The sequence below is a fragment of the Erwinia sp. AK-PDG3-5 genome (genome assembly GCF_056821705.1).
Map to the genome: position 1 here is coordinate 4,641,272 of NZ_CM165967.1, position 115,343 is coordinate 4,756,614.

A 115,343-nucleotide genomic window follows, 5' to 3' on the forward strand; every position below is an offset into this window, starting at 1 on the left:
ACCAGCATATCGTAAGCATGGCGGACCGTTCCTCTTGCCACCCCAAGCTGAGCCGCAAGATCCCGGCAGGATGCTACTCGCGCGCCAGCCACCAGCTGACCTTCGCGGATAGCGGCGGTCATCTCATCGCGGATCTGCTCGCTCAGCGTCAGTACCCCAAGTCTTGAGAGCGCAATCTGCACGGCAGATGGGCCACTGTTTTTGTCAATTCCTGGCACTTTTACTGTCCCATCGAAGAAGAGAGAATCATCGCCAGCGCGGAGCTATTCAGCCCCTCACCTGCACCAGACCATTAAAGGATAGAAAAATGAGCGAACGTATCGATTACACCCAGGTTGCCCCGGCTGGCATGAAAGCGCTCGGCGGCGTCTACAACTATGTTGCGCAATGCGGCCTGCCACAGGATCTGATCGAGTTGGTTTTCCTGCGCGTATCGGAAATCAATGGCTGCGCATACTGCATTGATATGCATACCAAAGCATTGCACAAAGGGGGCCTGCCGTGGGACAAAATTGTGCTGACCCAGGTCTGGCGGGAAGCGGGCGACTGGTTCACCTTGCGTGAAAAAGCAGCGCTGGCATGGGCAGAGTCACTAACCTTGATAGCCAAAACCCACGCACCGGATGCGGTCTTTGCTGAGGTTGAAGCGGCGTTCAGTGAAAAAGAGATCAGCGATATGACCATCGCCATTGGCCTGATGAATGCCTATAACCGCCTGGCGATCAGCCACCGTAAGCTGCCTGACAGTGCCCCGCGCTAATGTTAAAAAGCTAAACGCGCTGCGAAAAAAAATGATTCCGCACCTGTTCGGCTAAAAAGCGCGAGCCGCTGAGGGCGCGATGCCCTCATTGCACCTAAGTCGCTGATTATAAAATAGCTCTACGGCTCTCTCTTCCTCTGACCGCGCCACCCTCACGGCGCGGTATCAATGTTACTAATTTCGTTTTATTTTTCATTCTCATTTTTAATCTTTAAACAATTTTTTAATTGACTGGTAACAATGGTATATTTCTATCGCTTTAATCATTTTCAATACATTCGTTTTAATGTGTGGATTTGCTTAAAAATTACCTTGGAAAAACGAGACAGCAAAACGCGCTCCTCAGAAGCCGAAACTGTTTCACCTGCTTACCATGTTGATGATTCAACATACGGAGAAGTCGCCCTCATGCGAAATTTAGCAGTACGCCTGGCTGGCTGGTTCAACGCAATAAGTTTGGCAAAATCGGTAACGGCTGAAGAAGAGAAAAATGACGTCGATGTGTTGTTGATCGGCGGCGGAATCATGAGCGCCACGCTCGGCACCTATTTACAGGAGCTTGAGCCCACGTGGCGTCTTGGCATGGTTGAACGTCTGGATAGCATCGCTGAAGAGAGTTCAAACGGCTGGAACAATGCAGGCACGGGCCATTCCGCGCTGGCAGAGATGAACTACACCCCGGAAAAAAGCGACGGCTCGATTGAGATCAAAAAGGCCGTGGAAATCAATGAATCCTTCCAGATTTCCCGCCAGTTCTGGGCGTATCAGGTGCAAAAAGGCAACCTGCAAAACCCTCGCAGCTTTATCAACAGCGTGCCGCACATGAGCTTTGTCTGGGGTGACGACAATGTCGAATTCCTGAAAAAACGCTTTGAAGCCTTGCAGAAAAGCACGCTGTTCCGTGGCATGGAATATTCAGAAGATGCGGAAAAAGTCAGGGAGTGGGTGCCGTTGATGATGGAAGGTCGCGAATCGACTGACCGCATTGCTGCGACCCGTATTCTGACCGGTACCGACGTCAACTTCGGCGAAATCACCCATCAACTGGTGAATTCGCTGCAGAAGAGCCCGCAATTCTCGCTCAAAACCAGCCATGAAGTGCGGGATATCAAGCGTAACGAAGACGGTAGCTGGAGCGTGACCCTCGCCGACCTGAAAAACAACGGTCAGGAAAAAACGCTGCGTGCCAAATATGTCTTTATCGGCGCGGGCGGTGCGGGCCTGACGCTGTTACAAAAATCGGGCATCCCGGAAGTGAAAGACTATGCCGGCTTCCCGGTGGGCGGCGAGTTCCTGGTCTCCGAGAACCCGGACGTGGTGAAGCGTCATCTGGCGAAAGTCTATGGCAAAGCGTCCGTAGGCGCACCGCCGATGTCGGTTCCGCATCTGGATACGCGGATGCTGGATGGTAAACAGACGCTGCTGTTTGGTCCGTTCGCCACCTTCTCCACCAAGTTCCTGAAGCAGGGTTCGCTGTTGGATATGTTTGGCTCGCTGACCTCTTCCAACATTAAGCCGATGCTGCACGTTGGGCTGAGCAACTTCGATCTGGTGAAATACCTGGTAGGTCAGGTGATGCTGACCGATGACGATCGGCTGAAGGCGCTGCAAGAGTACTTCCCCGAAGCCAGAAAGGAAGACTGGCGTCTGGTGAAGGCCGGTCAGCGCGTGCAGATCATCAAGAAAGATGCGGATAAAGGTGGCGTGCTGAAACTGGGTACCGAAGTGGTGACCTCTCAGGATGGCACCATCTCTGCTCTGCTGGGTGCGTCTCCGGGCGCGTCAACCGCTGCGCCAATCATGATCGATCTGATGGCCAAAGTGTTTGAGGATCGCTTCTCATCAATGGAGTGGCAGGCGAAGCTGAAAACGATGATCCCGTCGTATGGAAGGAAGCTGAACGGCAACGTGGCGGCGACTGAGAAAGAGCTGGCGGAAACCAGTCGTGTTCTGCAGTTGGAATACACCCCAACTTCAGCCGCGAACGATGAAGCAGAAGAAGCCAATGCGGCGGTAATCGGTAAGTAATTACTGGCCGGGCAACAAACAATAAAGGGCGGCTGCAAGGCCGCCCTTTACGATCAGGGGTGGATCACTTCCACGAGCATCCATAACGTCGTCGCCATCAGCGACAGTGCCATCACGGTGTTAAAGACCCGCAGCTTCCACGCCACCTGCAGATGTTTCCCCAGCCGGTCTCCCATCGCTGCCCAGATCAGAATGCACGGCAGATTCAGCGCCATAAACCCAATCATCACCGTCAAAATTCCGCTGCTGGCGGTGTACATCAGCGCGACGTTGGTGGCCATCAGCCAGGCTTTTGGGTTAATCGCCTGGAACATTGCCCCGCCCAGCAGCGTCATCGGCTGCGCTTTCTCACGCAATTCTGGCGCGCCGCTGCGGAAAATTTTCCATGACAGCCAGAGCAGATAAGCCGCGCCCAACAGCGTTAACGGCAGGCGAATGGCGCTCATCCACACCAGCAACACCTCCAGCAGCAATCCCGCTATCGCCGTCTGGATCGCGCAGCCGATCATGATTCCCAGCAGCATCGGCAGCGTTCTACGCATGCCAAAATTGACGCCAGAGGTCGCCAGCATCAGGTTGTTCGGCCCAGGCGTAATCGACATAACGGTGACATAACTGAAAAAGGAGGGATCAAGCATGGTTTGTATCCTGCAGGTGGTTGAGAACACCATGGTAGTGCGGGCGGCAGGATGGTAACAGATTCAGAAATACACTATTGTAATGAGTACAATGTCGAAATGACTTTCACTGTACCCATCACTAAGGCAGGCGATTGTGTCCATTGTCGAACCGCAGGAAAGTACCCTCTATCATCAGCTGGCGGAATCGCTGGCAGAAGCCATCCATAATGGCACTTTCCTGCCCGGCACGCGTCTGCCCGCGATACGACGTTGCGCCAGTAATCATCAGGTCAGTATCAATACGGTGCTGACGGCCTACCGTATCCTTGAAGATCGCGGCCTGATCGAAGCACGACCTCAATCCGGTTATTACGTGCGTGGCATGCTGCCTTCGGTGAAAAGCAGCGGCGATCGGCGGCCGAAAGTGCGCTCTCCCAGCAGCGAAAAGCTGGATTTGATTGATGCGGTTTTTGCCGCGCAGAATCATCCGGACTACACCAATATCTCGCTGGCCTGCCCGCAGAACAGTGATTTTTTTCCCACGGCAAAAATCAGCCGCATTATGGCCTCGCTGTTACGCCGCGAGCCGGAGTTGATTGGCCGCTATGCGTTGCCACCCGGCAGCGAACGCCTACGTCGGGCAATCGCCAAACGCTCGATGGATTTGGGCATGGCGCTGGCCACCGAAGATATCACCCTGACCCACGGCTGTATGGAAGCGCTCCAGCTGGCGCTGCGGGCGGTCACCCGGCCCGGTGACTGTGTGGGCGTCGAAACGCCAACCTATTTTTACCTGTTCCCGCTGCTGGCAAGCCTGGGGCTGAAGGTGCTGGAAATCCCCACCGATCCCCAACACGGGATGTCGCTGGATGCGCTGGAGCTGCTGCTACAGGAAAAACGGCTGCAGGCGATTGTCGCCATGCCCAACGTGCAGAATCCGCTGGGATGCAGCATGACGCTGGACGATAAAAAGCGGCTGGCGAAGCTGGTCAACCGCTACCAGGTGCCGCTACTGGAAGACGGTTTGTACGGCGAGCTCCAGTTCTGCTGGCCCCTCGCGCCTTCGGTAAAAGCCTTCGATACCCAGGGGTGGGTTCTGTACTGCGCCAGTTTTACCAAAACGGTGGCACCCGATTTCCATATCGGCTGGATCGCGGCGGGACGGTTTAGCGGTGAACTGGCCAGGCTGAAAGCCGTCTCTTCGCTGGCGGAGTCGCGGTTGTTGTCAGAAACGCTGGGCCATTTTCTGGAATCAGGCGGCTACGATCATCATCTGCGCACCATGCGCCGCCGCTATGCCGCGCAGCTGGATGAGGCGCGAGGCATCATTGCCCGCCATTTCCCGCAGGGAACCCAGGCAACGCTGCCCAGCGGCGGCTTTGTCTTCTGGGTGGAGCTGCCGGCGAAAGTGGATACCGTCGAGCTGTTCCATCGCCTGTTGCAGGAGAAGATATGCCTGACGCCCGGCGCGCTCTATACCCTGAGCGATCGCGGCAACAGCGCGCTTCGCCTCTCCTGCTGCTATCCCTTTGATGAACGCTACACCTGGGCGCTGAAGCGAACCGGTGCGGTGGCCTGTGAACTTAGCGGGCTGGAAGCGGGTATCGCCTGAGATTACGGCGTGCCGTTGCGGCCATAGGTCGCATAACCTTTGCGCAGGGTCAGTCGCTCGTAGTAGGCCCGCACCGCCGGAAAGTCAGGATGGTCCAGCGGCGTTTCATACCAGCGGTTAACCGACAGTCCGACCGGGATATCCGCCAGCGAGAAGGCTTTGCCCGCGACAAACGCGCCGGTACGCTCCAGCTGCGCATTGAGAATGCCCATGGTATGCGACCAGCCTTTACTCGCCGCGGCCAGTAAACGCGGATCCTGATGCGCCGGAGAGTGGCGAACCAGCGACATAAAGGCGTAGCGCCAGGAGGTATTCAGCTCGGTGGCCTGCCAGTCAATCCACTGATCGACGGGCGCACGGGCGCGGGGATCCTCGGGATACAGCCAGCCGCCGCCGTACGCATTGGCCAGATAACGGATAATGGTGTTGGATTCCCAAAGGATGAAATCCCCTTCCTGTATAACCGGGATCAGGGCATTGGGATTCATGTTTTTGAAAGCGGCGTCCTGGGGGGATGTAAATCCGTCGCCCCAGTCTTCCCGGCGGAAGGCGATGTCCAGCTCTTCACAAACCCACAGCACTTTGCGAACGTTGATTGATGAGGCGCGTCCCAGTATTTTCAGCATAGTTCCGTCACTTTTTTGTGAAGAGTGGAGCTATTAATACCCATATTCGCTCAGGCTGACAATGGCTAACCCCTTGCTGCCTCAACATTGTGATTTCCGCCGGCTTAAGCAGGCAATTTTCCGTCTACTCTTGCAACATGCCAACCAGAAGGACTTTAGTGATGACACAGTTACGTGCATTTAAACAGGTTGATGTCTTTACCTCTTCACCGCTCAACGGCAATCCGCTGGCGGTGATTATGGACGCCAACGGCCTGAGCGATGAGCAGATGATGTCCGTTGCCCGTTGGACCAATCTGTCAGAAACCACCTTCGTCCTGCCGGCTGAAGATCCCGCCGCGGACTATCGGGTGCGCATCTTCACCCCGGACCTGGAACTGCCGTTCGCCGGGCATCCGACGCTGGGTACCGCCCATGCGCTGCTCGAAGCGGGGGTCACCGTGAAAAATCCCGGCAAGATTGTGCAGGAGTGCGGGATTGGTTTGGTCACCATCAAAATTGCCGCAGGGGGTACGCTGGCCTTTGCCGCACCGGAAGCCACGCTGACCGGGTTCAGCGATGCGCCGCTAAGCAGCGCCCTGAACAGTGATGCGCTGGAAACTCAGTTGCCGGTAATGGTCGCCGATATGGGCATTCGCTGGTTGCTGGTGCCGATGCAATCCGCTGAGGCGGTGCTGGCGATCAAACCGAATATCGTGGAATTTGAACGGCTGTTGCGTAAAGCTCAGGTGAACGGGGTGATGCCGTTTGGCCCGCTGGACGGTTTGCCCGAGCAGTATGAAGTGCGTGGCCTGCTGGTCGAAAACGGCGCCTTCACTGAAGATCCGGTCACCGGCAGCGCCAATGCCTGTCTGGCCCGCTATCTTCAGGCACAGGGCATTGAGCTGGATTATCGGGTTCGCCAGGGGACGGCGATGAAGCGCGCAGGCAGGCTGAGCGTCACCTACGCCAGCGATGGCCTGTGGATTGGTGGGCAAACCGTCACGGTTATCGACGGCACGCTTAACGTTTAAGCACGGCAATTACGGCCGCCGCTCTGCTGGCGTTCGATCCAGAGAGCGGCGCCAGAGGATTACATAAACATGCCGCCGGACGCTTCAATACGTTGACCGTTGATCCAGCCGCTTTCATCGCTGAGGATCTGTGCGACGGCATTGCCGATGTCATCCGGCAAGCCGACCCGTCCCAGCGCCGTTTGCGAGGCGACAAAGGCATTCACTTCCGGGTTATCACGCACCATCCCACCGCTGAAATCGGTGGCAATCGCGCCTGGCGCCAGAATATTCACCGCAATCCCACGCTTACCCAGTTCTTTCGCCTGATAACGGGTCAGTACTTCCATCGCCCCTTTTACCGACGCATACGCACTGGAGCCTGGCAGGCTAAAGCGCGCCAGTCCGCTGGAGATATTCAGGATACGACCGCCGTCCACCAGCAGCGGCAGCAGCGTCTGGGTCAGGAAAAACGGCCCTTTGAAATGGACGTTCACCATCTCATCAAACTGTTCTTCGGTGGTCTCCTCGAAACTGGCGTGAAGTGCGGTTCCGGCATTGTTCAATAAATAATCAAAGCGCTCTCTTTGCCAGACAGCGTTGAGCTGTTTTTTCACTTCAGCCGCAAAGGCTACGAAGCTCTTGCTGTCGCCAACATCCAGCTGAAGCGCCACGGCACGGGCTCCGAGCGCCTCAATGCGCTGCACAACCCGATCGGCTTCCGGCTGCTTGCTACGATACGTCAAAATGACGTCAACGCCTTTAGCGGCCAGTTTCAGGGCGGCATTCTCACCTAAACCCCGGCTTCCGCCGGTGATCACTGCAATTTTATGACTCATTTTCTTCTCCAGTCTGTTTCTGTGGACAAAAAACAGGATATTACCTCCGTTCTGATCTATAAATGTCCTGAATGACGCTTCACTGTTTCATTCCGGACAACAACAGGCGCAAAAATGGATAAAATTCACGCAATGCAGGTGTTTGTCAGAGTCGCGGAGTTGCAGAGCTTTACCCGCGCGGCAGACAGCCTGGGTTTACCGAAAGGCAGCCTGTCGCGTCAGTTACAGGCGCTGGAAAACAGCATGGGAACGCGACTGCTGCACCGTACCACCCGCCGCGTGCAGCTGACCCAGGATGGACTGGTGTATTACGAGCGCTGCCGTGATGTGCTGGCCACGCTGGAAGAGATGGATTCCCTGTTTCAGCACGATCCCACCACGCTCAGCGGCCGGCTGCGGGTGGATATGTCGGTCAGCCTTGCCAGTAATTTCATCCTGCCGCTGCTGCCGCAATTTTTACAGCAATACCCGGGGATCGAGCTGGAGCTGAGCAGCAGTGACCGCCGTGTCGATGTGATTCGGGAAGGCTTTGACTGCGTGATCCGTGGCGGCACCCTGGGTGACTCCGGACTAATCGCGCGTCCGCTAGGGAAAATGACGCAGATAAATTGCGCCAGCCCTGACTACCTGGAACGGTTTGGCACCCCGCAGACCCTCGACGATCTGGGACAGCATGCGATGGTGCATTACAGCCAGCAGCTGGGCGTCCATCCGCAAGGATTTGAGTACTGGGACGGCAAAACAACCCGCTTTATCCAGACAGGCGGCGCGGTCACCGTCAACAATACGGTAACCTACCAGTCGGCCTGTCTGTCCGGACTTGGCATCATTCAGGCACCCCTCGCCGGAATGAAAGCGTCACTGGCCAACAAAACTCTGGTGGAAGTTCTGCCGCATTTTCGGGCTGAACCGATGCCCATCTCGCTGATTTATCCCCACCGCCGAAACCTCGCCCGCCGGGTGCACGTTTTTATGGAATGGATCACTCAGACGATGAAAAAATACGTTACCTGAGTGCGGGGCTATAATTTCAGGCAGGTACATTCATTTGAAGGACATGAAGAAGGTGACATGAAGGAAAACCAATCCGCTGAAAACCAGCAAGAAGACAAACCGCTGATCAATATCAAGACAGGCAATCACACCGTTGATAAATCCATTACCCGGGTTTCAAAGCTGGCGAGTTGGTTCCAGGCCATTCCCGCCGTGGCGCATTTTCTGCGCGCGGGTGAACGCTTTAACGATCGACTGGGCAGCCAGTTTGGCGCGGCCATTACCTATTTCTCATTTCTCTCGCTGATCCCGATCCTGATGGTCTCCTTTGCCGCCGTCGGTTTTGTGCTGGCATCTAACCAGGACCTGCTGACGCAGTTGATCAATAAGATCGTCGACAATATCAGCGATCCCACGCTGGCCTCGACGCTGAAAAACACCGTTAACACGGCGATTCAACAGCGTACTACCGTCGGACTGACCGGTTTGTTCATTGCGCTCTATTCCGGGATTAGCTGGATGGGCAATCTGCGCGAGGCGATCCGCGCCCAGTCGCGCGATGTCTGGGAAAGAAACGAGCAGGATAAAGAGAAAATCTGGCGGCGCTATTCCCGCGACTTTATTTCGCTGACCGGACTGGTGCTGGCGCTGATTATCACCCTGTCACTGACATCTATTGCCGGCGCGGCGCAGGATATGATTGTGCGGGGATTAGGACTGGAGGGAATCGACTGGCTGAAACCGGCGATGACGCTGATTGCGTTGTCGATTTCCATTCTGGCGAACTATCTGCTGTTCCTGTGGATTTTCTGGATCCTGCCGCGGCATAAGCCGCGTAAAAAAGCGTTATTCCGTGGGACCCTGCTGGCGGCGATTGGCTTTGAAGTGATTAAATTCATTATGACGCTGACCCTGCCTAAGCTGGCGTCTTCGCCTTCCGGCGCAGCTTTTGGGTCGGTGCTGGGACTGATGGCCTTTTTCTACTTCTTTGCCCGTCTGACCCTGTTCTGCGCCGCGTGGATTGCCACGGCGAAGTACAAGGACGATAAACCGATCGAGCCAAAGGCTAAAAAAGCCTGAGGCAGGCACTCAAGGGCAGCCAGGGCTGCCCTTAAGACTTGAGGATGCTGCAACTGTGGTCCTGCAACTCTTCAGCAGAACCGCGGTTCAACAGCAGCAGATTACGTTTGATCACCATCATCACGCGACGACCATCTGGCAGCGCGGCAACGGCAATGCCGTATTTGTACATCTCTTCCCGCGCGCCGGGTATCTCTCTGGCGAGACGCAGAAACGGACTCATTTTTTTGATCTCATCGCGGGTAACCGCCCGCACCTGATAGGTATGCCCGGCCAACTGCTCGGATTGCCATAAGCTGGTGAGTTTAGGGCTGAGGCCGTCCAGCTGTTGGCGAATATCCGGCCGCAGGCAGGAGATATGAATATGCAGCTGATTCTGCGTCCTTCCCCGCTCTGAATTAATGCTTAATGCATAGGCACTGTCATCGATGGGCGCCCCGCGCTTTTCTTCCATAAAATGACGCGAGCGCCAGGCTTCCGCAAAGAAATTGGGCGTAGCAGGATTGAGTAAGGCCGGACTTTCAATACCGGTAATCTTTTCCACCGGCATCAATAAAAACTGCAGAGGACCAACGCGATCTTTCAGGACCACATAACCATTGCGCAAGTCGACCTGACGACAGGGTGTGGGATCGTGATTTTGATTTTGGTTAGGCACACATTTTTGACTGACAATTTTCCATAACGCATCCGAATTGTTTTTATAATTCAACGCTATCGAGGCACAGCCCGCCGTCAAAATTACCCCTGCAATACCCACTACAATCAGGACCCGCTTTCGCCCCTGCATCATTGAAACCTCTGCTCATAATCTGCTCGTAATGTAAACGAATTACGGATAAAGATCATGTCAAATAATCAATCGCGGTGACCATTTTTCTGGGCTGGGATAAATCGACTTAAGGCAGTATTCGGAAGGGTTCGGAAAGGGTAAGGAAGGCGTAAATAAGCAGTAAAGACCGTGGATAAGGCAAATCAGGCGGTGAAGGAATTCACCGCCTGGGTAAGAATTAATCAGGTTTCATAATCTGGTCGTAAGTGCCACCATCGGCAAAGTGTGTTTTCTGGGCCTGAGTCCAGCCGCCAAACTTATTATCAATGGTAAACAGTTTCACCGGCGCAAAGGTGCTGGCAAACTTCTTCGCGACCTCAGGATCGCGCGGGCGATAGTAGTTCTCTGCCGCGATGGTTTGACCCACTGGCGAATAGAGATACTTCAGATAGTCATCGGCCACTTTACGGCTGTCACGCTCGTCGACCACTTTATCCACCACGGATACGGTCGGTTCCGCCAGGATTGATTCACTTGGCGTCACGATCTCAAACTTGTCTTTACCCAGCTTATTCACCGCCAGGTAGGCTTCGTTTTCCCACGCGATCAGCACATCGCCTAAGCCACGTTCTACGAAGGTATTGGTCGCGGCACGCGCGCCGGAATCCTGAACCTCAACGTTTTTATACAGAGCTTTAACGTAAGCCTGCGCTTTCGCCTGATCGCCATGGTTCTGATCCAGTGCCCAACCCCATGCCGCCAGATAGTTCCAGCGCGCGCCGCCGGAGGTTTTTGGATTTGGGCTGATCACCGACACGCCAGGTTTGATCAAATCACCCCAGTCGTGGATTTGCTTTGGATTACCTTTGCGGACCAGGAAGACGATGGTCGAGGTGTAAGGAGCAGAGTTGTCTGGCAGACGTTTAATCCAGTTTTTGTCGATACGACCGCGTTCAGCAATGGCATCCACATCAGATTCTAACGCCAGCGTAACCACATCGGCACGAATGCCATTGATGACGGACGTCGCTTGCTTACCGGAGCCACCATGGGATTGACGGACGACAACATTGTCACCTGTTTCCTGCTTGTAATGCGCGCTGAAGGCTTTGTTGTACTGTTCGTACAGCTCACGCGTTGGATCGTAAGAAACATTCAGCAGCTGAATATCTTTCGCCAGCACGCTGGTTGAAGCCAGTAACAGGGTAAATCCCACACTCCACTTATTCATTACTCTCTCTCCCAAAGGTTTTCGCTGTAGGAGAGCCTGACACAAACCTATCCACGATTTAAAGAATTAAAAACAAGCTTTAATAACCTAATGGAATATAGCAAGGCAGTAAAAAGGCGCTGGGTTTCAGCGCCTTGATTTTGCTTAATAAAGCTTCTTGGCGGTATCCAGCCAGTCACCTTTGAAGGGACGTTTCATGTTTTCAATCGCATCGATGATGTCGTGGTGCACCATCTTCTCATTCTGAATACCGACACAACGGCCGCCGTAGCCCTGCAGCAGCAGTTCAATGGAGTAGGCGCCCATGCGGGACGCCAGAATGCGGTCGTAAGCGACCGGCGCACCGCCGCGCTGGATGTGGCCCAGCACCGTGGAACGGGTCTCACGCTTGGTTTCAGCTTCAATGTACTTGGCCAGCTCATCGATATCGCAGATGTGCTCGGTAATGGCCACGATAGCGTGCTTTTTACCTTTGGCGATGCCCGCTTTGATCTCTTCTACCAGCTCTTCGCGGGTGTAAGGGATTTCAGGTAATACGATAAATTCACAGCCACCGGCGATGGCCGCAGCCAGCGTCAGATCGCCACAGTAGCGGCCCATCACTTCAACGATGGAAATACGCTGGTGAGAAGAAGACGTGTCACGCAGACGGTCGATCGCTTCGACGACGGTTTCCAGCGCGGTGAAATAGCCGATGGTGTAATCCGTTCCGGCCACGTCATTATCAATGGTGCCCGGCAAGCCGATGCACGGGAAGCCCATCTCAGTAAGACGCTTGGCGCCCATGTAAGAACCATCACCACCGATGACCACCAGCGCATCAATCCCGCGCCTTTTCATGTTCTCGATGCAAACGGTACGCACTGACTCTTCACGGAACTCCGGGAAACGCGCGGAGCCCAGGAAGGTGCCGCCACGATTAATCATGTCAGATACGCTGTAACGGTCCAGATTGGCCATGCGATCTTCATACAGGCCCAGATAGCCATCGTAAACGCCACACACTTCCAGGCCTTCGCTCAGGGCGGCACGTACCACGCCCCGGATGGCTGCGTTCATTCCTGGCGCATCGCCACCACTTGTCAGTACACCGATTTTTTTAATCATGACAACCTCTGAACTTGTTGATGCAAAATTAGAATTCTGAGCGCCCTGGAAGGTCGGCGCATAGGCGAGCTTACCCACTAATGATGGCAATAGTATATCAAAGCCAGGCAGCTGAATTGATTCAGGTCAGTCATGATTCAGCTATTTTTTTTGCGCCGCGTCACGTTTTTCACAATCATTGCGCTAACCCATTTATTTCCCGAGGAATTATAGATCAAGTCCCCGCGCCCGTTCAGCCGGCACCACCGAGCAGGGATCCTGATGAATGATCACATCCGACCCCGGAAAGCGGCTTAACAACGCCTTTTCAACGTCTTCTGCCATTTTGTGCGCCTGAAAAAGGGGCAAATCATCGTCCATTTCCAGATGCAGCTGAATAAAACGGGTTGGGCCCGACTGACGGGTACGGATATCATGCGCGCCCTGAACGCCCGGCCAGTTTGTGGCGATATCAATGATCGTCTGTCGGTCTTCATCCGGCAATGCCCGATCCAGCAGCGCCTGAACGGCATCGTAGCCCATGCGCAATGCGCTGGTTAAAATCCACACGCCAATTCCCAGCGCAAACAGCGCATCCGCACGCTTAAAGCCGTACCAGCTTAGCCCCAACGCCAGCAGAATGGCCCCGTTCATGATCACATCAGACTGGTAATGCAGCATATCGGCGCGGATAGCCACACTACGGGTGCGCTTAACCACCCAACGCTGGAAAGTGACTAACACCAGAGTGGAAAACAGGGCAATCAAGGTGACGACGATACCGATTAACGGTCCGCGCATTTCATTGGGCGTCGCGAGGTGTTGGAGACCGGTGAGGAACAGGAACAGCGCAGAGCCGGAGATAAACATGCTTTGGGCCAGCGCGGCCAGCGATTCTGCCTTGCCGTGACCAAAGGTATGCTCGCGGTCAGCAGGCTGAAGGGAGTAGCGGACCACAAAAAGATTGGTCAGTGAGGCGGCAATATCGACGAGGGAGTCAACCAGGGCGGCCAGCAGGCTGACGGAACCGGTGTACCACCAGGCAAAAATCTTCACCAGCAGCAGCACTGAAGCCAGCATCGTGGCGGCGAGTGCGGCGCGATTCACCAGACGTGCGTAGTGTTGATCCATGCCACACTCCCTTAAGTTGAGTGCGTAAGTATACTGGATTTCAGGCAAAAAAAAGCCCCGCCATCATGGCGGGGAAGACAGGGATGGTGTCTATGGCAAGGAAAAACAGGGATACTATGTTACTGGTTACTGCCGGTACTACTCACTGCCTGCAGCGATGACGCCTGCTGCATGTTCGTTAGCTTGCGCATTTCACTCATGCGCTGCTGATGTTTCTCGTTTAAAACGTCCTGCTGGGCTGGTGTTAACAGGTGGTACATCTGGTTGCGTATCCGGGCCATTTCTACCTGCCGCGAGACTTCCGCCTGTGCAATCTTATCCAGCTGAGCTTTATAGGCCGCTTCATCAAATTTATCTGCAATAATCTTCTCGTGCAGTTGTTCTAAATCGTTAATACTTATGGAAGAACGATCATGACGCGCCTGTTGCATCAAATCTCGCATCTGTTGACGCTGCTGTTCGGTGAGATTGATGCCATCAAACATGTGACTCTGCGGAATTTGCGTCATACTGCGTGTCGCCGCGTTGTCTTGATGCATCTCGTCAGTCGTCGTCACTGCTGCAGAACAGGCGGCGGAGAAACTGATCATCAGCGCCGGAACCACAACGACGGCGGTAACTTTGCGCATCGTTTACTCCCAGGTTGGTTTCCATTTTCGATTCAACGAGAGCCAGTCTACGGCGCCCGCTGCAAACATGCGTCAGCCGGTGTAAAACTACGTAAAGTCATGGAATGACAGCATTCGTTCACGGTATTTTGCCTGCGGAGGGCAATAAAAATGAATAAAATCCTGTTGGTTGACGATGACCGCGAATTGACTTCGCTGCTGAAAGAATTACTTGAAATGGAAGGGTTTGACGTTCTGGTTGCCGGTGACGGCGAGCAGGCACTCACCCTGATTGATAACACGATAGATCTGTTACTGCTCGACGTCATGATGCCGAAGAAAAACGGTATCGATACCCTGAAAGAATTGCGTCAGCAACACCAGACGCCGGTCATTATGCTGACGGCACGCGGAAGCGAGCTGGATCGCGTTCTGGGCCTCGAACTGGGTGCAGATGACTATCTGCCTAAGCCATTTAACGATCGCGAACTGGTGGCGCGTATACGCGCTATTTTACGCCGTTCAAACTGGAGCGAGCAGCAACAGCAACACGATAACAGCTCACCGACGCTGGAAGTCGATCACCTGCGCCTGAATCCAGGCCGCCAGGAAGCCAGCTTCGACAGCCTGACGCTGGATTTGACCGGGACGGAGTTCACGCTTCTGTATCTACTTGCCCAGCACCTTGGACAGGTGGTCTCTCGCGAACATCTGAGCCAGGAAGTGCTTGGAAAACGCCTGACGCCGTTCGATCGCGCGATCGATATGCATATCTCTAACCTGCGCCGGAAACTGCCGGACCGCAAAGATGGTCATCCCTGGTTTAAAACCCTGCGTGGCCGCGGCTATCTGATGGTTTCCGCTACATGATTTCAAGCCTGACCACCCGCATCTTCGCTATTTTCTGGCTGACCCTGGCACTGGTGTTGATGCTGGTTTTAATGGTGCCAAAGCTGGATACCCGTCAGATGACGCCGCTGCTGGATAACGAGCAGCGTCAGGGCACCATGATTGAACAACACGTTGAAGCGGAGTTGATGCAGGATCCGCCCAACGACCTGATGTGGTGGCGCAGACTGTTTCGCGCAATCGACAAATGGGCTCCGCCTGGTCAACGGCTTTTACTGGTCACCAGCGAAGGTCGCGTGATCGGCGCACAGCATAACGAAATGCAGGTGATCCGTAATTTTATCGGCCAGTCTGATAACTCCGATCATCCGCAGAAAAAGAAATACGGCCGCGTTGAGATGGTTGGCCCCTTCTCGGTTCGCGACGGAGAAGATAACTACCAGCTTTACCTGATCCGCCCGGCGGGCAGCTCACAGCTAGACTTTATCAATCTGTTGTTTGATCGTCCTCTGCTACTGCTGATTGTCACCATGCTGATCAGCTCGCCATTGCTGCTTTGGCTGGCCTGGAGCCTCGCCAAACCGGCCCGTAAGCTTAAGCATGCTGCCGATGATGTGGCGGCTGGTAACTTGCGCCAGCGTCCCGAACTGGAATCAGGCCCGCAGGAGTTCCTGGCGGCCGGTGCCAGCTTCAACCAGATGGTCAGCGCCCTGGAAAGAATGATGACCGGTCAGCAACGTCTGCTGTCGGATATCTCACATGAACTGCGTACCCCTCTGACTCGCCTGCAGCTGGCCACCGCCCTGATGCGCCGTCGTCAGGGTGAAGGCAAAGAGCTGCAGCGTATCGAGATGGAAGCACAACGGCTCGATGGCATGATCAACGACCTGCTGGTGCTCTCCCGCACTCAGCATAAAAATGCGCTGGTCAGCGAAGCGATGAAAGCCAACCAGCTGTGGTCAGGCGTGCTGGATGATGCCAAGTTTGAAGCCGAGCAGATGGGCAAAACCCTGGACGTGCCCTATCCGCCAGGCCCATGGCCGCTGTACGGTAACCCGAGTGCGCTGGACAGCGCGCTGGAAAATATCGTCCGCAATGCGCTGCGCTACTCCTACTCCAAAATCGCCGTCAGTTTTTCAGTGGATAAACAGGGCATTACCATCCACGTTGATGATGATGGCCCAGGCGTCAGCGCGGAAGATCGTGAGCAGATTTTCCGGCCGTTCTACCGCACTGATGAAGCGCGCGACCGTGAATCCGGTGGAACCGGGCTGGGTCTGGCGATTGTCGATACCGCCATCCAGCAACACCGGGGTTGGGTCAAAGCGGATGACAGCCCGCTGGGCGGTTTGCGTCTGACAATCTGGTTGCCGCTCTATTCCAGCAAAGCCTGATTGTTTGCTATGCTTCGGCCCTCGCTAATGAGGGCCGTTGTCGATGCTGAATATCGTTTTATTTGAACCTGAAATCCCACCCAATACCGGGAATATCATCCGTCTTTGCGCCAATACCGGCTTTCAACTGCACCTGATTGAGCCGCTGGGCTTTGCCTGGGATGATAAGCGCCTGCGCCGTGCCGGGCTCGATTACCATGAGTTCACCGCCATCAAACACCACGCTGACTATGCCGCGTTTCTGTCTGCAGAAGCGCCACAGCGGCTGTTTGCGCTCACCACAAAAGGCACGCCCGCGCACAGCGCGGTGAGTTATCAGCCGGGTGATTACCTGTTGTTTGGACCGGAAACGCGGGGATTGCCAGCCGACATTCTCAATGCGCTGCCGGCACAGCAGAAGATCCGAATCCCGATGCAGCCGGACAGCCGCAGCATGAATTTGTCTAATGCTGTCTCAGTGGTGGTATACGAGGCGTGGCGCCAGCTGGATTACGCTGGCGCAGTGGTGAAGGCGTAAACGTCAGATCCCGTCGCCGAATTCGAAGCCCGGCACGGTGCCATTGAAGTGCTGATCCATCTCCATCGAAGGCTTGTCGCTGCTCGGCTTGCCAACGATGCGGGCAGGAACGCCAGCTGCGGTGGTGTGTGGTGGAACCGGTTGCAGCACGACCGAACCGGCACCAATTTTCGCCCCGCGTCCCACTTCGATATTGCCGAGGATTTTAGCTCCGGCCCCGATCATCACCCCTTCGCGAATTTTCGGATGGCGATCGCCGCTGGTTTTGCCGGTACCGCCCAGCGTAACGGATTGCAGAATCGAGACATCGTCTTCAACCACCGCCGTTTCGCCAATGACAATGCCGGTGGCGTGATCGAGCATGATGCCGCGGCCAATTTTGGCCGCCGGATGAATATCCACCGCAAACGAGACCGACACTTCGTTCTGCAGATACACCGCCAGCGCGCGTCGTCCTTCATTCCACAGCCAGTGACCAATACGATAGGCCTGTAAGGCGTGGAAGCCTTTCAGGTACAGCAAGGGCGTGGAGTATTTATCGATTGCCGGGTCACGCTGACGGACGGCCTGGATATCACAGGCTGCCGACTGGATCATCGACGGGTCCTGATTATAGGCTTCCTGCACGATTTCACGGATGGCGATGGCAGGCATGATCGGATTGGCCAGCTTGTTGGCGAGCATATAGCTCAGCGCACTGCCCAGATCGTCGTGCTTCAGCAGCGTCGCGTGGTAAAAACTGGCTAGCATCGGTTCGCAGTCAGCCAGGGCCCGCGCTTCCGCTTTGATATAATCCCAGACCAGTTCAGGTTCTACACACGGCATTGCTCTCTCCACATCGAAAAAATAGCGCCCGGCGACTGCCTGCGCGCTATATCAGTTTGCATCCCTTTCTCAACTGGCGCTGTTTTCGTCTTTCCTTGTGCGCCCAAGTAAGCTCAATGCTGCCTCTCGCGCATTTTTTTCGCAATACAGAACCTGATAAATTTGCTCGGTTATTGGCATCTCAACGCCGCAGCGCGCAGCCAGAGCCTTAACCTCTTTGGTATTTCGGAAACCTTCCACTACCTGACCAATGGTCGTTTGCGCCGCTTCCACGTCAATTCCCTGTCCCAGCATCATGCCAAAGCGACGATTGCGTGACTGATTATCGGTACAGGTCAGCACCAGATCGCCTAATCCCGCCATGCCCATAAAAGTGGTGGGATCGGCACCGAGAGCGGTACCCAGCCGGGTCATTTCAGCGAGGCCACGGGTAATTAATGCGGTACGCGCATTGGCACCAAAGCCAATCCCATCGGAGATGCCAGCGCCAATAGCGATCACGTTTTTCACCGCACCGCCGAGCTGGACGCCAACAAAGTCCGGATTGTTATACACACGGAAGCTTTTACCGCAATGCAGCAGCGTCTGCAGGTCATCAGCAAATTCGCTATCCGTTGCCGCCAGGGCGATCGCCGTCGGCAGACCCGCCGCCAGTTCTTTGGCAAAGGTCGGGCCGGAGATCACTGCCAGCGGAATATCCGGACCGAGGATCTCACGCGCGACATCCTGCAGCAGACGTCCGGTCTCTTTTTCCAGGCCTTTCGTGGCCCAGACAATGCGGGAGTCAGCGCGCAGATGCGGTTTAATTTGCTGTAGAACATCGCCGAACACATGGCTGGGAACCACCACCAGCAGATCGCGACTGGCAGCGATCGCACTGGCCAAATCGGTTTCAAGGCTCAACGAATCAGGGAAAGGAACATCGGGCAGGAAAGCCGCATTACAGCGGTCAGCCTGAAGCTGAGCCTGATGGTGTGGGTTGTGTCCCCACAGCACCACGTTGTGCCCGTTACGAGCCAGCGTGATGGCTAAAGCGGTGCCGTAAGATCCGGCACCGAGGACGCTCATTGAAGCGTTAGCGTGAGGCATTATGCATCCTGTTGAGGAGCGGCGCCTTCGTTTGACTGCTGAAGATAGTTCATGAACAGCGCGTCAAAGTTCACTGGCGCCAGGTTAAGCTGCGGGAAGGTACCGCGTGAAACCAGGCTGGTGATGCATTCGCGAGCATAAGGGAACAGGATGTTCGGCGAGTATGCACCGAGGCAATGCGCCATCTGGTTACCGTCGATACCGGAGATAGAGAAAATACCTGCCTGCTGAACTTCACACAGGAACGCAGTATCTTCGCCCACGGTTGCCGTTACGGTCACACGCAGTACGACTTCATACACGTCTTCTGCCAGCTGGCTGGAAGCCGTATCCAAATCCAGTTTCACTTCTGGTTCCCACTCTTTCTGGAAAACCTGAGGCGCGTTAGGCGCTTCAAAAGAGATATCCTTGGTGTAAATACGCTGGATCTGGAAAGCCATCTCGGTGTTGTTTTGCTCTGACATGTTACGTAATCCTATTGGTTAATAATCCGTTATTTCGCCACTCGCCCGTCTTATTTAAGTAGCGGGTCGAGGCCAGAAAAGCCATCTAGCGCGAACTGGTCTTCACAGCCAACAAAGTGCTGCGCATCACTACATCAGTCTTACTTTCCACGTACCAGCGGCAGGTTTTCACCACTCCAACCGGAGACGCCATCTTTCAGAATGGAGACGTTTTCAAAACCGGCCGCGTTCAGCTGAGCAGCGGGTTCTGCAGCGGATGTGCCGTTGGCACACACCACGATAATCGGTTGCGCTTTATGCTTCTCTAATTCGCCAAAGCTGCCTTTTTTGATGTCAGCGGCCAGCACGTTGATGGCATTGGAGATATGGCCCTTACGGTAGTCATCACGCCCACGCACGTCGACCACCACGGCTTCTTCTTTGTTAATCAAACGGGTTGCTTCACCGCGGCTAATCGTTTTTATCTTGGAGAACATACCCTTAACGGTAGTCACGATCACCAAAACCAACAGGACAACCCACGCCAGACTAAGAATGGTGTGGCTGCCTGCGAACTGCATAATATCTTGCATGAGGGGTAACAACTCCCGAAAGGGTTAATAAGCTAAAACAAGGCTTCTGAGTATACCTGCCAGTATTGTCATGTACAGTCATGAAGCCGTCAGAGTTGCGTTTTCTGAGGCAGATTCCCAAAAAAAATTGCCTTAAGTGTAAATGCCCGTGTCAGTGCGAGTTCGCTGCAATCCTGAGCGGTTATTTGTTGTGCAAATCTGCCTGACACTTCCCCGCAGGATCGCCTGCCCAGCGACTGGTTTCAGGCAACGCTGTCACTGGTGGAAATGCAAAAGCCGGGACAGATGGCTGGTAAGCTGCTGTTCATCGTGGAATAATCTGGTCCTATGAGGGAAAAAGCGCCAGTTTCAACTTTACGAACACAAGGTAACGGATCTGCCACAGGCGTTCTGTTGCGATCTCATGTGTTCAGCCTGTCTGCCAGCGTACTTTGCGCCGGTCTTTTGCTGTCGTCTTTTGCCAGCCACGCGGCCGACGATAATAAGTCGCAGCTCTCCAGCCTGCAGCAGGATATTGCAGCGAAAGAGAAGAGCGTTTTGCTGCAAAAGCAGCAACGCGGCAAGCTGTTGGCGCAGCTGACCAGCCAGGAAAAGATCATTGCTCAGGCCAGCCGCCAACTGCGTGAAACCCAAATCACCCTCACCGGGCTGAATAAGGACATTTCAGCGCTGACGGCCTCGATTGGCAAGCTGGAGGCGCAGCAAGCCAGCCAGGAAAAGCTGCTTGCCGAGCAGCTTGATGCAGCGTTCCGTCAGGGACAGCACAGCGGCGTCCAGCTGATCCTCAGCGGCGAAGAGAGCCAGCGCAGCGAGCGCATCCTCTCCTATTTTGGCTATCTTAACGATGCCCGCCAAAAATCAATTGATGACCTGAAAAAGACCCGCAGCGACCTCTCTGCACAGAAAGCGTCTTTGGTGGATAAACAGGCGCAGCAGAAATCCTTACTCGACCAGCAGCAGTCGCAACAGCAGAAGCTGGAAGGTGCGCGCGTTGCCCGTAAGAAAACGCTGACCACGCTGGAATCTTCTCTCGAAAAAGATCAGGCGCAGTTGGTCGATATGCGAGAAAACGAGAGTCGCCTGCGCGACAAAATTGCCAAAGCTGAACGGGAAGCCAAAGCCCGGGCAGAGAAAGAAGCGCGCGAGGCGGAAAAAGTCCGTCAGCGTCAGGCTCAGGCGAAGAGCAAAGGCACCACTTACAAACCGACCGAAGGTGAGCGTTCATTGATGGCGCGCACCGGCGGATTAGGCCGTCCTTCTGGCCAGGCCGTATGGCCGGCGCGCGGCACGATTGAACATCGCTTCGGCGAACAGCTGCAGGGTGAGCTACGCTGGAAAGGCCTGGTGATTGACGCACCTGAAGGCACCGAAGTGAAAGCCATTGCCGATGGCCGCGTTCTGATGGCCGACTGGCTACAGGGCTACGGTCTGGTGGTGGTGGTAGAACACGGCAAAGGGGATATGAGCCTTTACGGCTACAACCAAAGTGCGCTGGTGAGCGTGGGAACTCAGGTTAAGGCAGGACAGCCAATCGCACTGGTCGGGACCAGCGGCGGCCGGGGCACGCCTTCACTCTATTTCGAAATCCGACGCCAGGGACAGGCCGTCAATCCACTTCCGTGGTTAGGAAAATAACTTTTGTCACACCTCCGCAAAATGAGTGGCGTGCTGGCAGGCCTGTTAATGGCCTGTACGGCACACGCCGGGAAACTCTCTATCGTCATCGATGATTTTGGTTATCGTCCGAAGGAAGAGAATCAGGTTTTGCAGATGCCGAAGAACATCTCTGTCGCGGTTCTGCCTAACGCCACCCACGCCCGTGAAATGGCGACCAAAGCCCACCAGCTGGGTCACGAAGTGCTGATCCATCTGCCAATGGCGCCCCTGAGCAAACAACCGCTGGAAAAAGACACCCTGCGCCCGGACATGTCCAGTGCGGAGATCGAACGCATTATTCGTGAAGCCGTAGCCGATGTGCCTTTTGCGGTCGGCCTGAACAACCATATGGGCAGCGCGATGACCTCCAGCCTGCCGGGGATGCAGAAGGTGATGCAGGTCCTGGATCACTATAATTTCTACTTCCTCGACAGTATGACCATCGGTAACAGCCAGTCGACGCGCGCCGCCGCCGGAACCAGCGTCAAGGTGCTGAAGCGCCGCGTGTTCCTCGACGATACGCAGAACGAAGCGGATATCCGCAAGCAGTTCACGCGTGCGGTGCGCCTGGCCCAGCGTGATGGCTCCGCCATTGCCATCGGCCATCCGCATCCCACCACCGTCAGGGTATTGCAGGAAATGCTGCCAACGCTTCCGGCAGACGTGACGCTGGTTCGTCCAAGCCAGTTGCTGAATGAGCCCCAATCCACCGGCCGCCAGCCGTTGCCACCGGCTGAAAAACCGCGTAATCCGCGCCTGAGCGTGAAAAGCTGTCCGGTGAAGATTGCACCGGTTCCGGCAACCCGAGCACTGAGCGTGGTGGCTGAAAGTATTGGCAACAGCGCGGGCATGCGTTATATCGATACGCACTTTAGCGGGTTGAAGCTCGATATCGGGACCCAACCTTAATTTTTTCTGCAGCGTCCCTGACTGAAGGGACGCAGGCCCAGAGAGTCGCGGACACATGGAAGATCAGCGTAAAAAAATTCTGTTGCTGGATACCGGAAATGAATGGGGTGGCGGCACCAACAGCATGCTTGAGCTGTTGAAGCGTATCGACCGCAGTCAGTTCGATATCCGCTGCTGCTTCTACCATAATTACCGCCGGGGTAAAGGTGACACCATTGCTGACGTGCTGGAAGCGCTCGGCATCCCGGTGATGTTTATTCCGCAACGCAAGCAACCTCGCTGGGCGAAAGTCTGCAAAGAACTGCTGCGATCGCTGGTGTTTTTCAGTCGTCCGTTACGGCTGAAAACGACCCGTTGGGTGGATATGCTTTGGCGCATCAAGCCCAATGCGAGACGTATCGCCGAGGCAATTTCCCGCCAGAATATTGATTTGCTCTACATGAATAATCAGCCGGGATCGAACGCTGAAGGCTATCTTGCGGCCGAAGGTTTACCGATTACCCTGGTGCAGCATTGCCGCATTGAACCGGTCCTGAACCGCGAATTGGTCGGGATGGTGAATCAGCGCGCGGATGCAATCATCGCGGTATCAAACGGCGTCCGCGAAGTGCTGATCGCCCATGGCGTCGTGGCCGAAAAATGCTTCACCGTATTCAATGCTATCGACATCTGGCAACCGCTGCCCTCCCGCGATGCGATGCGGCAACAGCTGCTGGCGCTGGATAACCGCACCTTTGTGTTTGGCAGCATCGGATCGTTAATCCCCCGCAAATCCAATCACCATATTTTGCAGGCGCTGGAAACGTTTGCCGCGTCCTTCCCCCAGGCCGACTGGCGGATGGTGATCCTCGGCGAAGGCCCGGAAGAAGCGGCGTTAAAACGTCAGGCGGCTCAGGCCGGTATTGCGGATCGGGTGATTTTTACCGGTTTTCGCCCCAATGCCCTGGAATATCTGGCCGCGCTGGACGTGTTTATTCTGGCGTCCAAAAGTGAAGGGTTGCCGCGCGTGGTGCTGGAAGCCATGTTGCTCAATACCGCGGTGATTGGCTCGAAAGTCACCGGCACCGCCGAGCTGATCTCGCCGGATAAAACGGGCTTGTTGTTCGATTACGGCGATACCGATACCCTGTTTGAGCAGATGAAGACGCTGTATCTTGATGCGGAAAAACGCACGACATTATTGCAACAGGCCAACGCCAACGTGAAAGCGCACTATGCTATTGAGCATTACGTCGCAGGCGTGGAATCTATTTTGAAAAATGCGTCACATGGAAACTCTTCGCATGTTTGAATTCCTGAACCCTCAGTTCCGCCACATTCGTTCACGCCATAACCTCTCTTATCAGCAGAAAGAGGTGCAAGGCGCAACACCGGTCACTTCCATTGTCATTCCCTGTACGGGCGCTGACTTTGTCGAAGAGGCGACCTTAAGCGCGTTATTTGCATCGCGTTTTGCGCCTGATGCAGAAGAGATTGTCATCGTCACCGATCAGCCTGCCGCACAGTTTGGCGAACTGCCGGCGAAAACCCGGGTGGTGACGCTGGACGTGCCGTTACGGGAAGAGAACTACCGCTATAAACAAATTTACCGCAGTCGGTTGATTAAGCTTCAGGCGCCTTTGCAGGCAAAAACCGACGGCATTTTGATGATCGATTCCGATCTCAATCTGCTGAAAATGCCCGATATCAACATGCATGACGGGCATATCTATTCCAGCTTCCGCCAGGGCAAGATGATCGCCAAACTGGCCAATGCGCCTGAGCAAAACCGACCGGCTTATTACCGCAATAGCGTCAGACCTTATATTGTTGACCATGTGAATGGCGCTTTTCTTGCCGCGACACGGCAGACGTGGAAACGCATTTGCCCACTGTGGTTAACACTTTTCCAGGATACCTGGGAATTAATGGATGATTCGCAGCCACCCACCGATCAGCTCCCACTGGCTGCATTGTTGGATATGCTGGATCTGAAGACGGTAAACCTGGGTGACTGGATGAACTGGCCGGTTTCCAAGAAGATTGGTGGCACCACCGCAGTGGTCCCGAAAGAGGTGGTTGGCGCGCATGGCGGCTTCCCGCTTTCGGAATGGCAAAAGTATCTGCAGTCATCCGATACGCCATTGACCTTTAAAGGTCAGGATTACACCCGCAAGGTGCGCTATCTGACGGATGCCGAAAAGCTCAAATAGCTTTGTCATTGGGTCGGCCCATTGCCGACCCAACAGATTGATTACCAGTCCAGAATCACCTTGCCTGAAAGGCCCGAGCGCATTTGATCAAACCCCGCCTGAAAATCATCAATCCCAAAATGATGGGTAATGATCGGCGTGATATCCAGCCCGGACTGGATTAATGCCGCCATTTTGTACCAGGTCTCGAACATTTCCCGGCCATAAATCCCTTTGATAAACAGTCCCTTGAAAATCACCAGATTCCAGTCGATCGACATCTCTGAAGGGGGGATGCCGAGCAATGCAATTCGCCCACCGTTGTTCATCACGCTTAACAGCGTTCTGAACGCTGCCGGTGCGCCAGACATCTCCAGTCCTACGTCAAATCCTTCGATCATGCCCAGCTCCTGCATCACGTCCTCCAGCTTTTGCTGGCTGACGTTCACCGCGCGGGTCACCCCCATCTTACGGGCCAGATCGAGGCGATAGTCGTTCACGTCGGTGATCACCACATGCCTGGCGCCGACATGACGGCAGATTGCGGCCGCCATAATACCAATCGGGCCGGCACCTGAAATCAGCACATCTTCGCCGACCAAATCGAATGACAGCGCCGTATGCACCGCATTACCAAAAGGGTCGAAAATCGCCGCCAGCTCATCAGAAATGTTGTCGGGAATACGAAAGGCATTAAACGCGGGGATCACCAGGTACTCCGCAAAACAGCCCTGCCGGTTAACGCCAACGCCTACCGTATTGCGGCAAAGATGGGTTTTCCCCGCCCGGCAATTTCGGCAGTGCCCACAGGTAATATGCCCTTCCCCGGAAACCCGATCGCCCAACGAGAACCCCTTCACTTCCTGACCGATGCCGACCACTTCACCAACATATTCATGCCCGGTGATCATCGGCACGGGAATGGTTTTCTGCGACCACTCATCCCAGTTATAGATATGCACATCCGTGCCGCAAATGGCGGTTTTACGAATTTTGATCAGCAGGTCATTGTGACCCGGCTCAGGGACAGGCGCATCGTGAACCATCCAGATCCCTTCTTCCGCGCGCAGCTTCGCTAATGCTTTCATCACGCCTCCTTAATCACGCCAAGCTTTTTGCCAATCCGGCTGAAAGCATCCACCGCATGAACTAGCTGCTCATGGCTGTGTCCCGCCGAGATTTGCGTGCGGATCCTTGCCTGCCCTTTCGGTACCACGGGATAGAAGAAGCCGGTGACGTAGATGCCCTCCTGCTGCAACAGCCGGGCAAATTCCTGCGCCACTTTCGCTTCGCCAAGCATCACCGGAATAATGGCGTGATCGGCGCCGGCCAGGGTAAAACCGGCTTTGGTCATTTCGGCACGGAAAAATTTCGCGTTGTCCCACAGACGCTGGCGTAAACCATCTCCTTCGGTCAGCATATCCAGCACACGTATTGAGGCGGCAACAATGGCCGGGGCCAGCGAGTTCGAGAACAGATAAGGGCGGGATCGCTGGCGAAGCCATTCGATCACCTCTTTTTTAGCCGCCGTGTAGCCACCCGAAGCGCCACCCAGCGCTTTGCCCAGCGTACCGGTAATGATATCGACCCGGCCCATCACCTCGCAGTATTCGTGCGTGCCCCGACCGCCTGCGCCCACAAAGCCAACGGCATGAGAATCATCGACCATCACCAGCGCGCCGTAGCGATCCGCCAGATCACAGATGCCCTTGAGGTTGGCGATCACGCCATCCATGGAGAAAACGCCGTCGGTGGCGATCATGATATGGCGCGCGCCGGCCGCTTTGGCTTCTTCCAGCCGCGTTTCCAGTTCCGCCATATCGTTGTTGGCATAGCGGTAACGTTTAGCTTTGCATAACCGTACGCCATCAATAATCGACGCGTGATTCAGCGCGTCAGAAATAATCGCATCTTCCGGCCCAAGCAGCGTTTCGAACAAACCGCCGTTAGCATCAAAGCAGGAGGAATAGAGAATGGCATCTTCCATGCCCAAAAATTCCGCCAGCTGCTTTTCCAGCTGTATATGGCTGTCCTGCGTGCCGCAAATAAAGCGTACCGACGCCATGCCAAATCCGTGGCTGTCCATGCCTTCTTTGGCTGCCGCTATCAGGGCGGGATGATTAGCCAAACCCAGGTAATTATTTGCGCAGAAGTTAACGACTTTCCCGCCGCCTTCCAGTTCGATATGGGCCTGTTGCGCGGAGGTAATCAGGCGTTCGGACTTAAACAACCCTTCCGCCTCGACTTCCCGTAATTGTTGCGTAAGTTGCTGATAAAATGGCGATGACATTTTCATACTCCGAAACAGGCTTAGTAGCGGAATATCTTACTGAACGGTAAGGGATGGGACGAGGATACAGATCGTGTAGTGTGATTTTCGCAGCATAATTAACGCCAGCTTCCAACAATTACATTCCGTTACGGAGTCATCTGGCTGTCTGACGCCGCATCAGATGTTATGATAAGAGGCATTAGCGTGTGAAACCTCCCGTTTCACCCCCCTGTTTAAAGGTTAATGCTCATGATTATCGTCACCGGCGGCGCAGGACTTATCGGTAGCAACATTATTAAAGCGCTGAATGACAAAGGCCATACCGATATCCTGGTGGTCGACAACCTGAAAGACGGCACCAAATTCGTCAATCTGGTGGATTTGAATATTGCCGATTATATGGATAAAGAAGACTTCCTGATCAGCATCCTGGCCGATGAAGATTTCGGCGATGTTGAAGCGATCTTCCATGAAGGCGCCTGCTCATCCACCACCGAGTGGGACGGCAAGTACATGATGGACAACAACTATCAGTACTCCAAAGAGCTGCTGCACTACTGCCTTGAGCACGAAATCCCGTTCCTGTATGCCTCTTCCGCAGCCACTTACGGCGGCCGCAACGATAACTTTATCGAAGAGCGCCAGTATGAAGAGCCGCTGAACGTCTACGGCTATTCCAAAATGCTGTTCGATCACTATGTCCGTCAGATCCTGCCGGAAGCGGGTTCGCAGGTCTGTGGTTTCCGCTACTTCAATGTGTATGGTCCGCGTGAAGGCCATAAAGGCAGCATGGCCAGCGTGGCTTTCCACCTGAACACCCAGTTAAACAACGGCGAAAATCCAAAGCTGTTTGAAGGCAGCGACACCTTTAAGCGTGATTTTATCTACGTGGAAGATGTGGCGTCGGTGAACCTGTGGTTCTGGGAAAATAACGTTTCCGGCATCTTCAACTGCGGTACCGGTCGTGCCGAGTCGTTCCAGGAAGTGGCCGATGCGGCGCTGAATTTCCATCAGAAAGGGGAAATCGAATACATTCCTTTCCCGGAAAAACTGAAGGGACGCTACCAGGCCTACACCCAGGCGGATCAAACCAACCTGCTGGCAGCGGGCTATGACAAGCCGTTCAAAACCGTTGCTGAAGGCGTCGCTGAATATATGGCTTGGCTGAACCGCAAGGCGTAACGGGACAATTCCGGCAATGAAGATTCTGGTAATCGGCCCTTCTTGGGTTGGCGATATGATGATGTCGCAAAGTCTCTATCGCACGTTGAAGGCAGCTGAACCCGACGCGGTGATTGATGTGATGGCACCCGCGTGGTGCCGTCCGCTGTTATCGCGTATGCCAGAGGTCAACGAAGCCCTGGCGATGCCGCTGGGCCATGGTGCGTTGGCATTAGGCGAGCGTCGTCGTCTGGGCAAAGCCTTACGCAGCAAAGGTTACGATCGGGCTTACGTGTTGCCCAACTCGTTTAAGTCCGCGTTGGTTCCCTTCTTTGCCGATATCAAAACCCGCACCGGTTGGCGGGGTGAAATGCGCTACGGGCTGCTGAACGACGTGCGGGTGCTGGATAAAGCCGCGTGGCCTTTAATGGTTGAGCGCTATGTCGCGCTGGCCTACGACAAATCGCGCTTTACCCAGGCGGCACAGCTGACGCAGCCGCTGCTATGGCCAAAGCTGCAGGTCAATGAGGCTGAAAAGCTGACAACTGCAGCAGAGTTTGGCTTATCTGCAGATCGTCCCGCGATCGGCTTTTGCCCTGGCGCAGAATTTGGTCCGGCAAAACGCTGGCCGCATTACCACTACGCTGAACTGGCGCAAAGCCTGATCAACCGGGGTTATCAAATCATTCTGTTTGGTTCGGCCAAAGATAAAGAGACGGGCGAACAGATCCTGCAAAGCCTGCAGGAAGATTCCCGTGCGCATTGCCGCAATCTGGCCGGTGAAACCCAGCTGGAACAGGCGGTGATTTTGCTGGCGCATTGCCGCGCGGTGGTGAGCAACGATTCCGGTCTGATGCACATTGCCGCCGCGCTGGATCGTCCGCTGATCGCACTTTACGGACCAAGCAGCCCTGACTTTACGCCGCCGCTATCTGACAAAGCACGCGTCATCCGCCTGATCACCGGCTACCACAAGGTACGCAAAGGGGACGCGGAAGAAGGCTATCATCAGAGCCTGATCGATATTCAGCCTGAGCGGGTAATCGCCGAGCTGACGGCCTTGTTAGCGGATGACGAGGAAAAAACATGCACGTCCTGATTGTTAAAACCTCCTCAATGGGCGACGTGTTGCACACGCTTCCGGCGCTGACCGATGCCATGCAGGCGATTCCCGGCATTCGCTTTGACTGGGTGGTGGAGGAAGGCTTTGCGCAGATCCCCGCCTGGCATCCTGCCGTGGATAAAGTGATCCCGGTGGCCATCCGCCGCTGGCGTAAACACTGGTTTGGCAGTGAAGTCCGCGAAGAGCGCTTCCTGTTCAAACGCGAAGTGCAGTCGCGCCAGTATGATGTGGTGATCGATGCGCAGGGGCTGATCAAAAGCGCCGCGCTGGTCACGCGCATTGCAAAAGGCGTTAAGCATGGTCAGGACAGCCGCAGTGCGCGCGAACCTTTCGCCAGCTGGTGGTATGACGAACGCCATGAAATCAGTAAAAAACAACATGCCGTGCAGCGGACTCGCGAGCTGTTCGCTAAAAGTCTGGGTTATCCCATGCCGGAGAGCGAAGGGGATTACGCCATCGCGCAGCATTTCCTTAACGAGCCGCCATCGGATGCCGGACAGTACCTGGTGTTTCTTCATGCCACCACGCGTGATGCCAAACACTGGCCTGAAAGCCATTGGCGCGAGCTGATTGGTTTACTCGCCGACAGCGGCCTGAGGATTAAATTGCCGTGGGGCGCTGACCACGAACACCAGCGCGCCATCAGGCTGGCCGAAGGGTTTAGCCATGTCGACGTGCTGCCTAAGCTGACGCTTGAGCAGGTTGCCCGCACGCTGGCAGGCGCCAGAGCAGTGGTTTCCGTCGATACCGGTTTAAGCCATCTAACCGCCGCGCTGGATCGCCCGAACATCACGCTTTATGGCCCGACCGACCCGGGATTGATAGGCGGTTACGGCAAGAACCAGTGCGTGCTGCGCCCCGAGCAGGGCAATAATATGGCCTCGATTACCGCTGAGAATGTCATGTCGATGCTCTCGCCCGCTATCGCCCTACCGGTGCCGTTAAGCGAATGACTAATGCCTGCCCGCTCAGCATCCTGATTGCCGCCCATAACAGTGAAGCCTATCTTGCTGCAACGCTCGACAGCATTGTGGCTTCATTGGGTGAGGCACTCGATCACGCTGAAATCATCATCCTTAATGATGGTTCCACGGACGGCACGCAGGCCATTATCGATCGCTATGCACGGCAATTACCCCGTCTTCGCTGCGCCCTCTCGGCTCACCGAAACGTCGGTAAAGTTCGTAATCAGGCGGTGAGTATGGCGACGGGCGATTACCTGCTGATGGTGGACAGTGACGACCAGCTGCTGCCCAATGCCTTGCGCGATCGTCTGGTTACCTTGCAAGCGCACGCGCCGGACATTTTTCTCAGTAAAATTATTGAAGTGCGTGGAGAGATTGCCAATCAGCCCGTCTGGCAGGGAAACGCGCCTGAAATACTGACTCAGCATCAGTCAGTAGAGCGGTTTCTGATCCATCGCGACTATCAGGCACATTTCATTGGCCAGTTTTTTGCCCGTCATCTGCTCCAGCAGCACGCTTTTCCAGACTTCATTTGTTATGAGGACAGCTGGTTATTTCCACTGTTATTGACACTGAGCCAGAAGACGCTTTATTCAGACAGCGGATTCTATCTCTATCGCAAACACGCCAACAGCCTGTCTTCCGCGATAGATGAGCGGAAAATCGACTGTCTGATTGCGGCAACGCAGCATATGGATGAGGTTTTACCCGCTAACTTTGCCTCGCTAATTACCTGCCACTGGCTGGATATTGCCAATCGCTATCCAGACGCGCTGCGGAGCAGCGGACAGGACAGGATCGTCAACGCGCGTATTGGTCGGGTCAGTCTGAGCCGTTTCCTGTTGGATAGAAAAATCAGACTCAGCTACAAAAGAAAAATGCTGCAGGTGCGTAAACGGGGTCTGTGAAGACCCCGGTAAAAACGTCAACGGGCCAGGTTGCTCTGCTGATGCCTTCTCAATGCATTGAACATCTCGCTGACGATCAGCATCAACGCCACGCAAATCGTTAACTCACGGCTGATAAACACCACGTCACTCAGGCCGCTAATCACCACGCCAAACATCACCGCCAGCATCAACGCATTTCTGCTTCGTAGAGCGTAGGCAATCAGCACGACATAAAATAGCAGCATCACTAACGCGCCCTGAATTCCCTGTAGCGTCGCGCTATCCAGCAATTCGTTGTGCAGATGCACTTTCTCATACATCAGCGAGATAGTGTCTGTATGGCGGGTTTTAACGTAGTTTTCGAAGCACGCGGTGCGATCTTCTGTTTTCATCCCCAGAGGATGCGCCATGAAACAGACTGACCCCACTCGCCACATTGCCAGACGGGTGGTTAACGACCCAAACTGATTCCCGTCCGACTGGATATAGGTATTGTACTCTTGCAGAGTCGAGTCCAGTTTCGGCTCAATCATCGGCTTATAGCTCACCCCAACCAAGATCACCAAGGCAATCACCACCGAGAATAATGACTTCAGGCCGAAGTGACGGAATTGCAGTACGCCGACCAGCAGGATAATCAGGGGATAAGCAGCCATCATATTGCGGGTGCCGGTTTGTACCAGGATAAAATAGGACAGGCAAAAGATCGCCAGACAGAACAGGATGTTTTCAGGGGTATGCTTTTCGGTTGCCAGCATAAACAGCACCATCGTTGAAAGCATCGCATAGCCATAAGCGGATATGGTGGCGCGGTCTAACGAAAAAGCGACCCGGTGAATATCACTAAAGTATTGATATAAACCGAACAGGGTCGCGGCAAAAAACGCCACCAGTAAGCCGGTGCGGATTAACCAAAGACTTCTTTTCGGGTAGTTCTTCATCTGAGAAAACAGCCAGTAACCGATAAAGGACGCCAACAGCAGGCGTTTTCCCGCATTAAAGTAGTCGTTAAACTCGCTGTAATCCGCGCTGCCCAGATACTCCCAGTAGAACCAGATAACCTTACTCAGCCCAAGCACGGCCAATAGCCCAATGAACCATAGCCGCGAGTTATCATACTCTTTCAGGTTAAACAAAATCCCCGCGAGTGAAAAATAGAAGCTCCAGTAAAACAGCACCTTGGCACCCTTAACATCAATAAAGGTCACCATAATGGTTAGCAGCGTACAAGCCAGGGCCAGCAAGTAAAAAACAGCACGGAAGTCCGTATCTTTGAAGCTTATTTTCATTTTTATCTCTCAGCGAGTCCTGTTTATCACATCAACGCGCTTTGGTGGCCGCATATTCCGTTAACGTCATCCCTGTCGTCCGCTCATGCAGCCAGTTAAACAACTGCTCCAGATCGTCATACAGGCGATCGATATCCGCTTCATTTTTAAAGGTCGGGCTGCCATCAGGCATAAATTCAGACGAGTGCAGCATAAACTCAACGTAATCCGACCCCGCAGCCAGCGTTTTTTCGGCCACGCCAATCATCTGCTGCACGTTACCGCCCGTCGGACGCAGCCAGTGAACCGACGGACTGCGCTGCTTGCCGCGTAAACGGTCATAGCCTTGTTTCAGGCGGTTCATCATCCCCGAATGCTTATACTGAATGCTCATTGGCACCTCCAGCAACGGTGAGGAGCCTTCACGGGAAATATCTTCCGCATCCAGATAATAGGCATTGCGCGGGAAATGTGTGTAGTTGGTGCCGCCGTTGCCTTGCGGCGCACCCGGCGAAAACTGCCAGTTCACGCCAGGCGTGACGGAACAGTCTACCTTATAACCAAACTCAACCAGCAGCCGGGCATATTGCTGGTTGAACGCCCAACGCCCTGCCCGATGGCTGAGCATCTTTGTCTGGAAGGTCTCTTCCAGTAGCTCAGTCATGAAGGCGATTTTTCGGCGCATTTCATCAACAGGATATTCGATCAGATAGGGCTGAAATTTCCAGTCATCGTCAGTCAGTGGATACGCTGGCGGGCTGTTCCAGGCATGCAAGTGCATCCCCACTTCACCGGTACCGCGGGCGATCACATCACGGGCGAATGCCTGGTAAACCGGGTCGATGGCCATTTCATAATTGGTCAGCCAGGTCGGTTTGAAACCGTATTTTTCGCAAAGTTGCTGGAAACGAGCGAGATATCCCGCGTTTTTAGTGGTAACAATACCCGAGCGATTGCGCCACAGGTTGTCACCTTCCGTATCAATAGTGATGAGAAATGCGGGTTTGGTCATGCCGTTACCATACTCCTGGTTAGCCTGAGGGTATGTTACGCAGCGGACAATAGAGACGCAAAGAGATTCGCGAGGCAATATTGTCAGTGGATTATACTATGGCACTCTTCCTGTTAATTTTCTAAGATAACTACAGCTAATAAAATAGAGTACATTGGGAAGCCACTGATGTTCGGCTTGTTTTCCTGAGTGCAATCTACACAGCTCTGGCAGAAGGACCCGCCTGAACCGAAAAAAGATGAGCGGCATTTATGCGGCCAAAGAGGCTACAGCGCCTTCTCCGCAGTATTTTTCTGGCTAAGGGTAAAAAATTGTCCAAGCGCATTTTGATGATCATTGATGGCTTGCCCGGAGGGGGAGCTGAGAAAGTCGTGCTGACTCTTGCAAAAGGGATGATGGAACGTGGACATCGGGTGTCGTTATTCTCACTGCGTTCGGTGTGTGAGTACGCCATCCCGCCCGGTCTGGATTACCGGGTGATCAAAGATAGCTGCAAAAAACCGTGGCGCAAACTGACCGAACTGAGCCGCCGTGCTGCACAACTGGATAAAGAAATCCATGCGGCGGAGACAAGCGACACGCCGTTCGATTTGGTGATTTCTCATCTGCACAAGACGGATCGCATCGTCCGCCGCTGCCCGCACCTTGAACCTGAAAAGACCTGGTTCTGCCTGCATGGGGTGTTTTCTGCCTCATACCTTGCCCGCCGTAAAGGCTTCTCTCTGTGGCTTAAAAAAGCCAAAATCCGCCGCATTTATCAGGACCGCAACATCCTTGGCGTCTCGCAATACGTCGTTGACGACCTGAAGCGCTCGTTTGAAATCCAGCCCAAACGTGAACAGGTGATATTCAATCCCTTTGAGTTTGAGGCCATTGAAGCCCTTTCGCTGAAACCCTGCTCGATGGCAGGTAAGGACTATCTGGTCCATGTTGGCCGTTTTCATCCGACCAAACGCCATGACCGGCTGTTACGCGCCTACGCCAAGAGTGGCCTCGAAGCGCCGCTGGTGTTAATTGGCCAGGGAAGTAGCGAGGCGACCCGCGCGATTAAAGATTTGGCTATTGACTTAGGCATCAGCAAGCGTGTCATTTTTAAGGGATTTATCAGCAATCCCTATCCCTACATCCGTCATGCGAAGCTGTTGGTCGTGAGTTCGGACAGTGAAGGGTTTGGCAACGTATTAGTCGAAGCATTAATTTGCCATACGCCGGTGGTCAGCACGCGCTGCCCGGGTGGCCCCGTCAGCATCCTGACCGGCGAATTATCGCGGGGGTTGGCAGAAATGAATGACGATTCGCTGGCGGCGACAATGCAGGATATTTATCTTCATCCACCCAGGATGATTAAGCCTGATGTCGATGCTTACAGTATTGAGGCTGTTTGCAGACAGTACCTTGATTTAATTAACCGTAATTAACAAAGTCCTGCTGCACTGTCATTCGTTTCAGCGTTAAAATCAGCCCACAACATCCGGGCGAAGACAACCTGAAGCCATTTTTTGTTTACTCATCATTGAAGGTTTTGGCCCATGATAACGCTCATTTACAGGAACGGATATCTGAGCTCAGTGAAAAGCTTGACCTCATCAATACGGCTGACAATGGGACGTACGCTTACCCAGATCCTCTTCCGTGGAACTTTCAGCTCGCTCAGGGAGAACAGAGCGTGAATTATGTATTGTTATTTTTGCTGCTCTTACCACTTAAGCTATGGAAAAAGCTGGGTAAGAACACAAGCAACCGTAATCTGATCATTCAGACGGCAAAGATAGGGGACTTCATCAACATCACCCCGTTGATGCAGCATCTTAAGCATAGCGATGCCCTGCTCAGCACCTCAGTCGCGCCGCTTGCCCGTAATGATGCCACTCTGGACGAGATTTTTTACGCTGAAGAGCATAAATCCAGCACGATGGCCAAACTGAAGCTGGCCATCAGGTTGATGAACCGCTATCGCAACGTCTATCTGCTGCATCCTAACAACGCCAATCTGTTCTATGCCGCCTGCTGTAATGCGGAGAATAAACAGTTTCTGTCGATGTATCGCCGTCGCTGGTATCAGGGGATTTTTTATCTCACCGCCAGCGGCACGGTGGAGCATGAGAAAAACACGCTGACGCTGGAAAACTACCTGAAACTGGCCGACCGCTCGCTGACCAAAGAGAGCTATCCCAAGCATGCGACCCTGCCGTTAGTGCAACCCGCCAATACGCCGGAAGAGCTGTTCAGGACGGACAAAATTAAAATCGGCATCAGCATCTCGGCCGGCAATCAGGCGAAAACCATTCCCCCGGTTATCTGGAAAAGCCTGTTTGATCGTCTGAGCGACCTGCCCTGCCTGTTCTATGTATTTGGTTCACCAAATGAACTTACCCGCTTAAATGAGCTCAATAAGGTGGTTGGTGAACGCGACAACCTGGTCAACATGATCGGCAAAGTCTCGCTGGAGGGATTGCCCTATGCGATCGAGCAGATGGATATCTACGTGGCATCGGACTCCGGCAATGTTTATATTGCCGACGCGCAGAATGTGCCGGTGGTGCTGATTTATGGTCCCTGCTGCGTAGAAGAACAACGGCCATTAGGCGATGTTCTGCTGATCGGGCCGAACCATATTGCACCAACCTCCTTTGTTTTTCAGGCGCTCTACAAATTCAATCATCCTGCCGAACAACTGTTTGAACTGGATAAGCGTAAGCTGGATGATATCCATGATTTTGTGAGTGCCCGCAAGCCTCAATTGACTCACGAAGAGAAGATTTTACCCTGAGTATGATGCCGCATTCCGATCCCGCCGCGCCTGAACTGAGCGTGGTTATCCCGATGTACAATGCCGGGAAAAGCTTTGAGGCTTTCATGGCTTCATTACTGGCTCAAACGTTGCAATCCTTTGAAGTCATTATTGTTAATGATGGTTCAACTGACGAGTCAGCCGCGATGGCGCATCAGTATGCCGCTGAGTATCCGCACGTTCGGGTTATCGATCAGCAAAATGGCGGCGTATCACGCGCCCGCAACGCCGGGATGGCAATAGCGACAGGCCGCTACGTGACCTTCCCCGATGCTGACGACACCCTTGCTCCTGATATGTATGAAAAACTGATCGCCATGGCCAACGCCGACGATCTGGATATCGCCCAGTGCAATGCAGAACGCGTTTTTTGGGGTGGGGATAAAGCCAAACCGCTGATCCCTAAAGACCGTTTACAGTCCACCGGCGTTCTTAGCGGCGCTGAATGGCTCGGTAAGGCCCTGGCAACCAATCGCTATCTGCATGTTGTCTGGCTGGGCGTCTATCGCCGTGCATTGATTGACCAACTCAACTTACAGTTTGAGCCCGGCCTGCATCATCAGGATATCCCCTGGACCACTGAACTGATGCTGAATGCCCGTCGGGTGCGGTATACCGACGAGGTGATGTACCGTTATTACGTACACGATCAGTCAATCAGTAATCAGAAGCGCACGGGAATGCGTAATGTGGAATATCAGCGCCACTATCTTAAAATCGCGCGGATGCTGGATGAGATTAACCAGCGCTATAAAAACACCGTAAAGCTGTCTGCGCCGTTATATCGGCAGGTCACGAAAGAAGCCCTGACCGTGTGCCACTCTATTCGCCGCGAACCCGATGCGGACGCCCGACAAGCGATGATAGCGGACCTGATCGCCAGTAAAACGCCGGGCAGAATGCTGCGAAATGCGCGTGGCGTGCGGCAGTGGTACCAGTTGCTGCTGTGGCTGAGCCGAATTAATCGCTGGCGGAAAGGCTGATGATGAAACCCGTCGACATTTTTACTGGCAGGCCCCTCCTTGCAGTGGGTCAACTCAACATTGAGATCTCATGAGCATGGCTACTTCGCAAACCAGCCCGATGTTTACGCCAAAAACCATTCTGCTGATCAAACTTCGCCATCATGGCGATATGTTGCTGACCACCCCGGTGATCCACGCCCTGCGCCAGCAATATCCCAATGCCAGTATTGACGTGCTTTTGTACAAAGAGACGCGCCCGATGCTGCAGGCGCATCCGGACATTCGACAGATCCACTTTATCGATCGTAACTGGAAAAAAGAGGGTGCCTGGCAGCACATCCGGCATGAGGTGGCGTTAGTCTCCGCTGTTCGCCAGTGTCACTACGACCTGGTGGTCAACCTCGCCGACCAGTGGCGCAGCGCCATTATGACCGCTTTCTCGGGTGCAAAAGTCAGGATTGGTTTTGATTACCATAAGCGTCGCAATGCTATCTGGCGCCTGGCGCATACCCATCGGGCCACCACTGAACAGCATGCAAATCTGCATACGGTTGAACAAAACCTGATGGCGTTAACGCCGCTGAATATCCCTTTCCACGGCTTCCCGGCCGCAATGCACTACAGCGAGAGCGACTGGGAAACCACCCGCACTCAGCTGGACCAGCGTCAACCAACCCGTAAACCTTATATTGTGATTCAGCCCACGTCCCGCTGGCTGTTCAAGTGCTGGGAAGACGAGAAAATGGCTGGGCTGATTGATCGCCTTGCCTCAGACCAAATGGATATTGTGCTGACCGCCGCGCCAGATAAGAAGGAGCTGGCGATGATCGACAATATTCTCTCGCTGTGCCAGAACCGTCAGGCCATCTCTCTGGCAGGTAAACTGACTCTGCCGCAGTTAGCCGCGCTGATTGACCATGCCAACCTGTTTATCGGCGTCGATTCCGCCCCGATGCATATGGCTGCCGCGCTGGATACGCCCTGTATTGCGCTGTTTGGCCCAACCAAGCTGAAGCAATGGCGGCCGTGGGGTGACAACAATAAGGTGATCTGGGCGGGTGACTATGCGCCGCTGCCCTCACCGGACAGCATCGATACCAAAACGGAAACGCGTTATCTCAGCGCCCTCCCACTTGAAGACGTGGTGAAAGCCGCAAGGAATTATCTGGATGAGTAAGGTCAGACTGGCCATCGTGCGCCAGAAATATCGCCCCGATGGCGGCGCCGAGCGGTTTATCTCACGTGCGCTGGAAGCGCTGGATGACGAGAGCCTGGAGTTAAACATCATTACCCGTAGCTGGCAGGGAGAACCCAAGCCAGAGTGGCACCTGCATATCTGCAACCCGAAAAAGTGGGGCCGGATCTCCCGCGAACGTGGCTTTGCCGTGGCCGCACGGGCCTGCTGGCAGCAGGAGAAGTTTGATATCGTGCAAAGTCACGAGCGCATTGCGGGCTGCGATATTTTCCGCGCCGGCGACGGCGTGCACCGTGTGTGGCTGGAACAGCGCGCCCGGGTCGTGTCTCCGGTGCAGCGATTGCTGACGCAGGTAAGCCGTTATCACCGCTATGTGATGACTGCAGAAGAAGAGATGTTCCGCTCACCTGCGCTGAAAAAGATCATCTGCAATTCGCTGATGGTGAAAAACGACATCATGCGCTGCTTCCAGGTGCCGGAAGAGAAGTTTGCGGTGATTTATAATGCCATCGACGCCACACGCTTTATGCCCGCAACCGCCGAGCAACGTCAGCAGTCTCGTGAGCAGCTCAACCTGCCGGATAATGCGAAAGTGTTTATCTATGTCGGTTCAGGCTTTGAACGCAAAGGTCTTAAGGCCAGTATCAGCGCGTTGGCAGCGACCGATGCGCACCTGTTGGTGGTCGGGCAGGACAAGCAGCAATCACGTTACGAAAACCTCGCGCGCAGCCTGGGATGCGAAAAACGCATTCATTTCCTGGGCGTGCAGAACAACGTCATCCCCTTCTATCACGCCGCTGACAGCTTGATTCTGCCCACGCTGTACGATCCCTTCCCTAACGTCATTCTGGAAGCGATGGCCTGCGGATTACCGGTCATCACCAGCTTCACCTGTGGTGGCGCGGAATTCATTGTCGAGGGTAAACAAGGGTTTGTCTGTGATGCGTTGGACGTGCCGGCATTGACGGCGGCGGCCGTTGCCATCCCACAACGCACGCTGGACAGCCGGATGGGCGATCTTGCCCGGGAAAGGGTCTTGCCCTGCTCTCCGCAACAGCTTGCCACGCAGCTTCATGCGCTATATCAACAAGTGTTGCAGCAGCCCTGATAAGAAGTGTGAGCGGAGACGACTTATCTGCTAACATGCCGTATTATTCCTCTTTTCTGGCATACTCTGGCGCGAGTCTCTCCACTCTGAATAAACACTGTGATGACAACACTTTATACCGTTCTGCTTTACCTCATTCAGCCCCTGATTTGGCTCCGGCTATGGCTCCGCGGCCGGAAGGCTCCCGCCTACCGCAAACGTTGGGCAGAACGCTATGGCTATTGCGCCGGCAAAGTGAAGCCAGACGGTATTTTGCTGCACTCCGTTTCTGTCGGTGAGACGCTGGCTGCGGTCCCGCTGGTACGGGCGTTGCGCCATCGCTATCCCTCGATGCCAATCACCGTCACCACCATGACGCCGACCGGCTCTGAGCGCGCGGCCTCTGCGTTTGGCAAAGATGTGCACCATGTTTATCTGCCTTACGATCTCCCCGGCTCGATGAACCGCTTCCTCGATAATGTAAACCCGCGTCTGGTGATCATTATGGAAACCGAGCTGTGGCCGAACATGATCGCGCTGCTGCACAAACGAAAGATCCCGCTGGTGATCGCCAATGCCCGCCTGTCTGAACGCTCTGCAAAGGGCTACAAAAAACTCGGCAAATTTATGCAACGGCTGCTGCAACGCATTACGCTGATTGCCGCGCAGAATCAGGAAGATGGCGAACGCTTTATCAGCCTTGGCTTAAAACGCTCGCATCTGACGGTGACCGGTAGCCTGAAGTTTGATATCTCCGTCACGCCCGAACTGGCCGCCAGAGCGATTACCCTGCGTCGCCAGTGGGCGCCTCGCCGCCCGGTGTGGATTGCCACCAGTACGCATGATGGTGAAGAGAGCATTATTCTGGATGCGCACCGTAAGCTGCTGACGCGTTTCCCCAATTTATTGTTAATTCTTGTCCCTCGTCATCCTGAGCGTTTTTCTACCGCCCGCGAACTGACGCAGAAAGCCGGACTCAGCTATACCCTTCGCAGCAGTGGCGAGATCCCATCAGGCAGCACGCAGGTGGTGATTGGCGATACGATGGGTGAACTGATGCTGCTTTACGGTATTGCCGATGTGGCCTTTGTTGGCGGCAGCCTGGTCGATCGTGGCGGCCACAATCCGCTTGAAGCGGCCGCACATGCTATCCCGGTATTAATGGGACCTTATACCCTCAATTTCAAAGATATCTGCGCCAAGCTGCAGCAGGCTGACGGCCTGATTACCGTCACCGATGCTGACTCACTGGATAAAGAAATTGGTACGCTGCTGACCGACGAAGATTATCGCCTTTACTATGGCCGTCATGCCGTCGAAGTGCTGCATCAGAACCAGGGTGCGCTGCAGCGTCTGCTACAGTTACTCGAACCCCATCTGCCACAGCGGAATCACTAAATGTCTTCACGCCAGGCTCTTTCGGTCGTGCTGATCGCCAAAAACGCGGCCGACCTGCTGCCAGAATGTCTGGAGTCCGTGAGCTGGGCCGATGAGATCGTCCTGCTCGACTCTGGTAGCAGTGATGGCACACCTCAGGTTGCTGCCCGACACGGCGCGAAAGTCTTTCACTCTACGGAATGGCACGGCTATGGCCGGCAGCGCCAGCTGGCGCAGAGTTATGCCAGCCATCCGATGATTTTAATGATCGACAGCGATGAGCGCGTGACGCAACAGCTGCGCGCTTCGATAGAGGCCGTGCTGACAAGCCCCGCCTCAGCTGACGCGGTGTACAGTCTGGGTCGCCGGAACCTGTTTTTAGGCCGCTTTATGCGCCATAGCGGCTGGTACCCGGACCGGGTTATCCGCCTCTATCCTTCCCGCTATCAATACAACGATCATCAGGTGCATGAGTCCCTCGACACCCAGGGCGTTGCCGTGACTGCGCTGAAAGGCGATCTTCTGCATCTGACCTGTCGTGACTTTTCTGCCTTCCAGTGGAAACAGTTCGCCTACGCGGAGGCCTGGGCAAAACAGCGCTATCATCAGGGCAAGCGCTGCGGCATTGTTTCCATCTTTACGCACACCATCGGCGCCTTCTTCAAAACGCTGGTTTTGCGCGCAGGTTTTCTGGATGGCAAACAGGGCTGGCTACTGGCGGTCGTCAATGCGCAGTACACCTTCAATAAATACGCGGCGCTCTGGGCGCTGAATAACTCTTCTCACGCTTCCGGCAAGGGCGGTCTATGAGCACCAAAGCGATTTATCCTGGCACCTTTGATCCGATGACCAATGGCCATCTGGATATCGTGACGCGAGCCGCGTTGATGTTTGACCGTATCGTACTGGCTATCGCGGCCAGTCCCAGCAAGAAACCGATGTTCACGCTGGAAGAGCGCGTAAGCCTGGCGCAGCAGGTTGTCGCCCATTTGCCGAACGTGGAGGTAGTGGGATTCAGTGATTTGATGGCGAACTTTGCCCGCGATCAGCAAGCCAACGTGCTGGTAAGAGGCCTGAGGGCCGTCTCTGACTTTGAATATGAGATGCAGCTGGCCCACATGAACCGCCATCTGTTGCCGGAGCTGGAGAGCGTGTTTCTGATGCCTTCTGAGCAGTACTCGTTTATCTCTTCTTCGCTGGTGAAAGAAGTGGCGCGTCACAAAGGTGATGTGAGCGCCTTTCTACCGCAGCCCGTTTTTGACGCGCTGCAGGCTAAACTCTAAGCCTTATTTCTGGCAGGTCGGACAATAAAATGTACTGCGCTGGGCGTGCTTCGCGCTCTTAACCGGCGTGGCACAGACCCGACAGGGTTCGCCTGCCCGACCATACACCTGCAACTCCTGCGCGAAATAACCCGGCTTACCGTCCGTCTGCAGGAAGTCACGCAGCGTTGTTCCCCCCTGCTCAATTGAACGTAGCAGTACCGCCTTGATGGTTTTCACCAGCAATGCCGCTTCGTCGTGAGTCAGGGTCATGGCCGGACGATCGGGATGGATCCCGGCAACAAACAGGGATTCGCTGGCGTAGATATTCCCCACTCCCACCACCAGTTTGTTATCCATCAGCCAGGGTTTAACCGGCGTCCGCTTGTTTCTCGACTTATCAAACAGATACTCCGCCGAGAAGGCATCATGCAGGGGCTCAGGGCCAAGATGAGCCAGCACATTGCTCGCGGCTAAATCCGTGCACCACAGCCAGGCACCAAAGCGGCGAGGATCGGTATAACGCAGGACCTTACCGTTGCTCATCACCAGATCGACGTGGTCATGTTTGGCAGGGGGAAGCTCTTCGGGCAACACGCGCAGGCTACCGGACATTCCCAGGTGAATGATGATCCAGCCATGCGGCAGCTCAATCAGCAGATATTTGGCACGGCGTTGCACGCTGAGCACCGGTTGATCGCTGAGGCTTTGAATTTCGAGGGAAACCGGCCAACGCAGGCGGTCATTGCGGACAATAGCATGAAGAATAGTGGCGCCCACCAGATGCGGTTCAATGCCGCGGCGGCTGGTTTCGACTTCAGGTAACTCCGGCATGTACTTGCCTCCCGTTAAGGTCCGTTATCCTCTTTTAAAAACAAAAAACCCGGCCGAAGCCGGGTTTTTCATCCACTGAAATCAATTACTTGATTTTAGCTTCTTTATAGATCACGTGCTGGCGGACAACTGGATCGAATTTCTTCAGTTCCAATTTTTCCGGCTTAGTACGCTTGTTCTTCGTGGTGGTATAGAAGTGACCTGTCCCAGCAGAAGAAACCAGCTTGATCTTCTCACGAATACCTTTAGCCATGATTCAGTTCCTTTACCTTAGTACTTCTCACCGCGGGTACGCAGATCGGCCAGGACCGTCTCAATACCCTTTTTATCAATTACGCGCATGCCTTTGGCAGTGACGCGCAGTGTAACGAAGCGCTTTTCGCTCTCAACCCAAAAACGGTGAGAGTGCAGGTTCGGCAGGAAACGGCGTTTCGTCGCGTTCATTGCGTGGGAGCGGTTGTTACCCGATACCGGACGCTTGCCAGTTACTTGGCAGACTCGTGACATGTCTATTCTCCAAAAATCAAATCAGCTCGAGCTTTAAAAATAAGGTTTTGGCCGCCTCGTCAGGCTCTAAGACCCTCCAGGCGAGTTCAATGTGAACCCGCTGAGTAGGCCTATTTGCCAAACCCGAGATTCTCAAAGGTGGCGTAGTATACGCCCTGCGCCGCCGCTGCTCAAGTCCCGAACAGATAAAGATCCCTCTGGATCGTGCAAAATAGCTTCATTTGAACACTTAACCGTTCTTAACTCGGGACAAAAAATGAGCTTTTAGCCGAACCGGGTGGGCTACATCCACCCGCATTCGGCAAAAGAGACCGACTCGCCGTGCCCAATGACAATATGGTCCAATACGTGAATATTCATTAACTGACAGGCCGCGACAATTCGCCGCGTGACCTGATGGTCAGCCCTACTGGGGCGGGCAATCCCGGAGGGATGATTATGCGCCAGAATCAGCGCAGCCGCATTTTTCGCCAGCGCTTCTTTGACGATTTCCCGTGGATGAACTTCGACGCTATTTAAGGTTCCGGCAAACATTTCGCACGCGTGAATCATCCGGTGCTGGTTATCAAGAAACGCCACCATAAAAATTTCTCGCTCACGGTGCGCAAGTTGACTGATAAAAAAGGTAAGCATATCGGCCGTCCCGCCCGCCAGCTGGCGCTCCTGAACCGGAATACTGGAAAAGAAACGGCGGGCTAACTCGGCTATCGCATTGATCTGGGTATATTTTGCATCGCCTATCCCTTTAACCCGATCAAATGCCGACCGGTCTGCCGTCATCAAATGGTATAACGAGCCAAATGTCCCTATCAGCTGCTGCGCTAGCGCCATCACATGCACACCGCCCGATCCCGTGCGTAAAAACAGCGCGAGTAATTCAGTATCGTTCAATGTCTCAACGCCTTTCACCAGTAATTTTTCTCTCGGCGGTAACTCCGTCCACTGTTTCATCTTGCATATCCCTTCTTCCTCAGCCCGAAAAAGCATGGCATTATATACAGTACTTTTCCACCCTTCCGATCTGACTCTGCGAATTGTCTCGCAAAGGCTCCAGAGTGCTAACAGGCACCGCCGGATGAGTATGGTAAAATAGCGGCATTGTGGCGGCAGTGAGCCGCGCCAGTCTGACTCTACAGGGCGGATAGCAAGATGACGGGATTAACCGGTAAACACATTGTTCTGGGCGTAAGTGGCGGTATCGCGGCCTATAAAGCACCCGAACTGGTCAGGCGCCTGCGCGATCGCGGGGCTGAGGTGCGCGTGGTGATGACGGAAGCGGCAAAAGCCTTTATCACACCGCTTAGCCTGCAGGCTGTCTCTGGCTATCCGGTGTCTGATGACCTGCTCGATCCGGCAGCGGAAGCGGCGATGGGGCATATCGAGCTGGGGAAATGGGCCGATTTGGTGATCCTGGCACCCGCTACGGCGGACCTTATTGCGCGGGTGACGGCAGGGATGGCAAATGACCTCGTGACCACCATCTGCCTCGCCACACCGGCACCGATTGCCGTGGTGCCGGCAATGAATCAGCAGATGTACCGGGCACCGGCCACCGAGCATAATTTGCAGGTGCTGGCACAGCGGGGTGTGCTGATTTGGGGGCCGGACAGCGGCAGCCAGGCCTGTGGTGATGTCGGTCCAGGCCGGATGTTAGATCCGCTGGCGATTGTGGATGAAGCGGTGAACTGGTCATCACCCGTCAACGATCTGAAACATCTCAACATTATGATCACCGCCGGTCCCACCCGCGAATCGCTGGATCCGGTTCGGTTCATTACTAACCACAGCTCAGGTAAGATGGGCTTCGCGATTGCCGCCGCGGCGGCAAAACGGGGCGCAAACGTCACCTTGATCAGTGGTCCTGTGGCATTAAACACACCGCAATGGGTTAAACGCACCGACGTGTTAACCGCGTTAGAGATGCAAGATGCGGTGATGGCAAGCGCCGCTAAACAACATATTTTTATTGGCACGGCAGCCGTTGCAGACTATCGTGCCGCTGAAGTTGCGCCAGAAAAAATCAAAAAACAGGGTGATGAAGTCACCCTCAAAATGGTAAAAAACCCCGACATCGTTGCAGGGGTCGCGCACATGCAGGAAGGCCGCCCTTACGTCGTAGGGTTTGCGGCAGAAACCCAGAATGTGGAAGAATACGCGCAACAAAAACGGGTCCGTAAAAACCTGGATTTAATCTGCGCCAACGATGTTTCGAAAGCCGGGCAGGGTTTCAACAGTGATACCAATGCTCTGCACCTTTTTTGGCAGGAGGGAGAAAAAGTCTTACCGCTCAGCGATAAGTCACTCCTTGGCCAACAGTTACTAGACGAGATAGTCAGCCGTTATGATGAAAAAAATCGACGTTAAGATTTTAGATGCGCGTGTGGGTAAAGACTTCCCATTACCCACCTACGCCACCTCTGGATCGGCAGGTCTTGACCTGCGCGCCTGCCTGGATGAAGCCATTTTACTGGCACCAGGCGCCACCACGCTGGTGCCTACCGGTCTGGCTATTCACATTGGCGACCCGCAACTGGCGGCAGTCATCCTTCCCCGCTCTGGCCTTGGCCATAAACATGGCGTGGTGTTGGGTAATCTGGTCGGTCTGATCGATTCGGATTACCAGGGCCAGCTGATGGTTTCCGTCTGGAACCGCAGTCAGGAAGCTTTCAACATTGAACCCGGCGAACGCATCGCTCAGATGGTCTTCGTGCCGGTCGTTCAGGCTGAATTCAATCTGGTAGAAGACTTTGATACCAGCGATCGCGGAGAAGGTGGCTTTGGTCACTCTGGTCGCCAGTAAGCGTCTGCCTGCAGATCGTTAGCCAGTCACTTATCCTTATTTTCGCCGTGAGCGCTTTGCTCACCGACGTTGCGTGGGCTACTGCCCTATTAAAGTGATATTTCAGGGGTTTTTCAGGTCATGGCAGAGAAAAAGAGTGCGAAAAGGAATCGTCGCGAAGAAATATTGCAGGCTCTGGCACAAATGCTGGAATCAAGCGATGGCAGTCAGCGTATCACCACGGCCAAACTGGCCGCCAACGTTGGGGTTTCGGAAGCGGCGCTGTATCGCCATTTCCCCAGCAAAACCCGGATGTTTGACAGCCTGATCGAGTTTATTGAAGACAGCCTGATTACGCGCATCAATCTGATTTTGAAAGACGAAAAAGAGACGCTGCCGCGTCTGCGTCTGATTATCCAGTTAATTCTGGGTTTTGGTGAGCGTAATCCGGGTTTAACGCGCATTCTGACCGGCCATGCACTGATGTTTGAACAGGACCGTCTGCAAGGACGAATCAATCAGCTGTTCGAGCGCATAGAAGTACAGCTGCGTCAGGTGCTTCGCGAGCAGAAATTGCGGGAAGGCGAGGGTTTTGTGACCGATGAAACGCTGCTGGCCAGTCAACTGCTGGCGTTCTGTGAAGGCTTGCTTTCACGCTTTGTCCGTTCCGGCTTCCGCTACCGTCCGACGGTAGACTTTGATACCCGCTGGCCATTGCTGGCGTCTCAGCTGGTGTAAACAGACTGCGGGTCAGAGGGATCTGACCCGCGACAATCTTAGATACCGTACTCTTTACGGTAAGCACGAACCGCCACCAGATGGTCTGCCATCTCCGGCTTCTCTTCCAGATAAGCAATCAGCTCTTCCAGCGTAATAATCGAAATGACCTTACAGCCGTAATCCCGCTCAACTTCCTGAATGGCTGACTCCTTACCACGCCCGCGTTCCTGACGATCCAGCGAAATCAGCACGCCAGCCAGCGTGGCATGACTTGCTGAAATGATCTCCATTGATTCGCGGATGGCGGTACCGGCCGTGATCACATCGTCCACCAGCATAATGCGCCCCTGTAACGGGCTGCCCACCAGCGTGCCACCCTCACCGTGCGTCTTGGCTTCTTTACGGTTGAAGCAATAAGGCACATCGCGATCGTGATGGTCGGCCAGCGCGACGGCGGTGGTGGTCGCAATTGGGATCCCTTTGTACGCCGGACCAAAAACCAGGTCGAAATCAATACCGGAATCTACCAGCGCCTGGGCATAGAAACGCCCAAGTAACGCCAGATCGCGGCCCGTATTGAACAGGCCAGCATTGAAGAAATAAGGGCTGGTGCGCCCTGATTTCAGCGTGAACTCACCAAACTTCAGCACCTGCTTGTTGATGGCGAATTCGATAAATTGGCGCTGCCAGGCTTTCATGTCTTGGTCCTCTGCTTGTCATAAAAAAGGCGACTCACTGGTCGCCTCATAAAATCAGTCTTTCAGCGCTGCTTTCTGCGCCAGAATCAGGGAATCAATTCCCCCTCTTGCCAGAGCAAGCAGCTGGAGCAGCTCATCGTGGCTGAACGGCTCGCCTTCTGCGGTCCCCTGCACTTCAATCATGCGGCCATCTTCCGTCATCACCACATTCATATCGGTTTCAGCGGCGGAGTCTTCGACGTATTCCAGGTCGCACAGCGCTTCGCCGTTAACAATACCGACGGAAATGGCGGCCACCATCCCTTTCATTGGATTGGATTTCAGCTTACCGATAGAGACCAGATGGTTCAGGGCATCGGCCAGCGCCACGCACGCACCGGTGATGGAGGCGGTACGGGTTCCGCCATCCGCCTGCAGCACGTCACAATCCAGGGTGATGGTGAATTCACCCAGCGCTTTCAAATCCAGCGCCGCACGCAAAGAGCGGGCAATCAGACGTTGAATTTCCAGCGTGCGGCCACCCTGCTTACCTTTCGCGGCTTCGCGGGCATTACGGCTGTGGGTCGCGCGCGGCAGCATGCCGTACTCAGCGGTTACCCAGCCTTGTCCCTGACCTTTCAGAAAACGCGGAACGCCTTCTTCGATGGTGGCGGTACACAGCACTTTGGTATCACCGAATTCAACCAGAACTGAACCTTCAGCATGTTTGGTGTAATGACGGGTCAGTGTGACAGGGCGCACTTGTTGTGCGCTACGGCCTGCAGGACGCATGGTTTCTCTCCGGCTAGCAAATCAGTATTGGCTGCGCATTATACGGATTTCACCGCCGAATGCCTACGTTCGCCTGATGCAGACGGCGTTTCTTATGCCTGAGATGACTTTCTTACGTTTAAAATTGCAGCGCTGCGCAACGCAGAGTGAAAAGCGCGGCAAGTTGTGGCTAAATGCTGCCTTCTCTCATTAGTCTGCCGGACATCATTGAAATGCCTGACGTACTTCATTTTCTTCTGGCCCTTGTGGTCATCTTTTGCCTGGCGTTGCTGTTCAGTAACGACCGTAAAAAAATCCGCCCGCGGGTGATCCTTCAGCTGGTCGTGATTGAAGCCGCGCTGGCCTGGTTCTTTCTGCACGCGTCCAGCGGTCTGACGCTGGTCACCGCGGTGTCCGGATTCTTCGAAACCCTGCTGAAATTTGCCGGGCAAGGATCGGAGTTCGTCTTTGGCGGCATGGCGAGTCAGGGTCTGGCCTTCATCTTCCTCGGCGTGCTCTGCCCGATCATCTTTATCTCGGCACTGATCGGGATTTTGCAGCACCTGCGTATTTTGCCGCTGCTGATCCGTCTGGTCGGCACGATTCTGTCGAAAGTGAACGGGATGGGCAAACTGGAGTCGTTTAACGCGGTCAGTACCCTGATCCTCGGCCAGTCTGAGAACTTTATCGCCTATAAAGGCATTTTGGCTGATATCTCCCCTCGCCGCCTGTATTCAATGGCGGCGGCGGCAATGTCGACGGTTTCACTGTCGATTGTGGGCGCCTATATGTCGATGATTGAACCGCGCTACGTGGTGGCGGCTTTGCTGCTTAACATGTTCAGCACCTTTATTATCCTGTCGATCATTAATCCGACGGTGCCAGGCGACGAACCAGAAATCAGGCTGGAAAAGCTGCACGAAGATCAAAGCTTCTTTGAGATGCTGGGGGAATACATTCTTGCCGGCTTTAAGGTGGCGATGATTATTATGGCGATGCTGATTGGCTTTATTGCACTGATTGCGGCGGTCAACGCCATTTTCTCCAGCCTGTTTGGCATCAGCTTCCAGGAAATTCTGGGCTACATCTTCTGGCCGTTTGCCTGGCTGATTGGCATTCCGGCAGCGGATGCGCTGCGTGCAGCCAGTATCATGGCGACCAAACTGGTGGCGAATGAGTTTGTGGCAATGATTGAGCTAAAGAAAATCGCGGCGGAACTTTCGCCTCGCGGGCTGGGCATCCTCTCCGTCTTCCTGGTTTCGTTCGCCAACTTTGCTTCCATTGGCATTGTCGCGGGCGCGATCAAAGGTCTGAACGAACAGCAGGGCAACGTGGTTTCCCGCTTTGGTCTGAAGCTGGTCTACGGGTCGACGCTGGTCAGCCTGCTGTCAGCCGCCTTTGCAGGTTTGGTGCTGTAATATGACAACCAGCCCGGCGTGATGCCGGGCTGAACTTAAAAACCGACACAGACCGGGCTATCCACCCGCATCACCGACTCCTGCTGGAAGCGCTGCTTGTAACGTGTGCGCAGCGCTTCAATATTCTGCTGCTCCTGCGTGCCTGATGCATGGATTAGCATCAACGCCTTACTGCCCTCTCGTGCCACTTTGCCGTCTTCTCCCAGCCACTGACCTTTAGCATCAAATACCGTCAGGCCATCTTTGAAGCGTGGCGTAACCTCGCTGTCGACAAACGATTGCCATTCAGCGTGAGTGATATCCGCACCATGAGGCCGGCTCAGACCAAAATAAAGCGTGGTTTGCTGCATGGCATCGCCCACCTGGCAGCTGGCGGGGGTCACGGGATTTTGCGGGCTGGAAGCCATGCAGCCGCTGAGGGTAAAGGCGACAGCCACAGCAATAACGGAAGAGGTTTTCATGAAGTTCCTGATGCAGATTAAGGGTAACTGCATCATAAGCTGGCCCGGCTAAAAAACCAGTGACGATCGCTGATTTCATTGAGTTTAGCCGAATGCCTGTTAAGGCCTGGCTTGCGCCGCTATAATCCGTTTATCTTTCTCAGAAAACGGGTACGCAAATGATCCGCAGTATGACCGCCTACGCGCGGCGTGAAACCAAAGGCGAATGGGGCAGCGCAGCCTGGGAACTTCGTTCCGTTAACCAGCGCTATTTAGAAACCTACATCCGCCTGCCGGAGCAGTTCCGTGGCCTGGAGCCGGTGATCCGTGAGCGCATCCGTAACCGCCTGACGCGCGGTAAAATCGAATGCAACCTGCGTTTTGACGCCGATCCGAGTGCGCAGAGCGCGTTGGTGCTGAATGAAAAGCTGGCTGTTCAGCTGGTTCAGGCCGCTAACTGGGTCAAAATGCAGAGCGATGAAGGAGAAATCAACCCGGTTGATATTCTGCGCTGGCCTGGCGTGATGTCTGCCGAAGAGCAGGATTTGGATGCTATTTCCGCCGAACTGTTAACGTCGCTGGATACCGCACTGGAAGACTTTATCACTTCCCGTGAGACAGAAGGCACGGCGCTGAAGGCGATGATTGAACAACGTCTTGAGGGCGTGACGACGGAAATCGGCAAGGTGCGGACGCAGATGCCAGACGTGCTCAAATGGCAGCGCGAGCGGCTGGTCAGCAAGCTGGAAGATGCGCAGGTACAGGTGGACAGCAACCGCGTTGAGCAGGAACTGATCATGCTGGCCCAGCGTGTTGACGTGGCAGAAGAGCTGGATCGTCTGGAAGCGCACGTTAAAGAGACCTACAACATCCTGAAGAAGAAGGAAGCCGTTGGCCGCCGTCTCGACTTTATGATGCAGGAGTTCAACCGCGAGTCGAACACCCTGGCCTCAAAATCGATCAATGCCGAGATCACCACCTCCGCCATCGAGCTGAAAGTGCTGATTGAGCAGATGCGCGAGCAGATCCAAAACATCGAATAACCGCTTTTATGCGTATAAAGCCCACTGCTCAGTGGGCTTTTACCTGACTTCACGATAATTCCAACACTTAACGCGTTACAGACTCACCCAGCTCTTGCTGAACCTGCGAGTCATCACGTACCAGCACCGGAATTGCGTCGAGCGGCGCGGCAACGCCTATCCATTGACCGCCTTCATGCTGCTCCCCGTTTAACTCACGCCAGGTCGTCCCTGCAGGCAGCCACACACGGCGCTCGCGCTGCCCCTGGTGAAGAATGGGTGCCACCAGAATATCGGGCCCAAACATGTACTGATCCTCCACCTGCCAACTTTCGCTCTGTTCAGGGAACGCGTAGAACATGGCACGCATCACCGGATCGCCCTGTTCATGGGCCACATCCATCAGGCGGTTGATGTAAGGACGCAATTTTTCACGCACCATCAGCCAGTGGCGCATAATCTGATAGTTATCCTCACCGTAGCTCCAGACTTCATTCGGCGACCCGCTATTACATTGGGCAATGCCGTCTCGCCAGGCCTCAGGCGGCTGTATCTGCGGTTCACGGTAGCCATGCAAACGGAAAACCGGGCAGAAAACGCCCCACTGGAACCACCGGATCAACAATTCCTGGAAGGCGGGATCGTTGACGTTGCCCCCCTGAAATCCGCCGATATCGGTGGTCCACCAGGGAATACCTGCCATCCCCATGTTCAGGCCGGCGGCAATCTGGTTGCGGAGTGAATGGAAAGAGGAATGGATATCGCCAGACCATGCCAGTACGCCATAGCGCTGGCTACCCGCCCAGGCACAACGAACCAGATTGACGATGTCGGTTTCTCCCTGCTCTTTCAGCCCATCATAGAAACCGGCGGCAAACTTCTGCGGATAGATATTACCGACCTCAAGCACCGGGCCAAGGTGATAACGATAATTATCAAAATCATAGGCGCGGTATTCCGGCTCGGCCTCATCCAGCCAGAACAGCTTGATACCCAGGTCATAGTAATTCTGTTTTACCTTCTCCCAGACAAACCGCCGTGCCTCAGGATGTGTTGCATCGAAGAAGGTGGTGTTGCCCATAAAATCCAGATTGACCGACACACCGCGATCGGTATTCACCAGATAGCCTTTGGACTTCATCTCTTTATAATTTTCGGTGCGGCTGTCGACGGTTGGCCACACTGATACCATCGTTTCGATGCCCAGCGATTTCAACTCGGCGACCATCGCTTTCGGATCGGGCCAGTCTTTGGGATCGAAGCACCAGGTGCCCTGATTCGGCCAGTGGAAGAAGTCGATAACGATTACGGACAGTGGCAGGTTACGACGATGATACTCACGCGCCACCTCCAGAACTTCCTGTTGGGTTCGATAACGTAATTTGCATTGCCAAAAACCGGTGGCGAATTCCGGCATTTTTGGCGCAGTGCCTGTTACGGCACCGTATTGACGGACGATTTCCGCAGGCGTCTCTCCGGCAGTGATCCAGTAATCCATCTGCTCAGTCACTTTAGCCTGCCACTCGGTCCCATTTTTCGCGAAGGTCGCCTCACCAATAGCCGGATTATTCCACAGCAGCCCATAACCCAGGCTGGAGAGCATAAAAGGCACGCTGGCCTGAGAATTACGCTGCGCCAACTCTAACGTGCAGCCTTTCAGGTCTAACCAGGGTTGCTGATACTGACCCATGCCATAGATTTTTTCCTCCGGCCTGGCTTCAAAGCGGACGGTCAGCTGATATTTTCCACCGGGGATAGGACGGAACTCACGGGCATCCAGCTTCAGCGCGCTGATGTACTTATCCTGATTCTTTTCGCTGGCGCCAATGCCCACCGTGGTGCGCTGGCGCCAGAACTCTTCCAGCAGTAATTCACCGTGCTGGTTATAAAAAGCCAGCTGGCCTTTGATGTTCAGCACCGCTTTTAACTTGCCGTGGGTGATGCTCAGGGTTTCCGGCCCTTCCGTGATCGATACGGGCGTCTCTTGCGGGTTCGGCAACAGTGCCCAGCATTCATCTTTGATCGGCGGTAAGCAGGTGGCGCGAACGCGCAGGCTGTTCTTCCCCCAGGGTTCAACAACCAGCGTTTGTCGATCGAAATGCCACAAAATACGGCGCTGCTCTGCGATTAACTCGCTCATAGAAACTCCTGATTAGTAACGATCGCTTTGCAGCGATCTTTTCGAGGTATTAACGTCAGCCATCGTGGCATCGCTCAGCGTGTACCAACGCAGCGTCAGCGCGCTGAGAATTGAAAGCACGCCGGGAACCAGGCTGAACAACGCGATAATGGCGGACATGGCGACCGGGTTTTGCATCTCAGCATGGGGGATGTAGCCGCTCAGGCCCAGCGTCCAGCCGACGATTGCTCCGCTCACCGCCATGCCCATTTTCAAAATGGAAAGCAGCGTGGAGAAGATGGTGCCATCCATACGTTTTCCCTGGGTGTATTCACCGTAATCGACCACATCAGACATCATCACCCACATCAGGGTGGTGGTGATTTGGTAGAAGGTGGAAACCAGTACCACCATCACCACCAGCAGACTGATGGAGGCGGGCAGGAAGAAGATCGCGATACTGAGTAAGCCTGCGGCCCAGGCAGCCAGCCTGAATACCTGCACCTTACTGCGGCCGGTGGTCAGGGGTTTACACAGCGCACTGCCCGCGCTTTTGCCGACGATGTGCGCCCCCAGCAACCACATAAAATAGCTGGGATTGCCAAGGTGATAAGTCACGTAATACATCATGGCGCCGAGCCTGATAACGCCAAAAGCAATGTTGAAAAAGACCAGACCCGCCACAACGCGCCACTGGTCGTTACGCAGTAAGTCGCGCAGGTCGCTGATAAAGTTTTCATGGCTGGCCGGTGCCTGGATACGCTCCCTGGTATTTCTGAAACAGATCAGGAACATAAAGACCGTTGCGCCAGCCATGATGGCCATCGCCCCCCGATAACCAGCCAGTTTATCTTCGCCGCCAATATACTGGGCGAGCGGCATCATCAGGAAAGTGGACATCGCGCCGCCGAGGGTGGCGAGGAAAAAACGGTAGGATTGCAGCGAAATGCGCTCTTCATTATCCGAGGTGATGATCGCGCCCATCGAGCAATAAGGAATATTGATGGCGGTGTACATCAGCATCATCGCTGCGTAAGTCACGCTGGCAAAAATCATTTTTCCGCTCAGCGAAAGGGATTCCGGCACGGCGTAGATCAACAGACAACTGGCACCAAATGGCACAGCCAGCCAAAGCAACCAGGGGCGGAATTTACCCCAGCGCGTTTTGGTGCGGTCCGCAATGAGGCCCATCAGGGGATCGATGATGGCATCAGCCGCGCGCGCAAGCAGGAACATCGTTCCGACGAAGACGGCGGGCAATCCCACCACATCGGTGTAATAAAAGGTCAGGAAAATGATTACATTTTCGAGACCAATATGGCTGGCCATATCGCCGAGGCCGTAGCTGATTTTTTCTTTGACCGATAACGTCTCTTTCATAGATGGCACGCCTGTTGTTAAGGGTTGCAGATCGTGGCCTGGAAGCCTTAAGGGGAACTGACGTTTAGTTATAGAGTTGAGGCTGGGAAGGCTCAATTGCGGGATCACGTTCCATTTTTATGATTTCTTATTTCTGTGATACCGGTAACTCCTTTATGTCATAGCGGTACGGCAGTTTGCGCAATAACACTCTCCGGAGCTGGGTCGGCGTTTTTTGTGGGCTTACGCCAGCCGCCAGGCTAAAATGCCCCCTTATTTTCTATGGATTATTTTGAGGCTTATTATGCAAACCCTTCCTCCCTGCCCGAAGTGTCACTCTGAATATAGCTGGCAGGATGGCGCGCTCTTCAATTGCCCTGAGTGCGGTCACGTCTGGTCCGAAGGAGCTGAAGCCGCGTCTGATGACGCGCTGATTGTGAAAGATGCTAACGGCAACCTGTTGGCCGATGGCGACAGCGTCACGGTGATCAAAGATTTAAAAGTGAAAGGCAGCTCAACCCCGCTAAAAATCGGCACCCGGGTTAAAAGCATTCGTCTGGTGGAAGGCGACCACAATATTGACTGCAAAATTGATGGTTTTGGCCCGATGAAGTTGAAATCAGAGTTTGTGAAGAAGAACTAATCCTGAAAGATGGCGAAATCATAGAGTGAAAGTTGCCTGCCCGGAGCCGATGCGTCGGTCCGGACAGGAACGTCGGGGCGATCGTCAGTTGAGCTCGCGGGCCGCTTTCTCGAGGATCGGCATTTTTTCCTCTACCACTTTTTGCATCCGCGCCATCACTCTCTCCCTGACAGCGGGAGGCGCCGTTTCAGGTCGTCCGGCATTGAAAGGCGGCTGCGGTGCGTACTCAAGGCCAAGCTGAATTGACTGCGCAATCTCTTCTCCGGCAATTTCGGCAATCACCACCAGCGCAAAATCAATTCCTGCGGTCACGCCACCGCCGGTAATGATGTGCCCATCCTTCACCACGCGCTCGTTATCCGGGATCGCGCCAAACAGCGCCAGCGAATCACGCCATGCCCAGTGACAGGCCGCTCTTTTCCCCTTCAGCAAGCCAGCGGCTGCGAGGATCATTGAACCCGTACAGACTGACGTCACGTAGCTGGCATTCAACCCTAAGCGTCGAATGGCAGCGAGAAAATCGGCATTCTCAATCGCGTTAGTGCAGGTGCCGCCCGGTACACAGAGCAGATCGCATTCGGTAATCTCATCCAGAGCAGCAAGACTGGAAAAGCTGAAGCTTTCCACATCGACAGGTTCAGCGCCAAGTGATGCCACCACAACTTTTGCATCCGGCAGGCGGGAAAAAAACTGATAAGGACCGGTGAAATCTAACTGCGTAATGCCCTGATACAATGGCATAACGATGGTAAATGGCTTATTCATTGCACTCTCCCATTTTATATCCTGATGACAGTTCGGATTAGCTAATCTAATTTAGCTGAATTCGCCTTAAAAAAATTCAATCGTCAATCCGCTGCAGATCCTGCAGGCTTGCCGCCGATCACTCTGGAGCTGGCTATGTTACTTACTGTTCTCTACATCATCGGTATCACCGCTGAAGCCATGACCGGCGCGCTGGCCGCCGGGCGACGAAAAATGGATATGTTTGGCGTTATCATTATCGCCTCGGTCACCGCCATTGGCGGCGGTTCGGTGCGGGATATGCTGCTTGGCCATTACCCACTTGGCTGGGTGCAGCATCCGGTCTATATCATCATTGTGGCCGCAGCGGCCGTCGTCACCACGCAGTTAGCCCATCTGATGCCGCACCTGCGCAAAGTGTTCCTGGTGCTGGATGCGCTTGGTCTGGTGGTGTTTTCTATCATCGGGACCAAAGTCGCGCTGGATATGGGCCACGCGCCGATCATTGCAGCAATCTGCGCGGTGATTACCGGTGTGTTTGGCGGCGTGCTGCGCGATATGTTCTGCAACCGCATCCCGCTGGTGTTCCAGAAAGAACTGTATGCCGGCATCGCTTTCGCCTCTGGCTGGATCTATATCCTGCTGCTGAAGACCCCGCTTTCCCACGAGGTGGTGATCACCGTGACTCTGCTCTTCGGCTTTATTGCCCGTCTGCTGGCACTGCGATTTAAGCTTGGCCTGCCCATTTTCAATTACCCTCATGCTGAACACTGATCGATTGCTGAAGATGTGTTGAGAGAAAGGCGATCAGCGCCTGCACATCGGGGTGCTGAAGGAAGGTCACGATCTGACCCGCACGCCGTTCGCCGATGTCAGGCAGGCGCTGCCAGTCGGCAACTTTCCGCGAGAGCAGGCTCTGCCAGTTATCATCATCCAGCGCATCTAACGCCTTGTTGGGAACCGGCACGCCTAACGCCCTCACCCAGCGTTTAAAAGGTTGCTGACGCGTCTGGTTGAACTGGTGATAGAGCTGATTCGCCCTTGCTGGGGTAATACCGGCGATCTGGCTTAACTGTTCTGCCGTTAACGTCAGCCAGGAGAAAAGGTGGGTGAGCTTGCCGGACTGCATAATCCGCTGCCAGGTGCTTTCGCTGGCACCGGATAGAGTTAAGGCGGCCCTGCCACTCAGCCAGACAAGCCGGGCCAGAAGCTGCTGACGACAAACAGGCGTCAGGCTAAAACAGCTCAGGGGATGGAATAAGGTCGCATCAGGCATCTCAGGAAGCGTGCGATCGGCCACCCGCCAGACCACCTCATCCAGCCGTGGAATGCCTTGCCCCGCCAGGCTGACCGCAACCTGATCGCCGGCGACAATCTCCGCCTCCCGCCAGCGGTTGAACGAACCGACATTTACCCGACTGACCTGCTTATCATCCAGCTTTACCGGGACAAGATTCAGCACCGTACTTATTTTCCCGGTGCGCCCAATCGGAAAATCCACCGAACGGACTTCCGTGGTCACCGTGGCGGGAGGATATTTCCAGGCCACCGACCAGGCGTTCTCGCCTGGCTGCCAGTAAGCGCCTTTAACAGGTTGGCTATGGACCACCACGCCGTCGGTGACAAAGGGTAACGGTTGTGCAAACCAACGTTCTCGCCAGCCAGCGACTTCTTCCGCAGAGCGAACCGGTTTACTCCACTCGCCCATCATTGGAAAGCCCGCTTCGCTGAGCCTTTCGATCCTTTCCCGCAAGGTTGCCGGTCCGTCGGGCCACGCCCAGATAAAGATGCCCAGCCTGTTCAGCGTATCTGAGGGGGCATTGCGCCGCATCGCCCCCGCCACCGTGGCACGGGCATTCAGGCCGCCCAGTAACGTCTGTTGATGATCGGTCATCTTCAGGTAAAGCTCGCCCTGCAAAACAAGGCTGTCAGACCTCAGCGCGATCTGTTGGGGAATATCGGGGATAAAGCGGGCTTTTTCCGTCCAGTCTTCTCCCTGCAATCCATTTCCGCGACTGATCACCTGAGCCAGTTTTCCCTTTCTGTATTGCAGGGTGACGGCCACACCGTCTACCTTGGGTTGCACCCAGAGCGCGTCTTTTCCCGCCATCCACCGTGAAAGCGCCTGCTGGTCAGCCACCTTTTTCACCCCGACGTGAGCCACCGGATGCAGGACTTTGCCGTTACGGGCCAACGCCGGCTGGCGGAGATCGCTGACGGGAGTAAAGCAGTGCTGCCATGCCTGATACTTGAGTGCCAGCGCATCGTAACGATCGTCCGGCACTTTCTGTTCGCCCGCCCGGTAATAGGCGTCATCCCACGCACTGAGCTGATTTTCCAGCGCCCTCATTTCCTGCTCTGCTCTGGTCGGCGTCCAGGCAGGACAAGCGGCCTGCGCGATGCCCGCGCACAAGGCCAGTACCAGCCATAGTTTGTTCATCCCTGTCTCCTTTTAGGGTGCTGTGGGGATTAAATGTAAAAATGGACCGGTTGGCGAGGGGCAAAGAAACGACCTGGAATGCCGCTCGAAAATTGAATTGCCTAGCATGAAAAGCTGCATCCATACCGCGACCTGCTTTCCATATTCTGAGAAAATGCACCGCCAGGGCGCTGAAACGCTGCATGAAGGGCATCAGCCGTGTATACTGTGCAGGAAGTAGACTCCGCTTTATTGGCATATCAAGATAATCATGGCTCAAGGCACACTTTTTATTGTTTCTGCTCCCAGTGGGGCGGGAAAATCCAGCTTGATTCACGCGTTGCTGAAAACGCAGCCGCTGTACGATACTCAAGTTTCCATTTCCCACACTACGCGGGGAGTGCGTCCCGGTGAGAATCACGGCGAACACTACTTTTTCGTCAGTCATGACGAATTCCGCGGCATGATTAAGGAAGAAGCCTTCCTTGAGCACGCGGAAGTGTTTGGCCACTATTACGGCACCTCGCGTAAAGCGATCGAGCAGGTATTAGCGACCGGCGTGGATGTGTTCCTGGATATCGACTGGCAAGGCGCGCAGCAGATCCGCCAGAAAATGCCCCAGGCACGCAGCATTTTTGTTTTGCCGCCATCGAAAGATGAACTGGATCGTCGCCTGCGCGGCCGCGGACAGGACAGCGAAGAGGTTATCACCAAGCGCATGGCTCAGGCCGTGGCAGAGATGAGCCACTTTGCGGAGTATGATTACCTTATTGTGAACGATGATTTCGACCTGGCACTGTCCGATCTGAAAACCATCATTCGCGCTGAGCGTCTGCGTATGGGCCGTCAAAAATCCCGTCATGACGCATTAATCAGCAAACTATTGGCAGACTGAGGACAACTCAGTATGATGCCCAGTCATTTCGTCACCCGTGGAGTATCACACTTATGGCACGCGTAACCGTTCAGGACGCAGTAGAGAAAATTGGTAACCGTTTTGACCTGGTTCTGGTCGCGGCTCGTCGCGCACGTCAGATGCAGGTTGGCGGTAAAGATCCGTTGGTTCCGGAAGAAAACGACAAGTCTACCGTGATCGCGCTACGCGAAATCGAAGAAGGTCTGATCACCAACCAGATTCTGGATGTGCGTGATCGCCAGGAACAGCATGAGCAGGAAGCCGCTGAATTGCAGGCCGTAACCGCTATCGCTGAAGGTCGTCGTTAATCACCAGCCTGCAGGTCGCCCTTGTATCTGTTCGAAAGTCTCAATCAACTGATTGAAAAATACTTGCCTGAGGATCAGATTAAACGCCTCAAGCAAGCTTACCTTGTCGCACGTGATGCTCACGAGGGACAGACGCGCTCCAGTGGTGAGCCTTATATCACCCATCCGGTAGCCGTGGCCTGCATTCTTGCTGAAATGAAGCTCGACCATGAAACGCTCATGGCCGCGCTTTTGCACGACGTTATCGAAGACACGCCCGCAACGTATCAGGATATGGAACAGCTGTTTGGTCAGACTGTTGCTGAACTGGTCGAGGGGGTTTCTAAACTCGATAAGCTGAAATTCCGCGATAAAAAAGAAGCGCAGGCGGAAAACTTCCGCAAAATGATCATGGCGATGGTGCAGGATATCCGCGTCATTTTGATCAAACTCGCTGACCGCACCCACAATATGCGTACCCTCGGGGCCCTGCGCCCGGATAAAAAACGACGCATTGCGTTAGAGACGCTGGAAATTTACAGCCCTCTGGCTCACCGTCTGGGTATTCATCACCTGAAAACTGAGCTCGAAGAGCTGGGTTTCGAAGCACTTTACCCAAACCGATACCGCGTCATTAAAGAAGTGGTTAAAGCGGCCCGCGGCAACCGTAAAGAGATGATCCAGAAAATCCTCTCTGAAATTGACGGTCGTCTGCAGGAAGCCGGGATCCCCTGTCGCGTCAGTGGTCGGGAAAAACACCTCTATTCGATTTACTGCAAAATGCACCTGAAAGAGCAGCGCTTCCATTCCATTATGGATATCTATGCTTTCCGGGTGATTGTCAGTGATTTCGATACCTGTTACCGCGTTCTGGGGCAGATGCACAGCCTCTACAAACCGCGTCCGGGTCGGGTGAAAGACTACATCGCGATCCCCAAGGCCAACGGCTATCAGTCGCTGCATACCTCGATGATTGGTCCGCACGGCGTGCCGGTCGAAGTCCAGATCCGTACCGAAGATATGGATCAGATGGCAGAAATGGGTGTCGCCGCGCACTGGGCTTATAAAGAGCAAGGTGAAAGCAGCACCACCGCACAAATCCGCGCCCAGCGCTGGCTGCAAAGCCTGCTGGAGCTGCAGCAGAGTGCCGGTAGCTCGTTTGAATTTATCGAAAGCGTGAAATCCGATCTGTTCCCGGATGAGATTTACGTTTTTACCCCGGAAGGCCGCATTGTCGAACTTCCAGCGGGCGCAACGCCGGTCGACTTTGCTTACGCCGTGCATACCGATATCGGTCATGCCTGCGTGGGCGCACGTGTCGATCGTCAGCCCTATCCGCTTTCCCAGCCGCTGACCAGCGGGCAAACCGTCGAAATCATCACCGCACCTGGCGCGCGTCCAAACGCCGCCTGGCTGAACTTTGTGGTGAGTTCGAAAGCCCGGGCGAAAATCCGTCAGCTGCTGAAAAACCTCAAGCGCGAAGACTCCGTCAGCCTTGGCCGTCGTCTGTTGAACCATGCGTTAGGTGGCAGCCGTAAACTGGCCGAAATCCCGCCTGAAAATGTTCAGCATGAGCTGGAAAGAATGAAGTTGCCGACCATGGATGACCTGCTGGCTGAAATTGGCCTCGGCAATGCGATGAGCGTGGTGGTGGCGAAGAATCTGCAGCAGGGCGAACACGCTGCGCCTGCACCACAGCAACCCACGACGTCTTCTTCGCGTAATAAGCTGCCGATCAAAGGCGCAGATGGCGTACTGATCACCTTCGCCAAGTGCTGCCGCCCGATTCCAGGCGATCCGATTGTGGCGCACGTCAGCCCTGGCAAAGGCCTGGTGGTGCACCATGAGTCGTGCCGTAACATTCGCGGCTGGCAGAAAGAGCCAGAGAAGTACATGGCCGTGGAATGGGATAAAGTCACCGAGCATGAGTTCGTGGCGGAGATCAAAGTGGACATGTTCAACCATCAGGGCGCGCTGGCGAATCTGACCGCGGCAATCAATACGGCTGAGTCCAATATCCAGAGCCTGAATACGGAAGAAAAAGATGGCCGGGTTTACAGCGCCTTTATCCGTCTTACGGCACGCGATCGCGTCCACCTGGCGAATATTATGCGTAAAATCCGCGTAATGCCGGACGTGATTAAAGTTCATCGCAACCGAAACTAACGCATGAATGCTCAACGCTATGCCCGCATCCTTGAGATGCTGGCCGCCCGCCAGCACGACCTGACCGTGTGTATGGAGCAGGTTCATAAGCCCCATAACGTTGCCGCGGTGATCCGTACCGCGGATGCGGTTGGCGTGCACGAAGTCCATGCGGTCTGGCCCGGTAGCCGGATGCGCACCATGGTCTCGTCCGCAGCGGGCAGCAACAGTTGGGTCCAGGTGAAAACGCACAGCAATATTGCTGATGCCGTCGGCCACCTCAAAGGCCAGGGGATGCAAATTCTTGCTACCCATCTTTCTGATAAAGCCGTCGATTTCCGTGAGATTGATTACACCCGCCCTACCTGCATTCTGATGGGACAGGAAAAAACCGGCATCACCCAGCAAGCCCTCGACCTTGCTGACCAGGACATCATTATCCCGATGATTGGGATGGTGCAGTCGCTGAACGTCTCTGTGGCCTCGGCCTTAATTCTCTATGAAGCCCAGCGCCAGCGGCAAAACGCCGGCATGTATCAGCGACAGGAAAGCACGCTGGAATACAGCGAGCAGCAGCGTTTACTGTTCGAAGGCGGTTACCCGGTGCTGGCGCGCGTCGCGAAGCACAAAGGTCTGCCTTACCCGGAAATTAGCGACGTCGGTGAAGTGATCGCCGATGCCGAATGGTGGGACAGCATGCAAGCTTCGGTACGCAGAAAATGACCGGCCGCCTGCTCGATGCCGTCCCGCTGAATTCGTTGTCTGGCGTTGGCGCAAGTCAGGCAGGCAAACTGGCGAAGCTGGGGCTGGTAACGGTGCAGGATTTATTGCTGCATCTGCCGCTGCGTTATGAAGACCGCACCCAGCTTTACGCGATTAACGATCTCCTTCCCAATATTTATGCCACGGTAGAAGGCGAGGTGCTGCAAAGCGACATCTCCTTCGGCCGTAAGCGCATGCTGACCTGTCAGATCAGTGACGGCAGTGGCATCCTCACCCTGCGCTTCTTCAACTTCAACGCCGGCATGAAAAACAGCCTTTCCCCAGGCAGACGCGTCACCGCGTATGGCGAAGTGAAACGTGGCCAGCGCGGCGCGGAGATTATCCATCCGGAATATCGCGTACAGGGTGATACCGGCTCGGTTGAGTTGCAGGAGACGCTGACACCGGTTTACTCCACCACTGAAGGCATCCGCCAGGCGACGCTGCGCAATCTGACGGACCAGGCATTGGCTCTGCTGGATACCTGTGCCATTGCCGAACTGCTGCCGCCCGAGTTAAGCCAGGGCATGATCAGCCTGAAAGACGCGCTGCGCACCCTGCACCGTCCGCCGCCGGATATGGCGCTCGCCGATTTGGAGAGCGGAAAGCATCCCGCTCAGCGGCGGCTGATTATGGAAGAACTGCTGGCGCATAATCTCAGCATGCTTGCGGTCCGCGCCGGTGCCCAGCGCTACCATGCCTTATCAATGCCTGCACGCCATGACCTGAGTAACCAATTACTGGCCGCGCTGCCCTTCAGCCCGACGGGTGCCCAGGCACGCGTGGTGCGTGAAATTGAGCAGGATCTGGTTCACGACTATCCGATGATGCGTCTGGTTCAGGGCGATGTGGGATCGGGCAAAACGCTGGTCGCAGCACTCACCGCGCTAAACGTGATCGCTTACGGTAAGCAGGTTGCCCTGATGGCGCCGACCGAACTGCTGGCTGAACAGCATGCCAACAACTTCCGTCAGTGGTTTGAACCGCTGGGGATTGAAGTGGGCTGGCTGGCAGGAAAACAAAAAGGCAAAGCCCGGCTGGCGCAGCAGGAAGCCATTGCCAGCGGTCAGGTATCGATGATCGTCGGCACCCATGCCATTTTCCAGGAGCAGGTGCAGTTTAATGGGCTGGCACTGGTGATTATTGATGAGCAGCATCGCTTTGGCGTCCATCAGCGCCTGGCCTTGTGGGAAAAGGGTGAAGAGCAGGGTTTCCATCCGCATCAGCTGATCATGACCGCCACGCCCATTCCGCGAACGCTGGCCATGACTGCCTATGCTGACCTCGATACCTCGACGATTGATGAACTGCCGCCGGGCAGAACGCCGGTCACCACGGTTGCCATCCCCGATACACGCAGGCCGGACATTATCGCCAGGGTGAAAAGCGCCTGCAGCGATGAAGGGCGTCAGGCGTACTGGGTATGTACCCTGATTGAAGAGTCTGAACAGCTGGAGGCACAGGCCGCAGAAGCCACCTGGGAAGAACTGAAGCTGGCGCTGCCAGAATTGAACGTTGGACTGGTCCATGGGCGCATGAAGCCGTCGGAAAAGCAGGCTGTGATGCAGGCCTTTAAGCTGGGTGAGATCCACCTGCTGATCGCCACCACGGTGATTGAAGTGGGTGTGGATGTGCCGAATGCCAGCCTGATGATCATTGAGAATCCCGAGCGGCTGGGTCTGGCCCAGCTCCACCAGCTGCGCGGCCGCGTGGGCCGTGGATCGGTCGCATCGCACTGCGTATTGCTGTATAAAGCGCCGCTGAGCAAAACGGCGCAAAAGCGCCTGCAGGTATTACGCGACAGCAATGACGGCTTTGTGATTGCCCAGTGCGATTTGGAAATTCGTGGGCCAGGCGAAATGCTCGGCACCCGGCAGACAGGTAACGCCGAATTTAAAGTGGCTGACCTGCTGCGGGATGCCGCAATGATCCCCGAAGTTCAGCGGGTCGCCCGCCACATCCACCAGCATTATCCGACTCAGGCGCAGTCGCTGATTGAGCGTTGGCTGCCGGAAACGCAGCGCTATACCAACGCCTGAATCCCGCTATCGGCCGCTGTAAGCCGCCATTTCTGCCACGGCATCATTCACCGCCTGCTCGCCGGCCGTCAGCTCGATGATCACCCGGTTGACCTCAGGATGATCGATCAGGCTGTGCAGCACGGCGGCAACGTCCGCTCTTGGCACCGTGCCATAAGGGATCGCCAGACCCAGCCGCACTTTTCCACTGCCAGAGCCGTTCACCAGCGTACCCGGACGCAGAATAACCCAGTCCAGCGCGGTGGCGGCCAGCATCACATCGGCCTGCTTCTTCACCTGCATATAGTGTTCAAAGGTCGGCGAGAGGGTTTTCGCCCGACCGGCCTCCGGGAACGCGGAGACCAGCAGAAAGCGTTTGATCCCTGCCAGCCTGGCCGCTTCGGCGGCAAACTTGCACCCGCGCCCATCAATCCCGTCCGTCTGTTCGATACCGGCACCGGCAGCGCCGGCAGAGAACACCACCGCATCACAGCCTTTCATCACCTCGGCCAGCTTTTCCCCGCTGGTGTTCATCAAATCCACATTGACCGGCTTAACCCCATCGGCGACCAGGTCATCCACCTGGCTTTCGCTGCGGTAAACGCCGGTCACCTGATGCCCGGCTTTGACCAGACTCTTTCTTAAACGGCTTCCGACGCCACCCGTGGCACCAATAATAAATACCTGCATGTGTTCCTCTCTCAGTGGACGTAGTTACCCTTAGTCTAGCGAACAGCGCGCCGTTTCGCTGGGTGAAGGCTGAACAACCGAACTATAACGCCCGGCAAACGTTTGCTTTTGCCCACCAGACGATTAAAATCGCCACTTTCTTCGTCAGAGAAGCCCGAGAATGTCCGCCAATATCCCCGATGCATCAGCCAGCCGTAACCCAATACCTGCGGTGAACAGTGAATTAATCTACCGTCTGGAAGATCGCCCTCCTCTGCCGCAAACCCTGTTTGCAGCCTGTCAGCATCTGCTGGCGATGTTTGTGGCGGTGATCACCCCCGCATTGTTGATTTGCCAGGCGTTGGGCCTGCCGGCGCAGGATACGCAGCACATTATCAGCATGTCGCTGTTTGCGTCGGGCGTGGCTTCCGTACTGCAAATTAAAACCTGGGGCCCGGTTGGTTCGGGTTTGCTGTCGATTCAGGGAACCAGCTTTAACTTCGTCACCCCATTGATCATGGGCGGAATGACGCTGAAGAATGGCGGTGCCGATGTGCCCACCATGATGGCCGCGCTGTTCGGCACGCTGATGCTGGCCTCGTGCACGGAAATGATCCTTTCCCGTTTCCTGCACCTTGCCCGCCGGGTGATTACTCCACTGGTATCCGGCATTGTGGTAATGATTATCGGCCTGTCACTGATCCAGGTGGGCCTGACGTCGATTGGCGGTGGCTTTGCGGCGATGAACGATCACACCTTTGGTGCGCCTAAGAATCTGATGCTGGCAGGTGCGGTGCTGCTGGTGATTATTCTGCTTAACCGTCAGCGGAATCCTTATCTGCGCGTGGCGTCTCTGGTGATTGCGATGGCCGTCGGCTATCTGCTGGCCTGGGCGCTCGGTATGCTGCCGGAAAACAGCGCTCCGGTCAGTCAGCCACTGATCGCGGTTCCAACGCCGTTCTATTACGGCCTGGGCATTGACTGGAACCTGCTGATCCCGCTGATGCTGGTATTTATGGTGACCTCGCTGGAAACCATCGGTGATATCACGGCAACGTCAGATGTCTCTGAGCAGCCGGTGAGCGGACCGCTGTATATGAAGCGCCTGAAAGGCGGCGTGCTGGCAAACGGGCTGAACTCTTTCGTCTCGGCGCTGTTTAATACCTTCCCTAATTCCTGCTTTGGCCAGAACAACGGCGTGATACAGCTGACCGGCGTGGCCAGCCGCTACGTTGGCTTTGTCGTGGCGTTAATGTTGATTGTGCTGGGCCTGTTCCCGGCGGTGAGTGGCTTTGTGCAGCACATTCCGGAACCGGTGCTGGGCGGCGCGACGCTGGTGATGTTCGGTACGATTGCGGCTTCCGGGGTGCGCATTGTCTCCCGCGAGCCGCTAAACCGCCGGGCGATCATGATTATGGCGTTGTCACTGGCGGTTGGCCTCGGCGTTTCTCAGCAGCCGCTGATCCTGCAATTTGCTCCTGACTGGCTGAAAACGTTACTTTCTTCCGGAATTGCCGCTGGCGGCATCACTGCCATCATTCTGAATCTGCTCTTTCCGCAGGAAAAATAATCCCGTCTTGTGTCATCCTGTGGTGATTCGCAGAGGGTCCTGGTGCCCTCTGCCTCTTCTGAGAGTTGAGCTTCGATGATAAATCAGGCATAACAACCTTTTACCCGATGTTCACAGGGACAGATGCCATGAAAGTAATCGGAAAAATTCTGCTGACGATTCTGCTGATCCTGCTGCTGGCAGTGGTTGCGCTGTATGTTGTGGTGCAGACTCAGTGGGGTGCCCGCTGGATTAGCCGTACCATTAGCTCGCATAGCGACTATCAGCTGACGATGAGCAAGCTGGAGCATAACTTTTCCGATCCTGACCATCTGATCCTGAACGATGTCTCCTTTGGCCACAAAACCCAGCCGGCGATGGTGACCGCTAAACGCGTCGATCTTGGCCTGAGCGTTATCCAGTTTACCCAGCCGCTGCATTTCGCCAGCATCTGGCTGGAAAAAGGCTCGCTGACGCTTTCCGGCAACGGAAAATCGCTGCCGTTGCAGGCTGACAGGCTGCAACTGAACCAGATGGCGGTGAATAGCCCGGACAGCAGCCTCCCCGTCACGGCAACCCGAGTCGATGGCGGCGTTCTCCCCTGGAAACCGCAGGCCGGCGATTTCATCGGCAACGATGCCAGCTTCCAGATAAGTGCCGGTTCAGTGGAGATTAACGGCATTCCCGCCAGCAATGTGCTGATTCAGGGCAGCATCAAGAATAAGCAGCTGATCGTCAGCAATATTGGCGCGGATGCTGCGCTGGGCTCGATCACCGCCAGCGCGCAACGTGATGCTCAGGGAAACTGGGACGTGGCGAATTTGCGTCTCAACAGCATCCGCCTGCAGTCGGATAACACCCTCAGCGGCTTCCTCGATCCGCTGTTAGCCCTGCCGTCAGTGCATTTTGACCGCATTGATATGACCGATGCCCGCCTGCAGGGAGCGGACTGGGCAGTGACCGACCTGGATATGGCGCTGAAGAATATCACCCTGAAAAACGGTGACTGGGAAAGCGATGACGGTTCGCTATCGATGAACGCCAGTACCTTTGTGAATGGCAGCCTGGAGCTCAACGATCCGATAGTGAACCTGGCCTTCTCGCCACAGGGCGTCGCCCTGACGCAGTTCAGTTCGCGTTGGGTCAACGGTCTGGTCCGCACCGAAGGCAACTGGAACCGCAGTGACAAGAAACTCACGCTGAATGAGCTGGCGATCGCCGGTCTGGAATACACGCTGCCGCAGAACTGGCGCGAACACTGGATGGCGCGTCTGCCGGACTGGCTGGATAGCGTTGAAGTGACCAAATTTGCCGCCAACCGCAATCTGATTATTGATATCAATCCGGCCTTCCCGTTCCAGACCACCTCGCTGGATGGCAATGGCAGCAACCTGTTGATGGCGAAGGATCATCAGTGGGGGATCTGGTCAGGCAGCCTGAGCCTGAACGCGGCTGAAGCCACCTTTAACCGGGTGGATCTGCGCCATCCGTCAATCGCACTGACCGCGGACGACAGCAAAATCAACGTTACCGAGATGAGCGCGTTCACCAAAAACGGCATGGTCGAGAGCCTGGCGACCCTTTCCCAGCTGCCGCAACGTGCCCTTTCGCTGACCCTGAACGGTCGTCAGGTGCCGGTTAATCTGTTGCACGACTGGGGCTGGCCAACGGTTCCGCTGGAAGGCGATGGCGATCTGCAGTTGAAAGCGCAGGCCAGTCTTGCGGCTGATGTGCCGTTGAAACCGACGGTAAACGGCAGCCTCTCCGCCACCGCAGGTGACAAAAGCGTGCAGCAGACCCTGCACGCAGGTCAGGTCACTGGCGCGCAGTAACGCAGGTAAGGTATAGTCCGTTTTTTTACGGAGGAACCATGCTGACCAACTCATCCATTCGTCTTAACAAATACATCGGCGAGAGCGGTATCTGTTCTCGTCGTGATGCCGATCGCTATATCGAACAGGGAAATGTTTTTATCAACGGCAAGCGTGCCGCCGTGGGCGATCAGGTCTATGCAGGGGATGTAGTAAAGGTTAACGGTCAGCTGATTGAGCCTCGTAACGAAGACGACCTGGTGCTTATCGCGCTGAACAAGCCCGTCGGCATAATCAGTACCACCGAAGAAGGTGAGCGCGACAATATCGTTAACTTCGTTAACCACAGCAAACGCGTCTTCCCGATTGGCCGTCTGGATAAAGAGTCCCAGGGACTGATCTTCCTGACCAACCACGGCGATCTGGTGAACAAAATCCTGCGTGCTGGCAACGATCACGAGAAAGAGTACGTGGTGACGGTCAACAAACTGGTCACTGACGAGTTTATTGCCGGGCTGGGTGCCGGTGTGCCGATGCTGGGCACGGTAACCAAAAAGTGCAAGGTGAAAAAAGAGGCGCCGTTCGTGTTCCGCATCACGCTGGTGCAGGGACTTAACCGCCAAATCCGCCGCATGTGTAAGCACTTTGGTTATGAAGTAACCAAGCTTGAACGCACGCGCATTATGAACGTCAGCCTGAAGGGCCTGCCAATCGGCGAATGGCGTGAATTCACGGATGATGAGCTGATTGAGTTATTTAAGCTTATCGAGCATTCCTCGTCGGAAGAAAACCCGGAGAAGAAAGCCAAGCCGAAAGCTAAACCTGCTGCGGTGAAAAAGCCGACCATCGCCGGACCGAAAACGGCAGAAAAGCCGACCGCCAACGGCGCTGCCCGTAAGCGTTTCGTTCAGCCTGGACGCAAAAAGAAAGGGCGCTAACTCAGCGCCCCTTCCGTTACCCGCCGGAACCGCCCTGCTCAAGCGGGCCGTCAGCATCGGCGGGTAGCACGATATAAACCCCTTCAAACACCGCCCCGCACTCTTCATTACCAAACAGCTCCACTTCCAGCTGCACGCGCGCTTTACGTCCGCGCGCCAGCCGATCCAGATCGCCACTCAACGAGCCTAAATCGGCAACGGCACCCGGTTTCCCGGTAATCGGATGACTGTAACGGATGTGCGCATCGGCAAGAATTATTGTGCCGCCAAGCCGGCGTTCGCGCAGCAGCAGCCAGATTAATCCCCAGCCGGTCAGCGTCGCCAGCGAGAACAGGCTGCCCGCAAACAGCGTATGGTGCGGGTTCTGGTTGCCGGTTTCCGGCATGGTGGTAATAAATTTCTGCCCGGTGAACTGCAAGATGCGCACGCCCATCTTTTCACTCAGCGGAATGTGATCGTACCAGGCCTGCTGCAGCTGCCCACACCAGTCGGCACGGTGCAAAATATCGTCGAGCGACATCACCGGTTTAATCATCAGGAAATGGCGCACCGGCGTGGTTTGCGGCGCGGTAATTTCGCCCTGATTGATGTAGCCCAGCTTGGCAAAGAATTCGACGGCATCTTCACGGGCGCTACAGACCACCCGCTTGGCCCCTTCCTGGCGCGCCACAGACTCCAGCGTCATCGCCACCAGCGTACCCAGCCCTTTCCCCTGCACGGAAGGATGCACCGCCAGGAAGCGGATAGCGGCCTCATTTTCCGCATTGATATACAGACGGCCAACCGCGACCGGATCGCCGCGCTCGTCCACCACCATCTGATGATGCGCTAACGCATCCCAGGCATCCCGCTCTGAACCCATCGGCTGATGGAGCGGCTTACGTAACATTTCCCAGCGGAACTGATAGTAGGTATCCAGCTCTTCTGCTGTTTCAGGAACCCGAAGGTGATACATAAAGTGGTTCTCTCTCTCTGAGCCCGCAACGCCTCCCTGCCGTTCAGCCAGCTGCCTCAAACCTGCAGCCAGAACGTCACCGGTCCGTCATTGACCAGTGCAACGTGCATATTGGCAGCAAAACGCCCCGTTTCCGTTACCATCCCCTTTTCCCGGCAGCAGCCGATAAAGGATTCATACAGCCGCTCCGCGTCAGCGGGATCGGCACCGCCGGAGAAGCTGGGACGCATCCCCTTTTGCGTGTCGGCAGCCAGGGTGAACTGTGAGACCACCAGCAGGCTGCCACCCGCCTGCTGGACATTGAGGTTCATTTTGTCGTTTTCGTCGCCGAAAATCCGATACCCCAACACCCGATCGCATAAACGCTGGGCTTTCTGCTGGTCGTCGCCTTTTTCCACGCCTAACAGGATCAGCAATCCCGGGCCGATTTCACCGATGGTTTCTCCCGCCACCGTCACACTGGCGCTCAGCGCACGTTGAATTAAGGCAATCATAATTCCTCATCTTCTTTTTTTTGTTCTTCTTCTTTCATCAGGCGATAGTCGCCAAGGGTGGCACTGATTTCGGCCCCCAATAATACGATACACCAGGTCCAGTACACCCACAGGAACAGGATGGGGATCACCGCCAGCACACCGTAAATTAACTGGTACGAAGGGAACATCGTAACATACAGCGCAAAGCCTTTTTTCCCCAGTTCAAACAGCAGCCCGGCCACCAGCGCACCAATCAGCGCATCCTTTCCCGCCACCTGGCGGGTCGGCACGATGCTGTACAGCAGCCAGAATGACAGCCAGGAGAGCAGTAACGGGAAAATCCTGAGCCCATAGTCAATCAGCCAGCTGACGCCCGTCACGGACGCCCAGCGCAGCGACAGCAGATACGAGCTGATGGCCAGACTGGCACCCGCTAACAGTGGCCCCAGCGTCAGGATCATCCAGTACACCGCAAACGAGTAAACAATCGGACGTTTGCGCTTGCTGCGCCAGATGGTATTAAGAGCCGTGTCGATGGAATACATCAACAGCAATGCCGTCACCACCAGCCCGCAGGCGCCCACCGCGGTCATTTTGTTGACGTTGGCGACAAACTGCTCCAGATAGCTCTGGATCACCGTACCGGAAGACGGCACAAAGTTATTAAAAATAAATGCCTTCAGCTGAATACTGACATTGGCAAAGGACGGAAAGGCGGCAAACAGCGCGAAGACCACCGCCACCAGCGGTACCAGTGATAGCAGCGACACATACGCCAGGTTACCCGCCAGCGTCGTCATCGCATCTTCATCAATGCGTTCCCACAGTAATTTTAGCCAACCCCAAAAAGCCCGCAGCCGGTGGCGGTAATGATTAATACGGCTCATTCAGACGCGATCGCTAAAGAACATCGGCACCACGCTGGCATCCGTGACGTGCACGCTGTGAATACCCAATGCCTGGGCAGCTTCAATGTTGGCAAGATTATCGTCGAAGAAAATCGCCTCCTGTGCGGATGCATCTTCGGCATTCAGCAGTTGCTGATAGATTTCAGGCTCAGGCTTGCGCAGCCCCATTTCCTGGGACAAATAGAGTTTATCTGCCGCGCTCTGCACTTCCGGGTATTGCGTCGGCCAGAAGGTACAATGCAGCTTGTTGGTATTAGAGAGGATAACTACGCGATCGCCCTGCTCACGCAGCTTGTGCATGATGCCAATCACTTCCGGACGTACGCCGACAAAAACCGCCTGCCAGCCCGCCGCAAACTGTTCGAAGCTTAACGCGACATCCAGCTGTTCGCACATTTTCTCTGCGAACTCTTCATCACTGATTTCACCTCGTTCGTGCTGTTCGAAAGACGCATCCATCTGGAAACGGCTTTGTAATGTAGACAGCGGTACGCGCCCCAGATCGCTCCAGACGCCAAGAACCCGGTTGAAATCAATATCAACAATGACGTTACCTAAATCAAAGATATACAGCATGGTCATCTCCTTTTGTGCCGGTGAGATATTCACTCTAGCGGTAAATCGGGAGACTGAACAGGAGAGGGGGAAAATCAGGGAGAAGAATCAAGGCCGGAGAGCTCCGGCCTTGAGAGTGCAGTACTTAAAGAGGATTAAGACTCTTTAGGACCACGGCTTGCGCGTTTACGGTCGTTTTCCGTCAGGTGACGTTTACGAATACGTACGGACGTTGGCGTAACTTCAACCAGTTCGTCATCATCGATGAATTCCAGAGCCTGCTCCAGAGACATCTTGATGGCCGGAACCAGCGTGGTTGCTTCATCAGTACCCGAAGCACGCATGTTGGTCAGTTTCTTACCGGTCAGGCAGTTCACGGTCAGGTCGTTTGAACGTGAGTGAATACCGATAACCTGGCCTTCATACACTTCAGCACCGTGGCCGAGGAACAGCTTACCGCGATCCTGCAGGCTGAACAGGGCGAATGCTACCGCTTTACCCTGGCCGTTAGAGATCAGCACGCCGTTCTGGCGCTGGCCGATTTCACCCTGACGAACATCATCGTAGTGGCTGAAGGTGGAGTACAGCAGACCGGTACCAGAGGTCATGGTCATGAATTCGGTACGGAAACCGATCAGTCCACGCGCCGGGATCAGGTAATCCAGACGAATACGGCCTTTGCCATCAGGGATCATGTCTTTAACATCACCCTTACGCTCGCCCATTGCCTGCATCACAGAACCCTGGTGCTGTTCTTCGATATCCAGCGTCACGTTCTCGAACGGCTCTTGCATGCGGCCATCGATTTTACGGTTGATAACTTTAGGACGTGAAACGGCGATTTCGAAGCCTTCACGACGCATGTTTTCAATCAGAACGGACAGGTGAAGCTCACCACGACCTGACACGCGGAAGGCGTCAGAATCTTCGGTTTCTTCAACACGCAATGCAACGTTGTGCACCAGTTCTTTGTTCAGACGGTCAAGGATCTGACGTGAAGTCACATACTTACCTTCTTTACCACAGAACGGAGAGGTGTTTACGTTGAAGTACATGGTCACGGTTGGTTCATCAACACTCAGTGCTGGCAGCGCTTCAACAGCCTGTGGATCACAGATGGTGTCGGAGATGTTCAGCTCGCCCAGACCGGTGATAGCGATGATATCGCCCGCTTCGGCTTCAACCGCTTCGATACGCTCCAGACCCATGTGGGTCAGGACTTTACCGACTTTACCGTTACGGGTTTTGCCTTCGCTATCTACGATAGTAACCTGCTGGTTTGGCTTAACTTTACCGCGTTTGATGCGGCCGATGCCGATAACACCCACGTAGTTGTTGTAGTCCAGCTGGGAAATCTGCATCTGGAATGGCGCTTCTGCCTCAACCTGCGGAGGAGAAACGTGATCCACGATAGCCTGATACAGCGGAGTCATATCCTCAGCCATATCGTTGTGATCCAGACCAGCGATACCGTTCAGCGCTGATGCATAGATTACCGGGAAGTCGAGCTGCTCGTCAGTCGCATCGAGGTTAACGAACAGGTCAAAGACCTGGTCAACAACCCAATCCGGACGCGCACCAGGACGGTCAACTTTGTTGATAACAACGATCGGCTTCAGACCATTAGCAAACGCTTTTTTGGTCACGAAGCGGGTTTGCGGCATTGGGCCATCCATTGCATCCACAACCAGCAGCACCGAGTCAACCATTGACATCACACGCTCAACCTCACCGCCGAAGTCGGCGTGTCCTGGGGTATCCACGATGTTGATGCGGTAGTCATTCCAATTAATGGCGGTGTTTTTTGCGAGGATGGTAATCCCACGCTCTTTCTCCAAATCGTTGGAGTCCATTACGCGTTCGGTGGCTTCAGTACGGGCGTCAAAGGTCCCGGATTGCTGCAGCAACTTATCGACCAGGGTAGTTTTACCATGGTCAACGTGGGCAATAATGGCGATGTTACGCAAATTTTCGATCACAGCTTTGCCTCAGGCATTAGAAATAGCGCGCTATTGTACACGGATTAATCGAAGGACTGAACAGGATCACAAATTTCAATTAAAGATAACTGTCAGGATTGCTTTTTACACCTTAAACAGTGCAAGAATCGCACTCCATCGAAAAAATGCACCAGAATAGTGCTCACTCAGCACTCAATAGCACCAAAATGGTGCGCGACTTCCATCATGGTGCAGGTCCCGTATCACGAGAGGGCGCATCATAGCGCTTTTTCAGGTAAATAATAAAGTTGGCATAGATTTCGCTTTATACACTCAAGCGAAGAATGCAGTTTTTCACAACGGTTGATAGCGTGTGAGAGATCTTTATTATCGGATGACAATGCGAGATAAGCAAAGTCCACCTTGAGATCGCTAACCACGACGACAATGACAAAATCCAGGAGAGTTAAGTATGTCCGCTGAACACGTTCTGTCGATGATGAACGAGCACGAAGTCAAATTCGTTGACCTGCGTTTTACCGATACAAAAGGTAAAGAACAGCACGTCACCATTCCTGCTCATCAGGTTAACGCTGACTTCTTCGAAGAAGGCAAAATGTTTGACGGTTCCTCTATTGGTGGCTGGAAAGGCATTAACGAATCAGACATGGTTCTGATGCCAGATGCGACCACCGCTGTGCTGGATCCATTCTTCGAAGATCCTACGCTGATCATCCGTTGTGACATTCTCGAGCCAGGCACCATGCAGGGCTACGATCGTGACCCACGCTCCATCGCAAAGCGCGCTGAAGATTTCCTGCGCTCTTCTGGCATTGCAGACACCGTTCTGTTTGGACCAGAGCCAGAGTTCTTCCTGTTCGATGACATCCGTTTCGGCAGCAGCACCTCCGGTTCCCATGTTGCTATCGACGATATCGAAGCTTACTGGAACAGCGGTAAAGCCTACGAAGGCGGCAACAAAGGTCACCGTCCAGGTCTGAAAGGCGGTTACTTCCCGGTTCCACCTGTCGACTCCTCACAGGACATCCGTTCTGCGATGTGTCTGACCATGGAGCAGATGGGCCTGGTTGTAGAAGCTCACCACCACGAAGTGGCAACGGCCGGTCAGAACGAAGTGGCAACCCGCTTCAACACCATGACCAAAAAAGCTGACGAAATTCAGATCTACAAATACGTTGTTCACAACGTGGCGCACGCTTACGGCAAAACAGCGACCTTTATGCCGAAACCTATGTTCGGTGATAACGGTTCGGGTATGCACTGCCATATGTCACTGTCTAAAGACGGTAACAACCTGTTCGCCGGCGACAAATACGGCGGCCTGTCTGAAATGGCCCTGTTCTACATCGGTGGTGTTATCAAACACGCTAAAGCGATCAACGCCCTGGCGAACCCAACCACTAACTCCTACAAGCGTCTGGTCCCAGGCTACGAAGCGCCAGTAATGCTGGCTTACTCTGCCCGTAACCGTTCTGCTTCTATCCGTATCCCAGTGGTTGCCAGCCCGAAAGCACGTCGTATTGAAGCGCGCTTCCCTGATCCAGCGGCTAACCCATACCTGTGCTTCGCTGCACTGCTGATGGCTGGCCTGGACGGCATCATCAACAAGATCCACCCTGGCGATGCAATGGACAAAAACCTGTATGACCTGCCGCCGGAAGAAGAAGCTGAGATCCCTAAAGTGGCAGGTTCACTGGACGAAGCGCTGGCAGCACTGAACGAAGACCGCGAGTTCCTGACCCGTGGTGGTGTGTTCACTGACGACGCTATCGAAGCTTACATCGAACTGCGTAAAGCCGAGATGGACCGCGTTCGTATGACGCCACACCCTGTTGAGTTCGAGCTGTACTACAGCGTTTAACAGGTAAGACCGTTTTTGTTGCCGTGGAAAATTCCAGCCCATCTCCGGATGGGCTTTTTTCACCACGAATTCATCGTCCGGGAAGACGAATTTCGGGTTTAAGGACTATAATGCACTAAAATGGTGCAGGAGAAGGCTGTATGGCAACAGGCACGCTGCCCGATGCTGGGCAGATTCTCAATTCCCTTATTAACAGTATTTTGTTGGTCGACAGCGAACTGGTGGTGCATTACGCCAATCCCGCGGCCCAACAACTGTTAGCGCAAAGCTCCCGCAAGCTATTTGGATTACCGCTGCCGGAACTGATGGGATATTTTTCGTTAAATATCGACGTCATGCTTGAGAGTCTGGATGCAGGTCAGGGTTTTACTGACAGTGAAGTGACTTTAGTGGTCGACAGCCGTGCGCATATTATGTCGCTAACCGCACAGCGTCTGCCTGAAGGCTTAATTCTGCTTGAAATGGCCCCGATGGATAATCAGCGCCGTCTCAGTCAGGAACAAATTCAACATGCTCAGCAGGTCGCCGCCCGGGATTTAGTCCGTGGTCTGGCACATGAAATTAAAAACCCGCTGGGAGGATTGCGTGGCGCAGCACAGCTGCTGGCGAAAGCCCTGCCCGATCCGTCATTAACCGAATATACCAAGGTGATCATTGAACAGGCCGACCGCCTGCGCAATCTGGTTGATCGCCTGCTGGGTCCACAGCAGCCGGGTATGCACGTCACGCAGAGTATCCATCAGGTCGCAGAACGCATCGTGAACCTGGTGTCGATGGAGCTGCCCGATAACGTCACGCTGGTGCGGGATTACGATCCCAGCCTGCCTGAACTGCCGCACGATCCGGATCAGATTGAACAAGTCCTGCTGAACGTAGTACGCAACGCGCTCCAGGCGTTGGGTGAAGAAGGCGGCACGATTACACTTCGTACCCGCACGGCGTTTCAGTTAACGCTGCACGGCGTACGCTATCGCCTGGTGGCCCGCATCGATGTTGAAGATGATGGCCCAGGCATTCCGGCACAACTGCAGGATACGCTGTTTTATCCGATGGTGAGCGGGCGTGAAGGTGGCACAGGTTTAGGCCTGTCGATTGCCCGAAGCCTGATCGATCAGCATTCAGGAAAAATAGAATTTAGCAGTTGGCCTGGTCACACTGAATTTTCGGTATTTCTGCCTATTCGCCAGTGAGGTTTCTATGCAACGAGGGATAGTTTGGATCGTCGATGACGATAGCTCCATCCGCTGGGTGCTTGAACGCGCGCTCACTGGAGCCGGTTTGAACTGCGCCACGTTTGACAGCGCTAATGAGGTGCTGGACGCCCTTGCCAGTAAAACCCCAGACGTTTTACTTTCCGATATTCGCATGCCCGGCATGGATGGTCTGGCGCTGCTGAAACAAATTAAGCAGCGTCATCCGATGCTTCCGGTCATCATAATGACGGCCCACTCCGATCTGGATGCGGCGGTCAGCGCGTATCAACAGGGTGCGTTTGATTATCTGCCAAAACCGTTTGATATCGATGAAGCCGTTGCACTGGTAGAACGGGCGATCAGCCATTACCAGGAGCAGCAGCAGCCCCGCAATCAACCGGTTAGCGGGCCAACTACCGACATCATTGGCGAAGCGCCCGCGATGCAGGATGTTTTCCGCATTATTGGACGCCTTTCCCGTTCGTCGATCAGCGTATTGATCAACGGCGAGTCCGGTACCGGTAAAGAGCTGGTCGCCCATGCTCTGCACCGCCACAGCCCGCGGGCAAAAGCGCCGTTTATCGCGCTAAACATGGCGGCGATCCCGAAAGACCTGATTGAGTCGGAACTGTTTGGCCATGAGAAAGGCGCATTTACCGGCGCTAATCAAATCCGTCAGGGCCGTTTTGAGCAGGCCGACGGCGGCACGCTGTTCCTGGATGAAATTGGCGATATGCCGATGGATGTGCAGACCCGCTTGCTGCGTGTATTGGCTGATGGTCAGTTCTATCGCGTTGGTGGCTATGCACCGGTGAAAGTGGATGTGCGCATTATTGCGGCAACCCACCAGAACCTGGAGCTGCGGGTACAGGAAGGCAAATTCCGTGAGGATCTGTTCCACCGCCTGAACGTCATTCGTGTGCACCTGCCGCCATTGCGCGAACGTCGCGAAGATATTCCGCGCCTGGCACGCTATTTCCTGCAGGTAGCGGCACGTGAACTCGGTGTTGAAGCGAAGATCCTGCACCCTGAAACCGAAACAGCCCTCACCCGGCTTCACTGGTCTGGTAACGTTCGTCAGCTTGAGAACACCTGCCGCTGGCTGACCGTTATGGCGGCCGGACAGGAAGTGTTGATTCAGGATCTGCCGTCCGAGCTGTTTGAGACTTCAACGCCTGAAAATCCGGTGCAGTCGCTGCCGGACAGCTGGGCAACGTTGTTGGCACAATGGGCCGATCGCGCGCTGCGTTCCGGTCATCAAAACCTGCTGTCAGAAGCGCAACCCGAAATGGAGCGCACGCTGCTGACCACCGCACTGCGTCATACGCAGGGGCACAAGCAGGAAGCCGCACGTTTGCTGGGATGGGGACGAAATACCCTGACCCGTAAGCTGAAAGAGTTGGGAATGGAGTAGCGGATAACGCGAGTCTGTTACCCAAAAAAAAGGCCGGAACGGTGTTTGTCCGGCCTTTTTGTTTTCTGGCAATCAGATCACCCGTGAGAATTGCTGCATACGCGCCTTCTGACGCAGGTAGACGTCAAAGCACATACAGACATTCCTCACCAGCAAACGTCCCTTAGCCGTCACCTGAAGGCCCTTCTCGTGGCATTCCACCAGCCCGTCCCTGATGAACGGCGCCAACAGCGCCAGATCTTCGGCAAAATAGTCGCTAAAGGTCCGTTCACCGCTCTCAAAGTCAGCAAAATTGAGCGCGAAATTGCACATCAGCGTTTTAATCACATCCCGACGCAGGCAATCATCAGCCGACAGCGCCAAACCCCGCCATAACGCCGTGTGATTTTCAGCCACGGCGGCATACCAGGATTTCAGCTCTTTTTCATTTTGCGCGTACGTGTCACCAAGCATGCTGATGGCTGAAACGCCCATGCCGAGTAAATCACTGTCGCCCTGCGTGGTGTAGCCCTGGAAATTACGGTGCAATTTCCCTTCCCGCTGCGCGACTGCCAACTCATCGTCAGGGCGGGCAAAGTGGTCCATGCCAATAAACTGGTAGCCCGCGCCGGTCAGCATAGCGATCGACTGCTGCAGGATATCCATTTTTTGCTGAGCAGTTGGCAAATCAGCCTCTTTGATTTTGCGCTGTGCGGCAAACAAGGCCGGCATGTGCGCGTAGTTAAACACGCTAAGCCGATCGGGATTCAACGCGATGACTTTCTGCAGGGTGAAGGCAAAACTCTCTGGCGTCTGTGCCGGTAGGCCGTAGATCAGGTCCAGACTGACGGAAGCAAAGCCAACCTGACGGGCACGCGCGATAAGATCGACGATCACCTGTTCATCCTGAACCCGGTTCACCTTCTCCTGCACCGTTTTGTTGAAGTCCTGCACGCCCATGCTCAGGCGGTTGAAGCCTGCCGCATGCAGATGGTCCAACACATCCAGTTCGATTTCTCGCGGGTCGACCTCAATCGACAGCTCGGCGTCTTCACTGAAGGTAAAAGCCTGCCGAAGCAGGGTGATCAGACGGGTTATCTGCTGCTTATTTAAGTACGTTGGTGTGCCACCGCCCCAATGCATCTGGCTGACGGTGCGGCCACGAAATAATTTGCCGCGAGACTGGATTTCGCTAGCCAGCGCATCCAGATAGGCATCCGCCTTGTGCTGCTGACGCGTGACCAGCTTGTTGCAGCCGCAGAAATAACACAGGCGATGGCAGAACGGGATGTGAACATACAGGGACAGAGGACGATCGGGATAGCGCTGCGCTGCCTGCTGAAAAGCCGCTTCGTTGTACTGCTCGGTAAATTCCAGCGCGGTGGGATAGGAGGTATAACGGGGACCGGAGATATTGTAGGTCTGGATCAGGCGTTGATCCCATTCAATCATCTGCGTCACGGTATTCACTCCTGCGTTGGCGTCTGGATGCCGACCGTCGGGTGAAAGGGGTGTGCCTGGCAGACTGGCGGACGGTCGCTCGGTGCAGTCGGGTTTTCAACCGCGAAAGACGACGTAGTTTAACGAATAACCCGCCAAGGCTGCAGAGCATAATCAGCACGAAAATTGATCCAGGCCAATTCATTCGCAGAGAAACCTTTTAAAAGGGCAGCGCAATACTGCGCCACCTCAATTTTACCCAATAACGCAGAAAGGTTACTGGCCGCCTTTCAGCAAGCGGTACATATCTTCTTCCGCCTGCTCATCTTCCGCACCGTCGTCCAGCGCGATGCCAAGCTCTTCCATCAGCACGTCGATACGGTCAAGCGTCTGGTCCAGCCAGGCCTGATCTTCTGCTGACAGCGTCTCGCCTTTTTCCAGGCGATCCAGCAGGGTGTCCAGACGTTCGTCATTCTCCAGCTTCGCCAGCTCTTCTTCCGGCGACAGAAGGACTTTTTTCTCTTCTACAGGTTTAGCGACTTTAGCCACTTTCTTCGCGGGCTGAGCGTCTGCAGTCACCGGACCCAGGGCAATGGGCTTTTTGCTGCCAATGCGCGGATCTTTGCTGACGGCGCTTTCGCCGCTCTTCTTGTTAACGGTGACCGGATTAGCACGGCTGCCGGAGGCATTGCCGCGATGCTTCTTGTCGCGTTTACGATCGCGCGCTTCCGCGTTGGATTCATCACGCGTTTTACGCTGGGTTTTTGCTGCCGGTTTCTTATCCTGTGGCGCGCGTGCGGGTTGCTTCATGTTTTCTGCTCTCAGACGATTTATATTCAGTATAGAATTGCGGCGGAATCTAGCAGAAAGCAGACAAAGAAAAAAGGCGCCAGGTCACCCTGTCGCCTTTTTTCGCACCTTCCGCAGAAGGACTGACTAGGTCAGCATCCTTTTGAGCAGCCAACATCCCGGTTTTCCTTTGCCTGGGAGTCCCGTCCTGGACTCGCTCCTTTCCATGTAGTGTTGAAAATCCCAACACGCTCCTTCCCTGCTCCACACCGTCCTGGCGCCCATGAGCACATCATCCTGAAGAGAACCGTCCGGGTTCTGCCAATTACTTTAGACTAAATGGTCAAACTGACAAGGGAGGTGCCACAACAAAATTCTTTTCGGAAAGCCATAAATTGATATAACAGACTGTTATTAAATGTTTTATCAGTTTTATTTAGCGTAAAAAAGAGGAAACTTCTGGCAAATCTAATAGCCAATCTCCTACAAAATCCCGGCCGTAAAAAGGTCGGTTGGGCGCTTTCATTCTATACAGGGTATACTCTGCGCAATTGACCTTATTATCTGGAGTTTTTATTTTGTCTGGCTGGAATTATCACGTTACCCATTTTGTCACCAGTGCCCCTGACATTCGTCACCTTCCAGCCGATACCGGACTTGAAGTGGCTTTTGCCGGTCGTTCCAACGCGGGCAAATCCAGCGCACTGAATACGCTGACCAATCAAAAAAGCCTGGCGCGTACCAGTAAAACCCCAGGCCGTACTCAGCTAATCAACCTTTTCCAGGTTGCTGAAGGCTATCGTCTGGTCGACTTACCGGGCTATGGTTATGCAGAAGTGCCGGAAGAGATGAAGCTGAAGTGGCAGAGAGCGCTGGCAGAATATCTGCGCGATCGCCAGTGCCTGAAAGGCCTGGTGGTGCTGATGGATATCCGCCATCCGCTGAAGGACCTGGATCAGCAGATGATCCTGTGGGCAGTGCAGAGCGGCATTCAGGTGCTGGTGCTGTTGACCAAGGCCGACAAACTGGCTTCTGGCGCACGCAAAGCGCAGCTGAATGCGGTGCGTGAAACCGCCAAAGGGTTCATTGGGGATGTCCGGGTAGAGATGTTCTCTTCACTGAAGAAAATTGGCGTTGATAAACTGAGCGATCAGTTAAATACGTGGTTTAGCGAGCTTCCGCCAGCAGTAGAGGACGAGGAACAAGAAGCGCCTGCAGAGTAAGCTTTTCTCGCCCTGGGGCCAGATAGCGCCCAATAAAAAACGCCCCAGTCATAACGACTGGGGCGGCTAAAATATTCAGCCAAATCCGATTACGTGAAGTAAAAGGTTTGAAAGATAGAACATCTTACCTCTGTACCCTACAACTGAAACTCTACAGGATTTTTTCGGCCCTCAAAAGGGTTTTTTGTAGTTAATTTTCAGAAAACACCGGGTGTTATCCAACTCAGGTCACAGAAACCGCCCTTGCCTGTAGCTTAATTACAAAAAAAATGCTTCCAGGATAACTGGTTAGGTGAAATTCTGAACGGCGGTTGGCCCGGAAGTTCAGGCGTACAGCGGAACTAAAGCATTTTCTTATGGGTAAAAAATGAGACTGAATTTGCTATAAAATCAGTCTCATCCGTGGTCAGCCGGGAAATTAGTGCGCCTGTTCCCAGTTATCGCCAACGCCGACATCCACCTGTAGAGGAACGTCGAGTTTCATGCTGTTTTCCATCAGATAGCGAATTTTCGCCGTGGCCGCCTCCACTTCAGAAGCTTTCACTTCAAAGACCAGTTCATCGTGTACCTGCATGATCATTTTCACGTCCGGCGCTGACTGTGGCGTTAACCAACCATCGACCGCAATCATCGCCTTTTTGATAATGTCAGCCGCAGTGCCCTGCATTGGCGCATTGATTGCCGCGCGTTCGGCCGCCTTACGGCGCATTGCATTGCTGGCATTGATATCCGGCAAATAGAGACGTCGGCCATCCAGCGTGGAGACATAGCCTTTTTCAGCGGCCTGCTGGCGGGTGCTTTCCATATACTCTAACACGCCCGGATAGCGTTCAAAGTACAGATCCATATACTTCTTCGCTTCACCTGCACCAATATTAAGCTGACGGGAGAGGCCGAAGGCGCTCATACCATATATCAGGCCAAAGTTGATCGCTTTCGCGCTGCGGCGCTGTTCGCCGGTGACTTTATCCAGCGTCATGCCAAAAACTTCGGCAGCCGTCGCACGGTGAATATCCTTGCCTTCAGCAAAGGCGCTTAATAAACCCTTATCCTGTGACAGGTGAGCCATGATGCGCAGCTCAATCTGAGAATAGTCAGCGGCGACAATTTTATGGCCTTTGGAAGCAATGAAAGCCTGACGAATACGGCGACCTTCTTCGTTCCTCACCGGAATGTTCTGCAGGTTTGGATCGGTTGAAGAGAGTCGGCCGGTGGCCGTGACTGCCTGATGATAAGACGTGTGCACGCGTCCGGTGATCGGGTTAATCATCAACGGCAGTTTGTCGGTGTAGGTAGACTTCAGCTTGGCTAAGCCACGGTTCTCCAGGATCACCTTCGGCAAAGGATAATCCAGCGCCAGCTCAGCAAGGACTTCCTCACTGGTAGACGGCGCGCCGCCAGGCGTTTTCTTGGTTGGTTTGATGCCCTGCTTCTCAAAGAGAATGGTCTGCAGCTGCTTTGGCGAAGAGAGGTTAAACGGCTCACCCGCCAGTTCATGGGCTTTTTGCTCAAGCTCTGCCAGACGAATGGTCAGCTCTTTCGAATGGGCGGCCAGAATCCCCTGGTCAATTAACACGCCGTTACGCTCAATGCGCGAGATCACCGTCAGCAGCGGCATTTCAATGTTTTCGAACACCTGCTTCGGCCCCTGCTCTTTCTCCAGTTCTGGCCACATCTTCAGGTGGAGCTGAAGCGTTACGTCGGCATCTTCGGCAGCATAATGCGCGGCCTGTTCCAGATCGATCTGGTTAAAGGTCAGCTGCTTTTTGCCTTTGCCGGCAATCTCTTCAAAGGAGACCGTTTTATGGTTCAGCCAGCGTGATGAGAGCGTATCCATATCATGACGGCTCCCCACGCTGCTCAGCGCGTACGACTCCAGCATGGTGTCGAACTTGATGCCCTGTAATTCGATGTCGTAGTTCTTCAGCACGCCGCGATCGTATTTCAGGTTCTGACCGACCTTCAGCAACGTCGGATCTTCCAGCAGCGGCTTGAGGCGCTCCAGCACGGTGTTGCGATCCAGCTGAGCTGGCGCATCCAGATAATCATGCGCCACGGGAAGATAAGCGGCTTTGCCCGGCTCAATGGCGAAGGAAATCCCCACGATATTGGCGCTCAGCGTATCCAGCGAGTCGGTTTCCAGATCGAACGCAAACAGTGAACTGTTCTTGAGTTGCTTCAGCCAGCTTTCGAAGGTCTCTTCATCCAGAATAGTGACATAGCCTTCGGCAGAGAGCGTACTGGTGGTTTCGACCTGTTCTTCAACCTGTTCAACCAGCGCTTTCTGCGCGGCAGGATTACTCTTTTTATCCTGTAACCACTTTCCTTCTTCCAGGTCGGTGATCCAACGTTTGAACTCATATTCGCGGAACATGCCCAGTAACTCTTCCACCGCCGGCTCATTCACCGTCAGCTGTTCACTGGTCAGATCTAATTCCACATCCGTTTTAATAGTCGCCAGCTGGTAAGAGAGTAGCGCCATCTCTTTATTTTGCTCCAGCTTGGCGGCCATGGTTTTTGCCCCACGGAACGTCAGGTCAGCGACTTTATCCAGGTTGGCATAGATATCTTTAATTCCGCCCAGCCCCTGCAGCAGCGCCTGAGCCGTTTTCTCGCCCACGCCCGGTACGCCGGGAATGTTATCGGATGCGTCGCCCATCAGCGCGAGGAAATCGATGATTAATTCAGGTGGAATGCCATATTTCTCCACCACTTCGTCAGGGCCGAGGATCGCGTTGTTCATGGTGTTGATAAGGGTGATATCTGGCGTTACCAGCTGCGCCATATCTTTATCACCCGTGCTGATTAATACCGGCTTGCCTTTTTTTCCGGCTTCCAGCGCCAGCGTACCGATGACGTCATCGGCTTCCACGCCACTGACGGCCAGTAGAGGCAAGCCCATCGCTCTGACCATATTATGCAAGGGCTCGATCTGCGCTCGCAGGTCGTCCGGCATCGGTGGGCGGTGGGATTTATAGGCTTCAAAAAGCTCATCGCGGAAGGTTTTGCCTTTGGCATCAAAAACCACGGCCACATGGCTGGGCTTATATTGCAGCAGCAGGCTGCGCAACATATTCAGTACACCGTACATCGCGCCGGTAGGTTTTCCTGCGCTGTTGGTCAGCGGAGGGAACGCGTGGTATGCGCGATAGAGGTAAGAAGAGCCATCTACCAGAATTAGCGGGTTTTCTGCAATTTGTGCCATAAGTCGTCACGTTCTTCGTTGGTTTTTTCAATGCGGTAAGGATGCCACAGCTAAGGACGAAAGTTGAAATAACCTGACGGATAAACTTCATTTGGCTGTTGATTTTGCGGGAGGTGACGCAGGAATAAGCTGTGGATAAGTTTGTGCGTAAAAATGATCCCGGTTTTTCATACGTAGAATAAAATGCCGACATAAAAACAAAAAAAACCTGTTTTCAATAAGTTAAATTCATTCGCCAGGAATAACTTCAGGTTTCACGGAATGAATTATATGTGGATATTAATTATTGCCTTTGCCGATCGCACAGGATCTCTGTCTTTTAATCAGGATCTTCTCAGCATGTTTATTCCGTGGAGAAATCAGATCCGGCAGTTGAAAACAACAACGCCGGCATTACGCCGGCGTTGCAGACTAACTTGAATTACTTCTGCGTTAGCAGGAATTTCACTACGTTCGCATATTGCTGAACGTAGTTATCCATTGAGCTGGTATCCAGTCCGCCGTTGTTAACCATATATTTGCCGTTAACAAACATTGCCGGAACGCCCTGCAGCTGTACGTCAGCTGCCGCTTTTTCCTGCTGAGCGACCAGAGATTTCACCACAAAGCTGTTCCAGGCACCGTCATAGGCTTCCGGCGTAATGCCTGCTGCTTTTACAAAGACATCTTTCAGACTCGCCGGATCGGTGATGGTCTGGGTTTTCTGAATGCCATCAAAGATTGGCGCAGTCACTTTATCTTCCACGCCCAGAGCCATCGCAACAGCCCAGGCCTGCGTAACGGTTTTACCCATATCGCCACCCAGGAATTCGACATGATACTTCGTCACTTTGGTGTCAGCAGGCAGGGCTTTCTTCACTGCATCGCTAACATGCCAAACTTGCTCAAACTCATAGCAGTGAGGGCAGTAGAAAGAGAAGAACTCAAGAACATGAGGCTCGCCAGCGACGGGTTTTTGCATCGTCACGTATTGCTGGCCATCCGTAAACTGGGCCGCTGATGCACTGAAGGCCAAAACCAGACCAACCAGCGCAAACCAAATCTTTTTCATCGTGAAACTCTCTCCTAACAGCAAAAGGGGCAAACCGGAAAAGACGGTCAGCCTTAGAATGCGGGCGTCAGCTGTAGCGGGGGCTCCTGCAACAACCTTGCCTGCGCGTTAAATTGTGAAATCTGCCTGCGCCAGAAATCTTCATCCGTCATCCATGGAAAACTTGCAGGAAATGCAGGGTCTTGCCAGCGGCGAACAACCCACGCCAGATAATAAACCATCCGCATAGCGCGTAAAGGTTCAATAAGTGACAATTCGTGTGTATCGAACTCGCAGAATTCACTGTAAGCCTCTAACATAATATCCCATTGCAGGCGCTGTTCCTGTTGATCGCCGTTAATTAACATCCATAAATCCTGCACGGCAGGGCCATTGCGGGCGTCATCGAGGTCGACAAAAAACGGGCCATCACGCCACAAAATATTGCCGGGATGGCAATCACCATGCAGGCGTAAAGGCTGCCACTGAGTATGCCAGTATTTTTGTAAAGTTGTGCCTATCAGCCGCACGCTGGCCAATAAGGACTCCTTCAACTTACGGGGGATTAACGTACTGGCTTCAAAGACCTGAATCGGTTCGTTGATGTATTCTTCCAGCCCTATCGTAGGACGAACATCAAAGGTGCTTTTACGGCCCGTCTGATGGATGCGACCAAGAAATCGCCCTACCCACTCCAGATGGTCATAATTATCCGTTTCATACTGACGACCACCCAGGCTTGGGAAAACGGTATACAGGTAACCATTATGCTGATGGAGGGTTTTTCCCTGCAATAGCAGCGGTGCCGCGACAGGGACCTCGTCAGCAAACAATTCTGCAGTGAACTGATGTTCTTCCAGTATCTGCTGCTGTGACCAGCGTTGTGGGCGATAAAATTTCACCACATAGCGTTTTTTGTCTTCATCTGAGAATTGATAGACCCGGTTTTCATAGCTGTTCAGGGCAGTAAGCCCTGATTCCACACGGATCCCAGTCTCCCAGAGCGCATCAAGGATGGTATCGGGATCGAGATGTTGAAAGTTAAACGCGGGTGCTTTCATCCGGCATGCTCATGACGTGAATTAGCCGTTAAGAATACCATTAAACGCTGCAGGCAACGGGAGACTACGGGGAATTAATCTTTTATGACCCCTCTGGCACGCAGCAGTGCGGTCTTAAAATCCTCTTCATAATCTTTTTTCAGACCAGGGATCTGCTCATCTTTTTCCATGCCGCGCATTTTGAGGTGATAGATCAGAATATCGTCTGTCAGATCGCCTATCGGGCCGCTAAAACCTGACTCAGACGCCAGTTTCTGCAAAAATTGCATCAGATTAAGGTCAGGTTCTTTCTGCCATTCAGGCTGAAGAAGAGAAATCAGTTCATTAAGACGGTGGCATTTCATGACAGGGTTCCTTAAGGTCGACAGAGGACGCCAGGTTACCAGCTTTAATCCCACATGAAAAGAGGGGTATTGTGGCGCATGACTCAACCAGTGAAGTATAGAGTAGAGGATGTCAGCGGTGTGATTCTGGCCGGAGGAAGGGGTTCCAGAATGCAGGGCGAAGATAAAGGGTTGGTGATGCTTAATGGCAAACCGCTGTATCAGCACGTGCTGGCGATCCTGCAGCCGCAGGTTGCGGAGGTCTGCATCAGTGCCAATCGTCATCATCCGCGCTATCAGGAAAGTGGTTGCGAGGTTTTTGCCGATACCTTTACCGGGTTTGCGGGTCCGTTGGCAGGGATGTTAGCGGCCTTACAGCGAATCAACACCGATTGGGCCGTTTTTGCCTCCTGCGATACGCCCTTTCTACCAACAAATCTGGTCAGTCAGCTTTGGCTGGGGAAAAATGCTGAGGCTAAAACCGCTTGGGTACGCAGTGGTGAGCGAGATCATCCCACCCTGGCTTTGATTCACCGAAGTCTGGCACCTCAGCTTGAAGAGTATCTGCAGCGTGGTGACCGCAAGCTGATGGTTTTTTTAAATGAAGTAGGCGGTTCAGCGGTTAATTTCGACAACGAGCAGGATTTCATGAATCTTAATACGCCCGAGGATCTGGCTTTATTTCAGGTTAAACGCTGAAGTTAGCCCGATATTATGGCATCGTGCGTCAGCACGACGTCTTTTTTGTCTGGTTTTGGGGTGGTTTGGGATTTGAGTGGCCGGCTCTGGCCGTTAGCAGGCGGGTACGTAGGCGTCCGGAAACCGTTCTGAGGCGGGTTTTGCCTTATTACGCATACAAAAAAGCCCCATGCTTTCGCATGAGGCTTGTCTGCTTAATTGATGCCTGGCAGTTCCCTACTCTCGCATGGGGAGACCCCACACTACCATCGGCGCTACGGCGTTTCACTTCTGAGTTCGGCATGGGGTCAGGTGGGACCACCGCGCTAAAGCCGCCAGGCAAATTCTGTTATTCACGCCGCCGCACGGCCGCGCAAATTTATCCGGTTCAAGCTGAAAATATCTGTTTGTGTCTCTCAGACACCACCAGAACGCTTCTGGTGTTGTAAGGTTAAGCCTCACGGGTCATTAGTACCGGTTAGCTCAACGCATCGCTGCGCTTACACACCCGGCCTATCAACGTCGTAGTCTTCAACGTCCCTTCAGGGGCCTTAAAGGCCCAGGGAAGATTCATCTCGAGGCAAGTTTCGCGCTTAGATGCTTTCAGCGCTTATCTTTTCCGCACTTAGCTACCGGGCAATGCCATTGGCATGACAACCCGAACACCAGTGGTGCGTTCACTCCGGTCCTCTCGTACTAGGAGCAACCCCTCTCAATCTTCCAGCGCCCACGGCAGATAGGGACCGAACTGTCTCACGACGTTCTAAACCCAGCTCGCGTACCACTTTAAACGGCGAACAGCCGTACCCTTGGGACCTACTTCAGCCCCAGGATGTGATGAGCCGACATCGAGGTGCCAAACACCGCCGTCGATATGAACTCTTGGGCGGTATCAGCCTGTTATCCCCGGAGTACCTTTTATCCGTTGAGCGATGGCCCTTCCATTCAGAACCACCGGATCACTATGACCTGCTTTCGCACCTGCTCGAGCCGTCACTCTCGCAGTCAAGCTAGCTTATGCCATTGCACTAACCTCACGATGTCCGACCGTGATTAGCTAACCTTCGTGCTCCTCCGTTACTCTTTAGGAGGAGACCGCCCCAGTCAAACTACCCACCAGACACTGTCCCCACGCCGGATTACGGCGCCAGGTTAGAACATCAAACGTTAAAGGGTGGTATTTCAAGGTTGGCTCCACGCAGACTGGCGTCCACGCTTCAAAGCCTCCCACCTATCCTACACATCAAGGTTCAATATTCAGTGTCAAGCTATAGTAAAGGTTCACGGGGTCTTTCCGTCTTGCCGCGGGTACACTGCATCTTCACAGCGAGTTCAATTTCACTGAGTCTCGGGTGGAGACAGCCTGGCCATCATTACGCCATTCGTGCAGGTCGGAACTTACCCGACAAGGAATTTCGCTACCTTAGGACCGTTATAGTTACGGCCGCCGTTTACCGGGGCTTCGATCAAGAGCTTCTCCTTGCGGATAACCCCATCAATTAACCTTCCGGCACCGGGCAGGCGTCACACCGTATACGTCCACTTTCGTGTTTGCACAGTGCTGTGTTTTTAATAAACAGTTGCAGCCAGCTGGTATCTTCGACTGGCTTCAGCTCCGGGAGCAAGTCCCTTCACCTACGCGCCAGCGTGCCTTCTCCCGAAGTTACGGCACCATTTTGCCTAGTTCCTTCACCCGAGTTCTCTCAAGCGCCTTGGTATTCTCTACCTGACCACCTGTGTCGGTTTGGGGTACGATTCCGTGTTACCTGATGCTTAGAGGCTTTTCCTGGAAGCAGGGCATTTGTTACTTCAGCACCGTAGTGCCTCGTCATCACACCTCAGCGTTAAAAAGAGTCCGGATTTACCTAAACTCTCCGCCTACATGCTTAAACCGGGACAACCGTCGCCCGGCTAACATAGCCTTCTCCGTCCCCCCTTCGCAGTAACACCGAGTACAGGAATATTAACCTGTTTCCCATCGACTACGCCTTTCGGCCTCGCCTTAGGGGTCGACTCACCCTGCCCCGATTAACGTTGGACAGGAACCCTTGGTCTTCCGGCGAGCGGGCTTTTCACCCGCTTTATCGTTACTTATGTCAGCATTCGCACTTCTGATACCTCCAGCAGACCTCACAGTCCACCTTCGACGGCTTACAGAACGCTCCCCTACCCAACAACGCCTAAGCGTCGCTGCCGCAGCTTCGGTGCATGGTTTAGCCCCGTTACATCTTCCGCGCAGGCCGACTCGACCAGTGAGCTATTACGCTTTCTTTAAATGATGGCTGCTTCTAAGCCAACATCCTGGCTGTCTGTGCCTTCCCACATCGTTTCCCACTTAACCATGACTTTGGGACCTTAGCTGGCGGTCTGGGTTGTTTCCCTCTTCACGACGGACGTTAGCACCCGCCGTGTGTCTCCCGTGATAACATTCTTCGGTATTCGCAGTTTGCATCGGGTTGGTAAGCCGGGATGGCCCCCTAGCCGAAACAGTGCTCTACCCCCGAAGATGAGTTCACGAGGCGCTACCTAAATAGCTTTCGGGGAGAACCAGCTATCTCCCGGTTTGATTGGCCTTTCACCCCCAGCCACAAGTCATCCGCTAATTTTTCAACATTAGTCGGTTCGGTCCTCCAGTTAGTGTTACCCAACCTTCAACCTGCCCATGGCTAGATCACCGGGTTTCGGGTCTATACCCTGCAACTTAACGCCCAGTTAAGACTCGGTTTCCCTTCGGCTCCCCTATACGGTTAACCTTGCTACAGAATATAAGTCGCTGACCCATTATACAAAAGGTACGCAGTCACACCACGAAGGTGCTCCCACTGCTTGTACGTACACGGTTTCAGGTTCTGTTTCACTCCCCTCGCCGGGGTTCTTTTCGCCTTTCCCTCACGGTACTGGTTCACTATCGGTCAGTCAGGAGTATTTAGCCTTGGAGGATGGTCCCCCCATATTCAGACAGGATGTCACGTGTCCCGCCCTACTCATCGAACTCACAGCAAGTGCATTTTTGTGTACGGGAGTATCACCCTGTACCCTGCGACTTTCCAGACGCTTCCACTAATGCACAAGCTGATTCAGGTTCTGGGCTGTTCCCCGTTCGCTCGCCGCTACTGGGGGAATCTCGGTTGATTTCTTTTCCTCTGGGTACTTAGATGTTTCAGTTCCCCAGGTTCGCCTTGCAACACTATGTATTCATGTTGCAATGATGCACCAAGGTGCACCGGGTTTCCCCATTCGGGTATCGTCGGTTATTGCGGTTCATATCACCTTACCGACGCTTATCGCAGATTAGCACGCCCTTCATCGCCTCTGACTGCCTAGGCATCCACCGTGTACGCTTAGTCACTTAACCTCACAACCCACAAGCGTCCCGAAAGACACTGCTGTTGTAAGCATTTGAGAGACTCGAACATATCGTTGATTTCATTCTTATTACGGAGAATGAAAACGACATGTCGTTTCAATTTTCAGCTTGTTCCGGATTGTTAAAGAGCAAATATCTCAAACGTGACTCGTCCTTGCGGAGAGAATCAGTTTTGAGATACTGGTTGATAATGTCTTTCACTCATTATCAGGAGATGGCGTCCCCAAGGGGATTCGAACCCCTGTTACAGCCGTGAAAGGGCAGTGTCCTGGGCCTCTAGACGATGGGGACTCTGTTACTGTTGCTCATTACGTTTTCTATCAGACAATCTGTTGTGGACACTACGCGGGAAGGTATCTTCAGGTAAGGAGGTGATCCAACCGCAGGTTCCCCTACGGTTACCTTGTTACGACTTCACCCCAGTCATGAATCACAAAGTGGTAAGCGCCCTCCCGAAGGTTAAGCTACCTACTTCTTTTGCAACCCACTCCCATGGTGTGACGGGCGGTGTGTACAAGGCCCGGGAACGTATTCACCGTAGCATTCTGATCTACGATTACTAGCGATTCCGACTTCACGGAGTCGAGTTGCAGACTCCGATCCGGACTACGACGCACTTTGTGAGGTCCGCTTGCTCTCGCGAGTTCGCTTCTCTTTGTATGCGCCATTGTAGCACGTGTGTAGCCCTGGCCGTAAGGGCCATGATGACTTGACGTCATCCCCACCTTCCTCCGGTTTGTCACCGGCAGTCTCCTTTGAGTTCCCGACATTACTCGCTGGCAACAAAGGATAAGGGTTGCGCTCGTTGCGGGACTTAACCCAACATTTCACAACACGAGCTGACGACAGCCATGCAGCACCTGTCTCACGGTTCCCGAAGGCACTAAGGCATCTCTGCCGAATTCCGTGGATGTCAAGGCCAGGTAAGGTTCTTCGCGTTGCATCGAATTAAACCACATGCTCCACCGCTTGTGCGGGCCCCCGTCAATTCATTTGAGTTTTAACCTTGCGGCCGTACTCCCCAGGCGGTCGACTTAACGCGTTAGCTCCGGAAGCCACGCCTCAAGGGCACAACCTCCAAGTCGACATCGTTTACGGCGTGGACTACCAGGGTATCTAATCCTGTTTGCTCCCCACGCTTTCGCACCTGAGCGTCAGTCTTTGTCCAGGGGGCCGCCTTCGCCACTGGTATTCCTCCAGATCTCTACGCATTTCACCGCTACACCTGGAATTCTACCCCCCTCTACAAGACTCTAGCCTGCCAGTTTCAAATGCAGTTCCCAGGTTAAGCCCGGGGATTTCACATCTGACTTGACAGACCGCCTGCGTGCGCTTTACGCCCAGTAATTCCGATTAACGCTTGCACCCTCCGTATTACCGCGGCTGCTGGCACGGAGTTAGCCGGTGCTTCTTCTGCGGGTAACGTCAATCGACAGGGTTATTAACCCTGTCGCCTTCCTCCCCGCTGAAAGTACTTTACAACCCGAAGGCCTTCTTCATACACGCGGCATGGCTGCATCAGGCTTGCGCCCATTGTGCAATATTCCCCACTGCTGCCTCCCGTAGGAGTCTGGACCGTGTCTCAGTTCCAGTGTGGCTGGTCATCCTCTCAGACCAGCTAGGGATCGTCGCCTAGGTGAGCCATTACCCCACCTACTAGCTAATCCCATCTGGGCACATCCGATGGTGTGAGGCCCGAAGGTCCCCCACTTTGGTCCGAAGACGTTATGCGGTATTAGCTACCGTTTCCAGTAGTTATCCCCCTCCATCAGGCAGTTTCCCAGACATTACTCACCCGTCCGCCACTCGTCACCCGAGAGCAAGCTCTCTGTGCTACCGTTCGACTTGCATGTGTTAGGCCTGCCGCCAGCGTTCAATCTGAGCCATGATCAAACTCTTCAATTAAAAGTTCGATTTGCTGAAACAAGTTCAGCGATGCTCAAGTGTAAAACGTCATAATGAATTTCATTATGTGTTCACTCTTAAGGCTTGATATTTTTTTGCGCCTTGCGGCGCTGATATCAATCCTGCGAGTGCCCACACAGATTGTCTGATAAATTGTTAAAGAGCGTTGCGGTAAGGGCCTTGGCGCCTTACTGCGAGGTGGCGTATATTACGCTTTCCTCCTTCGGAGTCAACTTCTTTTTGGGAAGTTTTTCTCCGGCGATTCAGCTTCCTGAACCTCTGACCCGGTGACCGTTAAGTCGTTGTTCCGTGTCAGTGGAGGCGCATTATAGGGAATTCCTGGAAGGCCGCAAGTGTTTCTCAACAAAAAAGATCTGACCGCCTCTTTTTTCACCAAAAGGTGAAAAAACACCCGTCTTACGCTGTTTTTAGCAGCTAAATGGCCTTTAAAAGCCCTTTTGTCCTTCCTGTAACCAAGTCAGCTGATGCTATTCTTTATGCATTGCAGGTTTGCCCTGCCAGCATTGAACATTAAAAAGGATGCTAAATGATAAAATCCGCGCGCAGTATGGCCGGACTTCCGTGGATCGCCGCCATGGCCTTCTTTATGCAGGCGCTGGATGCCACGATACTGAACACCGCCCTTCCTGCAATCGCCCAAAGTCTTAACCGCTCTCCGCTGGCGATGCAGTCCGCCGTCATCAGCTACACCTTAACGGTTGCCCTGCTTATTCCCGTCAGCGGCTGGCTGGCCGATCGCTACGGCACCCGCAAAGTCTTTATCGTCGCTGTCTCACTGTTTACCCTCGGCTCGCTCGCCTGCGCACTCTCGGGGTCGTTAACCTCACTGGTTGCGTTCAGGGTGGTGCAGGGTGTCGGCGGCGCGATGATGATGCCGGTAGCACGCCTTGCCCTGTTAAGGGCTTACCCACGGAGCGAGCTGCTGCCGGTACTCAATTTCGTCACCATGCCCGGACTGATTGGCCCGGTACTGGGGCCGATGCTGGGTGGCGTGCTGGTGACCTATGCCACCTGGCACTGGATCTTCCTGATTAATATCCCGATGGGGATTGCCGGCATCATCTATGCCCGCAAATATATGCCGGACTTCACCACGCCACGCCGCCGCTTCGATTTCCTGGGCTTTTTGCTGTTCGGGATTGGGCTGGTGCTGCTTTCGAGCGGAATTGAGCTGTTTGGCGAGAAGATCGTTGCCACCAGCATTGCGCTCGCGGTCACGCTGGGCGGCGTTCTGTTACTTCTTCTCTATATAGTGCACGCAAGACGCCACCCTACGCCGCTCATCCCGTTGCCGATGTTTAAAACCCGCACTTTCTCGGTAGGCATACTGGGCAATATCGCCGCACGCCTCGGGACGGGATGCATTCCTTTCCTGATGCCGCTGATGCTGCAGGTTGGCTTTGGTTACTCGGCGATCCTGGCAGGCTGCATGATGGCACCGACCGCGTTAGGTTCGATTATGGCCAAGTCGATGGTGACGCAGGTACTGCGCTGGTTTGGCTACCGTAAAACCCTGGTATGGATTAGCGTGATCATCGGCGTGCTGGTTGCCAGCTTCGCCTTACAAACGCCGGGGATGAGCCTGCTGGTGCTCCTGCTGCCGCTGTTTGTTCTGGGGATGGGGATGTCGACACAGTTCACCGCCATGAACACCATCACACTGGCGGATCTTAATGATGCCAACGCCAGCAGCGGCAACAGCATGCTGGCCGTGACCCAACAGCTGGCGATCAGCTTCGGGGTGGCGGTCAGTGCCGCCGTGCTGCGATTCTATGAAAACTTTGATGGCACCACCGTTCAGCACTTCCATGCCACGTTCCTGACGATGGGTGTGGTCACGGTGATCTCAGGCTCGGTGTTTTTGATGTTGAAACCCGGCGACGGAAGGCATCTGATCAGCAACCGGGAGAAAAAGAAGAAAGCCGCCTAACACTCCCCGACGGATCCGCGCTCGACCAGTTCCGGTGTCAGCACCAGCAGTTGCTGGCTGCCACCGGGCTCGGCCAGACGATGCAGCAGCGTATCAATGGCCAACTCACCCAGTTCATCTTTCGGCTGATGGATGGTGGTCAGCGGCGGGGTCATATAGCGGGCCAGCTCGATATCGTCATAGCCGATCACCGCAATGTCCTGCGGCACCGACAGTCCCGCCTGATACAACGCGTGATAAACTCCAACCGCCATCGCATCGTTGCTGGTAAACACCGCCTGCGGCAGCGGGTTGAGCGCCAGCAGTTGGTTCATGGCATTGTAGCCGCCCTCAAACTCCAGATCGCCAGCGACGATATAGCCAGGCAGCACCGGTAGACCCGCCTGTTCCATCGCCTGATGAAATCCCTCAAGGCGTAAACGGGCGGGCGTTTTATCCTGCGGCCCGGCGATACAAGCAATGCGCGTATACCCCCGGGAGATAAGATGCCGGGTGGCCATTTCGCCGCCCAGCAGCGAGTTATCCTGAATAATGTCGCTGCCACCGTCAAAAGGGGACCAGTCCATCATCACGGAAGGGATAGAAGGATAGCGCGTCAGGATCTCAACCGACGGAATATGGCTTTCGGTACACATGATTAACAGCCCGTCGACACGCTTTTGCAACAGCGTCTCCAGACTGCGGTTCATGCGGTTTTCATCGCCATCGGTATTGCACAGCACCAGACTGTAGCCGCGTTCATAGCAGCTTCTTTCTACGCCACGCACCACTTCCGAATAGAACGGGTTGCTGCTGGCGGTAAGCAGCATCCCGATGGTGCGGGTCTGATTAAGCTTCAGGCTTCGTGCCAGGGCGGATGGCGCATAGTTAAGTTGCGAAATCGCGGTGGTCACTTTTTCCCGCACCGCGTCACTGACAAAGCGGTTGTTGTTGATCACATGGGAAACGGTGGACGTTGAAACGCCCGCCAACCGTGCGACATCTTTCATGGTGGCCAAGTGCTACCCCTGCTGCTGCAAGAAGCTGTCGGTCTCGTGTCGCCAGGGCACCGAAGGCTGCGCACCGGATCGCGTGACTGAAATCGCGGCCGCGGCGTGGGCAAAGCGCACGGCCTGCGCCATCGGCTGTTCGTCCAGTAAGGCGGTAATCAACGCGCCGTTAAAGGTATCGCCTGCGGCGATGGTGTCGACCGCATCCACCTTAAAGCCGGCAATGCGCTGCCCGTTGCCCTGCTCACTGAGCCACACGCCGCGACTGCCCAGCGTAATCAGCACGCTGTGGATGCCTTTATCATGCAGAACCGCCGCCGCACGGGCTGCATCCTCATCGCTGTCGATATGGACGCCCGTCAGGATCTCGGCTTCGGTTTCATTCGGGGTGATCATATCCACCAGCGCCAGCAGCTCATCGGACAGCGGCGTGGCAGGAGCGGGATTAAGGATCACTTTGGTCTGATGCTGATGGGCGATTGTGGCGGCCGCCAGCACGCTATCAAGCGGAGACTCAAGCTGCATCAGTAATGCGCCAGCTTCAGCGATCGTTTTTTGGTGCTTCTTGACGATGGCTGGCGTCAACGCCGCGTTGGCACCCGAATGGATGGCGATACTGTTTTCGCCTTCGGCATTGACGAAAATCAGCGCCACGCCGGTGGAGTCACCCGCAATCACTTCGACAGGGGAAACATCAATGTTGTCTTTATTCAGCTGCTCGCGAATACGCTGACCAATATCGTCTTCACCCACACAGGCGATAAACGCGATGTCAGCGCCGCTGCGTCCGGCCGCGACCGCCTGATTGGCCCCTTTGCCGCCGAAAGCGATTTGATAATGCTTGCCGATCACCGTTTCACCGGGACGAGGAAAGGTGTTCAGGTTAAGGATGTGATCTGCGTTGATGCTGCCAAGGACAGCCAGCTTACCGGGTGTTTTCATCAGGGTGTCGTCCAGAAAAAGGCGCCACCTGCAGGAGGTGGCGCGTGTCGTGCTGAATTATTTAGTGACCAGTTTCAGATCAACCGGGTTGATTGCCTGAACCTTCTGGCCCTTCAGCACTTTATCAGCGGTATCCACGCCGATAACGCCGATCTGCTCTGGCTGCTGCGCCACGGTCGCGGCCAGCTTGCCACCTTCAACCGCCTTCACGCCATCGGCGGTGCCGTCGAAGCCAACCACCAGAACATCAGATTTGCCTGCGGTTTGCAATGCACGCATCGCGCCCAGCGCCATTTCATCATTCTGCGCGAACACGGCCTGCACATCAGGATGCGCGGTCAGCAGGTTTTGCATCACGTTCAGGCCTTTAGTGCGGTCGAAATCAGCGGGCTGGCTGGCAAGGATCTGGAAGTGGTGCGCATCAGCCGCGGTTTTGAAGCCTTCGCCACGCTCACGGGCAGCAGAGGTACCGGCAATACCGGCCAGCTCGATGATTTTGGCGTTATCGCCCAGTTTTTTGGCCATGTAGTCACCGGCCATTTTACCGCCGAAACGGTTATCAGAGGCGACGTGACTCACTACTTTGCCCTGGGAAGCCACGCGGTCGAGGGTGATGACCGGGATATTCGCCTGGTTCGCCATCTTCACGGCATTGCCCACCGCGTCTGAATCGGTTGGGTTGATCAGCAGCAGTTTGGTGCCGCGAACGGTCAGGTCCTGCACGTTAGCCAGCTCTTTCGCCGGGTTGTTTTGTGAATCCAGCACCACCAGGTTGTAGCCCAGCTTATCCGCTTCTTTCTGTGCGCCATCTTTTAAGGAGACGAAGAACGGGTTATTCAGTGTGGAAACCACCAGCGCGATGGTGTCTTTTGCCAGCGCGTTTGCGCTGACGGTTACGCCAAGCAGAACAGCAAGTGCAGTCAGTTTCATTTTCATCATAAATTCCTGTAGGGGAGAGTTATTTACTGCTTTTGTTATCTACCAGCACCGCCAGCAGTATCACCACAGCTTTGACGATCATTTGGTAGTAAGAAGAAACACCGAGCAGGTTGAGGCCGTTATTCAGGAAGCCGAGGATCAGCGCACCGATCAAGGTTCCCATAATGCGTCCTTTACCGCCTGCCAGGCTGGTACCGCCGAGCACCACGGCCGCGATAGCATCCAGCTCATAGCCGGTTCCCGCCGTTGGCTGAGCCGAAGAGAGACGCGCCACTTCAATCGTGCCAGCCAGCGCGGCCAGCATGCCGCACAGGGCATAAACGATGATTTTAACGCGGCTGACGCTGATGCCGGATAAACGGGTCGCCGCTTCGTTGCCGCCCAGCGCGTAGATATAACGGCCCAGACGCGTGTGATGCAGCATGTACCAGGCCGCGAAGAAGACGATGGCCATGATCCACACCGGCGTTGGGATGCCCAGCGGGCGGCCGATGCCGAACCAGCCAAACAGATCGGCATTGTCATTAAAGCCGGTGTTCACCGGGCTGCCGTTGGTATAAACCATGGTCACGCCACGCAACAGCAACATCATCACCAGCGTGGCGATAAAGGCCTGAACCTTGCCCTTGGCGACAATCGTGCCGGTCAGCGCGCCAATCGCCGCGCCCAATGCCAGCGATCCCGCCACGGCGACCAGGGCATTCACTTCCAGGCCCACCAGCGAAGCGCCCACCGCGCCGGTCAATGCCAGCAATGAACCCACGGAAAGATCGATGCCCGAGGTCAGGATCACCAGCGTCATGCCCACCGCCATAATGGCGTTGACCGACGTCTGCTGCAGGATGTTGAACAGGTTATTGACGGTGAAGAAGTTCGGGCTGAGGCTCGACACAATGGCGATCAGCACGATCAGGGCGATCAGCGATTTTTGCTCCAGCAGCCAGCTTTTGCTGAAGATGCGGTTGGCACGAAGGGTTTGGGTACTCATAGTTTTGCTAGCTCCACGCTATGTTGCTTGCCTACCGCCGCCGCCATTAAGACTTCCTGCGTGGCTTGTTCAATGGGGAAGTCACCGCTCAGGCGGCCTTCGTGCATCACCAGCACGCGATCGCTCATACCCAGCACTTCAGGCATCTCAGAGGAGACGAGAATGATGCTCAGCCCTTCTTCTTTGAACTGATTGATTAACTGATAAATTTCTTTCTTGGCCCCGACATCGACGCCGCGCGTCGGCTCATCGAGGATCAACACTTTTGGCCGGGTCATCAGACCGCGAGCGATGGCGACTTTCTGTTGATTACCGCCAGACAGTAGCCCAATTGGCTGGTCCATTGACGGGGTTTTCACATTGAAAAGCTGAATAAAATCGCCAACCGCCATCTGCTCTTCAGCGTGCTTCAGGCGTCCGCCTTTGTGGCTGAAGTAATCCAGCGCGGTTAAAGACATGTTCTCTTTCACCGACATGCCCAGCACCAGTCCATCGCGTTTACGGTCTTCAGAGATATAGACGATGCCGTTTTTCAGCCCTTCTTCAGGCGAACGCGTGGTGACGTTTTTGCCGTCGAGCTGCACGCTGCCACTGCTGCGCGGCATCGCGCCGTATAACACCTTCATTAATTCGGTACGGCCCGCGCCCATCAGCCCGGCAACACCCAGAATTTCACCTTTGCGCAGGGTGAAGCTGATATCGTCAACGCCCGGCCCGGTTAGATGTTCCACCTTGAGGCGAACCTCACCAGGCGCTTTATCCAGCCGCGGATACTGCTCTTCCAGCTTGCGGCCAACCATCATTTCAATCAGCGAATCTTCTTCCAGGCTTTCCACCGCCCGCTCGGCAATAAACTGTCCGTCGCGGAAAATGGTCACGTCATCGCAGATTTCGAAGATTTCCTTCATGCGGTGCGAGATATAGACAATGCCGCACCCCTGCGCCTTCAGCTCGCGGATCACGCGGAACAGCGACGCGGTTTCGGTATCGGTCAGTGCATCGGTGGGTTCGTCCATCACGATTACTTTCGACTCATAACTCAGCACTTTAGCAATCTCGACCATTTGCTGGTCGCCGATCGACAGATCGCCCACCAGCTTGTGGCTGCTAAAACGCAGATTGAGTTTTTTCAGCAGCACGTCGGCTTCGGCGTGCATTTTCTTCCACTGGATGCGGCCAAACGCGTTAATAAACTCACGGCCGAGGAAGATGTTTTCCGCAATGCTCAGCTGTGGGATCAGGTTCAGCTCCTGATGAATAATGCCAATGCCGGCTTCCTGCGACGCTTTTGGCCCGTTGAAGGAGACCTCATTGCCCAGCCAGGTGATGCGGCCCGCATCACGCGCATAGATCCCGGTCATCACCTTCATCATGGTGGATTTACCGGCACCATTTTCGCCGACCAGCGCCATCACTCTGCCCGGATAGACCGAGAGTGCCGCGCCGGAAAGCGCCTTCACGCCGGGAAAGGATTTATCAATACCTTGCAGTTGCAGTAAAGGTTGCATCATGGCCTCAGAAGGTCACGCCAGCGGTCAGGATGATATTCGCGTAGGGGGAACATTCCCCACTGCGGATCACGGCCTGACTACGCTGGGTTTGCTGTTTTAACTGGTGGTGAGTGACGTACTGGATCGAGATGGTGTTTCCCTGATGTTGTTGCAGCAAGTCGAGCAGGGCTAACAGGTCGCTGTGAAGCTTGGGATTATGAGATTTGATCTCTTCCGCGATGATGGCACTTTCTACCTGCATCTCTTCGGTCACGGTGTGAACCACCTGCAAAAAGCTGGGAATACCGTGGGTCAGCGCCAGATCGATACGCTGAGGGCCGACCGGAATTGGCAAGCCCGCATCGCCGATGGTCAGGCTGTCGGTATGCCCGAGGCGGGAAACCACGGACGAGATATCAGAATTCAGTAAGGTGCCTTTTTTCATCTTTCACTCCAGAGCGAAACGTTTCGCTGATCCGGAGTTTAAGAGAGGCAGGGGCGAAAACAACCGCCAAATCGCGAAATTGTGATCGCCATCGAAACGTTTCGCTGTTGCCTGCCTCGGGTTTGGCTTAAGGCTGGGATCGTGGCTGGAGGTTAGAGGATCTGGCTTAAATGGAGCTGGCTCATCAGCAAATGATTGTCGGCATAATCGACCGGCACCGCGACGACGGCAGGGCCCTGCACGTCCATCGCTTTACGCAGCGTTGGCTCTAACGCTTCGGCACTATCTACCGCAAATCCGGCGGCGCCAAAGGCTTCGGCATAGGCTTTGAAATCGACCGGGCCGAATTTTACCCCCGACACCCGCTGATATTTCTTCTGCTCCTGCATCGCCACCATGTTGTATTCCTCATCCACCCAGATGATATGCAGAATATTGGCTTTGAGCCTGACGGCAGTTTCCAGCTCCATACTGGACTGCAGGAATCCGCCATCGCCGGAGACAGACACCACTTTACGGCTCGGGTCGACCAGCCAGGCGCCAATGGCCCACGGCAGCGCCACGCCCATCGTCTGTTGCCCGTTGGAGATCATAATCTGACGCGCCCGGAAGCTGTAAAGGTAGCGGGCGATCCAGATATGGAAGCTTCCCATATCCACCGTCAGGGTGACGTCGCTGTTAATGATGTCCTGCATCGCCCGCACGATGCGCAGCGGATGCAAGGCAAACTGATTCAGATTCTGGCCCTGCAATGTCAGTAGTTCCCGCTGCTGCTGGCGATCGTGCAGAATCGACGCGGCCTGTGAGCTGAGCTGCAAAGGCGAGGCAATGCGGGCGGCCAGTTTGTCGAGCGTTGCGGCGATATCGCCCACCAGTTCAGCATCCGGCAAATAGCAGTTATCCACTTCCGCAGGCAGCACATCGATATGCACCAGGGTGGCCGTCCCGCTGTTCCACATCGCCGGCTCATATTCCACCGGGCTATAGCCGATAGTGATAATCAGGTCAGCCTGACGTAAAAGACGATCGCCCGCCTGATTGTTAAACAAGCCTACCCGGCCGGCAAAGCGTGAAAAGTGTCCCTGACGTACGGCCCCAGCCGCCTGATAGGTGCTGGTGACGGGAATATGGCTGCGCTCCAGCAAACGGTGTAGCGCATCGCTGTTTTCCGGCTGGCTGGCCATCAGTCCCAGCAGCAGCACCGGGTTTTTGGCCTGCGCAATCTGTGCAGCAACCGCCTCAATTGCCACATCCGGCGCGGCACCCAGCAGCACCTGACCTTTGCTGGTCAGCAGATTGCCCCGGGCCGGCTGATCGACAATATCCTGCGGCAGGCTGACAAAGGCACCGCCGCCCCTGCCGTGTTCAGCCTGGCGGAAGGCGTTGGAGATCACTTCAGACAGGGCATTGGCATCGGTGACTTCAACGGCATATTTGGTGACCGGACGGAACATGGCGACGGTGTCCATGCTCTGATGCACCTGTTTTGCACTGTCCGCGCGCTTCACCGCGCCGCCCAACGCCACCACCGGATCGCCTTCACTGGTGGCGGTGGCCATACCGGTGATCAGATTCGAGCAACCGGGGCCGGAGGTGACCAGCGCCACGCCCGCGTTGCCGGTCAGCCGTCCTACCGCCGCGGCCATAAAGGCCGCATTGGCTTCATGGCGCACCGGGATGGTCTGGATAGTGGAGTCCACCAGCGAATCAAAGACCTTATCGATTTTGGCGCCCGGAATACCAAAGACCTGCTTCACGCCCTGAGCTTCCAGCTGCGCCACGACCAGATCGGCGCCATGTTGCCATAGCTGAGTATCGGTTGGGTTTTTCATCATGACTCCTTAGGGGATTAGCTCTCAACGGAACGAATGGCCGAATCCAGATCGTCGGGATTCAGGTTGGCTTGCAGAAAGTCGTTATCTTTTGGCAGGTCGATCACCAGTTTGCTGATCGCACCGAAGGTCAGCACCCCTTCCTCCAGCCGGTAATCCAGCAGATGGCCGCCACCCTGACGGTCATCGGTAATAAAGTGTTCGTGATAACCCGCCACGTTAATGCCCTGCATATATTGCGGCGTACGGAAACCAATCAGCACGCCGTTCCGCTCGCTGAAGTGAAAGGTGGGTTGCTGGCCGAGCACTTCGGGCATGCTGCGATACGGGCGATGCTGGCAAGGCACGGTGCGGGTCTGCGCCTCGGAGAAGCGGCCGTCGATGCGCAGTGCGCAGAACTGGTTATCGGAGGTGACCTGACTGTCGATATAGTCGTGAATATCCTGACGACCCATCGGCTGAGTAAAGTGATGGCGATGCTGCGGATGGAAGAAGGTCATCACCGCAAAGGGAGTTTTCTGCTGCGGACTGGCCTCACGGGCGCTGCCATCAGCGCGTAACTGATAGACCTCGCGGTCAAAGGCAATCAGTTCGCCGTCCAGCTGGTTGAAAGTGCCGAGGCCGAAGTCGCCTTTTTTCAGCAGATCGGCGACGGTGATGTTGCCCTCGTACACGCCACTCAGCAACGCACTCATCAGAGAGGTCTGATAGATTACACTTTCTGGCTTATGCTGCTGCAATGCGCTGACGGCAGAGGCCAACTCTTGTTCGCATAAACAGTCAGTTGCATAATTTTTCATGGCATCCTCGTAGCTAAAAGGTTAAGAATCATTAACAGGATGTTGACTCGATTCAGTTACGGATACCAATATAGGAAAGCCTTCACTTTGAGACGTTTTTGATATGGAACTCCGTCACCTGCGCTATTTCGTGGCCGTCGCCCAGACCCACAACTTCACCCGCGCGGCCGAACTGCTTGGGATTTCCCAACCGCCTCTGAGCCAGCAAATCCTTCGCCTTGAGCGCGAAATTGGTCTGCCGTTGTTGAAACGACTGACCCGCAGCGTTGAGCTGACCGAAGCCGGAGAGGCCTTTTATCAGGATGCCTGCCAGATCCTCGAACTCAGTGGTCATGCGCTGGAGAAAGCCAAAGGCATTGCGCGCGGCACCCGGGGACGACTTTCCCTCGGGTTCGCCAGCTCGGTGGCGTTCCATGGTTCGGTATTCAGCCTGCTCAGGGAGTTTCAGCATCGCTACCCGAATATGGAGATGATCACCGGCGAGCAGAATATGGCGACGCTTCTGCATAACCTGCAGGAAGGACTGCTGGATGCGGCCTTTGTGCGCCTGCCGTGTGAAAGCAGCAAAGCCTTTAATTTGAAGGTCATCGCCAGTGAAAAAATGCTGGCGGTGTTGCCGCCGGGCCATGTGCTGGCGGGGCAGGCCTCCCTGTCGCTGCAGCAGTTGGCGGAGGATCCGCTGATCCTCTTTCCGCAGGAAGTGGCGCCCAGCCTGTATGAGATGATCATCAGCGCCTGTCTGCGGGCCGGATTCCAGCCGCGCACCGGCCAACAGGCACCCCAAATCGCTTCCGCCATCGGGCTCGTGGCCAGTGGGTTTGGCTATACCCTGGTGCCGGAATCGCTGGGCTGCATTCGCCATCCGGACGTCACCCTGCATGCCATTGACGATGCGGTGCTAAACAGCGATATCGCCCTGGCCTGGCGACGGCTGGATCGATCGCCGGCGGTGCTGCATCTGGTGGCCACCCTCAATGAAATTCCGCCCGCCACGCGCTGAGAATGTGCCATTTTGGTGCGTATTTGCCAGGTTGGATCGCACCATTAAGGTTCACGTAACAACATCTTGAAACTTTCGGATCATTCAATTCACGAAAAAAACACTTATCTATCAAGCAATAAATAACCACCGCATCATTTACTGCACTCTGGCGTGTTTCATGCATGAGACAAAGTCTGCCGATCCATGGAGTGTAGTTATGTCTGCTAATGAACCTTCTGATTTGATTTATGGCCTTGAGGAGAAACCCACTCCGACGGTCGCGCTGTTTACCGCGTTACAGCATGTGCTGGCGAGTCTGGTGGGGGTGATCACGCCACCGTTAATTATCGGCACCGTGTTGGGACTCAATGCCTGGCTGCCTTATCTGATCAGCATGTCGCTGTTTGTCTCCGGCCTCGGCACCTTTATTCAGGCTCGCCGGATAAAACATATCGGTGCGGGAATGATTTGCCTGCAGGGCACCAGCTTTGCCTTTCTGGCGGTGATCCTGGCGGCCGGATTCAGCGTGAAAAATCGCGGCGGCAGCCCGGAAGATGTAATGGCGATGATTTTCGGCCTGACCACGGTTGCCGCCTTTATTCCGATGATCGTCAGCCGTTTTCTGGGCCAGATCCGCCGCCTGATCACGCCGCTTATCAGCGGCACCGTGGTGTGCCTGATTGGCATCAGCCTGATTAAGGTCAGCATCACCGACTGGGGCGGCGGTCATAACGCGGCAAACTTCGGTTCGGTGCCCAACCTGTTGCTGGGTTTGCTGACGCTGGCCACCATCGTGCTGTTCAGCCACGCGCGCAACCGCTGGCTGCGTCTCTCCGCGGTGATCCTCGGTATGGCCGTTGGCTGCGTGGCCGCCGCGCTGAGCGGCAATCTGACCTTACATCCGTTCACCGAATCCTGGATTGCCGTGCCGCAGCCCTATCGCTTCGGCTTCCAGTTTGATTTCTCGCTGTTCCTGCCGATCGCGCTGATTTCGCTGATCAGTATTCTTGAGGCGGTCGGGGACCTGACGGCGAACTGCCTGCTGTCACGCCAGCCCGTTGAAGGAGAAAGCTACGTCAGACGTTTAAAGGGCGGCATTTTGGCCGATGGCGTTAGCTGCATGCTGGCGGCCATCTTCTCGGCGCTGCCCAGCACCACCTTTGCGCAAAATAATGGCGTGATCCAGATGACCGGCGTCGCCAGCCGCTATGTCGGCATGTGGATTGGCTGCCTGCTGGCGTTACTGGGCTTGTTCCCGGCGTTTGGCGCGGTGGTCCAGCAAATTCCGGCACCGGTTTTAGGCGGCGCGACGCTGGTGATGTTTGGCAGCGTACTGGCGGCCGGCATCCGCATCATGACCCAGTCGCCGCTGACCCGCCGCGACATGATGATCATTGCCGTCTCGTTTGGCATTGGTCTCGGCATTGAAGCGCAACCTGAATTCCTCAGCCATTTGCCGAAGGTTTTTGCTAACCTGTTTGGCTCGGCGATTAGCGCGGGTGGCATTGTTGCCATCGTGCTGAACCTGGTATTGCCGTCCGACACCGCAGTACGTCAGACCCGCGAAAGCACACTGGCCGCGGAAAAATAATGTTGTAATGCGCACGCGCTCCCTGGATCAGCAGACAGGGTATAACTGAGCTGGCTTATCTTATTCTTTATAAAGGAGAAGCTGGCTATGCCCGCACACCGTATTTGGGTGAAAAACCCGCTCGCCATTTTTACCCCCGAAGACACCGATGGACGAGGTGGACTGGTCATTGAAAATCAGGTTATTACTGAAATCCTGGCGTCAGGCCAACGCCCTTCCCAGCCCTGCGATGAAATCAAAGACGCCAGTCAGCACGTGGTGTTGCCCGGCCTGATCAACACCCATCATCATTTTTATCAGACGCTGACCCGCGCCTGGGCCCCAGTGGTGAATCAACCGCTGTTTCCCTGGCTGAAAACGCTGTATCCGGTATGGGCAAAACTAAAGCCCGATGCCCTGGCGCTGGCAAGCAAAGTGGCGATGGCGGAACTGTTGCTGTCGGGCTGTACCACCGCCAGCGATCATCACTATCTTTTCCCGGACGGACTGGAAGAGGCGATTGATGTTCAGGTTGAGGTAGTGAAGGAGCTGGGCATGCGGGCGCTGTTAACCCGTGGATCGATGAGTCTTGGTGAAGAACAGGGCGGCCTGCCACCTCAGCACACGGTGCAGAGTGGTGACGATATTCTGGAGGACAGCGTCCGGCTGATTAAGCGCTACCACCAGCGCGGGGCCGGCGCACAAATTCAGATTGCCCTTGCGCCTTGCTCTCCCTTCTCGGTGACCGAAGAGATCATGGTCGAAAGCGCAAAACTGGCTGAGGAGTGGGATGTCCGGCTGCATACCCATCTGGCCGAAACGCTGGATGAAGAGCAATTCTGTCTGGATCGTTTTGGTCTGCGCACCGTGGATTATCTGGATAAGGTGGGCTGGCTGGGGCCACGCACCTGGCTGGCGCACGGCATTCATTTTAATCCTGATGAAATAACCCGCCTCGGCGCGGCCGGCACCGGCATCTGCCACTGTCCGGTGTCCAATATGCGGCTTGCTTCGGGCATCTGCCCGACGCTGGATTTGGAACAGGCTGGCGCCACCATCGGGCTGGGCGTGGACGGTTCCGCCTCTAACGACGCCTCTAATCTGATGTATGAAACCCGTCAGGCGCTCTATTTACAACGGCTGCGCTACGGCGCTGAGCGTATCACGCCGCAAAAAGTGCTCGGCTGGGCGACTCGCGGATCGGCGCGTTTATTAGGGCGTGAGGATATTGGTGAGATACGGGTCGGCATGCAGGCCGATCTGGCGCTGTTTAAAATGGATGAATTACGGTTCAGCGGCAGCCACGATCCGATTGCCGCCTTAATTCTGTGTGGCGCGGAGCGGGCCGATTATGTGATGGTGGGCGGACAATGGCGAGTGATTGACGGCGTTATTCCGGGTCTGGATATTGCCTCATTGATTGCTCAACATCGCACGGCTGCCAGTGCGTTGGTCAGCTAAATAACGCGCGGCGGGGACAGCGATCCCCGCCGCTACGTATTATCACTGAACCTTACGGATCTGTTTCACGTCCAGTTCAACCGAGTTGAAGTCTTTATCAATCTTGCCCTGAAGCTCGACGTTATCTTTCGGCGAAATGGTCTGGCCTTCCCAGCGCTTATGATCAATCTCAACCTTCATCGTTCCGGTAGCATCGCGGAACTGGTAATCCTCATCACCGATACGCTTTTCAATGTTGCCACGCATCGTGACCCAGGCATCATCCTTCATATCCTGCGCCTGCTTAACGGTGGCTACCGTGCCGTTTGGCCCGGAAAAGCCGCCTTTCTGCACCTGGGCAGTGGGGGCATTCGGGTCAACAAACCCGCCGGACTGAGCAGCAAGAACAGGCATGGAAACCAGCGCGGTAATAGCTAATAAAGCAGCGGTCTTTTTCATCATTGTCACCTTTATTCCTTGGAGGGTCGGCAGTAAATAATAGTGCCTCGTATGTCTCTTCGGAAGCTATTTAAGCAAAGGGTTCTTAACAGGTTCTTAAGAACTCAGTGGCCGGCTTAATATTTATTAAAATTGGCGAAAAAACGCGAATTCCTGCGATCTGCGCTGTACAACCGGCCTGCCCGTTACGTATAAAGCGGGTAATCACAGAGGAATTTTTCATGCGCATATTAGTCATTGAGGACGATCGGTTAATTGGCGACGGAATTAAAGCCGGGCTAATAAAAATGGGATTCAGCGTCGACTGGTTTACCGAAGGTAAAAAAGGATTCGCGGCACTCAGCGCGGCGCCTTATGACGCGGTGGTGCTGGATTTAAGCCTGCCGGGCATGGACGGGCTGGATATTTTGCGCCAGTGGCGTCAGCAGGGACAGGATGAACCGGTGCTGATCCTCACCGCCCGGGATGCGCTGGAACAGCGGGTGGCCGGGCTACAGCAAGGGGCCGATGACTATCTCTGCAAGCCCTTCGCCCTGAGCGAAGTCGCGGCCCGGTTACAGGCATTGATTCGCCGCCGCCATGGCCAGCTTCACCCGCAGCTCAGCCATGGCGCCGTGGTGATGGAGAGCGGCTCGCACCGCGTGACGCTGAACGGCGAACCGCTGGAGCTGAAATCCCGCGAACTGGCGCTGCTCGAACTGTTTTTGATGAATAGCGGCAGAGTGCTGACCCGAGCCCAGTTAGAAGAAAAGCTCTACAGCTGGGATGAAGACGTCTCCAGCAACGCCGTTGAAGTGCATATTCACCATCTGCGAAAAAAACTGGGCAGCCAGTTTATCCGCACCATTCATGGCGTCGGCTATACGCTGGGAGAACCGGTGTGAATCGCCTGAGCCTGCGCCTGCGTCTGATGCTGGGCTTTCTGCTGCTGACGCTGATTTGCTGGGGAACGGCCAGCCTCGGCTCATGGTGGCAGACGCGGCATAAAATCAATGAGCTGTTTGATACTCAGCAAATGCTGTTTGCCAAAAGGCTGGCAACGATGAACCCGGAACAGCTTAGCCACGAACCGCTGACGCTGCCCAAAACCAAGAAGCTGCTTAAGCATCATCGCGGCGATCAGGAAGACGATGCGCTGGCCTTTGCGGTCTTCACCCGCGACGGAAAAATGGTGATGAACGACGGCGATAACGGCAAAGATTTCCGCTTTCATTACGAGCGCAACGGCTTCACCGACGGCAAGCTGAAAGGCGACGATGATTTGTGGCGCATGGTCTGGCTAAGCACGCCGGATCAGCAGTATGTGGTGGTGGTCGGTCAGGAGTGGGAATATCGCGATGATATGACCCGCGATATCGTGCAGACCAACCTCTGGCCGTGGCTGTTTGCGTTGCCGGTGATGTTGATCCTGCTGCTGTGGCTGATCACCCACGAGCTGGCCCCGCTGAAACGTATCGCCAGCCAGCTGCGGCATCGCTCCCCGGACGATCGGACGCCGTTAAGGGAAGATCGGGTTCCACAAGAAGTCCGGCCGCTGGTGGACGAGCTGAATGCGCTGTTTGCCCGTATCGCGCAGATGCTGACCCGCGAGCGACGCTTTACCTCAGATGCCGCACATGAGCTGCGCACGCCGCTGGCGGCGCTGAAGGTGCAAACCGAAGTGGCTCAGCTGGCCCATGACGATGAAGCGATGCGTCACCATGCGCTGGCCAATCTGGATGCGGGGATCGACAGAGCCACTCGGATGGTCGATCAGTTGCTGACGCTCTCCCGACTCGATAGCGAGAAGGATCTGGAGACGCAGCCGGTCAATCTGCAACAGCTGCTGCAACAGGCGATTATCGACCATTATGGTAACGCGCAGGCCGCCGGTATCGAGCTTAGCCTTGAGGCGCCCGGGGTTCCGGTCATCAAAAATGGACAGCCGCTGCTGCTGGCGCTGATGGTACGTAATCTGCTGGATAACGCCATTCGTTACAGCCCGTCCGGCGGAAGCGTGCAGCTGATCCTGTCGCCACGCCGTATTGAGGTTCTGGATAACGGACCCGGCGTTACGGGAGAGGCTGTGACGCGGGTTGGTGAGCGGTTTTACCGGCCTCCGGGACAGGAAAAGTCCGGCAGCGGGCTGGGACTGTCCATCGTCAGCAATATTGCCCAACTGCATGGGATGCGGGCCAGCTTTGCTAACCGGGATGCGGGCGGTTTTGCAGCGTCCGTCAGCTGGTAGCCCGCGTCAGTGAGCACAAAAAAAGGGGCCCGAAGGCCCCTTTTCTCTGCCGGTCGGGATCATATCTCGACCTGTGTCCCTAACTCAATTACCCGGTTAGGCGGGATCTCGAACTGGTCTGGCGCACGCAGGGCGTTCTTCTGCAGCATCAGGAACAGCTTGCCGCGCAGGCGCAGATACCAGGGCCGTTTACCGATAATCAGCGACTCATGTGACATAAAGAACGAGGTCTCCATCATCCGGCAGCTAAGCCCTTCCAGCCCACAGCGGTGGAAAATCTCTTCCACGTTCGGCGTTTCACGCCAGCCGTAACTGGCCACCACGCGCCAGAAGGTTGGCGAAAGCTGTTCGATGGTCACACGCCGGACGTTATGCACATAAGGCGCATCTTCCGTTCGCAGCGTCAGCAGCACCACGCGCTCATGCAACACCTTGTTATGCTTTAGGTTGTGCAGCATGGCGAACGGGATCACGTTTAGCGCACGGGACATATACACCGCGGTGCCCGGCACGCGCACCGGTGGCGATTTCTCCAGCGAGGCAATCATCGCTTCCAGTGAGTTGCCATGTTCATGCATACGACGCAACAGGCGGAAGCGCTCGCTTTTCCAGGTGGTCATGATGATAAACATCACCAGCGCCAGGCACAGCGGCAACCAGCCACCGGAGAACACTTTCACCAGGTTAGCAGAGAACAACGACACATCAATGCACAGCATGCCGACCAGCACCGTCAGCACCAGATAACGGTTCCAGTGCCAGTTTTTTATCGCCACCGTGGTACAGAGGATCGCGGTCAACACCATGGTGCCGGTGACGGCAATACCGTAGGCCGCGGCCAGGTTACTGGAGTGCTGGAAGCCAACAATCACAATCACCACGGCGAAGTAGAGCAGCCAGTTGATCACCGGGATATAAATCTGACCGGACTCCTCTTCCGAGGTATGCACAATGCGCATCGGCGGCAGATAGCCCAGACGAACGGCCTGGCGGGTCAGCGAGAACACGCCGGAAATCACCGCCTGCGAGGCAATTACCGTGGCCAGCGTCGCCAGGATCAGCATCGGGATCAGCGCCCAGTCAGGTGCCAGCAGGAAGAAGGGGTTTTTTATCGCTTCAGGGTTCTTCAGCAGCAGCGCGCCCTGGCCGAAATAGTTCAGCACCAGCGACGGCAACACCACAATGAACCACGCCAGACGGATGGGGAATTTACCAAAGTGACCCATATCGGCATACAGGGCTTCCACCCCGGTGATCGCCAGCACCACCGCGCCCAGCGCAAAGAACGACACTTCTTTATATTCCATAAAGAAATGCATCGCCCAGTAAGGGTTCATCGCATGCAGCACGTCAGGATTCGCAGCAATACTCATGCCGCCGAGCACCGCCAGCACAATAAACCACAGCAGCATCACCGGGGCGAACAGTTTGCCGACAATGCCGGTGCCGTGCTTCTGGATAGCAAACAGCAGCGTCAGCACGGCAATCGCCATCGGCACGATATAGCGGTCGAGGTTCGGCGCGATGATCTCCAGACCTTCAATCGCCGAAAGCACTGAAACGGCCGGCGTAATCACCACTTCACCATAGAAGAAGCTGCCGCCAATCAGTCCCATGATCACCAGTACCGCCGTGGCTCTGGCCCCGGTATTGCGGCCCGCCAGCGACATCAGGGTCAGTATTCCCCCTTCTCCGGCGTTATCTGCGCGCATCACGTAGCTGATGTACTTGAGCGACACCACCAGCACTAACAGCCAGAAAATCAGGGACAGAAAACCAAATACCGCATCACGTTCCACGCCAAAGCCAAACTGGCCGGAAAGGCATTCACGGAGGGTATATAAAGGGCTGGTACCGATATCACCATAGACAACGCCAATGGCCGCTAAGGTCACTGCGCCAAGGGACTGCTTTTTTTCAGAACTCATAAACTAGTCTTTTGTTGGAGCCGAGTGACGCGGGATTGCGCACAGCTCATCAAGCCATCAAAACGCGCACAGTATGCATGAATCATGATGAATGCCTATCCTTATTACGTTAAGAGAAATGACTTCACTGCCCTGCGTCACTCTTTGACAAGAAAAAAGCTGACTCGTATCAACTCTTTCAAGCATCATAGCCAGTAGTGTTTGCGCTCGCCAGTCACCCTGCTGGCCTGACCGTAGAAAAGGATGAATGTTTGAACATGCCCCAGCCCCATTTACTTGCGGAAAGAATCGCCCGCCTCAGCAATGCGTTAGAAAAAGGACTTTATGAGCGGCATCACGCGATCCGCCTCTGCCTGTTGGCTGCGCTGAGCGGCGAAAGCGTCTTTTTGCTGGGCCCACCGGGCATTGCCAAGAGTCTGATTGCCCGCCGACTCAAGTACGCTTTTCAGCATTCCCGCGCCTTTGAATACCTGATGACCCGTTTTTCCACCCCGGAAGAAGTGTTTGGCCCTCTCTCTATTCAGGCACTAAAAGACGAAGGCCGCTACCAGCGCCTGACCAAAGGCTATCTGCCGGATGCTGAAATTGTTTTTCTCGATGAGATCTGGAAGGCAGGTCCGGCAATCCTCAATACTCTGCTGACCGCCATTAATGAACGTCGCTTTCGTAACGGTGACAGCGAAGAAAAAATCCCCATGCGGCTGCTGGTTACCGCGTCGAACGAGCTGCCCGAGGCCGACAGCGGGCTGGAAGCGCTGTATGACCGCATGTTAATCCGCCTGTGGCTGGACAACGTGCATGAGAAGCAAAACTTCCGCAGCATGCTTACCCACCAGCAGGATGAAACCATCAACCCGGTGGCGGACTCTCTGTGCATCACCGATGAAGAGTATAGCGAATGGCAGAAAGGCATTACTCAGGTCGCGCTGACTGACGATGTCTTTGAACTGATCTTCCTGCTGCGCCAGCAGATGGAAAACCAGCCCGAAGCGCCTTATATCTCCGATCGCCGCTGGAAAAAAGCCATCCACCTGCTGCAAGCCTGCGCGTTTTACAGCGGACGCAACAGCATTGCGCCGGTCGATCTTATCCTGCTGAAGGATTGCCTGTGGCACGACGTGGCGTCGATGAAACTGCTGGATCGCGAAATCGACAGCCTGATCACCCAGCACGCCTGGCAGCAGCAGCCAATGCTGATTAAGCTGCAGCAAATTGAGTCGCGCCGGCTGGCCTTGCAGCAGGAAAAAAGCGTCGAACAGGCGATCCGTCTGGAAAAACATGGCGGCATGTTCAGCCGCAAACCGCATTACGAACTGCCCGCCACGCTGGCCGATGACTCGCTGACGCTGATGCTGCAAAAGCCGCTGATGCTGCACGATATGCAGGTGACGCACGTGGTGATTGCGCGTGAACCGCTGCATCACTGGCTGCAAAAAAGCGGCGATATTCGCGGCAAGCTTAACGGCATTGGCTTTGCCCAGACGTTGGATCTGCATGTGGACGGTAACGACTGCCTGACGCTGCGCGACGTCAGCCTGCAATCCACCCGGCTAATGCTGCCGGGCAAACAGCAGGCCAGCGGGCTGCCGGAAGAGATTGTGCAGGCATTGGATGAGGTGGAAACCCAGCTGCGCAACCAGCGCACGCTGTTCAGCCAGCATCAGCGCTGCCTGTTTATCAGCGATGACTGGCTGGCAAAAATTGAAGAGAGCCTGCAACAGGTGGCCGATCAGCTGAAGCAGGCGCGTCGGTGATCTCGCTTGATACACTGAGCGCACTTCTGACCATCAGCGAGGGCGACCTGCTCGAAGAGTTAGTGATCGCCCTGCTCGCCAGCCCCCAGCTGGCGCTTTTTTTTGAAAAATTCCCCGGCATGAAGAAAGCGCTGTTGCGCGATCTGCCGCGCTGGAAAACGGAAGTGCTGGAACAGCTAAAGACCACCTCCGTGCCGGAGGATCTTGCGGCCGAATTTGCGCTGTTCCAACAATTTCAGGGCTTGAGTCATACGCAGTTCTGCCAGAAGCTGCCTGAGCTGCTGGCTTACCTTAGCGAACATCATTCTCCCTTTAGCGAAAAAGCCCACCAGCTGGTCGCCAATGCCGATCCCAGCGCGCTCAGTCAGGCCCAGCAAACCCTGTTTCTTCAGCGCTGGCGGTTAAGCCTGACGCTGCAAACCCTGACCCTGAATCAGCAGCTGCTGGATCAAGAGCGAGAAAAACTGCTGGCGGAGCTTCAGCAACGCTTAGCCATGAGCGGTCAGCTGGCGAAGGTATTATCGGACAACGATGAAGCGGCGGCG

General features: G+C 54.8%; 104 protein-coding genes, 1 tRNA gene and 3 rRNA genes (2 of these 108 running past the window's edge). 53 read left to right on the forward strand and 55 right to left on the reverse strand.

Translation table 11 applies throughout. The features are described from left to right. On the reverse strand, positions 1-218 hold the 5' end (the start) of the coding sequence (gene pdxR / locus AC1UKS_RS21665; RefSeq protein WP_482435177.1) for a MocR-like pyridoxine biosynthesis transcription factor PdxR. The gene continues 1,213 nt to the left of window position 1, outside the view; the window shows 218 of its 1,431 coding nt (coding positions 1-218); its start codon is at positions 216-218; its stop codon lies beyond the left edge, outside the window. A gap of 89 nt (positions 219-307) precedes the next feature. Between pdxR and AC1UKS_RS21670 the strand changes: the two genes are divergently transcribed. Further along, positions 308-760, forward strand: a complete 453-nt coding sequence (locus AC1UKS_RS21670) for a carboxymuconolactone decarboxylase family protein (protein WP_482435178.1) — start codon at positions 308-310, stop codon at positions 758-760. A gap of 408 nt (positions 761-1,168) precedes the next feature. After that, a complete protein-coding gene (mqo, locus tag AC1UKS_RS21675) occupies positions 1,169-2,788 on the forward strand; it encodes a malate dehydrogenase (quinone) (protein ID WP_482435179.1) in 1,620 nt (539 codons plus the stop codon). Between the two features lie 53 nt (positions 2,789-2,841). On the opposite strand, the gene AC1UKS_RS21680 is transcribed toward mqo, so the two are convergent. Next, positions 2,842-3,426 (reverse strand): LysE family translocator, encoded by a 585-nt coding sequence (locus AC1UKS_RS21680; RefSeq protein ID WP_013200178.1) that lies wholly within the window; start codon positions 3,424-3,426, stop codon positions 2,842-2,844. A 136-nt stretch (positions 3,427-3,562) separates the two neighbouring features. Here AC1UKS_RS21680 and AC1UKS_RS21685 point away from each other — a divergent pair, with 136 nt between their 5' ends. Then, positions 3,563-5,020: an aminotransferase-like domain-containing protein gene (locus AC1UKS_RS21685; RefSeq protein ID WP_265909367.1), complete on the forward strand. Its 1,458-nt coding sequence runs from the start codon at positions 3,563-3,565 to the stop codon at positions 5,018-5,020. Positions 5,021-5,022: 2 nt separating this feature from the next. Here the strand turns inward: AC1UKS_RS21685 and AC1UKS_RS21690 are convergent, their stop codons facing one another. After that, entirely contained in the window at positions 5,023-5,646 is a 624-nt protein-coding gene (locus tag AC1UKS_RS21690; protein ID WP_482435181.1) for a glutathione S-transferase family protein, read from the reverse strand. Between the two features lie 161 nt (positions 5,647-5,807). Between AC1UKS_RS21690 and AC1UKS_RS21695 the strand changes: the two genes are divergently transcribed. Beyond that, the gene (locus AC1UKS_RS21695; RefSeq protein WP_482435182.1) at positions 5,808-6,659 is read left to right on the forward strand and encodes a PhzF family phenazine biosynthesis protein; all 852 of its coding nucleotides are present in this window, start codon (positions 5,808-5,810) and stop codon (positions 6,657-6,659) included. Positions 6,660-6,718: 59 nt separating this feature from the next. On the opposite strand, the gene AC1UKS_RS21700 is transcribed toward AC1UKS_RS21695, so the two are convergent. After that, complete coding sequence (locus tag AC1UKS_RS21700) at positions 6,719-7,477, reverse strand: SDR family NAD(P)-dependent oxidoreductase (protein WP_482435183.1); 759 nt, start codon at positions 7,475-7,477, stop codon at positions 6,719-6,721. Between the two features lie 114 nt (positions 7,478-7,591). Between AC1UKS_RS21700 and AC1UKS_RS21705 the strand changes: the two genes are divergently transcribed. Both AC1UKS_RS21705 and yhjD read left to right on the forward strand, forming a co-directional pair. Beyond that, positions 7,592-8,491, forward strand: a complete 900-nt coding sequence (locus AC1UKS_RS21705) for a LysR family transcriptional regulator (RefSeq protein WP_013200173.1) — start codon at positions 7,592-7,594, stop codon at positions 8,489-8,491. A 57-nt stretch (positions 8,492-8,548) separates the two neighbouring features. Next, positions 8,549-9,550: an inner membrane protein YhjD gene (gene yhjD / locus AC1UKS_RS21710; protein WP_482435184.1), complete on the forward strand. Its 1,002-nt coding sequence runs from the start codon at positions 8,549-8,551 to the stop codon at positions 9,548-9,550. Positions 9,551-9,581: 31 nt separating this feature from the next. Here yhjD and AC1UKS_RS21715 read toward each other — a convergent pair whose 3' ends face one another. The 5 genes from AC1UKS_RS21715 to cpxP all read right to left on the reverse strand — a co-directional run bounded on the left by AC1UKS_RS21715 (position 9,582) and on the right by cpxP (position 14,399). Next, entirely contained in the window at positions 9,582-10,340 is a 759-nt protein-coding gene (locus AC1UKS_RS21715) for a CDP-diacylglycerol diphosphatase (RefSeq protein ID WP_265909415.1), read from the reverse strand. Between the two features lie 220 nt (positions 10,341-10,560). Continuing rightward, complete coding sequence (locus tag AC1UKS_RS21720; protein WP_106382037.1) at positions 10,561-11,553, reverse strand: sulfate ABC transporter substrate-binding protein; 993 nt, start codon at positions 11,551-11,553, stop codon at positions 10,561-10,563. Between the two features lie 144 nt (positions 11,554-11,697). Then, on the reverse strand, positions 11,698-12,660 hold the full coding sequence (gene pfkA, locus AC1UKS_RS21725) for a 6-phosphofructokinase (RefSeq protein WP_265909373.1): 963 nt from the start codon (positions 12,658-12,660) through the stop codon (positions 11,698-11,700). 207 nt (positions 12,661-12,867) lie between these two features. After that, on the reverse strand, positions 12,868-13,770 hold the full coding sequence (fieF, locus tag AC1UKS_RS21730) for a CDF family cation-efflux transporter FieF (protein WP_206404635.1): 903 nt from the start codon (positions 13,768-13,770) through the stop codon (positions 12,868-12,870). Positions 13,771-13,889: 119 nt separating this feature from the next. Next, positions 13,890-14,399, reverse strand: a complete 510-nt coding sequence (gene cpxP, locus AC1UKS_RS21735; protein WP_482435185.1) for a cell-envelope stress modulator CpxP — start codon at positions 14,397-14,399, stop codon at positions 13,890-13,892. Positions 14,400-14,549: 150 nt separating this feature from the next. On the opposite strand from cpxP, the gene cpxR reads away from it, so the two are divergent. Genes cpxR through trmL form a run of 3 tightly spaced genes read left to right on the forward strand, consistent with a single transcriptional unit; the run spans position 14,550 to position 17,138 of the window. After that, positions 14,550-15,248 carry an envelope stress response regulator transcription factor CpxR gene (cpxR, locus tag AC1UKS_RS21740; protein ID WP_013200129.1) on the forward strand — a complete coding sequence of 233 codons (699 nt, stop codon included), beginning with the start codon at positions 14,550-14,552 and terminating at the stop codon, positions 15,246-15,248. Further along, on the forward strand, positions 15,245-16,621 hold the full coding sequence (gene cpxA, locus AC1UKS_RS21745) for an envelope stress sensor histidine kinase CpxA (RefSeq protein WP_013200128.1): 1,377 nt from the start codon (positions 15,245-15,247) through the stop codon (positions 16,619-16,621). Before cpxR ends, cpxA begins: the two co-directional genes overlap by 4 nt. 43 nt (positions 16,622-16,664) lie before the next feature. Beyond that, positions 16,665-17,138, forward strand: coding sequence for a tRNA (uridine(34)/cytosine(34)/5-carboxymethylaminomethyluridine(34)-2'-O)-methyltransferase TrmL (gene trmL / locus AC1UKS_RS21750; protein WP_013200127.1), 474 nt, complete (start codon positions 16,665-16,667; stop codon positions 17,136-17,138). Between the two features lie 3 nt (positions 17,139-17,141). Here the strand turns inward: trmL and cysE are convergent, their stop codons facing one another. The 4 genes from cysE to AC1UKS_RS21770 all read right to left on the reverse strand — a co-directional run bounded on the left by cysE (position 17,142) and on the right by AC1UKS_RS21770 (position 20,088). Beyond that, positions 17,142-17,963, reverse strand: coding sequence for a serine O-acetyltransferase (gene cysE, locus AC1UKS_RS21755; protein WP_013200126.1), 822 nt, complete (start codon positions 17,961-17,963; stop codon positions 17,142-17,144). 69 nt (positions 17,964-18,032) lie between these two features. Further along, complete coding sequence (gene gpsA / locus AC1UKS_RS21760) at positions 18,033-19,052, reverse strand: NAD(P)H-dependent glycerol-3-phosphate dehydrogenase (RefSeq protein ID WP_013200125.1); 1,020 nt, start codon at positions 19,050-19,052, stop codon at positions 18,033-18,035. Continuing rightward, positions 19,052-19,516, reverse strand: coding sequence for a protein-export chaperone SecB (gene secB / locus AC1UKS_RS21765; RefSeq protein ID WP_013200124.1), 465 nt, complete (start codon positions 19,514-19,516; stop codon positions 19,052-19,054). Before secB ends, gpsA begins: the two co-directional genes overlap by 1 nt. Positions 19,517-19,656: 140 nt before the next feature. After that, a complete protein-coding gene (locus AC1UKS_RS21770; protein WP_013200123.1) occupies positions 19,657-20,088 on the reverse strand; it encodes a rhodanese-like domain-containing protein in 432 nt (143 codons plus the stop codon). Positions 20,089-20,415: 327 nt separating this feature from the next. Between AC1UKS_RS21770 and envC the strand changes: the two genes are divergently transcribed. From envC to AC1UKS_RS21790, 4 genes are read left to right on the forward strand one after another with little or no spacing between them, the layout of a single operon-like run. After that, a complete protein-coding gene (envC, locus tag AC1UKS_RS21775; RefSeq protein WP_482435188.1) occupies positions 20,416-21,723 on the forward strand; it encodes a murein hydrolase activator EnvC in 1,308 nt (435 codons plus the stop codon). A 3-nt stretch (positions 21,724-21,726) separates the two neighbouring features. Continuing rightward, on the forward strand, positions 21,727-22,653 hold the full coding sequence (locus AC1UKS_RS21780; RefSeq protein WP_265909377.1) for a divergent polysaccharide deacetylase family protein: 927 nt from the start codon (positions 21,727-21,729) through the stop codon (positions 22,651-22,653). Positions 22,654-22,708: 55 nt separating this feature from the next. After that, a complete protein-coding gene (locus tag AC1UKS_RS21785; protein ID WP_265909378.1) occupies positions 22,709-23,944 on the forward strand; it encodes a glycosyltransferase in 1,236 nt (411 codons plus the stop codon). Next, positions 23,937-24,845, forward strand: a complete 909-nt coding sequence (locus AC1UKS_RS21790; RefSeq protein ID WP_482435189.1) for a hypothetical protein — start codon at positions 23,937-23,939, stop codon at positions 24,843-24,845. Before AC1UKS_RS21785 ends, AC1UKS_RS21790 begins: the two co-directional genes overlap by 8 nt. Before the next feature lie 41 nt (positions 24,846-24,886). On the opposite strand, the gene tdh is transcribed toward AC1UKS_RS21790, so the two are convergent. Further along, on the reverse strand, positions 24,887-25,912 hold the full coding sequence (gene tdh, locus AC1UKS_RS21795; RefSeq protein ID WP_482435190.1) for an L-threonine 3-dehydrogenase: 1,026 nt from the start codon (positions 25,910-25,912) through the stop codon (positions 24,887-24,889). Then, positions 25,912-27,114 carry a glycine C-acetyltransferase gene (locus AC1UKS_RS21800; RefSeq protein ID WP_482435192.1) on the reverse strand — a complete coding sequence of 401 codons (1,203 nt, stop codon included), beginning with the start codon at positions 27,112-27,114 and terminating at the stop codon, positions 25,912-25,914. The genes tdh and AC1UKS_RS21800 overlap by 1 nt, the downstream gene beginning before the upstream one ends. Positions 27,115-27,345: 231 nt before the next feature. On the opposite strand from AC1UKS_RS21800, the gene rfaD reads away from it, so the two are divergent. Genes rfaD through AC1UKS_RS21820 form a run of 4 tightly spaced genes read left to right on the forward strand, consistent with a single transcriptional unit; the run spans position 27,346 to position 31,253 of the window. After that, entirely contained in the window at positions 27,346-28,278 is a 933-nt protein-coding gene (gene rfaD / locus AC1UKS_RS21805; protein ID WP_013200116.1) for an ADP-glyceromanno-heptose 6-epimerase, read from the forward strand. 16 nt (positions 28,279-28,294) lie between these two features. Then, positions 28,295-29,356, forward strand: a complete 1,062-nt coding sequence (gene rfaF, locus AC1UKS_RS21810) for an ADP-heptose--LPS heptosyltransferase RfaF (RefSeq protein ID WP_482435193.1) — start codon at positions 28,295-28,297, stop codon at positions 29,354-29,356. After that, positions 29,344-30,333: a lipopolysaccharide heptosyltransferase RfaC gene (gene rfaC, locus AC1UKS_RS21815; RefSeq protein ID WP_265909383.1), complete on the forward strand. Its 990-nt coding sequence runs from the start codon at positions 29,344-29,346 to the stop codon at positions 30,331-30,333. Before rfaF ends, rfaC begins: the two co-directional genes overlap by 13 nt. Continuing rightward, entirely contained in the window at positions 30,330-31,253 is a 924-nt protein-coding gene (locus AC1UKS_RS21820; protein WP_482435194.1) for a glycosyltransferase family 2 protein, read from the forward strand. The genes rfaC and AC1UKS_RS21820 overlap by 4 nt, the downstream gene beginning before the upstream one ends. Positions 31,254-31,270: 17 nt before the next feature. On the opposite strand, the gene AC1UKS_RS21825 is transcribed toward AC1UKS_RS21820, so the two are convergent. Both AC1UKS_RS21825 and AC1UKS_RS21830 read right to left on the reverse strand, forming a co-directional pair. Beyond that, complete coding sequence (locus AC1UKS_RS21825) at positions 31,271-32,524, reverse strand: O-antigen ligase family protein (RefSeq protein ID WP_482435195.1); 1,254 nt, start codon at positions 32,522-32,524, stop codon at positions 31,271-31,273. 31 nt (positions 32,525-32,555) lie between these two features. Beyond that, positions 32,556-33,515 carry a polysaccharide deacetylase family protein gene (locus AC1UKS_RS21830; protein ID WP_265909386.1) on the reverse strand — a complete coding sequence of 320 codons (960 nt, stop codon included), beginning with the start codon at positions 33,513-33,515 and terminating at the stop codon, positions 32,556-32,558. 311 nt (positions 33,516-33,826) lie between these two features. Between AC1UKS_RS21830 and AC1UKS_RS21835 the strand changes: the two genes are divergently transcribed. From AC1UKS_RS21835 to coaD, 8 genes are all read left to right on the forward strand, one after another. After that, the gene (locus tag AC1UKS_RS21835; protein WP_482435196.1) at positions 33,827-34,933 is read left to right on the forward strand and encodes a glycosyltransferase; all 1,107 of its coding nucleotides are present in this window, start codon (positions 33,827-33,829) and stop codon (positions 34,931-34,933) included. 248 nt (positions 34,934-35,181) lie between these two features. After that, positions 35,182-36,285, forward strand: a complete 1,104-nt coding sequence (locus AC1UKS_RS21840) for a glycosyltransferase family 9 protein (RefSeq protein ID WP_482435197.1) — start codon at positions 35,182-35,184, stop codon at positions 36,283-36,285. 53 nt (positions 36,286-36,338) lie between these two features. Next, entirely contained in the window at positions 36,339-37,289 is a 951-nt protein-coding gene (locus AC1UKS_RS21845) for a glycosyltransferase (protein WP_482437071.1), read from the forward strand. Between the two features lie 70 nt (positions 37,290-37,359). Continuing rightward, positions 37,360-38,448 (forward strand): putative lipopolysaccharide heptosyltransferase III, encoded by a 1,089-nt coding sequence (gene rfaQ, locus AC1UKS_RS21850; RefSeq protein ID WP_482435198.1) that lies wholly within the window; start codon positions 37,360-37,362, stop codon positions 38,446-38,448. Further along, positions 38,441-39,574, forward strand: coding sequence for a glycosyltransferase family 4 protein (locus tag AC1UKS_RS21855; RefSeq protein ID WP_482435199.1), 1,134 nt, complete (start codon positions 38,441-38,443; stop codon positions 39,572-39,574). Before rfaQ ends, AC1UKS_RS21855 begins: the two co-directional genes overlap by 8 nt. A gap of 102 nt (positions 39,575-39,676) precedes the next feature. Further along, positions 39,677-40,951 (forward strand): lipid IV(A) 3-deoxy-D-manno-octulosonic acid transferase, encoded by a 1,275-nt coding sequence (waaA, locus tag AC1UKS_RS21860; RefSeq protein ID WP_265909416.1) that lies wholly within the window; start codon positions 39,677-39,679, stop codon positions 40,949-40,951. Further along, entirely contained in the window at positions 40,952-41,740 is a 789-nt protein-coding gene (locus tag AC1UKS_RS21865) for a glycosyltransferase family 2 protein (RefSeq protein ID WP_482435200.1), read from the forward strand. It abuts the gene before it with no gap. Then, complete coding sequence (coaD, locus tag AC1UKS_RS21870) at positions 41,737-42,213, forward strand: pantetheine-phosphate adenylyltransferase (RefSeq protein ID WP_013200103.1); 477 nt, start codon at positions 41,737-41,739, stop codon at positions 42,211-42,213. Before AC1UKS_RS21865 ends, coaD begins: the two co-directional genes overlap by 4 nt. 3 nt (positions 42,214-42,216) lie before the next feature. On the opposite strand, the gene mutM is transcribed toward coaD, so the two are convergent. From mutM to radC, 4 genes are all read right to left on the reverse strand, one after another. Further along, the gene (gene mutM / locus AC1UKS_RS21875; protein ID WP_482435201.1) at positions 42,217-43,026 is read right to left on the reverse strand and encodes a bifunctional DNA-formamidopyrimidine glycosylase/DNA-(apurinic or apyrimidinic site) lyase; all 810 of its coding nucleotides are present in this window, start codon (positions 43,024-43,026) and stop codon (positions 42,217-42,219) included. A gap of 85 nt (positions 43,027-43,111) precedes the next feature. Further along, positions 43,112-43,279, reverse strand: coding sequence for a 50S ribosomal protein L33 (rpmG, locus tag AC1UKS_RS21880; RefSeq protein WP_001051798.1), 168 nt, complete (start codon positions 43,277-43,279; stop codon positions 43,112-43,114). A 17-nt stretch (positions 43,280-43,296) separates the two neighbouring features. After that, positions 43,297-43,533 (reverse strand): 50S ribosomal protein L28, encoded by a 237-nt coding sequence (gene rpmB / locus AC1UKS_RS21885; RefSeq protein ID WP_013200101.1) that lies wholly within the window; start codon positions 43,531-43,533, stop codon positions 43,297-43,299. Between the two features lie 282 nt (positions 43,534-43,815). Continuing rightward, entirely contained in the window at positions 43,816-44,484 is a 669-nt protein-coding gene (gene radC / locus AC1UKS_RS21890) for a RadC family protein (RefSeq protein WP_482435202.1), read from the reverse strand. Between the two features lie 198 nt (positions 44,485-44,682). Between radC and coaBC the strand changes: the two genes are divergently transcribed. The 3 genes from coaBC (at position 44,683) to slmA (ending at position 47,050) form a co-directional block, all read left to right on the forward strand. Beyond that, positions 44,683-45,897 (forward strand): bifunctional phosphopantothenoylcysteine decarboxylase/phosphopantothenate--cysteine ligase CoaBC, encoded by a 1,215-nt coding sequence (gene coaBC, locus AC1UKS_RS21895; protein WP_482435204.1) that lies wholly within the window; start codon positions 44,683-44,685, stop codon positions 45,895-45,897. Next, a complete protein-coding gene (gene dut / locus AC1UKS_RS21900; protein ID WP_041691838.1) occupies positions 45,875-46,333 on the forward strand; it encodes a dUTP diphosphatase in 459 nt (152 codons plus the stop codon). Before coaBC ends, dut begins: the two co-directional genes overlap by 23 nt. A gap of 120 nt (positions 46,334-46,453) precedes the next feature. Then, positions 46,454-47,050: a nucleoid occlusion factor SlmA gene (gene slmA, locus AC1UKS_RS21905; RefSeq protein WP_013200097.1), complete on the forward strand. Its 597-nt coding sequence runs from the start codon at positions 46,454-46,456 to the stop codon at positions 47,048-47,050. A 38-nt stretch (positions 47,051-47,088) separates the two neighbouring features. Here slmA and pyrE read toward each other — a convergent pair whose 3' ends face one another. Next, complete coding sequence (pyrE, locus tag AC1UKS_RS21910; protein ID WP_013200096.1) at positions 47,089-47,730, reverse strand: orotate phosphoribosyltransferase; 642 nt, start codon at positions 47,728-47,730, stop codon at positions 47,089-47,091. Positions 47,731-47,784: 54 nt separating this feature from the next. Continuing rightward, positions 47,785-48,501 (reverse strand): ribonuclease PH, encoded by a 717-nt coding sequence (gene rph / locus AC1UKS_RS21915; protein ID WP_106382023.1) that lies wholly within the window; start codon positions 48,499-48,501, stop codon positions 47,785-47,787. 212 nt (positions 48,502-48,713) lie between these two features. Between rph and AC1UKS_RS21920 the strand changes: the two genes are divergently transcribed. Continuing rightward, on the forward strand, positions 48,714-49,898 hold the full coding sequence (locus AC1UKS_RS21920; RefSeq protein WP_482435205.1) for a NupC/NupG family nucleoside CNT transporter: 1,185 nt from the start codon (positions 48,714-48,716) through the stop codon (positions 49,896-49,898). Between the two features lie 35 nt (positions 49,899-49,933). Here the strand turns inward: AC1UKS_RS21920 and AC1UKS_RS21925 are convergent, their stop codons facing one another. Beyond that, the gene (locus AC1UKS_RS21925) at positions 49,934-50,359 is read right to left on the reverse strand and encodes a DUF3574 domain-containing protein (RefSeq protein ID WP_482435207.1); all 426 of its coding nucleotides are present in this window, start codon (positions 50,357-50,359) and stop codon (positions 49,934-49,936) included. 158 nt (positions 50,360-50,517) lie between these two features. Between AC1UKS_RS21925 and AC1UKS_RS21930 the strand changes: the two genes are divergently transcribed. Beyond that, on the forward strand, positions 50,518-51,381 hold the full coding sequence (locus tag AC1UKS_RS21930) for a YicC/YloC family endoribonuclease (protein WP_482435208.1): 864 nt from the start codon (positions 50,518-50,520) through the stop codon (positions 51,379-51,381). Between the two features lie 67 nt (positions 51,382-51,448). Here the strand turns inward: AC1UKS_RS21930 and AC1UKS_RS21935 are convergent, their stop codons facing one another. Next, positions 51,449-53,500 carry a glycoside hydrolase family 31 protein gene (locus tag AC1UKS_RS21935; protein WP_482435209.1) on the reverse strand — a complete coding sequence of 684 codons (2,052 nt, stop codon included), beginning with the start codon at positions 53,498-53,500 and terminating at the stop codon, positions 51,449-51,451. A 12-nt stretch (positions 53,501-53,512) separates the two neighbouring features. Next, the gene (locus tag AC1UKS_RS21940) at positions 53,513-54,859 is read right to left on the reverse strand and encodes a glycoside-pentoside-hexuronide (GPH):cation symporter (protein ID WP_106382020.1); all 1,347 of its coding nucleotides are present in this window, start codon (positions 54,857-54,859) and stop codon (positions 53,513-53,515) included. A gap of 283 nt (positions 54,860-55,142) precedes the next feature. Here AC1UKS_RS21940 and AC1UKS_RS21945 point away from each other — a divergent pair, with 283 nt between their 5' ends. After that, on the forward strand, positions 55,143-55,481 hold the full coding sequence (locus AC1UKS_RS21945) for a zinc ribbon domain-containing protein YjdM (protein ID WP_482435211.1): 339 nt from the start codon (positions 55,143-55,145) through the stop codon (positions 55,479-55,481). An 84-nt stretch (positions 55,482-55,565) separates the two neighbouring features. Here the strand turns inward: AC1UKS_RS21945 and AC1UKS_RS21950 are convergent, their stop codons facing one another. Then, positions 55,566-56,246, reverse strand: coding sequence for a DJ-1/PfpI family protein (locus tag AC1UKS_RS21950; protein ID WP_482435212.1), 681 nt, complete (start codon positions 56,244-56,246; stop codon positions 55,566-55,568). A 135-nt stretch (positions 56,247-56,381) separates the two neighbouring features. Between AC1UKS_RS21950 and AC1UKS_RS21955 the strand changes: the two genes are divergently transcribed. Continuing rightward, the gene (locus AC1UKS_RS21955; protein ID WP_106382018.1) at positions 56,382-56,999 is read left to right on the forward strand and encodes a trimeric intracellular cation channel family protein; all 618 of its coding nucleotides are present in this window, start codon (positions 56,382-56,384) and stop codon (positions 56,997-56,999) included. Here the strand turns inward: AC1UKS_RS21955 and ligB are convergent. Then, the gene (ligB, locus tag AC1UKS_RS21960; protein ID WP_482435214.1) at positions 56,974-58,665 is read right to left on the reverse strand and encodes an NAD-dependent DNA ligase LigB; all 1,692 of its coding nucleotides are present in this window, start codon (positions 58,663-58,665) and stop codon (positions 56,974-56,976) included. The genes AC1UKS_RS21955 and ligB overlap by 26 nt on opposite strands. Before the next feature lie 250 nt (positions 58,666-58,915). Between ligB and gmk the strand changes: the two genes are divergently transcribed. From gmk to recG, 5 genes are read left to right on the forward strand one after another with little or no spacing between them, the layout of a single operon-like run. Further along, entirely contained in the window at positions 58,916-59,539 is a 624-nt protein-coding gene (gene gmk / locus AC1UKS_RS21965; RefSeq protein WP_482435216.1) for a guanylate kinase, read from the forward strand. A gap of 53 nt (positions 59,540-59,592) precedes the next feature. After that, on the forward strand, positions 59,593-59,868 hold the full coding sequence (gene rpoZ, locus AC1UKS_RS21970; protein ID WP_004154766.1) for a DNA-directed RNA polymerase subunit omega: 276 nt from the start codon (positions 59,593-59,595) through the stop codon (positions 59,866-59,868). A 21-nt stretch (positions 59,869-59,889) separates the two neighbouring features. Beyond that, positions 59,890-62,013, forward strand: a complete 2,124-nt coding sequence (gene spoT / locus AC1UKS_RS21975) for a bifunctional GTP diphosphokinase/guanosine-3',5'-bis pyrophosphate 3'-pyrophosphohydrolase (protein WP_151038610.1) — start codon at positions 59,890-59,892, stop codon at positions 62,011-62,013. Between the two features lie 3 nt (positions 62,014-62,016). Continuing rightward, positions 62,017-62,715 carry a tRNA (guanosine(18)-2'-O)-methyltransferase TrmH gene (trmH, locus tag AC1UKS_RS21980; RefSeq protein WP_206404613.1) on the forward strand — a complete coding sequence of 233 codons (699 nt, stop codon included), beginning with the start codon at positions 62,017-62,019 and terminating at the stop codon, positions 62,713-62,715. Continuing rightward, positions 62,712-64,793 carry an ATP-dependent DNA helicase RecG gene (recG, locus tag AC1UKS_RS21985; protein ID WP_482437072.1) on the forward strand — a complete coding sequence of 694 codons (2,082 nt, stop codon included), beginning with the start codon at positions 62,712-62,714 and terminating at the stop codon, positions 64,791-64,793. The genes trmH and recG overlap by 4 nt, the downstream gene beginning before the upstream one ends. Positions 64,794-64,799: 6 nt before the next feature. On the opposite strand, the gene AC1UKS_RS21990 is transcribed toward recG, so the two are convergent. After that, a complete protein-coding gene (locus AC1UKS_RS21990; RefSeq protein ID WP_106382014.1) occupies positions 64,800-65,462 on the reverse strand; it encodes an SDR family oxidoreductase in 663 nt (220 codons plus the stop codon). 160 nt (positions 65,463-65,622) lie between these two features. Here AC1UKS_RS21990 and AC1UKS_RS21995 point away from each other — a divergent pair, with 160 nt between their 5' ends. From AC1UKS_RS21995 to rluF, 3 genes are all read left to right on the forward strand, one after another. Next, entirely contained in the window at positions 65,623-67,011 is a 1,389-nt protein-coding gene (locus tag AC1UKS_RS21995; RefSeq protein WP_265909404.1) for a nucleobase:cation symporter-2 family protein, read from the forward strand. Between the two features lie 128 nt (positions 67,012-67,139). Further along, positions 67,140-68,822: an AsmA family protein gene (locus AC1UKS_RS22000; protein WP_482435218.1), complete on the forward strand. Its 1,683-nt coding sequence runs from the start codon at positions 67,140-67,142 to the stop codon at positions 68,820-68,822. Between the two features lie 38 nt (positions 68,823-68,860). Further along, the gene (gene rluF, locus AC1UKS_RS22005; RefSeq protein ID WP_013200078.1) at positions 68,861-69,739 is read left to right on the forward strand and encodes a 23S rRNA pseudouridine(2604) synthase RluF; all 879 of its coding nucleotides are present in this window, start codon (positions 68,861-68,863) and stop codon (positions 69,737-69,739) included. 16 nt (positions 69,740-69,755) lie between these two features. On the opposite strand, the gene fabY is transcribed toward rluF, so the two are convergent. The 5 genes from fabY to typA form a co-directional block, all read right to left on the reverse strand. Beyond that, positions 69,756-70,694, reverse strand: coding sequence for a fatty acid biosynthesis protein FabY (fabY, locus tag AC1UKS_RS22010; RefSeq protein WP_106382011.1), 939 nt, complete (start codon positions 70,692-70,694; stop codon positions 69,756-69,758). Positions 70,695-70,750: 56 nt separating this feature from the next. After that, positions 70,751-71,188, reverse strand: a complete 438-nt coding sequence (gene dtd, locus AC1UKS_RS22015) for a D-aminoacyl-tRNA deacylase (protein WP_265909406.1) — start codon at positions 71,186-71,188, stop codon at positions 70,751-70,753. Continuing rightward, on the reverse strand, positions 71,185-72,057 hold the full coding sequence (locus tag AC1UKS_RS22020; RefSeq protein ID WP_482435219.1) for a virulence factor BrkB family protein: 873 nt from the start codon (positions 72,055-72,057) through the stop codon (positions 71,185-71,187). Before AC1UKS_RS22020 ends, dtd begins: the two co-directional genes overlap by 4 nt. Then, complete coding sequence (gene yihX / locus AC1UKS_RS22025; protein ID WP_482435220.1) at positions 72,058-72,654, reverse strand: glucose-1-phosphatase; 597 nt, start codon at positions 72,652-72,654, stop codon at positions 72,058-72,060. A gap of 134 nt (positions 72,655-72,788) precedes the next feature. Continuing rightward, entirely contained in the window at positions 72,789-74,612 is a 1,824-nt protein-coding gene (typA, locus tag AC1UKS_RS22030; protein ID WP_013200073.1) for a ribosome-dependent GTPase TypA, read from the reverse strand. Positions 74,613-75,045: 433 nt separating this feature from the next. Between typA and glnA the strand changes: the two genes are divergently transcribed. From glnA to glnG, 3 genes are all read left to right on the forward strand, one after another. Continuing rightward, positions 75,046-76,455: a glutamate--ammonia ligase gene (gene glnA, locus AC1UKS_RS22035; protein WP_013200072.1), complete on the forward strand. Its 1,410-nt coding sequence runs from the start codon at positions 75,046-75,048 to the stop codon at positions 76,453-76,455. A gap of 140 nt (positions 76,456-76,595) precedes the next feature. Next, complete coding sequence (gene glnL / locus AC1UKS_RS22040; protein ID WP_053145234.1) at positions 76,596-77,645, forward strand: nitrogen regulation protein NR(II); 1,050 nt, start codon at positions 76,596-76,598, stop codon at positions 77,643-77,645. A gap of 7 nt (positions 77,646-77,652) precedes the next feature. After that, the gene (gene glnG, locus AC1UKS_RS22045) at positions 77,653-79,062 is read left to right on the forward strand and encodes a nitrogen regulation protein NR(I) (RefSeq protein WP_013200070.1); all 1,410 of its coding nucleotides are present in this window, start codon (positions 77,653-77,655) and stop codon (positions 79,060-79,062) included. Positions 79,063-79,134: 72 nt separating this feature from the next. On the opposite strand, the gene hemN is transcribed toward glnG, so the two are convergent. Then, positions 79,135-80,493 (reverse strand): oxygen-independent coproporphyrinogen III oxidase, encoded by a 1,359-nt coding sequence (gene hemN / locus AC1UKS_RS22050; RefSeq protein ID WP_482437073.1) that lies wholly within the window; start codon positions 80,491-80,493, stop codon positions 79,135-79,137. Positions 80,494-80,757: 264 nt separating this feature from the next. Beyond that, a complete protein-coding gene (gene yihI, locus AC1UKS_RS22055; protein ID WP_013200068.1) occupies positions 80,758-81,291 on the reverse strand; it encodes a Der GTPase-activating protein YihI in 534 nt (177 codons plus the stop codon). Positions 81,292-81,848: 557 nt separating this feature from the next. On the opposite strand from yihI, the gene yihA reads away from it, so the two are divergent. Then, the gene (yihA, locus tag AC1UKS_RS22060) at positions 81,849-82,493 is read left to right on the forward strand and encodes a ribosome biogenesis GTP-binding protein YihA/YsxC (protein ID WP_013200067.1); all 645 of its coding nucleotides are present in this window, start codon (positions 81,849-81,851) and stop codon (positions 82,491-82,493) included. A gap of 75 nt (positions 82,494-82,568) precedes the next feature. Here the strand turns inward: yihA and spfP are convergent, their stop codons facing one another. The 5 genes from spfP to AC1UKS_RS22085 form a co-directional block, all read right to left on the reverse strand. Continuing rightward, complete coding sequence (spfP, locus tag AC1UKS_RS22065; protein WP_441316268.1) at positions 82,569-82,616, reverse strand: small protein SpfP; 48 nt, start codon at positions 82,614-82,616, stop codon at positions 82,569-82,571. Positions 82,617-82,911: 295 nt separating this feature from the next. Next, positions 82,912-85,698: a DNA polymerase I gene (gene polA, locus AC1UKS_RS22070; protein WP_482435221.1), complete on the reverse strand. Its 2,787-nt coding sequence runs from the start codon at positions 85,696-85,698 to the stop codon at positions 82,912-82,914. A gap of 421 nt (positions 85,699-86,119) precedes the next feature. Further along, positions 86,120-86,749 carry a thiol:disulfide interchange protein DsbA gene (dsbA, locus tag AC1UKS_RS22075; RefSeq protein ID WP_482435222.1) on the reverse strand — a complete coding sequence of 210 codons (630 nt, stop codon included), beginning with the start codon at positions 86,747-86,749 and terminating at the stop codon, positions 86,120-86,122. Between the two features lie 53 nt (positions 86,750-86,802). Next, a complete protein-coding gene (locus AC1UKS_RS22080) occupies positions 86,803-87,789 on the reverse strand; it encodes a serine/threonine protein kinase (protein ID WP_482435223.1) in 987 nt (328 codons plus the stop codon). 74 nt (positions 87,790-87,863) lie between these two features. Then, entirely contained in the window at positions 87,864-88,133 is a 270-nt protein-coding gene (locus tag AC1UKS_RS22085; protein WP_482435224.1) for a YihD family protein, read from the reverse strand. A gap of 78 nt (positions 88,134-88,211) precedes the next feature. On the opposite strand from AC1UKS_RS22085, the gene mobA reads away from it, so the two are divergent. Then, positions 88,212-88,811 carry a molybdenum cofactor guanylyltransferase MobA gene (gene mobA / locus AC1UKS_RS22090; RefSeq protein WP_482435225.1) on the forward strand — a complete coding sequence of 200 codons (600 nt, stop codon included), beginning with the start codon at positions 88,212-88,214 and terminating at the stop codon, positions 88,809-88,811. 203 nt (positions 88,812-89,014) lie between these two features. Here the strand turns inward: mobA and rrf are convergent. From rrf to AC1UKS_RS22110, 4 genes are all read right to left on the reverse strand, one after another. After that, a 5S ribosomal RNA gene (gene rrf, locus AC1UKS_RS22095) occupies positions 89,015-89,130 on the reverse strand. A 107-nt stretch (positions 89,131-89,237) separates the two neighbouring features. Then, a 23S ribosomal RNA gene (locus AC1UKS_RS22100) occupies positions 89,238-92,145 on the reverse strand. A 227-nt stretch (positions 92,146-92,372) separates the two neighbouring features. Then, positions 92,373-92,448, reverse strand: a tRNA-Glu gene (locus tag AC1UKS_RS22105). 73 nt (positions 92,449-92,521) lie between these two features. Further along, positions 92,522-94,062 (reverse strand): 16S ribosomal RNA (locus AC1UKS_RS22110). The 16S, 23S and 5S rRNA genes sit together here with 1 tRNA gene alongside, the layout of an rRNA operon. Positions 94,063-94,609: 547 nt before the next feature. Here AC1UKS_RS22110 and mdtD point away from each other — a divergent pair. Further along, positions 94,610-96,013, forward strand: coding sequence for a multidrug transporter subunit MdtD (mdtD, locus tag AC1UKS_RS22115; protein WP_013200061.1), 1,404 nt, complete (start codon positions 94,610-94,612; stop codon positions 96,011-96,013). Here the strand turns inward: mdtD and rbsR are convergent. The 8 genes from rbsR to budA all read right to left on the reverse strand — a co-directional run bounded on the left by rbsR (position 96,010) and on the right by budA (position 104,438). Then, complete coding sequence (gene rbsR, locus AC1UKS_RS22120; protein ID WP_265909030.1) at positions 96,010-97,011, reverse strand: ribose operon transcriptional repressor RbsR; 1,002 nt, start codon at positions 97,009-97,011, stop codon at positions 96,010-96,012. The two genes, mdtD and rbsR, sit on opposite strands and share 4 nt — an antisense overlap. A gap of 3 nt (positions 97,012-97,014) precedes the next feature. Beyond that, positions 97,015-97,944 carry a ribokinase gene (rbsK, locus tag AC1UKS_RS22125; protein WP_482435226.1) on the reverse strand — a complete coding sequence of 310 codons (930 nt, stop codon included), beginning with the start codon at positions 97,942-97,944 and terminating at the stop codon, positions 97,015-97,017. Between the two features lie 57 nt (positions 97,945-98,001). Beyond that, positions 98,002-98,880: a ribose ABC transporter substrate-binding protein RbsB gene (gene rbsB / locus AC1UKS_RS22130; RefSeq protein ID WP_265909330.1), complete on the reverse strand. Its 879-nt coding sequence runs from the start codon at positions 98,878-98,880 to the stop codon at positions 98,002-98,004. A 22-nt stretch (positions 98,881-98,902) separates the two neighbouring features. Beyond that, positions 98,903-99,871: a ribose ABC transporter permease gene (gene rbsC / locus AC1UKS_RS22135; RefSeq protein WP_013200057.1), complete on the reverse strand. Its 969-nt coding sequence runs from the start codon at positions 99,869-99,871 to the stop codon at positions 98,903-98,905. Then, the gene (gene rbsA / locus AC1UKS_RS22140) at positions 99,868-101,379 is read right to left on the reverse strand and encodes a ribose ABC transporter ATP-binding protein RbsA (protein WP_482437075.1); all 1,512 of its coding nucleotides are present in this window, start codon (positions 101,377-101,379) and stop codon (positions 99,868-99,870) included. The genes rbsC and rbsA overlap by 4 nt, the downstream gene beginning before the upstream one ends. Positions 101,380-101,386: 7 nt before the next feature. Further along, a complete protein-coding gene (rbsD, locus tag AC1UKS_RS22145) occupies positions 101,387-101,806 on the reverse strand; it encodes a D-ribose pyranase (protein ID WP_265909034.1) in 420 nt (139 codons plus the stop codon). A 152-nt stretch (positions 101,807-101,958) separates the two neighbouring features. Next, complete coding sequence (gene alsS, locus AC1UKS_RS22150) at positions 101,959-103,638, reverse strand: acetolactate synthase AlsS (RefSeq protein ID WP_482435228.1); 1,680 nt, start codon at positions 103,636-103,638, stop codon at positions 101,959-101,961. 17 nt (positions 103,639-103,655) lie between these two features. Beyond that, positions 103,656-104,438, reverse strand: a complete 783-nt coding sequence (gene budA / locus AC1UKS_RS22155) for an acetolactate decarboxylase (RefSeq protein WP_482435229.1) — start codon at positions 104,436-104,438, stop codon at positions 103,656-103,658. Positions 104,439-104,541: 103 nt separating this feature from the next. Here budA and AC1UKS_RS22160 point away from each other — a divergent pair, with 103 nt between their 5' ends. The 3 genes from AC1UKS_RS22160 (at position 104,542) to AC1UKS_RS22170 (ending at position 108,451) form a co-directional block, all read left to right on the forward strand. Continuing rightward, on the forward strand, positions 104,542-105,438 hold the full coding sequence (locus tag AC1UKS_RS22160; RefSeq protein WP_482435230.1) for a LysR family transcriptional regulator: 897 nt from the start codon (positions 104,542-104,544) through the stop codon (positions 105,436-105,438). A 199-nt stretch (positions 105,439-105,637) separates the two neighbouring features. Continuing rightward, the gene (locus AC1UKS_RS22165; protein WP_482435231.1) at positions 105,638-107,011 is read left to right on the forward strand and encodes a nucleobase:cation symporter-2 family protein; all 1,374 of its coding nucleotides are present in this window, start codon (positions 105,638-105,640) and stop codon (positions 107,009-107,011) included. Between the two features lie 87 nt (positions 107,012-107,098). Then, entirely contained in the window at positions 107,099-108,451 is a 1,353-nt protein-coding gene (locus AC1UKS_RS22170; protein WP_265909039.1) for an 8-oxoguanine deaminase, read from the forward strand. 42 nt (positions 108,452-108,493) lie between these two features. On the opposite strand, the gene AC1UKS_RS22175 is transcribed toward AC1UKS_RS22170, so the two are convergent. Then, positions 108,494-108,889, reverse strand: a complete 396-nt coding sequence (locus AC1UKS_RS22175; RefSeq protein ID WP_265909040.1) for a YgiW/YdeI family stress tolerance OB fold protein — start codon at positions 108,887-108,889, stop codon at positions 108,494-108,496. Positions 108,890-109,110: 221 nt separating this feature from the next. Here AC1UKS_RS22175 and qseB point away from each other — a divergent pair, with 221 nt between their 5' ends. Together qseB and qseC are read left to right on the forward strand one after the other, a co-directional pair. Further along, positions 109,111-109,773: a quorum sensing response regulator transcription factor QseB gene (qseB, locus tag AC1UKS_RS22180; RefSeq protein WP_482435232.1), complete on the forward strand. Its 663-nt coding sequence runs from the start codon at positions 109,111-109,113 to the stop codon at positions 109,771-109,773. Next, positions 109,770-111,116: a quorum sensing histidine kinase QseC gene (gene qseC / locus AC1UKS_RS22185; protein WP_482435233.1), complete on the forward strand. Its 1,347-nt coding sequence runs from the start codon at positions 109,770-109,772 to the stop codon at positions 111,114-111,116. Before qseB ends, qseC begins: the two co-directional genes overlap by 4 nt. Positions 111,117-111,175: 59 nt before the next feature. Here the strand turns inward: qseC and kup are convergent, their stop codons facing one another. After that, positions 111,176-113,044, reverse strand: coding sequence for a low affinity potassium transporter Kup (gene kup / locus AC1UKS_RS22190; RefSeq protein WP_013200046.1), 1,869 nt, complete (start codon positions 113,042-113,044; stop codon positions 111,176-111,178). A gap of 257 nt (positions 113,045-113,301) precedes the next feature. Here kup and ravA point away from each other — a divergent pair, with 257 nt between their 5' ends. Continuing rightward, on the forward strand, positions 113,302-114,798 hold the full coding sequence (gene ravA, locus AC1UKS_RS22195) for an ATPase RavA (protein WP_013200045.1): 1,497 nt from the start codon (positions 113,302-113,304) through the stop codon (positions 114,796-114,798). Continuing rightward, positions 114,795-115,343, forward strand: partial view of an ATPase RavA stimulator ViaA gene (gene viaA, locus AC1UKS_RS22200; RefSeq protein ID WP_482435234.1) — the beginning only. 912 nt of this gene lie beyond the right edge of the window; the window shows 549 of its 1,461 coding nt (coding positions 1-549); it begins with the start codon at positions 114,795-114,797; the stop codon falls past the right edge of the window. The genes ravA and viaA overlap by 4 nt, the downstream gene beginning before the upstream one ends.

Excerpts from the sequence above, each read along its gene's own strand:
- AC1UKS_RS21670 (WP_482435178.1), top strand. The coding sequence starts at position 308 with ATGAGCGAACGTATCGATTACACCCAGGTTGCCCCGGCTGGCATGAAA.
- mqo (WP_482435179.1), top strand. The coding sequence starts at position 1,169 with ATGCGAAATTTAGCAGTACGCCTGGCTGGCTGGTTCAACGCAATAAGT.
- AC1UKS_RS21680 (WP_013200178.1), bottom strand. The coding sequence starts at position 3,426 with ATGCTTGATCCCTCCTTTTTCAGTTATGTCACCGTTATGTCGATTACG.
- AC1UKS_RS21690 (WP_482435181.1), bottom strand. The coding sequence starts at position 5,646 with ATGCTGAAAATACTGGGACGCGCCTCATCAATCAACGTTCGCAAAGTG.
- AC1UKS_RS21695 (WP_482435182.1), top strand. The coding sequence starts at position 5,808 with ATGACACAGTTACGTGCATTTAAACAGGTTGATGTCTTTACCTCTTCA.
- AC1UKS_RS21700 (WP_482435183.1), bottom strand. The coding sequence starts at position 7,477 with ATGAGTCATAAAATTGCAGTGATCACCGGCGGAAGCCGGGGTTTAGGT.
- AC1UKS_RS21705 (WP_013200173.1), top strand. The coding sequence starts at position 7,592 with ATGGATAAAATTCACGCAATGCAGGTGTTTGTCAGAGTCGCGGAGTTG.
- yhjD (WP_482435184.1), top strand. The coding sequence starts at position 8,549 with ATGAAGGAAAACCAATCCGCTGAAAACCAGCAAGAAGACAAACCGCTG.
- AC1UKS_RS21715 (WP_265909415.1), bottom strand. The coding sequence starts at position 10,340 with ATGCAGGGGCGAAAGCGGGTCCTGATTGTAGTGGGTATTGCAGGGGTA.
- AC1UKS_RS21720 (WP_106382037.1), bottom strand. The coding sequence starts at position 11,553 with ATGAATAAGTGGAGTGTGGGATTTACCCTGTTACTGGCTTCAACCAGC.
- pfkA (WP_265909373.1), bottom strand. The coding sequence starts at position 12,660 with ATGATTAAAAAAATCGGTGTACTGACAAGTGGTGGCGATGCGCCAGGA.
- fieF (WP_206404635.1), bottom strand. The coding sequence starts at position 13,770 with ATGGATCAACACTACGCACGTCTGGTGAATCGCGCCGCACTCGCCGCC.
- cpxP (WP_482435185.1), bottom strand. The coding sequence starts at position 14,399 with ATGCGCAAAGTTACCGCCGTCGTTGTGGTTCCGGCGCTGATGATCAGT.
- cpxR (WP_013200129.1), top strand. The coding sequence starts at position 14,550 with ATGAATAAAATCCTGTTGGTTGACGATGACCGCGAATTGACTTCGCTG.
- cpxA (WP_013200128.1), top strand. The coding sequence starts at position 15,245 with ATGATTTCAAGCCTGACCACCCGCATCTTCGCTATTTTCTGGCTGACC.
- trmL (WP_013200127.1), top strand. The coding sequence starts at position 16,665 with ATGCTGAATATCGTTTTATTTGAACCTGAAATCCCACCCAATACCGGG.
- cysE (WP_013200126.1), bottom strand. The coding sequence starts at position 17,963 with ATGCCGTGTGTAGAACCTGAACTGGTCTGGGATTATATCAAAGCGGAA.
- gpsA (WP_013200125.1), bottom strand. The coding sequence starts at position 19,052 with ATGCCTCACGCTAACGCTTCAATGAGCGTCCTCGGTGCCGGATCTTAC.
- secB (WP_013200124.1), bottom strand. The coding sequence starts at position 19,516 with ATGTCAGAGCAAAACAACACCGAGATGGCTTTCCAGATCCAGCGTATT.
- AC1UKS_RS21770 (WP_013200123.1), bottom strand. The coding sequence starts at position 20,088 with ATGCAAGATATTATGCAGTTCGCAGGCAGCCACACCATTCTTAGTCTG.
- envC (WP_482435188.1), top strand. The coding sequence starts at position 20,416 with ATGAGGGAAAAAGCGCCAGTTTCAACTTTACGAACACAAGGTAACGGA.
- AC1UKS_RS21785 (WP_265909378.1), top strand. The coding sequence starts at position 22,709 with ATGGAAGATCAGCGTAAAAAAATTCTGTTGCTGGATACCGGAAATGAA.
- AC1UKS_RS21790 (WP_482435189.1), top strand. The coding sequence starts at position 23,937 with ATGTTTGAATTCCTGAACCCTCAGTTCCGCCACATTCGTTCACGCCAT.
- tdh (WP_482435190.1), bottom strand. The coding sequence starts at position 25,912 with ATGAAAGCATTAGCGAAGCTGCGCGCGGAAGAAGGGATCTGGATGGTT.
- AC1UKS_RS21800 (WP_482435192.1), bottom strand. The coding sequence starts at position 27,114 with ATGTCATCGCCATTTTATCAGCAACTTACGCAACAATTACGGGAAGTC.
- rfaD (WP_013200116.1), top strand. The coding sequence starts at position 27,346 with ATGATTATCGTCACCGGCGGCGCAGGACTTATCGGTAGCAACATTATT.
- rfaF (WP_482435193.1), top strand. The coding sequence starts at position 28,295 with ATGAAGATTCTGGTAATCGGCCCTTCTTGGGTTGGCGATATGATGATG.
- rfaC (WP_265909383.1), top strand. The coding sequence starts at position 29,344 with ATGCACGTCCTGATTGTTAAAACCTCCTCAATGGGCGACGTGTTGCAC.
- AC1UKS_RS21820 (WP_482435194.1), top strand. The coding sequence starts at position 30,330 with ATGACTAATGCCTGCCCGCTCAGCATCCTGATTGCCGCCCATAACAGT.
- AC1UKS_RS21825 (WP_482435195.1), bottom strand. The coding sequence starts at position 32,524 with ATGAAAATAAGCTTCAAAGATACGGACTTCCGTGCTGTTTTTTACTTG.
- AC1UKS_RS21830 (WP_265909386.1), bottom strand. The coding sequence starts at position 33,515 with ATGACCAAACCCGCATTTCTCATCACTATTGATACGGAAGGTGACAAC.
- AC1UKS_RS21845 (WP_482437071.1), top strand. The coding sequence starts at position 36,339 with ATGTACAATGCCGGGAAAAGCTTTGAGGCTTTCATGGCTTCATTACTG.
- rfaQ (WP_482435198.1), top strand. The coding sequence starts at position 37,360 with ATGAGCATGGCTACTTCGCAAACCAGCCCGATGTTTACGCCAAAAACC.
- AC1UKS_RS21855 (WP_482435199.1), top strand. The coding sequence starts at position 38,441 with ATGAGTAAGGTCAGACTGGCCATCGTGCGCCAGAAATATCGCCCCGAT.
- waaA (WP_265909416.1), top strand. The coding sequence starts at position 39,677 with ATGACAACACTTTATACCGTTCTGCTTTACCTCATTCAGCCCCTGATT.
- AC1UKS_RS21865 (WP_482435200.1), top strand. The coding sequence starts at position 40,952 with ATGTCTTCACGCCAGGCTCTTTCGGTCGTGCTGATCGCCAAAAACGCG.
- coaD (WP_013200103.1), top strand. The coding sequence starts at position 41,737 with ATGAGCACCAAAGCGATTTATCCTGGCACCTTTGATCCGATGACCAAT.
- mutM (WP_482435201.1), bottom strand. The coding sequence starts at position 43,026 with ATGCCGGAGTTACCTGAAGTCGAAACCAGCCGCCGCGGCATTGAACCG.
- rpmG (WP_001051798.1), bottom strand. The coding sequence starts at position 43,279 with ATGGCTAAAGGTATTCGTGAGAAGATCAAGCTGGTTTCTTCTGCTGGG.
- rpmB (WP_013200101.1), bottom strand. The coding sequence starts at position 43,533 with ATGTCACGAGTCTGCCAAGTAACTGGCAAGCGTCCGGTATCGGGTAAC.
- radC (WP_482435202.1), bottom strand. The coding sequence starts at position 44,484 with ATGAAACAGTGGACGGAGTTACCGCCGAGAGAAAAATTACTGGTGAAA.
- coaBC (WP_482435204.1), top strand. The coding sequence starts at position 44,683 with ATGACGGGATTAACCGGTAAACACATTGTTCTGGGCGTAAGTGGCGGT.
- dut (WP_041691838.1), top strand. The coding sequence starts at position 45,875 with ATGATGAAAAAAATCGACGTTAAGATTTTAGATGCGCGTGTGGGTAAA.
- slmA (WP_013200097.1), top strand. The coding sequence starts at position 46,454 with ATGGCAGAGAAAAAGAGTGCGAAAAGGAATCGTCGCGAAGAAATATTG.
- pyrE (WP_013200096.1), bottom strand. The coding sequence starts at position 47,730 with ATGAAAGCCTGGCAGCGCCAATTTATCGAATTCGCCATCAACAAGCAG.
- rph (WP_106382023.1), bottom strand. The coding sequence starts at position 48,501 with ATGCGTCCTGCAGGCCGTAGCGCACAACAAGTGCGCCCTGTCACACTG.
- AC1UKS_RS21920 (WP_482435205.1), top strand. The coding sequence starts at position 48,714 with ATGCCTGACGTACTTCATTTTCTTCTGGCCCTTGTGGTCATCTTTTGC.
- AC1UKS_RS21925 (WP_482435207.1), bottom strand. The coding sequence starts at position 50,359 with ATGAAAACCTCTTCCGTTATTGCTGTGGCTGTCGCCTTTACCCTCAGC.
- AC1UKS_RS21930 (WP_482435208.1), top strand. The coding sequence starts at position 50,518 with ATGATCCGCAGTATGACCGCCTACGCGCGGCGTGAAACCAAAGGCGAA.
- AC1UKS_RS21935 (WP_482435209.1), bottom strand. The coding sequence starts at position 53,500 with ATGAGCGAGTTAATCGCAGAGCAGCGCCGTATTTTGTGGCATTTCGAT.
- AC1UKS_RS21940 (WP_106382020.1), bottom strand. The coding sequence starts at position 54,859 with ATGAAAGAGACGTTATCGGTCAAAGAAAAAATCAGCTACGGCCTCGGC.
- AC1UKS_RS21945 (WP_482435211.1), top strand. The coding sequence starts at position 55,143 with ATGCAAACCCTTCCTCCCTGCCCGAAGTGTCACTCTGAATATAGCTGG.
- AC1UKS_RS21950 (WP_482435212.1), bottom strand. The coding sequence starts at position 56,246 with ATGAATAAGCCATTTACCATCGTTATGCCATTGTATCAGGGCATTACG.
- AC1UKS_RS21955 (WP_106382018.1), top strand. The coding sequence starts at position 56,382 with ATGTTACTTACTGTTCTCTACATCATCGGTATCACCGCTGAAGCCATG.
- ligB (WP_482435214.1), bottom strand. The coding sequence starts at position 58,665 with ATGAACAAACTATGGCTGGTACTGGCCTTGTGCGCGGGCATCGCGCAG.
- gmk (WP_482435216.1), top strand. The coding sequence starts at position 58,916 with ATGGCTCAAGGCACACTTTTTATTGTTTCTGCTCCCAGTGGGGCGGGA.
- rpoZ (WP_004154766.1), top strand. The coding sequence starts at position 59,593 with ATGGCACGCGTAACCGTTCAGGACGCAGTAGAGAAAATTGGTAACCGT.
- trmH (WP_206404613.1), top strand. The coding sequence starts at position 62,017 with ATGAATGCTCAACGCTATGCCCGCATCCTTGAGATGCTGGCCGCCCGC.
- recG (WP_482437072.1), top strand. The coding sequence starts at position 62,712 with ATGACCGGCCGCCTGCTCGATGCCGTCCCGCTGAATTCGTTGTCTGGC.
- AC1UKS_RS21990 (WP_106382014.1), bottom strand. The coding sequence starts at position 65,462 with ATGCAGGTATTTATTATTGGTGCCACGGGTGGCGTCGGAAGCCGTTTA.
- AC1UKS_RS21995 (WP_265909404.1), top strand. The coding sequence starts at position 65,623 with ATGTCCGCCAATATCCCCGATGCATCAGCCAGCCGTAACCCAATACCT.
- AC1UKS_RS22000 (WP_482435218.1), top strand. The coding sequence starts at position 67,140 with ATGAAAGTAATCGGAAAAATTCTGCTGACGATTCTGCTGATCCTGCTG.
- rluF (WP_013200078.1), top strand. The coding sequence starts at position 68,861 with ATGCTGACCAACTCATCCATTCGTCTTAACAAATACATCGGCGAGAGC.
- fabY (WP_106382011.1), bottom strand. The coding sequence starts at position 70,694 with ATGTATCACCTTCGGGTTCCTGAAACAGCAGAAGAGCTGGATACCTAC.
- dtd (WP_265909406.1), bottom strand. The coding sequence starts at position 71,188 with ATGATTGCCTTAATTCAACGTGCGCTGAGCGCCAGTGTGACGGTGGCG.
- AC1UKS_RS22020 (WP_482435219.1), bottom strand. The coding sequence starts at position 72,057 with ATGAGCCGTATTAATCATTACCGCCACCGGCTGCGGGCTTTTTGGGGT.
- yihX (WP_482435220.1), bottom strand. The coding sequence starts at position 72,654 with ATGCTGTATATCTTTGATTTAGGTAACGTCATTGTTGATATTGATTTC.
- glnA (WP_013200072.1), top strand. The coding sequence starts at position 75,046 with ATGTCCGCTGAACACGTTCTGTCGATGATGAACGAGCACGAAGTCAAA.
- glnL (WP_053145234.1), top strand. The coding sequence starts at position 76,596 with ATGGCAACAGGCACGCTGCCCGATGCTGGGCAGATTCTCAATTCCCTT.
- glnG (WP_013200070.1), top strand. The coding sequence starts at position 77,653 with ATGCAACGAGGGATAGTTTGGATCGTCGATGACGATAGCTCCATCCGC.
- hemN (WP_482437073.1), bottom strand. The coding sequence starts at position 80,493 with ATGATTGAATGGGATCAACGCCTGATCCAGACCTACAATATCTCCGGT.
- yihI (WP_013200068.1), bottom strand. The coding sequence starts at position 81,291 with ATGAAGCAACCCGCACGCGCGCCACAGGATAAGAAACCGGCAGCAAAA.
- polA (WP_482435221.1), bottom strand. The coding sequence starts at position 85,698 with ATGGCACAAATTGCAGAAAACCCGCTAATTCTGGTAGATGGCTCTTCT.
- dsbA (WP_482435222.1), bottom strand. The coding sequence starts at position 86,749 with ATGAAAAAGATTTGGTTTGCGCTGGTTGGTCTGGTTTTGGCCTTCAGT.
- AC1UKS_RS22080 (WP_482435223.1), bottom strand. The coding sequence starts at position 87,789 with ATGAAAGCACCCGCGTTTAACTTTCAACATCTCGATCCCGATACCATC.
- AC1UKS_RS22085 (WP_482435224.1), bottom strand. The coding sequence starts at position 88,133 with ATGAAATGCCACCGTCTTAATGAACTGATTTCTCTTCTTCAGCCTGAA.
- mobA (WP_482435225.1), top strand. The coding sequence starts at position 88,212 with ATGACTCAACCAGTGAAGTATAGAGTAGAGGATGTCAGCGGTGTGATT.
- mdtD (WP_013200061.1), top strand. The coding sequence starts at position 94,610 with ATGATAAAATCCGCGCGCAGTATGGCCGGACTTCCGTGGATCGCCGCC.
- rbsK (WP_482435226.1), bottom strand. The coding sequence starts at position 97,944 with ATGAAAACACCCGGTAAGCTGGCTGTCCTTGGCAGCATCAACGCAGAT.
- rbsB (WP_265909330.1), bottom strand. The coding sequence starts at position 98,880 with ATGAAAATGAAACTGACTGCACTTGCTGTTCTGCTTGGCGTAACCGTC.
- rbsC (WP_013200057.1), bottom strand. The coding sequence starts at position 99,871 with ATGAGTACCCAAACCCTTCGTGCCAACCGCATCTTCAGCAAAAGCTGG.
- rbsA (WP_482437075.1), bottom strand. The coding sequence starts at position 101,379 with ATGCAACCTTTACTGCAACTGCAAGGTATTGATAAATCCTTTCCCGGC.
- rbsD (WP_265909034.1), bottom strand. The coding sequence starts at position 101,806 with ATGAAAAAAGGCACCTTACTGAATTCTGATATCTCGTCCGTGGTTTCC.
- alsS (WP_482435228.1), bottom strand. The coding sequence starts at position 103,638 with ATGAAAAACCCAACCGATACTCAGCTATGGCAACATGGCGCCGATCTG.
- budA (WP_482435229.1), bottom strand. The coding sequence starts at position 104,438 with ATGAAAAATTATGCAACTGACTGTTTATGCGAACAAGAGTTGGCCTCT.
- AC1UKS_RS22160 (WP_482435230.1), top strand. The coding sequence starts at position 104,542 with ATGGAACTCCGTCACCTGCGCTATTTCGTGGCCGTCGCCCAGACCCAC.
- AC1UKS_RS22165 (WP_482435231.1), top strand. The coding sequence starts at position 105,638 with ATGTCTGCTAATGAACCTTCTGATTTGATTTATGGCCTTGAGGAGAAA.
- AC1UKS_RS22170 (WP_265909039.1), top strand. The coding sequence starts at position 107,099 with ATGCCCGCACACCGTATTTGGGTGAAAAACCCGCTCGCCATTTTTACC.
- AC1UKS_RS22175 (WP_265909040.1), bottom strand. The coding sequence starts at position 108,889 with ATGAAAAAGACCGCTGCTTTATTAGCTATTACCGCGCTGGTTTCCATG.
- qseB (WP_482435232.1), top strand. The coding sequence starts at position 109,111 with ATGCGCATATTAGTCATTGAGGACGATCGGTTAATTGGCGACGGAATT.
- kup (WP_013200046.1), bottom strand. The coding sequence starts at position 113,044 with ATGAGTTCTGAAAAAAAGCAGTCCCTTGGCGCAGTGACCTTAGCGGCC.
- ravA (WP_013200045.1), top strand. The coding sequence starts at position 113,302 with ATGCCCCAGCCCCATTTACTTGCGGAAAGAATCGCCCGCCTCAGCAAT.